The following is a 115,343-nucleotide window of genomic DNA, read 5'->3' on the forward strand; positions in this document are numbered from 1 at the left end:
GGGCACCAGCCGTCGACGGCTGGTGCCCGGCCCAGTCGGCAGCACGCAGCCCCTTTCCCCCTCTCCGCGTCTGCGGTGCGTGGCCGCCGCGGCGAGACGTCCGCTTGCCGCCGGGAGTAACGGCTCCCTTCACGTCTGGCAGGTCATCATGCTGATCCGCGCCTTCGTCAATTCTCTGCTTCGGTCCTTCCTCATGGCGTCCCGGTGCCTTCTTCCCTCGCCTTTTCACCGTCCGTTCGCCACCGGGACAACGGACTCACCATACGCCGATGAGGGAAAAAGCGCGCCGGAGTCGAAAGCGCCTGGTTCCGTCCGGGTATTGCTTTCCGGGGGGCCGGGCTGGGTAGCAGTTCCCACCGTATGGGAAGTTGCATCCCCGAGGGACGAACCCCAAGTGAAAATCCTGTGCGGCAACGCCTATGAACATTTCGAGTTCTCAGGCTTGTACTCCCTCCACTCTGGGGAGCGATTGCCCGTCTACCGCTGGTGTCGCCGCACCTGTGTGGCCGAATAACCCATCATCCGATCCAGAGGGGAATTCAATGATCTACTCACTATCATGGGCAGGTTCCTCGTGAGGCGGCGCACCGGCGTACGCGCGCGGGACGCCGTCGTGACCGGAATCGGACTGTGCCTACCCGGCCCGGAGAGCCCGGTGTTCACCGCCGACGATCTATGGCAGGTCGCCTCCACCGGAACGTCCTGCCTCGTCAAAAAGGGCGTCTACTACGGCAGCGTCAACCTCTCCACAGCGGCCTTCGAAGAACAGGTCCCGGGTATCCCGGAGTTCTTCTCACGCCATTACACGGACGCTCATCGCTTCGGACTGGTGTCGCTCGCGCAGGCGTGCCGGGACGCGGGCCTCGATGTGCAGGAGGACCTCCAGGAAGCCGCCGTCCTGGTGGGCCGCGGTGGCGTGGACGCCAACATCGACAGCTACCTCGCCGTGCTGCGCGCCGACCCCGCGACCTATCCCGTCGCCGAGGCCCTGGAGATGTTCGTCGCGGCCGAGCAGGCCGTCACCCCGTCGGACGTCGCCCTGGTGCAAGGGGCTCTCACCCGGTCCAGGGGCGCCAACTTCACGGTGTCGTGCGGCTGCGCCTCCTCGGCCCTCCAGGTCGGCAACGCCCTGAGTCTGATCGCGTCGGGGGAGGCCGACATCGCGGTGGTGACGGGGGTTGACGTCTTCAGCGTCACGATGATCCGCAACATCCAGCGCCTGCTGAGCGGAGCCCAGCAGGCGTACGACGCCATGCGCTCCGAGGACATGCCCAGTCTGCTGCCGTCGTTCGACGCCCTCATGCGTCCCTACGACAAGCGCGCCGACTGCATCAACCACGGCGAAGGATCCGCGACCGTCGTCATCGAGAGCCGGGAACACGCCTTCGCACGAGATGCGCGCATCTACGGCCAGATCCTGGCGCAGGCCACCACGCGCGACGGGCTCGCCAACCCGCTGGCCTCCGACGAGACGGGGAAAGCGCTGGTGTCCGCGGTGCGAAGGTGCCTCGGCGACACCTGGGACATCGCTCAGGTGCCGTACATCCACGGGGGCAGCGACGGCAACGTCGTCGTCACGGCGTTCGAGGCGAATGCGATCAGGGAGCTGTACGGCTCCGCGTCACACGACCTCCTGATGTCCTCGCAGGAGGGCTGCTTCGGTCACAACGGTGCGCCGGCCGGCTGTCTGGGGGTGGCACTGACCCTGCTGATGATGCGGAACAGCCAGGTGTGCCCCACCGCCAACTGCGAGCAGCCGGCCGAACACCTGACCTTCGACCCGGTCCCCGGGACGCTGTCACGCCCCCTCGACTTCGACTACGCGTTCACCTTCAACTACCAGGTCGGGGGCGTGAAGAGCGCGATCCTGCTGGGCGGACCGGACGTCTGACCCCGTGCCGCCACCGTCCAATCGCCGTCGCCCGGTCCGAGACCGTGGACGCCCCGCGGAGCCAGGTGTTCCACGAGTGCCACGGTCATCCCTCGGACACGTGGCGACGGCCGCCTCGTCCACTCGCGCCTGCGGGCTCCGGTGCGCCGAGCCCGCCGTCGCACGGCCCGGCCCGCGGTCCGCCCGCCTCTCCCGGCGCGGCCCGCGCTCCTCCCCACTCCCCCACACCAAGGAGACTTTCGTGGCCAACGACACGCACGGCCCTCGGCCGGCGAACGCACCCATCGCCGTCATCGGCATGGGCTGCCGTCTCCCCGGAGACGTCGACTCTCCAGCATCCTTATGGCGTCTGCTGTCGGAAGGACGCGACGCGGTCGGCGCTCCCCCGCCCGGCCGGGATGTGGCCGGCCCCGGGCACAGGCCGCACGCCGACACGCACCCGGCCCCGCAACAGGGCGGCTATCTGACGGACGTCTCGCGGTTCGACGCGGACTTCTTCGGCGTCGCGGGACGCGAGGCCGACGTCCTCGACCCCCAGCACCGGCTCCTTCTGGAGGTCGCCTGGGAGGCCCTGGAACACGCCGGACTGCCCCCCGACCAGCTCGCGGGCTCTCCGACCGGCGTCTTCACAGGGCTGAGTTACAACGACTACATGGACCAACTGGCCGGCCGACCCGAGGAACTGGAGGGCTCCATCCTGACGAACGGCCACTGCGTCGCCGCCGGACGGATCTCCTACCTCCTCGGCCTGCACGGCCCCAGCGTCGCTCTCGACACCGCGTGCTCATCGTCCCTGGTCGCCTTCCACCTGGCGTGCGAGGCCCTGCATCGCAAGGAGTGCGACCTGGCCCTCGCGGGCGGCGTCACGCTCATGCTCGCCCCGCGCATCACCCGGTCCTTCGCCCGGATGGGCATGCTCTCACCGACCGGGCACTGCCACACCTTCGACGCGGCGGCGGACGGGTTCGTCCGCGGTGAGGGCTGTGGGGTCGTCGTTCTCAAGCGCCTGCCCGAGGCACGCCGGGACGGCGATCGCATCCTCGCCGTCGTCCGCGGGTCCGCGGTCAACCAGGACGGTCGCTCCGACGGCCTCGCCGCCCCGTCCGCCGACGCCCAGCAGTCCCTCTACCGCGCCGCGCTCCACCGGGCCGGTGTCGATCCGGCCCGGATCTCACTGATCGAAGCACACGGCACGGGCACCCCGGTGGGCGACCCCGTGGAGTTCGCGAGTCTGGCCGCTGTGTACGGCAGTGGCCTCTCTCCCTGCGCCCTCGGCTCGGTCAAGACCAATCTCGGCCACCTCGAGCCGGCCGCCGGAATCACCGGGCTGATCAAGACCGTCTTGTGCCTGCAGCGCGGAATCATCCCTCCGAACCTCCATTTCACACGGTGGAATCCGGCCATCTCCGCAGACGCCACTCGTCTGTTCGTCCCGTTGGAGAACATCACATGGCCCGCCAAGGAGCCGGTCAGGCTGGCTGTGGTGTCCTCGTTCGGTTTCTCCGGAACCAACGCCCACGTCATCCTCCAGGAACCCCCACGTCCCTCCCGCCGGGCCACCCTGCCGTCTCCCCGCAACCCCCGGACGGCGCCGCCCGAGGTGATCCTCGTGGCCGCCGGGTCCCAACGGGCCCTCCCGGAGGCCGCCCGCAGGCTGGCGGACTGGCTGGAGACGGACGGCAGGAACGTCCCGCTCCGGGATGTCGCGCACAGCCTGGCGCTGCGCCGCAGCCTCGGGCGGGGACGCCTGGCGGTCATCGCCCGGTCCCGCGGCGAGACCGCCGACGCGCTGCGGCTGTTCGTCGGCGGACTCCCGGCTCCCTCCTTGGTCTCCGGTACGGCCGACGTCATCGCTCCCCGGCGTGCCGTCTGGGTGTTCTCCGGCCAGGGCTCTCAGTGGCCCGGCATGGGCCGCGAACTCCTCGACCGGGACGAGGCCTTCCGCAAGGCCCTGACCGGGGTCGACGGGCTCATCCGCAAGGAGGCGGGCTTCTCCGTCCTGGAACTGGTCCGGGCCGGCGAACCCCTCACCGGCTGCCCGAAGATCCAACCGGTCCTCTTCGCCCTGCAGGTCGCTCTCGCCGCGGCCTGGCAGGAACACGGCGTCCAACCGGCCGCTGTCATCGGCCATTCCATGGGAGAGGCCGCCGCCGCGGTCGTGGCCGGAGCCCTCACCCTCGCTGACGGGGTCCGCGTCATCTGCCGGCGCTCGTCGCTGCTGGAGCGGATCGCCGGCACGGGAGCGATGGCCAGTGTCGCCCTGGACCGGGCCACGGTGGAAACGGCCCTCGCCGATGCCGGAGCCGACGCCGTGTCCGTCGCGGTCCTGGCCGCGCCCGACACCACTGTCATCTCCGGCGACGCCGACGAGGTCGCCCGTCTGATCACCCGGTGGGAGGAGCGGGGCGTCCCGGCCGTGCCCATCGCGGTGGACGTCGCCTCGCACAGCCCGCACGTCGACCCGTTGCTGGCCGACCTGCACCAGGCACTGTCCGGTCTCACCCCCCGCCCGCCCCGCGTCCCGTTCTACTCCACCGTCAGCGAGGACCCGACGCGGAGTCCGCTGCTCGACGCCGCCTACTGGTGCGACAACCTCCGCCGGCCCGTTCGTTTCCACCCCGCCGTGACCGCCGCGGCCCTGGACCGGCACCAGATCTACATCGAGATCTCACCGCACCCCGTGGTCACCCAGTCCCTCACCGACTGTCTGGCCCCGCAGTTCCCCGACGCCGTCGTCCTCCCCACCCTGCGCCGCGGCCAGGACGAGACGGCCACCTTCCGGACGCAGCTCGCCGCCCTCCACTGCCACGGCGGCACCGTCGACTGGACGCCGCTGTACCGCGACGGCTCGCTGGCCGACGTACCGACCATCACTTTCGATCGCACGCGCCACTGGGCCGTCGGGCAGACGCCCCTCGCCGACGACGGAGCGCTGCCCGGCCGGCACACCGAGGTCCCCGGCGATCCGGTCCGTCACAGCTGGCACGCCACCGCTCCGGCCCAGCATCTGCCCTGGCTCGACGACCACCGCGTCCACGGCGCCCCCGTCCTGCCGGGAGCCGGTTTCTGCGCGGTGTTCCACACCACGGCCCTCACCGCGCTGTCCGCCGGCGCGACGGACGTCGACCTCGTCGACATCACCTTCCACGACCTGCTGCGCGTGAACCGCGACACCGAAGTGAGCACGACCGTCACTGTCACCGACGGCGAACAGGCCGCCTGTGAGATGCACTCGCGTGCTCCGGACGGTTCGTGGCAACCGCACGCCTCGGCCATCGCCCGCCGCGCGCTCGCGCCCCACGCCACTCGCACCGCCTCCATCCCGGGCCTGCACCGCAAGCACCCCGTCCCCCTTGACCCCGAGAGCCTCTACGCCGGACTGCGGGCCCGCGGACTGGAGCACGGCCCGGCCTTCACGGGCATCACCTCACTGCGGACCACGAAGCAGAGGGACAGTTTCTGGGCCCGCATCCGACTGCCGGAAGCCGCTCGCACCCCGGCCCCGGCCCTGAGCGCACACCCCGTCCTCCTGGACCTGTGTCTGCAATTGCTGGTCGCGGGAGCCGCCCAGGACGGCGCACACGCACCGATCCTGCCGGTCGGGATCGGCGCCCTGCGTCTCCTCGGCGACCCCGCGCAGGCCGTTCACGCACACGCGCTGGTCACGGAGAACAGCGACACGACACTCGCCGGGAACGTCCGGGCGCTGGACGCGCACGGCCGCCCGGTCGTCGCGCTCGACGACGTGCGCTTCCGACTCGGCGCACCTGCCGAAGAGAGCTCCGTCGACCAGTGGTTCATGGAACTCGGCTGGCACCGCGCCCCCTATCCCCGTACCACCCCCACTCCGCCGGGGAACTGGCTCGTTCTCGGTGAGAGCGACGGCCGAGCCGACAGCCTGGCCGCCATCCTGCGCACCGCCGGGGCCCGGGTCCAGGTGCGGGACATCCCGCCGGCCTCAGGTGATCTGGCCTCCTTGGCAGAGGTCTTCGGTCAGTACCTGGCTGCCGGAAGCGACCCCTGGCGCGCCGTCGTCCTGCTGTACAGCTCCTCCTCCGCCGGTGACGCGGACACCACTCAGGGCGCGCAACAGCGCGCACGCCGGCTACTCGCACTGGCGCAGGCCGCCGACGAGGGCAGCGGAACGTGGCGTCTGTACGCGGCCACCGAGAAGGCGTACGCCGTCGCCGCGGACGAGACCTGTCACCTCGGCCAGAGCAGCGTGCGCGGTGTCGCGCGGGTCCTTGCCGTGGAGCGGCCCGGGATGCGGCCCACGCTCATCGACACCGGTCCCGAGGAGGACGGTCTGCGGGCGCTGGCCGCCGAACTCCTGGCCGACGCTCCCGAGGACGAGGTCGCACTGCGCGGTGGCACCCGGTTCGTCGCGCGCATCGAGCCCGCGCCCGTCACCCCTGCCGAGGCGGCGGCCCGCACCGTCCGGACCGTTCGGTTCGGACACGACGGGTTCCGTCTGCGCGTCGGGCGGTTCGGCGACCTCGACAGCGTGGAAACGGCCGCGACCGGGCGTCGCCGGCCCGGGCCCGGTGAGGTCGAACTGCGGGTCCAGGCGGCCGGTGTCAACTTCCGTGACGTCCTCACCTCTCTGGGCATGCTCGGCTCCGAGCCGGCCACTGCCTACCGCATCGGGTTCGAGTGCGCGGGTGTGATCAGCGCGGTGGGACCTGGCGTGGACCACCTCCGCCAGGGGGACGCCGTACTGGCCGTTCAGCTGGAGGGCGGCGCCTTCGGCTCCTTCGTCACCGTCCCCGCCACCGCGGTCGCTCCCGTGCCGCGAGACTTCACACCCGTCATGGCGGCCGGGCTGCCCACGGCCTACCTCACCGCCTGGTACGCCCTGCACCACGTCGCACGGCTCGCTCCCGGTGAACGCGTGCTGATCCACTCCGCCACCGGAGGCACTGGCCGGGCCGCGATCGCCGTCGCCCGCCTGCTGGGCGCTGACGTCCTGGCGACGGCCGGAACGGAGGTGAAGCGGCACCAGCTGCGTGGCCTGGGGATCCGCTGCGTCATGGACTCGCGCACCCTGGACTTCGCCGAAGAGGCTCGTCGGGCCACCGAGGGCCAAGGGGTGGACGTCGTCCTCAACTCCCTGACGGGACCGGCCGTCCGCGCCGGACTCGAAAGCCTGCGGCCCTTCGGGCGCTTCGTCGAACTGGGCGTACGCGACATCCTGGCCGACGCCGCCCTCAAGCTGGGCCCGCTGCGTCACAACATCACCTTCAGCACGGTCGATCTCATCGAGCTTCAGCAACGCCGGCCGGAGTTGCTGGCCACGGTGCTGCGTGAAGTCATGGACCACGTCACGGCGAGGCGGCTCAAACCACTGCTCTGCACCGAGTACCCGTTGGAGTGCGCGACCGACGCCTTCCGTCTGATGGCCCGGGCCGCACACACCGGCAAGATCGTGCTGACAGTGCCCGACCGGGGAGAGATTCCCGCCGTGGTGCCCGAGGGCCCGCCCGTCGTACGGGCCGACGGCGCCTACGTCATCACCGGGGGTCTGGGCGGGCTGGGCCTCGCCACCGCTCGCTGGCTGGCCGAGCAGGGAGCCGGCCGGATCGTCCTCAACGGCCGCCGGCCCCCGTCGCTGGACGCCGCTCGCGCAATCAACGACCTGGCTGTCGACACCACGGTCGTGCTGGGCGACATCTCCCGGCCCGGCACCGCTGAACGGCTGTTCGAGGCCGCCACGAAGGACGGTGTTCCGCTGCGCGGCGTGGTGCACTGCGCCATGGTCCTCGACGACGCCGCGTTGACGACCATCCGCGATCACCAACTCAGGCGGGTCTGGGCCCCGAAGGTCACCGGTGCCTGGAACCTCCACAACGCCACGGCCGGCCACGCGCTGGACTGGTTCGTCCTCTACTCCTCGATGAGCTCCCTGCTGGGCAACGCGGGACAGGGCGTGTACGCGGCGGCCAATGCCTGGCTCGACGCCTTCGCCACCTGGCGCACCCGGAAAGGTCTGCCCACGCTGGCCGTCGACTGGGGCCCGTGGGGGGAAACGGGCCAGGCGACCGATTTCGCCGAGCGCGGTTACGAGACGATTCCCACCCGCCAGGGCCTGGAGGCGCTGCACTGCCTCCTCACCCACCAAAGGGTGCAGACGGCCGTGATCCCCGGGCCGCCCCATACCTGGGTCCCCCGCACGGCCGCCGACTCCAGCCTGTTCGCCCTCCTCACGCCAGACGGTGTCCCCGCTGAGCGGCAGCACTCCGGAACCGGTGACTCGGACATCCGGGCCCTTATCGAGGCCCTGCCCGCGGGCATCGCCCGCCAGACGGCCCTGGAGAGTTATCTGGCCGACCACATCCGGGCCATCCTGCGTACCGGGAGCGCCTCACTCGACCCGCAGACGCCCTTGAAGTCCCTCGGATTCGACTCTCTTCTGGCCACCGAACTACGCATCCGCCTCGACTCCGACCTCTCTGTCCGCCTCGCGAGCAACTTCGTCTGGCAGCACCCGACCATCGCCTCCCTCGCCACGGCCCTGGCCGTGCACATGGGCCTGGTGCCGCAGGAGGATACGTCGCGTTCCGACACCTAGCCGCCGCACGAGCCCTGTTCCGGGCCCGGCCTGTGTCCCGCTCCCGTAGGGCAGCGGGACACAGGCGTGCGCGAGCCCCGGCCGCCACGCCACGCCCCGTGTCGGACGGCGACATTCGTTCGGCCCTGTCCGCGGTGTTCCACACTCCCGCGCCGGCTTCGGGATCGTGCGCGCTCACCGATAGCGGGCGAGGCTCGCGCGGCGAAACGACCACGAAGCCTCAGCCGACTCGCGCCCCCGATGGTGCCGCTCCCCGGCCTGTCCACCCCACCGCCGGACAGGCCGGCGACGCTCAGCTCTCGGCGAGACGACGGCACCCCGCGGGGCTGAGCCCGGGTTCGGGCGACCGGAGTGACCCCCGGCTGTCCGTGCCGCGGCGAACAGCAGCACGGCTGTCTCGGCACGCACCACGTACCCGATTCCGTCATGCCACCCCGCCAGGCGAGCTGTCGTGCCTTGCGGTCGCCACGTCGGCGCAGTCGGCCAGCAGAGAATCCCGCCCGGGCCAGTGCCCGGGCGGGATTCAGTGCTCGTTCGTACGGGGCGCCGTGCTCGGATACCGGGAGACGCACCGTAGGTGGAGGCGCCGGCGTCGATTGCCGACCCCGCGGGGTCGGTGACGACCCCGCGGGGTCGGTGACGACCACGTCGACCGCTCCTGCCGTGCCGGGTGGGGTGGCCGACAGGGTGGTCGCGTTGATCACCGCGAACGGTGCCGGCGTGCCCTCGAAGGTGACCGAGTCCGTGGAGTCGAGGTTGCTGCCGGTGACGGTCACGGCCGCCGGCCCTGTGCCTGCCCACCTGCGGCAGTCTGGTCGGCTTCGTGACGGGAGACGTCACCAGCATCATCTCCATCGACCACTGAAGCCGCGGCGGCGGACGGCTGCCCATGGGGTACGTCGAGCCAGGCACCGGGGGTCGGTCCTCCCACGCACTCGTGGCAACCCCAGGAGGGGTGATGACGACGAGCACGGCCGTCACCCACCGGCGGGCTCTCGCGTACGGGAGCGGGCCGGACCGGACCGCCTCACCGTGCGAGCGGCCTTGCCCGGACCCGCCCCCGGTCGGTCGGCGAGCGGTTGCACGACCGGCCCCCTCGGCACGGCACCGGAGTGGTCCGGGGCCGTGCCGAGGGGGCCACTCCGTCAGCGTGGCCGACGGAGGCTTCGGGTGCGATGGGTCACACGGGAGGCAGGCAGGGGGTGAGAGTGCCCGTGGCCTGGACCGGTGTGCCGTTGATCGTGGCGGAGGCGGTGTAGGTGCCGCTCAGGATCTGAAGGAGCGACAGGCCCGCGTTGAGGGTGGCCGTACCGGAGGCGTCGGTGACGGCGGTACCGACCACCTGCCCGCCCACGGAGAAGGTCACCAGTACCCCGGCCATGGGGGGTGTCACCGTCGCGCGCAGGGTGGCGGTGAACAGGTTCGGCAGCGGGAACGGTACGTTCACCCGCCAGCAGGCCGGCAACGCCTGCAGAGGCCCGGTGCCGGACTGTTGGACCGTGATGGTGATCGGCAGGGAGACGACACCGCTGCACGAGCAGGAGGTGCCGGCCGCGGTGACGGTGGCGGTCACCGTGGCGGTGCCCGCGGTACCGAACGTGAGCAGACCGGTGGCGATGCCCAGGGCGTTGGTGGTGACGGTCACCGGTGAGGTGCCGCCGTTGAAGGTGACCGTGGCGCCGGCGACCGGACTGCCGCCACAGGTCACGACGGCGGTGACCTGGACGGGCTGACCGACGGTCACCGGAGCGACGACCGGCAGCACCACCACGGAACAGGTCGCCTGCGCGGGCACCGTGACGGTGATGGGTGCGAACGTGCAGGCGGCGCAGGTACCGGCGGCGGGTGTGAAGCTGACACCGACGGTCTGTCCCGGCAGCAGGCTCACGCCCAACGGTACGGTGGCCACCACGCCGTTGGTGACCGTGGCCGTCACCGTCGCCCCGCCGGGCAGGGTGTAGGTGATCGTGCCGTTCAGGCCGGTCAGCCCGGCCGGGCAGGTGAGGGTGGTGGCCGCCGTCGTGACGCCCCCGGTGGTGGTCAGCGTCGTGGTCAGCGTCCCTGCCGGAGCGGCGGTGACCGTGACGGTGCCGGTGGCGGCACCCACGACCGCGCTGCCGGCGTCGGTGTACACCACCGACACCAGCTGAGCGCCTGAACCGGCCGCGACGAAGGTGACAGGTCCGGCCGCGCCCGCCGTCACCGCCACGGTCTGCGGGGGTGCGCCGTCGTAGCTGAAGGTCGCGTTCACCGCTGTGGCCGGAGCACCGGTGGCGGAGACGGTGAAACTGGAACACGCGGAAACGGTGACAGGAGTGATGATAAGTGCCATGGAAATGAACCCCTTTGTGCGAGGAAGTGAAGGCTGGGGCCGCCTGGTCCATGAAGCCGCGAGGTCGGGAAACGACGCCCTCGCGGCACACCCGCCGGGGTGCCCCTCACGACGCAGCCACCGCTCGCGGTAAGGCTGGTCGACCCCGGCGGAGGATGGGCGCCCCGCTTGCCGGTACAGCCGATTACAAGCACCGCCGAACGGGAGCGGGCCATACCTTCGCCACCAGCTTCACCCGGATGGCCCAGCCGCCCGTCCGAGGAGATGACACACCCCACGCCGCACTCCACACCCCGCCCACCACGTCGCGAACGGCGTCCGGTTACACCGATCGGGTGACGTCCACCCCGCGCTGTTGAGCGCCTCGGCCGGCAGGTGGGTTACTGGATCGGCAGCGCGGTCCCGTTCCCGCCGACTCGGTCCACGCCGTGTCCGCCGGGTCCTGTTCCGCCCGCACCATGAGCACACGCCGCGCCGGCAGCCGATCCCTGGCGACGGGTGCCGCATGCGTTGCGCACCAACCGGCGCTGACCACTCGCGCCAGGCTCTGCCGCACGCTCCGCGCCCCCGGCGCCCCGAGCACCACGGGCGGCACTGGCAACGTGCGTTGCGGATCTTCCGATCCGACTTTCCCACCACTTCTCTGCAAAGGGACTACCGACTATGACTCCGAACGCTCTCGCCCCTCCGCACCAACTCGCCGGCGCGTGGCCCGTCCCTCCTGCCGGCCCGCCCGTCCTGCTCGCCTTGGTGCCGACCACCGGACCCGCGACCGGTGGCAACACGGTCCGGCTGACCGGGCAGAACCTGCGCGGCGCCGTGAGTGTCTCCTTCGGCGGCACGCCGGCCACCATCGTCCAATGGGGCCTCGCCGGCCTCCCGGACGACGGCTGGGATCAGTCGGCGAGCGCCGTCCCGGGGACGGAGCCCCCGGCCTGGCAGGGTGGACACGACGGTCATGGCGACGGACATACCGGCGACGGCCGTCCGGGCGGGGACCACCCACGGCCCGACACCCTGGTGGTGATCGCGCCTCCGCACGCCCCCGGCACCGTACTGGTCACCGTCACCACCCCGGCCGGCACCAGCAACCCCCTTCCCTACACCTACCTGGCACCCCCGCCGGCCCCCAGCGCGATCAGCCCCACCAGCGGCCCCACCACCGGTGGCACCCCCTTCACCATCACCGGCACCAACCTGGCAGGTGTCACCGGGGTGCTCTTCAACGGCGTTCCCGCCACCGGCGTGACCGCCACGGCTACCAGCGTCACCGGCATCACCCCGGGCGGTGCGGCCGGAAACGCCGTCGTCACCCTGATCAGCCCCTCGGGCACCACCACCGTTCCCGGCGGCTTCACCTACGTCACACCACCCCTCCCACCCACCGCGGTGGCCATCGTTCCCGCAGTGGGACCGGTCACCGGTGGAACCCCGTACATCATCATCGGCACCCATCTGACCGGGGCGAGCGTCACCTTCGGCAGCACCCCGTCCACCGTTCTGTTCATCAATCCGGCCGGCACCCTTCTGCTCGGCCTGACCCCGGCAGGTCCGGCGGCCGGTGGGAACGTGCCCGTCACGGTGACCGGCCCGGGCGGCAGCACGACCGTCCCGGGCGGGTTCACCTACTTCGCGCTCCCGCCGATCCCGGCGCCCACGGGGATCGTGCCGGCGACCGGCCCCGCGGCCGGCGGCACCTCCTTCACCATCACAGGCAGCAACCTGGGTGGCACCGTCGCCGTGCTGTTCAACGGCGTCCCCGCAACAGGTGTGACGGCGAGCGCCACCACCGTCACCGGGACCACCCCGGCCGGTGCGGCCGGATCCGCGACGGTGACCCTGGTGACCACCTCCGGTGTCGTGGCCGTCCCCGGCACCTTCCTGTACGTCTGATCCACAACCGTGGCAAGGAGACGCTGATCCCCGGCTGGGCGGAGACCGTGGTTCGCCCAGCCGCAGGGAGAGCTGCCCGGGGTGGCGAGGGGACCTGAACCTCCGCTTCCGGCCCCGAAACGGCATGTAAGCAGGCCAAGGCGTCCTGGAGGTGGCGCAGCCGCTCGCAGTGAGGTCGCGGGCTTCCCCGTCCGTGCGGGACTCCTTCAAGGCCCGCACGGACGTCAGATCGATCACCTCACGGCACCTGGCTTCCGGCTCCTGGTTGTCCTGCTCCGGGTCGGCGGCCGAGGACGCGTCCATCCGCTCGGGCATCGCCGCCTGCCGGTGTGCGCCGACGTCGTACAGCCGGTCCGCACGGCGGTGGTGGTGCGCACCTTCTCCCGCACGACTGCGCCGGCGAGGGCGGCCCGCCGGTACTCCGACGGGAGGCGCTCGAACGGGCTGCTACCTGTCCCGCCAGGTATCCACGGTCCAGAAGACCGCGAAGCCCGTCCACACCATGGCGAACACCCAGGCCACGGGGTGGCCGCCGAACATCGCCATGGAGCCGAGCCAGCCGACCCCAAGGGCCACGAACAGCGAGCCGAAGTTGAAGAAGGCGAAGAGGCCGGAGAGCCGCCCGCTCACCAATGCCCATGCGCCGCCCGCCAGGATCAGGCAGCCCAGCGCGATCCACGGGACGATCGCCTGCTGCGAGGAGGGCTCGTAGGAGTCGATGTGGCCGCGGACCCTCAGCTCCACGACGTCCCCCTGAAACAGCCGGACTTCGGCGTGGTCACCCTTCCTGGCGTCGTCGTACGTCTCCGACCCCACGCTCAACCACTTGGTACTCCCCGGCCGTTGAACCTTCAGGTCGTAGTACGTCGTACAGCTCGTACCGCCGCCTCCGCCGCCCGCGGTGGTCACACCGCCGACCGCCACACCACCGATGCCGCCACCGGCGGTGTTCATACCGCCTCCGGCCGTGACTCCCCCGGTCGTGATGCCTCCCGTCGTGCCGCCACTCGTGTCGTTGGACGTGCAGCGCTCACCCGTCCGCCGGTCGAGCACCGTGCCCGCCTCGCGCCGCACGCACAGTTCCCCCTCGTCCCCGTCCCCGCTCCGGCCCCCGCCCTGGCAGACCGGCGCGTCGCGGTACTCCATGGTCGCTCCGTAGCCTTCGGCGACCTGCTGACCGCAGAGCAGGACTCCCCCTCCGGCCGCGAGGACGAGCAGCCCCCGTAACCAGTGGGGCAGCCGCCTGCGGTACCAAACGTTGCCGTACCCCCTGCTTTTCACCCAGCTGTAATCCCCGTTCGGCTGAGTCCTCATGCACCGGCCCCGCCACAGAACGTCATACCCGGGCCAGAACCGGGGGGTTGGAATTCCAACCCCCCACTGTCGGAGCGCCGGGCGTCAGGTCCAGCCGCCGCTGAGCGGCGGTGGAGGCCCCGGCGGCCACACGGACACCTGGGTGTCCAGGACCACCGGTGCGACGTGCAGTTGCCGCGCTCGTCGTCCGCCTGCCGCGCCGGTGGGGACCGGCCCGCATCGCGCACTTCCTGCACCCGGCGCCTTCGACGGGTCCCCGACGTCCCGGGGCAGCACATCTAGAACGGCGTCAGGGTCAGCCGGATCCCGGTGGGTGCGGTGTCCTGGATGTAGGACGCGAAGTCGGCGACGTCGTCGAAGGCGAAGCCGTAGGCCTTGCCGTCCTGTGTCGCCGCGTGAACGGCCTTCGCGTAGTGGTTCGTCAGGTCGGTCCGGTAGAACGCCGATGCGTCGGTGACCGGCTGGGCGGGGTTGCCGAGCAGGGTGGAGCGGTTGAAGCCGGCGCCCAGGACGGCGGCGACAGGACCGGTGGTGCCGTCGTTCGGGGCGGCGAGGTTGCCGTCGCAGAACAGGACGTCGCGGGTGGACGGTTTGCCGAAGGCGACCGGGGCCGGACCGTCGAAGGTGAACTTGTCGGCGCGTACCCGGCCGGTGAAGGTGCCTGCGTTGGTGGTGACCGTCAGGTCCTTACCGGTGTAGGTGCTCCACACCTGGTCGATGTACGGGGCGAAGTAGTCCTTGGCGAACAGGCCCGCGTCGAGGCCGTGGCCGGGAGCGATCACGCGAAGGTCGTCGACGACCAGGGGGGCGAACTCCGCGACCTGCTTGACGGCGCTGAACACCGCGGCCCGGCCCCCGTCGCGCAGGGTGCCCGTGGTCTGGTCCTTGGCTCCCGTGAGCCGGATGCTCATCGGCACGCTGAACATGTCGACCATGGTCGTGTTGCAGAACATGCCCGAGGCGTTGTGGGTGAACTCGGCGCAGTCGTGCAGGATGCGGTAGTTGGGGTCGGAGGTCACCCAGCCGGCGGGGTACTGCAGTGCCGCATTGCCGTTCCCGTCCGCGACGGCCTTGAACTTCAGTTTGTCGCCGAGCGACACGTAGATGCGGCCGGACATGCGGGGCAGCGTGAGGCCGGCCTCCCCGCTCGCGGGCAGGGAAAGGGCGTAGTCGGTGAAGCCGTCCGCCCCGTTGTCGGACAGCGATATCGGGGCCAGGGTGCCGTCAGGGGTGACCCGGACCTGCTTGCCGTCCTGGTTGCCGACGATGTAGACGTGCACCGAGGCGTTGTCGAACGAGCCGCTGTTGTTGACGATCGTGAGCGGGAGCGCCCCTGCCGCTGCGGCCTTCGTGCCGTTGTCCGTCGTACCGGCAAGGGCGTGGGGAGCCAGGGCCGCCGCGGCGGGCGCCGCTACGGCCGCTCCGCCCAGGGCGACGAGCAGCTTGCGGCGGCTGAGACTGCGCTGGTGACGTGGTGCCATGTTCTTGTGCCTTTCCCTGGTGCGTGTGCCTCGTGGAGGCGAGTGGGGGTGGGGTGGGCCGTCCGCCTGCGGGGTCAGCCCACGGTCCACTTCTGGTTGCCGGTGCCGCCGCAGGTCCAGATCTGCAGCCGGGTGCCGTCGGCCGCCGCATTGTCCTTGGCGTCGAGGCACTTGCCCGCGCCGGTGTTGGTGAGGTCGTGGGCGGAGGTGTAGGTCCACTGCTGGGCCTTGCTGCCGTTGCAGCCGTACAGCTGGACGGGGGTGCCGTCCTCGGTGGAACCGCCGCGTACGTCGAGACACTTGCCCAGCGCGCGGAGGGTGCCGTCACTGCCCAGCGTCCATTTCTGGGCGTCGGCGCCGTTGCAGTCGTGCAGTTGGATCGGCGTCCCGTCCGCGGCGGAGGCGCCGGCCACGTCGACGCACATTCCGCCGATGCCCTTGATGGCGCCGCCTGCGCCGGTCGAACCGGTCGAGCCGCCCGCGTCGGAGGTCGAGACGTGGACGTAGTCGACGGTCATCGTCTGCGGGAGGGAAGTGGCCGAGTCGGGGCTGCCGGGCCAGTCGCCGCCGACGGCGAGGTTCAGGATGAGGAAGAACGGATGGTCGTAGACCCACTTCTTGCCACCGAGGTCGGACGGCGTGCGGGTCTCGTAGGCGTGGCCGTCCACCGACCAGGTGATCGCCGCCGGGCTCCAGTCGACGGCGAAGACGTGGAAGTCGTCGGCGAACGCCTTGCCGTCAGGAAGGGTGTACGCGGCACCGAGCCCGCCGGAGCCGGAGTAACCGGGTCCGTGGATGGTGCCGTGGACCATGCCGGGCTCCTTGCCGACGTTCTCCATGACGTCGATCTCCCCGCTGTCGGGCCAGCCCGCGCTGGGAAGGTTGTCGCCGAGCATCCAGAAGGCCGGCCACATCCCCTGGCCGCGGGGGATCTTGATACGGGACTCGAAGTGGCCGTACGCCTGGGTGAAGCCGCGGGCCGTGTTGAGGCGGGCCGATGTGTACTGGCACGTCCCGTTCCAGCACTGCAGTCCGGAGTCGGTGTTCTTGCGTGCTGTGATCACCAGGTGTCCCTGGCCGTCGAGGGCGGCGTTCTGGTTGCCCGGTGTGTAGTACTGCAGCTCGTGGTTGCCGTTGCCCGAACCGCCGGTCTCGACCGTCCACTTGGTGGGGTCGGGAGCGCTTCCCGCACTGCCGTCGAAGTCGTCGGACCAGGTCACCGCGGTGGGTGCGGCGCTGGCCCGGTTCGCCCCGGAGCCGGTGGTCGTGATGAGGAGGACGGTGACGAGTGCGGCGGCGACCAGTGAGACCAGTCCGCCGAGCGTCCACCGCCGAGCGCGATGAGCTGCCATGGCTGGGATGACACCTTGTCTGTGGGGGGTGCAGGTGGTTCCGCCCGTACGGCGGACCGCGAACGAGGAGGCGGATCGTTCGGTTTGAGAGCGCTCTCTCATTACGGTGAGCCGTTGGGGGGATCCCGATGGTACGCACGGCCGTTGCCTCGGCCAACTTGTGCGGGGCGCGACCAAAAGCCCCTGAACTGCGGTTACTTGAGCAGCGAGTCGAGACTCAAGAACGCTTAAGAGGCGTTTATGCCTCACTTAAGGTTGAGCGTCTCCCCGGGGCCAACCGCCGGAATGGTCAGTTCCGTGATGAGTGCGCTCGGGGTCCCGACGAGGTCGGTGACGATGGCGAAGAAATCAGCGGCGCACCGAGCACCGTCTGGTACGTCCACTCCCGCGCCAAAGCGCCCCGCTCCCGGGCGTAACGGGCCGGCGCCCGCTCGTCCGAGAACGCCAGGATGAACCGCACCCCGTTCCGGTCGGCGGTCAGCATCCCCCGCTCCTCCACCGGACCCGGGCCGTCACCGAGCGGCACCAGGACGGGGGTTCGACGGAACTCGCCGAGCAGCGCCGCGAAATCCCTCTTACACTCTGCTACTTGGGGGGCCTTGTGTGCAGCAGTGCGCGCTCTCCCCCGAGCGGTCGAATGTCCTGACGGCGAGCAGAAGCCCGGTCCCGGTGCGAAACCGGGGCGCGGAAGTGCCGTCGCGCTGCGAGACTGTCCCGATGATCACCATCCCTGCTGCTGTGCTGGATTCGTTGTGCGGGCTCGCGTTCGGCGATGCCTTCGGTGACCGCTGGTTCGCCATCCTGCGCCGGGACGGTCCGGCCGGCCTGGAGGCGCGCACGCTGCCCCCGGAACCGCTGTGGCGGTGGAGTGACGACACCGCCCAAGCACTTGTCCTCGTCCGGGAACTCGTCGAGGGCGGCGGCACCGTCGACCAGGACCGCCTCGCGCTGCGCTTCGCGGCGGCCTACGCCGAGGACACGCACCGCGGGTACGGAGCCTCGATGCATGACGTGCTCCGCCGGATCGGCGCGGGCGAGCCCTGGCCAGAGGTGGTCGCCGGACAGTTCGGCGGCCAGGGGTCCTGGGGCAACGGCGCGGCCATGCGCGCCGCTCCGCTCGGCGCCTGGCACTGCGCCGACCTCGATGCGGTCGCTGAGCAGGCCGCCCGTCAGAGCGCGGTGTCGCACCATCATCCGGAAGCAGCCGCCGCGGCGGTGGCGGTCGCCCTTGCCGCGGCGCTGGCCACCCGCAGCCGGGGCGGGAACGCCCCGGCCAGGTCGGACTTCCTTCAGGCAGTCGCCGAGCGGCTCCCCGACAGCGACGTCCGGTCGGGAATACGGATCGCTGCCCGGATGCCGGCGCACACGTCGGTTCGGCACGCCGCGGAGGTCCTGGGCTCCGGCTACCGGATGTCGGGGCCCGATACCGTCCCGTACGCCCTGTGGTGCGCGGCGGGGCACCTGGACGACCTGCAGGAGGGTCTGTGGGTCACGGTTGCCGGGCGCGGTGATATCGACACCACCTGCGCTGTCGCCGGCGGGGTGATCGCCGCACGCACGGGCGTTGCTGCGCTCCCTCGTGCCTGGCACGCCGCCTGCGAACCGCTGCCCCCGATCGTGACAGAGTGAGGACTCCTGTCGGACCCCGCGAGGCCGGCTCGGCGGAAGAAACCCGTCGAGCCAGGGACTGGTGGACGGTGCCGGTGTCCTTCGGTACTTGGTACGAGCGCGACCTGCCGTCAGTCCGACACTTCCGGTCCGACGCCTCCCGCGTGCAGGGTGCGCTCCCCGCACGCGGACGCCCCGTCAGGCCCGGGCGGTGATGCCGCTCAGGAGCAACTCCAGGGCCTGCAAAAGCTCTTGCCGGAGCTTGCCGTCGGGCTCGGCGTCCGCTTCACGGAACCAGCGGTACAGGGCGCCCAGGTAGATGTCGCGCAGCACGTTCCCCACCTGCCGGGGGCATACGTCCTCGCGGAATTCCCCGCTGTCCCGGCCGTCCTCGATGATCTCCGCGAACAGTTCGGCGACGTACGGTTCTTCCATGAGCGGCCGGCCGGCCTTCACCCAGGCGATCAGCATGGCGGCGGCACGCTCGTGCTCTTCCTCGTTGATCCGGCCCAGGATCGTGATGCAGCGGCGCAGGCGGTCCGCGGCACCGATCCGCTCGGGGAAGGCGTCCGCCATGACGGCGACCAGCCCCTCCCTGCGCCGTTCGCCCCAGGTGCTGATGAGGTCTTCCTTGCGCTGGAAGTGGTTGAAGAAGGTTCCCCGGGCCACGTCGGCACGTTCGGCGATCTCGTCGACGGACGTCTGCTCGTATCCCCGCTCGGCGAAGAGTTCCAGCGCCGCGGTGTAGAGGCGCTCCTTTATTTTGATCTTGTTCCGCTCGCGGCGTCCCAGCGGCTGGGGCGTGTTCTCGAGTGGGGACGTGTCCATCTCTTCCTCCTGCACGTGCCGTATCAGTAGGACAGAGACGTGCGTCGCGGTCGAGTGCGGCAGGTGGGCGCCTGCTTGTGCAGTGACATGTCGGGTGGACTCTCCTGCGTTCTCGCACTCACCGGTTGCCGACTGCTCGGGCCCCGGCCCTACGCATTCTTATACCACAGTTCATTCATGGTTTACAGTCGACCTTTCCGGGATGCGGCAGGGCGGCCGACAGGCCCCTGGGGTTCCGGGGGTGTCGGCCGCCCTGTCTCTCTCCGCCTTACGCCGCGGTGAGTTCGCCCAGGAGGTCCGCGATCGGCTGCTGCGACAGGAGGCGCCCCACGGGGACGTCGATGCCGTGATCGGCCAGCAGTCGCTGCCGCAGGTGCACGGCCATCAGGGAGTCCAGCCCGAGGGCGCTCAGCGGGCGGCGGACGTCCATCTGGGAGGCAGGCAGCCCGAGGAGGCCGGCGGCATGGTCGAGCAGTGCCTGGTGGGGATCGGGCGCCGTGCGGCTCCGGGACCGATCCGGGTCCGCCGGCTGCGAGGGCTCGGCGACGGTGAGGGGGCTGGCGGCCGGCGTGGTGCACGCTGCGGTGTCCGCCGGGGCGTCACTTTTCGCCGTCATGGCGCCCAGGAGCGCGGAACCGATCCCTTGCAGGGTCCGGGAGACCACGGGCGGCAGGAGCCGTTCGGTGAGCCAGCCCGCCACCGCACCGACGGACGGCATCACGGACCCCGGTCTCGGGGCCGGCTCCGCGGGGAGCCGCCGGAGCCGTATGCCGGTGAAGGAGGCCAGCAGGCCGCCGTCCGGCGCGTACAGCCGGACGTCGGCGAGGGCGGAGTCCGGGCCGGCCGGCGCGCACGTGCCGACGCTCCAGAAGCGTTCGGGCAGGTCGCCGAGCACGCGGACCTCGCCGAACTCCTCGGGGACGTAGAGAGGTTCACCCCCGGTGTCCGGCGCGGCGGCCCGGCGGGCGGACGCGGAGCCGAGCGCCTCGGGCCACGCGGAGACCAGCGGCAGCAGCCCCGCTTCCCAGGCCGCCGGACCCTGCAGCAAGGGGCGCCCGACGCGCGCAACGAACTCGCCTTCAGCGCACCACAGTTGTTCCACCGAGCTCAGGCCGCCTCCGATCGTGACGCCGTGCCGACGGGCCTGCGCCTCGAAGCGGTCGCGCGGCAGATACGTGGTGCAGCGGGCCAACGCCGCGTCCAGTACCGCGTGTACGGCGGTCGCGTCGGTGCCCTCGGCGGCGTCCGCCGCTACGGCCTCACCCTCGGCGTGCGGGACGGTCTCACCGGCGCGGGTGGAGGTGACCGACACCGGGCGGCCCCCGTCGCGGGCGGGCGCGCCGATCTCGACCGTGAGCGCGGTGGCGGCGGTCCCGCGTGCGTCCACGACGTGCGGGGACAGCCGTACGGCGCGCAGGACCGGAGTCGTGTGGCCGCAGACGTCGCGCACCGCGTCGATCGCGGCGAGGAGGTGGACGACGGCGGGAACGGGGGTGCTCCCCCGCACCGTGAGGACGTGGCTCCGGCAGTCGCCGGCCGCCCAGTCGGCGAGGGGGAGGGTGCGCGTGCGGACGCCCGGGGCCTGGGCCCGGGGGGCCGAGGTGGCGGGGAGGTAGTCGAGGGTGTCCCAGGCGTAGGTGGGCAGGCGCACGCCCGGGGTCATCTCCCGGTCGAACCAGCGGGTCCAGTCCACGCTCGCGCCCGCTGCGTAGACCTGCCCGACGGTCCTGGCCAGCGCGTCCGGCTCGTCCTGGTTCCGGCGCAGGGTCGCCACGACGGCACCGCCCGCCGCGTGCGCGCAGAGGGTGTCCTTGATGCCGCCGGACAGCAGGGGATGGGGACTGACTTCGACGAACACGGTGTCCTCCGCCTTCGCCGCCGCCCTGACGGCGCGCGTGAAGTGCACGGGACCGCACAGGTTCTCCGCCCAGTAGGCGGCGTCGGGTACGGAGTCACCGCCGGCACCGACCAGGTCGTGACCGCGCACGGTGGAGATCATGGGCAGCTCGGGCCGTCGTGGGGTGAGGCCGGCGAGGGAGTCGAGCAGGTCCTGGCGGATCTCCTCCATGGCCGGGGAGTGGGAGGGCACGTCGACGCGGACCGGGTGGCAGGCCACGCCCTGCCGTTCCAACGCGCTGGTCAGGTGGGCCAGTTGGTCGCCGGGACCGGCGAGCACGGTCGCCCGCGGCGCGTTCTCTGCCGCCACGCGGATGCCGGGGTGGGCGTTCGCGATGATTCGCTGGGCCTCGTCCGCGGACAGCTCGACGAGCAGCATGCCCCCGCGTCCGGCGGCCCGGCTCATGAGCCGGCTGCGGCGGCAGATCACCGCTGCCGCGTCCCGCAGGGTGAGAGCGCCGCTGACCTGGGCTGCGGCCGCCTCTCCCATGCTGTGGCCGATGCACAGGTCGGGCCGTAGTCCCGCCTCTCGCAGTGCGGCGGCGAGCGCCACCTCCACGGCCCACAGCAGGGGCTGCACCGTTTGCACGTCGTCGGAAAGGTGGGCGCGGTCGTCGGTCAGCAACTCCAGGGGAGACCAGCCCAGTTCGGCGCGCACGGCGTCCGCGCACCGAGAAAGCGTCGTACGGAAGGCGGGTGACGAGGCCAGGAGGCCACGACCCATTCCCTGCCACTGCGAGCCCTGTCCGGGGAACACCAGAGCGGTGCGCCGGTCCGTGTCGAAGCCCGCTTCCCCGGTGCCGCCGTCGGTGATCGCCTCCCCTCGCGCCAGGGCCAGCAGCCGGTCCGCCATCCCCTCGTGCGTCGCGGCCGTCACCCACAGGCGGAAGGGGTGGTGGTCCCGGCGCAGGGCGGCGGCCGCGCACAGGCCGGCCAGGGGGGTGGCGCTCCCCGGGCCGCGCAGGTGGGAGGCGTAGGCGCGGGCGAGGCCGCGCAGGGAGGCGGGTGTGCGGGCGGACAGGACGAGCAGCGGCCGCCGCTGCGGGCGGTGCTCCTGCCCGGTGGGCTCCACCGCGCCTGCGCCGGTGTGCGCCCCGTCGGTGGACTCGGTGCGCTCGGTGGACTCGGTGCGCTGGGTGGACTCGGCGGGCCGGGTGTACTCGGCCACGATGGCATGGGCGTTGGTGCCGGACAGGCCGAGGGAGGTGACGCCGATGCGGGCACCGTCGCCGTTGCCGGCCAGGGGCTCGTTCTCGGTGACCAGCCGGAGGGGGAGCGTTCCCGAGGCGAGCAGCGGGTGGGGCTCGGCGCAGTGCAGGGACGCCGGGATGACGCCGTGTTCGGCCATCAGCACCGCCTTGATCAGGCCCGCGATCCCGGCCGCGGCCTCGGGGTGGCCGATGTTCGTCTTCACCGACCCGATCCGCAGCGGACGGCCGGCGTCCCGGTCGCGGTGGACCGAGGCGAGCGCGGCGAGTTCCACACCGTCGCCGACCGGCGTTCCCGTGCCGTGCGCCTCCACGTAGTCGACCTGGCCGGGTGAGATGCCGGCCGCCGCGCAGGCCTCCTCGATCGCGGCGACGTGTCCGGACTCGGCGGGCTTGAGCAGAAGTCCGCTGCCCCTGCCGTCGTTGCAGACAGCGGTGCCCAGGAGGAGCGCGCGCACCTGGTCGCCGTCGCGCAAGGCGTCGGGCAGCCGCTTGAGCACCACCACGCCGACGCCCTCGCTGCGGACGAAGCCGTCTCCCGAGGCGTCGGCGAACTTGCACCGCCCGTCCGCCGAGAGCATGCCGCTCTGCGAGTACACGATGGCGTCCTGCGGCGACAGGATGAGGTTGACGCCGCCGGCGAGGGCGAGGTCGCTCTCGCCGGCGAGCAGGCTCTGCCGGGCGGCGTGGACGGCGACGAGGGACGAGGAGCAGGCGGTGTCCAGGACGACGCTCGGGCCGCGGAGGTCCAAGGCGTAGGAGACACGGCCGGCGGTGACGGCCCGTAACCTCCGGCCCGCGGCGCCCCGGACCGTGGTGCGTGCGTCGAGGGGGTGGTGGACCTCGTCGTAGTCGGCCGTGGCCTGACCCACGAAGACACCGGTGCGTGAGCCGGCGAGGGCCGAGGGTGTGAGGCCCGCGTCCTCGAGCGACTCCCAGGCGACCTGCAGCAGGAGGCGCTGCTGTGGGTCCATCCCGGCCGCCTCCGCAGGTGAGATGCCGAAGAAGCCGGCGTCGAACGCGAAGGCGTCGGTGAGGAAGCCGCCGTGCCGGGAGACGGTCCGGCCCGGCTCCTGCGGGTCGCGGGAGTAGTGCTCGGCGATGTCGAACCGGTCGGCGGGCACGAGGGTCACGCTGTCGGGCCCTTCGCTCCCGGGAACGCGCATCCGATTCCCACGACGGCCACCGCGGCCCGTTCGGTCGTACGCGCAGCGCGCACAACTGTCCCCCTTCTCTCGGGCATGGGGAGACCACCCTCCCCCGTACGTGAGCAGCGGAGGGCATGGCCACTCCGTGCAGTCCGATACAAAGATACACTCGGGGTCAATTTTGTTTCCGGGGTTAAGCAAATCTTTGCCCACGCTTCCCCCGGCGGATATCTATGTACTTGAGTACATGGATGAGGTCTGATCTAATCTTGGCTCAAGATCCTCGTACAGAGGCGGACGGGGTGGCGAAAGCCCCCGGGGGACCGACCGGAAGGAGACCGCACCGTGGACGTCCAGCGACTGGAAACGTTCGTGGCCGTGGCCCAGAGCAACACCCTCGCCGAGGCCGCGGACCGGCTCGGCTATGCGCGCTCGACCGTCACCAGCCACTTACAGGGGCTCGAACGCGCCCTCGGCGCCTCCCTGTTGGAGCGGGGGGCGACCGTGAACCGGCTCACCAAGGCGGGCGCCCGCTTCCTGGAGTACGCCACCGACATCCTCGACAAGCTGGCCCAGGCGCAGGCGGCGGTGGCGGCCGCCGCGGAGGACCGCCCCGGCAGCCTCGGCATCGGCGCGACGGCGTCCGTGTGCACCTACCGCCTGCCGAGCTTCCTGCGGACCCTGCGCCGGCTCATGCCCCACCTGGAGACCCAGGTGTTCGTCGGCTCGGTGGCCGAGCTGCGGGACCAGGTCGGCCGGGGCGAGCTGTCCGCCGCCCTCGTCAACTCGGCGACCGTCCCCGCAGCGGACCCGTCGGCCGTGCCCGCGGCCACGCGGCCGGCCGCGGAGGACGACCGCCGGCACCTGTGGACCGACCAGGTCGTCCTGGTCGGCACGCCCGAACAGGTGGCCCGCCCCCAGCGGCTGCTGGTCACCGCGCCGGGCTGCGTCTACCGCGAGATCGCCGAGCGGCAGGCACTCCCCCACCTCGGACGCGTCCAGGTCCAGCAGGTGGGCAGCGTGGACGGCGTCAAGTCCTCCGTGCTGGGCGGCATGGGCGTGGGCGTGGTGCCGGCCGTGGCGGTGGGGCCGCAACTGCAGTCGGGGCAGCTGGTGAAGCTGCCGCTGCCGGCGCTGCCCCCGGTGATGACCGAGCTGATCTGGAACACCGGGGTCACACCCCCGCACGTGGTCCCGCACCTGCGACGGCTGCGCCCGCCGCAGCCCCTCGCGCCCACCGTGCCGCGGGACCTCCCGTCCGCCCGGCCGCGTCCCGCGTACGTCACGACCGGTACCGCGAGTTGAGCCCGCGCCCCCGGCCGGACCGAGGAGGCGGCGGCACGGCGCCGGGCGCCCGGCCCACGCCACCCGGGCCCGCGAAACCGCTCACCCGCGGCCCCCTCGGCGCCCTGGACCGCAAAGGCCTCCGCCGGGCCGGGACGTCCGGCTGCCTCATGGTCGTCACCGCGTGCGTGCTCTTCGGCCTGAGCGGCACGGCCTCGCGCGAAGTCATCGACCGGGGCGTCGGCGCGGTCACCGTGACCGAGTTCCGCATGCTCTTCGGCTTCGTGAGCCTGTTCGCCGGGCTGGGCCTCGTCCGCCGCGATCTGCTGCGCCTGCCGTGGCGGAGCCTGCCGCGGGTGGCGGTCTTCGGCATGGCGCTGGCGGCGCTCATCTACTGCTACTCGATGGCGATAGCCCGGCTCCCCCTGGCCGTCGCCCTGGTGCTGCAGTACAGCGCCGCCGCCTGGCTGACCGCCGCCGACGCCGTGCGCCGGCGCGGCCGCCCGGCCACGAGCATCCTGGTGGCCCTGCCCCTCACCCTCGGCGGTGTGGTGCTGATGGTCGGCGTCGGCGGTGCGCAGCTGAGCCGTCTCGACCCCCTCGGTCTCGTCTTCGGACTGGCCACGGCCGCCTCCTACATCCTGTATCTCGTGTGCGGGCGCTCCCTCGGCGGTGCCGTGCCCGCGGGCACCTCCACCCTGTACGGCTCGCTCGTGGCCGCCCTCGCGTGGTGCTGCGTGCAGCCTCCGTGGCGCATCGAGAGCAGCGCGTGGGAGCCGCGCACCCTCGTGCCGCTCACCCTGATCGGCGTCCTCGGGATGGCCGCTCCGTTCGCTCTCGTGCTCCGTGCCGTACGCGTCCTCGGGCCGACGCGCGTGAGCATGCTCGGCACCTTCGAGATCGTCGCCACCAGCGTCGTCGCCTACCTGTGGCTCGGCCAGGAACTGACGCTCCTGCAGTGCTGCGGTGCCCTGCTGGTGATCACCGGTGTCATCGTCTGCGGACGCCACGTTCCCGACGGGGAACCGGCGGAGCAGCCGGCCCCGCCCCCACCGGGCACGCTCCGAGCGTAGTGCGCCGGCCGGCCCGCGGCGCGGGCCGGTACGGCATCCCCGAACCGCGGTTCACGACTGCCGAATCGGTCTGGGCCCGAACCCCGGAACCAGAGATCTTCGATGTGCCGCGGCAGACCGCGGCCCCTCGACAGGAGGTCCTACCCGTGCGTCCCATCCAGTCCAGAGCGAAACGCATCCTGCTCTCGACGGTCTCCTCCGACTCCCACACCTGGAACCTGGTGTTCCTCCAACTGCTGCTCGAAGAGCGCGGCTACGACGTGGTCAACCTCGGGCCGTGCGTGCCCGACGCCGAACTCGTCGAGCAGGTGCGCCTCCAGCGGCCCGACGCCGTCGTCATCTCCTCGGTGAACGGGCACGGTCACATCGACGGCCGCCGGCTCATCAGGACGCTGCGGACGGACAGCGACCCGGCCCTGGCCGCGGTCCCCGTCATGATCGGCGGCAAACTGGGCATCCAGGGAGCCGCCCAGCCCCGCCTCGCCGACGAGCTGGTCGCGGAGGGCTTCGACGCCGTCTTCACGGACGGCGCGGATCCGGCCGAGTTCGGCACCGCGCTGCAGCGGATGACGGGACAGCGCCCCGGGATCGCCGGAGTCGCCGCATGAGCGGCATACGCCCCCAGGGCGCCGCCGCAGCACCTCTCCAGGGCACCCCGGAAGCGTCCGGGAGCACCCCCGACATGCAGACCTACGTGGAACAGGCCGCGCACGCGGGCCAGTTGGTCGTACAGCCCCGGATGGGCATGTCGGACCCGCGGAGCATGGCCGACGGCCTGGCGGCCGTCGCGACCGCCCGCGCCAGGACGCTCGCCACGCTCACCATCGACTCCTACACCCGGGTCGAGGACATCGCCGGCGCCGAGGCGGCCCTGGCGGCCGGCCGCGCGCTGAACGGGTTCCCGCTCGTCAACCACGGGCCGCGCCTCACCGCGCAGGTCGCCCGCGCCGCCGACGGCGTCCCCGTCCAGGTCCGGCACGGCTCCGCCCGGCCCGCCCACATCTTCGACGCGATGGTCGCGGCGGGAATGGCCGCCTCCGAAGGCGGCCCCGTCTCCTACTGCCTGCCCTATTCCCGGCGCCCGCTCGCCGAGGCGGTGCCCGCCTGGACCGACGCGACCCAGCAGCTCGCCGAACAGGCCGCCGAGCACGGCATGCGGGCCCACCTGGAGACCTTCGGTGGCTGCATGCTCGGCCAGATGTGCCCGCCCTCGCTGCTCGTGGCGATCAGCGTCCTGGAAGCGATGTTCTTCGCCCGTAACGGGATCACCTCCGTCTCGCTGTCCTACGCCCAGCAGACCAACGCGGTGCAGGACGTCGAGGCGCTGGCCGCCCTGCACCACCTCGCGGACCTCTTCCTGCCGGCCCATGTCGCACGGCACGTGGTGCTCTACACCTACATGGGCGTCTACCCCGCCACCGAGGCCGGGGCGGAACTGCTCCTGGACTCCTCGGCCCAGCTCGCCGTGCGCGGCGGCGCACAGCGGCTGATCGTCAAGACGGTCGCCGAAGCGCACCGCATCCCCACCGTCGCCGAGAACGTCGCGGCCCTGGAGCGGGCGGCCCGGGTGTCCCGCGAGGCCCTCCGGGACGACTGCCCCCTGCCGTGGGCCCGCCAGGTCGACTACGAGACGGTCTACAGCGAGGCGCTGCGGCTGATCACCGCCGTCCTCGACCACGGCTCCGACATCGGCGCGGGCCTGCGCGCCGCCTTCGCGTCCGGCACGCTCGACGTGCCCTTCTGCCTGCACCGCGACAACGCGGGCGCGGCACGCGGAGCGATCGGTGACGACGGCCGGCTGGTGTGGGCCGACACGGGCGCCATGCCCCTGCCCGCGCCCGCGGGCACCCACCACGTCGTCACCTCCAGCCGGCTGCTGAGCATGCTGCGCTTCACCGCGGACACCCACGACCGGTCGGCGGCGCTCCTGACCCGCCCCCGCGCGCAGGTCACCGCCCCGCACCGGGTCGCGGTCGTCGGTTCCGGCCCGCGCGGTCTCGCCGTCGTCGAACGTCTCGTGGCCCGTCTGCGGGACGAGACTCCGGACCGGGCCGTGGAGATCGTCCTGATCGACAAGGACGAGGTCGGCGCGGGACGTGTGTGGCGCACCGACCAGAACCCCGTCTTCCTGATGAACACCGCCTGCGGCGAAGTGACCATGTTCTCCGGCCCCGCCGACGACGGCCCGGCCCGGGCCGGAGCGGGCCCGACGCTGGCCCAGTGGTGGGCCGCCACCGAGGACCCCTGCTACCCGGGCCCCAACGCCTACGCCCCTCGTGCCCTCTACGGCGCGTACCTGCGGTTCTTCCTCCAGACGGTGCAGGACTCCCTGCCGGCCGGTGCGACGCTGCGCCGGCACACCGGGCACGTCACCGGGATGCAACGCAGCGGCGCGGCTTGGCAGTTGCGGTGCGCCGACGGCGAACTGATCGACGCCGACCGGGTCGTCCTGGCCACCGGCCACCCGCTGACCGAACTGTCGCCGGACCAGGCCCGCTTCGCGGACTTCGCCGCGAGCAGCCCGCGGCTGGAGTACGTCCGCGGCGACAGCGCCGCCGACATGCCGCTTGAGCGCATCGCACCGGGTGCCCGCGTGGCGGTGCTCGGCATGGGGCTGACGTTCTACGACATCGTCGCCGCCCTGACCACCGGCCGCGACGGCCGGTTCCGCGAGGGCCCGGACCGCAGCCTGCGGTACCTGCCCTCCGGTCTCGAACCCGTCCTGGTGGCCGGCTCACGGTCCGGGGCGCCGCTGCCGGCCCGCGGTCTCAACCAGAAGGGCCCGACGTGGCGTTACACGGCGCGGCTGTTCACCGCGGAGCGGATCGCGGCCCTGCGCGCCCCCGGCCGTCCGCTCGACTTCCGTGCGCAGGTCTGGCCGTGGCTGCACGCGGAGATGCAGCTGGTCTACTACGGGACCGAGGTGCGCGCCCGGCTCGGGGACCGCGCGGAGCGGGAGTTCCTGGCGCGCGCCGCCGCCCTGGTCGAGGGCGCGGCAGCCGACGCGGCGGACGAGATCGTGCGCGCGGCGGCCGAGCGGCTCGGCGTCGACGGTCTGCCGCCGCTGGACGTCGATGACCTGGCGCGTCCCTTCGCCGGCCGCGGTTTCAGCAGCCCGGCCGCGTTCCACGCCGCCCTGCGGCAGCTGATCGACGACGACCTCGAACACGCCGGACGGGGCAACTTCCAGGGGCCCCGCAAGGCGGCGCTGGACGTCCTGCGCGACGTCCGCGGCACCATCCGGCGCGCGGTCGACTTCGACGGCCTGACCGCCGCGTCGCACCGCGAGGACTTCCTCGGCTGGTTCGCGCCGCTCAGCTCCTTCCTGGCCGCCGGGCCCCCCGCACAGCGGCTGCGGCAGACGCGCGCCCTGCTCGACGCGGGCGTCCTGCGGGTCGCCGGTCCGTCGGCCGAGTTCGCCGCCGACGGGGCGGGCGGACGCTTCACCGTCCGCTCCCGGCAGGTCGAGGGCTCCCTGCACCACTGCGAGGCCCTCGTCGACGCCCGTATCCCCGCGCCGGACCTCGACCGCGACACCGCGCCGCTCACCCGGCACCTGCGCGGCAGCGGCCTGTGGACGCCCTGGACCAACCGCCAGGGCGAGGGCAGTCCCGTCACCGCGGGCGTGGCCACGACGGCGGTGCCCTACCGGCCCGTGACCGTGGCGGGAACTCCCGCCGACGGCGTGTACGTCCTGGGCATCCCCTCCGAGGGACAGCGCTGGTTCATGCAGGTCGGGTCCGCGCGGCCCGGTCCCTGGACCGACTTCACCGGCGATGCCGACGCCATCGCGCACGACGCGCTCGCGGCGCTTCCCCGGCCCGCCGCCGCCCGGACGCTGGAAGGAGCCCGAGCATGACGACGGCCCGAGACCAGCGCGGCACGGCACCCTTCGCCGACGGCCGCGCCTCCTCCTACTGGACCCACCGCCGTACCCCCGCCCACGCCGCCTTCCGGCGCGGCCGGGACCTCCTGCTGGACCTGCGCGCCGACCACGAGGCCGCCCGCCGGGCCTTCACCTGGCCCCGGATGACCCACTTCAACTGGGCACTGGAGTGGTTCGACGTCATCGCCCGGGACAACCGGCGCACCGCCCTGGAACTGATCGGGCCCGACGGCCGGGACCAGCGCATCTCCTACCAGGACCTCGCCACCCGCTCCGACCAGCTCGCCAACTGGCTCACCCGCACCGGCGTCCGGCGCGGCGACCGCGTCCTCATCGTCCTGGGCCCCCAGGTCGAGCTGTGGGAGACGCTCCTCGCCTGCCTGAAGACCGGGGCCGTGGCCATCCCGACGTACACCTCCCTGACCCGCACGGAAGCCGCCGACCGGATCGGGCGCGGCCGGGTCCGCCACGTGATCTGCCGCAGCGAGCTCGCTCCCCTCTTCGCCTCGTGCGACTCCGTCCCGCACACCCCGCTGACGCGCATCGCGGTCGGCGCCCACGTCACCGGCTGGCACCCCTACGACGACTCCTACCAGGTCTCCGCCTCCTACCTGCCGACCGGTCCGACCCCGGCCTCCCACACGGCGTTCGCCTACTTCACCTCCGGCACCACCTCGGCGCCGAAACTCGTCGTCCACACCCACGCGTCGTACCCGGTGGGACACCTGTCCTCGATGTACTTCAACGGGCTGATCCCCGGCGACCGGCACGTCAACATCTCGGAGCCCGGCTGGGCCAAGCACTCCTGGTCGAGCTTCTTCGTCCCGTTCACCGCCGAGGCGACCCTCGTCGTCCCACCCGCAGCGCACGTCGACCCAGGGCACCTGCCGCGGCTCCTCCGGGACCGGGGCATCACCAGCCTGTGCGCTCCCCCGGCCCAGTGGACGCGGCTCGCCGCGCACGCCTCGACCGCCCAGCCCCGGCTGCGTGAGGCGACCACCGCCGGCGAACCGCTCGCCCAGCACGTCGGTGAGGTCATCGAAGCCGAGTGGGGCGTGACCGTCCGCGAGGGTTACGGCCAGACGGAGACGACCGCCCTCGTCGGCACCACCCCGGGACTGCCTCACAAGCCGGGCTGGCTCGGCAAGCCGCTGCCCGGCTGGAACCTCAGCGTCCGGGACGAGCAGCTGTACGTCGAACTCGCCGACGGGCCCGTGGGCATGATGACCGGTTACGACGGCGACCCCGAGCGCACCCGGCAGGTCCTCACCGCCGACCGGTACGCGACGGGCGACTCGGCCGTCCTGGCCTGCGACGGCTACGTACGGCTCCTGGGACGTAGCGACGACGTCTTCAAGTCGGGCGGGCACCGCGTCTCCCCGTACGAACTCGAAGCGATCCTGCGCACACACCCCGCCGTCCGCGCCGCCGCCGTGGTCCCCGTGCCGCACCCCGCGCTGACGCTCGCCGCGCACGCCGTGGTCGAACTCGAGCCCGGCGCCGACGCCACGCAGGCGGAACTCCTCGACCACGTCGACCTCCACGTCACCCGGGCCCTGCGCGTCCACAGCGTCTCCTTCGCCGACGCGCTGCCCCGCACCACATCGGGCAAGATCCGCCGCTCCGAAGTGAGCGCGCACCTGCGCGTCACCGGGGGTGGCAGCGCACCCGGCCTCTCCCACTCCCAGCACTCCGAGCACTCCGAGCTCGCCGCGTACTCCGCGTACTCCGAGCCGAAAGGCAGCCCCATGACCGTGACCGCCCCCCCGCCCCGGCGCCGTGACGTCCTGGTCGTCCGCGACCTCCTGAACGCCCCCGACCTCGACCGGCTCACCTGGCAAGCCTATGTCCAGCCCGGACGCCAGGCGGTCGACGTGCACTGGCTCTACACCGCCGAGGACACCGGCCCGGACGGCGCCGAGGCCTACCTCGCGCGATTCGGCGCCGGCGCGCACGGTGACCTCCACCGCCACCTCGGCTACGAGCTGATCGTCGTCGTGGACGGCGAACTGCGCAACGACAACGGTGACGTCTACGGCCCCGGCTGCCTCGTCCTCGAGAAGCCCGGCAGCGTGCACCGGGTCAGCAGCCTGCACGGCTGCACCCTGCTGGTGATCCGGGAGAAGCGCACCGAACCCCTGCCGCCCGGCGAACTCCCGGACACCGGACTCGCCCTGGACGGCGCGCCGCTCCTCACTTCCTGACCCCGACCTGCCTCCCCGACAGGCCCCCTCGTCCCCCTCGTCCCCCTCGATCACCCTTGAGTAGAAAGCACCCCAAGACCATGTCCCAGCAGATCACGACGGCACCGGTCGCCCACACGGCGGTCCCGCTGCCCGTCGGCAGGTCGGGCAAGACCCACTCCCCCCAATACAAGTGGGGCATCCTCGGCATCGGCATCATCGCGCAGGCGGCCTTCAGCGCGGCCTTCCAGGGGATCCCCATGGCCAGCGCGGTCCTCCAGTCCGACTACCACTACTCCACCGGCCAACTCGGCCTCGTGCTGGCCGCCTTGACCTGCGGTGCGGCGGTCACGGAGATCGTCTGGGGCGTGCTCACCGACCGGTTCGGCGAGCGGGCCGTGCTCGTCACCGGCCTGGCGGGCACCACCGTGAGCCTCGGCGCGGCCACCGCGTTCCTCGTCCCCACGACGGGGTACACCCCGCCGTCCTGGCTGCTGTCCGCCGTCCTGCTCCTCGCCGGGGCGCTCGGCGGCTGCGTGAACAGCGCCTCCGGCCGGGCGGTCCTGGGCTGGTTCCCGCCCGGCAACCACGGCTTCGCCATCAGCCTGCGCGTCGCGGCCGTCCCCCTCGGCGGCGCCATCGGTGCGCTCGCGCTGCCCGCCCTCGCCATGAGTGTCGGCTTCCGGGGCGTGTTCGGCTTCCTGACCGTCTTCGCCCTCGCCGCCACCGTCGCCATCGTCTGCTGGCTGGACGAGCCCCCGCTGCCGCCCGCGGGGCACCGCGACGCCGGCGTCAGCCCGCTGCGCCGCTGGAAGATCTGGCGGATCTCGCTGAGCGCCTTCCTGCTGGACTTCCCGCAGTTCACCGTCCTGTCGTTCGCCGCCATCTACCTGCACACCGAGCATCACATCGGCATCACCGCCATCGCCGGCCTGCTCTTCGCCGTCCAGGCGCTGGGCGCGGTCTCCCGGGTGTGGAGCGGCCGCTGGACGGACAACCGGGGCGGCCGGCACCGTCGGAGCATCGTCATCGTCTACAGCTGGGTCATCGCCGCCTGCTTCGTCGGGCTCGCGCTGTGCCGGTCCGGACCCTCGTGGATCGCGGCCGCGCTGATGGTGGTGGCCGGCCTTCTCTCCTGCGGCTGGCACGGCGTGCACTACGCCGAGATCGCGATCATGGCGGGCAAGGAGCGCTCCGGGACCGCCCTCGGGCTGGAGAACACGATGGTGTTCGCCGGCGCCTTCCTCACGCCGCTCATCATCCCCGGGATCCTCTCGGCCACGTCCTGGCCCGTGGTCATGCTCCTCGTCGGAGCCGTGCCCGCCGTGCTGTCCGCGGTGGTCATGCCCCGCGAGGGGAGGTAGGCGGGACGCCCGCGCCCGGCCCAGGCCGGCCCCGGTGCCACGACGCAGTTCCGGTCGCGGCACCGGGGCCGACCGACAGGCACACGACATCCGACGGCCGGTCCGCTTGCACTCGTCATCCGGTCGGAGGCGGCCGTCACGCGACCGCGCTGCGGCAGAGGCCGGACAGGACAGTCGGTGGAGCGGCGGGCGGAGGATGAGGGTGCTGCGTCACGCAGTGTGCAGCGGCCCCGCAGACAGGAGGAGCAGGGTTCCACTGCTGGGTCTGCGCGGCCGCTGTACGTTTCACGTACCCTACGGTGCGTCCGATAAGCCCGATCCTTCCGATCGCCGGGCAGGATGTCTTCTCAACGCGTTGGGGGCCCGGCCGTATCCGGCCGGGCCCCCAACGCGTTGCGCGCGCGGCGCGCTGATCGCGCGGGTGTCGTGCGTCTACCAGCGGTACCAGCGGCCCCTGCGCCCGCCGCTGTCCGCGGAACGGACGACGAAGCCCAGCAGCCACACGATGAGCACGATCACCGCGATCCACCACAGTGCCTTCAGGGCGAAGCCCGCGCCGAAGAGGATCAGAGCCAGCAGAAGAACCAGAAGCAGGGGAACCATAGTTATCAACCTCCTGGCCACCGGATGCCCTTACATCCCACCTACAAGCACATAAACTGTTTGTTTATTTCGAAAGGTCAGGGGCATATGCGGGCCGCCGTGCACGGTGTCCCGGCGCCGCCACGCCGTACGGGGCCTCCGGCCTCGTCAGGCGGCACGGCATGCCCGGGACCCGGGTCACCGGACGGGCGGCGGGGGCAATAGGCGGAAGGACCCCGTCGAGTCGCGGCTGCACACGGCGATCTGCTCGGGCAAGGTCAGAAGTCGACGCCGATGATTCCCGGCCCGTGCGGGAGTCTGTCCTTCGACAGCGATCTTCCGGAAGGCGGCCTCATGACCACCCTGCACGACTTGCTCGAAGCCCACGTCGGTGCCGGCACACTGCCGGGAGCGGTCGGCCTCGTGGCCCGGGGTGATCGGGTCGAGGTTGTGGCCACCGGGTCGCAGGACGCCGCGGGCGGCGCCCCCATGGCGAGGGACTCCATCTTCCGGGTCGCTTCGATCACCAAGTCCGTCACCGCCGCGGCACTGCTGATCCTCGTGGAGGAGAACAGGATCGCGCTGGACGACCCGATCGGGATCTGGCTGCCAGAGCTGGGGAAGCCGATGGTCGTCCGCACGCCGACGAGCCCGGTGGACGACGTGGTGCCGGCCATCCGGCCCATCACCGTCTTCGACGTGCTGGCCTCCCAGACCGGGTACGGTTTCCCCTCCGACTTCACGCTGCCGGCGGTACAGGAGTTGTTCACGGTCCAAAAGGACGGCCGGGTGCCGAGCAACTTCCCACCGGCCGACGAGTGGATGGCGGCGCTCGGCGGTGTCCCGCTGCTGTACCAGCCGGGCGACGCCTGGCTGTACGACACCTGCTCCGTGCTGCAGGGGGTGCTGATCTCACGGGTCACCGGACAGTCGCTGCCGGAGTTCCTGGCGGACCGGATCTTCAGGCCGCTGGGCATGGTGGACACGGGTTTCGAGGTGCCGGCCGCCAAGCGGGACCGGTTCACCAGCTTCTACAGGCCAGGTGACGACGGCAGCCTGGAGCTCGCCGACGGCCCGGACGGTGAGTGGAGCAGTTTGCCCGTGCTGCCTCTCGGCAACGGCGGACTGGCCTCGACCGCCGACGACTGGCTGGCCTTCTGCCGGATGCTGCTGGCCGGCGGGGTGGCGGCCGACGGCCGCCGGGTGCTGGCCGCCGACTCCGTACGCATGATGACCACGGACCATACGAATCCCGCGCAGCGCGACATCGGCCGGCTGTTCCTGGAGGGCCAAGGATGGGGCTTCGGCGGCTCGGTCGACATCGACCGGACCAACCCGTGGAATACCCCCGGCCGCTACGGCTGGGTCGGAGGCACGGGCACGGCAGCGCACGTCATCCCGGCCACGGGGGCGGTCACCATCCTGCTGACTCAGGTGGCAGCGATGAGTCCGGCGCCCGCACCGGTGATCACGGAGTTCTGGCGGTACGCGGCGGACGCCTGACACCGCATCTCACGCCCGTAGCCTGACAGGGCGCGCCCAGCGACAGGGCCGCGAACTCGACTCCGAAGAAGATCGCACCTTGCAGCGTGGCGGCGAGCAGCACCTCGCCCAGGGCTTACAAGGGAGCCGACGCCGTCGGCATCCCCGGCCAGGCCTCCTTCAGCACGCCCGGCAGACACGCCGGTTGGCCCCACGGCAAGGTCGCGGAACCCGCCTGGTTGAACCGCGCGGGCACGGGGGAGGTCCCACGTCCGGGGGCGTCCGATGGCGCCCCGGTGGATCACCACGGACGATGGTGACGAAACCCCCGGCACGGCAGCGGATCCCCCGCGGCCGCGCCGCACACGTGTGTCCCGGCACGGTCTCGGTCTCAGGAGGTATCGGGTGCGGACTCCTCCCAAGCCGCACAACGGCTTGCGCCCGAAAGTGTTACGGCCCTCGCTGAACACCCCGCGGGCCCGGCTCGACATGACAGTGATCCTGCTGGTCCTCGTCGCGACCACGGTGCTGCTGGCCTGGTTCGGTCTCGGCAACTTCGCCCATGCCCTGACCTTCCCCGGTCGCCTCACCGGTGCCGTCTTCATCTCGATCGCCTTCACCACGCTCCTGGCCGTCGGCGCGACGGTGGACCACTGGACCGGGCACAGTTTCCAGTACTCCGGCCTGCTCACCCTGGTCGGTGTGTTCCTGGCGCTCCTGACCGACGCCATGCTCCTGCTCAGGACGCTGAAGAGCGGCGATCTGGTGGTCTTCCCCGTGGTGTTCGGCGTATTCACGGCGGCGGCGGCGTGGGCTCTGTACGCCGTGTGGCGGACGTCGGTCACGGTCCCCGCCCCGAAGCGGGTGGCCGCTGCGGTGGTCGTCTCCTCGATCCTCGCCGTCGCCAATTTCGGCTATCAGAACCTTTACCTGCCCTACCGGCGCGAGACCAGGCCTCTCATCACGTTGTCCGTGGACAAGGCTGTGTTGAGCCAGGACCGCAAGGCGTTCGCCGTACCGGTCGACATCACGATCCAGAACCACGCCGATGTGGGGTTCTACGTGCTCGGTACGGAAGTCCACGCCATGGGGGAACGAGTGGGGCTGAGCCCCAAGGACCGCCTCCGCCAGCAGTGGCGAAGCGATGCCGAGCAGTTCGCCCACTCCTCGGGGGAGATGAACCCGCTCTCCCGCAGGGAGATCCACCAGCCCGGCGAACTGGTGGAGGCAAAGCCCTGGATGCAGCCCGGAAACTGGATCGAGCCGAGCGACGCCTTCACCACGCGCATGGTGGTGCAACTACCCCTGGACACGCGGTACGACCAGGTGGCCTACTACGCCAGCGCGAGCCTTGCGCGCAAGGATCAGCTCGTCCTTGAGCCACCGCTCAACTTCGTGGCGACCTCCTGGGGTCGTGGCGACGTCCCGAAATGGGTGAAGGCCCAGCAGCAGAAGAAGGGACTCGACTCCCTCGTCTACCGTGCTCGGGTCCACGAGAACAACGCGATCGACGAAACCATCAGGGAGCCGCGCTTCGTCAGCCTCTACTGGACGTTCGGCACGCACGGCGCCAGTCTGCAGTCGAGCATCACACGCAAGGGCGAAGACGACAGTGGCCAGTTGTCCGGGGAGGACCAGCGGGCGTTGGTGAGCCGGTACGGACTCGTCGATCTCTTCGCCGGCCCCGTCGAGCGGACCCTGTGGGACATCAAGAGCCAGCACTGAGCCCCTCCAGCCAGGCGACCAGCGCGAGTGAGCTGTTCATCCGGTCCCAGGAGTGCGCGTCGCCGATGCCGAGTTGCGCCTCCCGCACGGCCCGGCACAGCGTCTCGATGTCGAACATCTCCGTGACCAGCGGATGCCGGGCACAGCGGCACAGGGCGATGAGCTCGTCGCCGTGTCTGCGCAGCCCGCGGGCGTAAAGGTCGTCGAAGGGGACCTTGACCGCCCTGCCGCGGATCGGCGCCGGAAGCAGGTCCGCCAGGGCCTCACGGAGAACGGCCTTCGGACGGCCCGGCCGGAACGTGGCCGCGGCGGGGAGGCGGCTCATCGTGGCGACCACCTCGGGGTCGAGGAAGGGGTGTGAGAGGAAGAACCCGTCCTGCCCGGCCCGGTGCCAGGACAGCGGGTCGGGGGCGGCGAGGTAGTTGGCGGCGTCGTACAGCGACTCTTCCGGTCTGCGCCCGAACACGAAGCGGCTCTCCGCGACGCGGGCCTCCCGCAACCCGTGAGCCCGCGCGAATCCGGGCCGCACCCATCGGGGGCGGCCGAAGGCGCCGAGTCCGCCCAGCACCGTTCCGCCCCGGGACAGTGCGGTGATCCGTTCGGCCGTGAGCGGGAGAGTCGGCCGGACCACGTAGGAGTGGACGACGTCCCGCAGGCCCCGTTCGCTCCCCTCGGCCCAGGCGCGTGCCTGCCGGGTCATCTGCCGGAGCCGGCCCGTGCGCGCGAGCCTGTGCAGGTGGAACGGGTTGGCGTCGGCGACCGGGTCGGCCCCGCAACCGGTCAGGAGGGTGTCGCAGCCCAGCTGCGCGGCCTCGCCGTGGAGTGTGCTCCAGAACGGGGCACGGAACGCGTGCGCGTGAGGCTCGTCCGCGTCTCCCGCGTGGTGCCGGAAGTCGTCGAAGTCGGCCACGTCGTCCGCGTCGACGATCACCGGGCGGGCGGCGGGGGCGTGACGGCGGATCGCCTCCAGCGCGAGGCCGAGGTACGGCTGCTCCATGGCCAGCTCCCCCTGGGAGAAGCGCCCGGCGAGCAGGACCAGCTCCCCGGGGCCGTGGGTCCCCGAGCCCAGCAGGCGCGCGGCGAGCAGCGCGACCCCCGTGGAGTCGGTGCCGCCCGAGACATGACATGCCGTCGTCGCGCCCATACGGCGTCCGACGGCGTTCTCCAGCGCCAGGCGCAGGCCCTGCGCGGCCTCGTCGAGACGGGGTCCATCGGCTGTCCACACGGGCGCGTCGGTGCCGGGACGGGCGTGGCGCGGCGTACGACCGCGCAGCTGTCCGCTGAGGGACAGCTCCACCACCTCACCGCCGAGGACGCGGTGGACGCCGGTGAACGGAGTCAGGTCCGTGTGCGGTTGCGCCATGTTCCCGGTGAGGTACCGGCAGAAGTAGCGGGGGTCCAGCCCGTCGGCGCCGCCCAGGGCTCGGGCGGACGTGCTCACGGCGTTCACGCGGCCCCCGGACACCCTGAAGAACAGGGGAATGCGTCCCTGCTCGTCGCGGATCAGGAGGATGCGGTCGCGGCACACCAGCACGGCCGCGTAGTCACCGGCCTGCGTCGGCGGGACCGCTCCGTGCCGGTCGCAGGCGTCGAGGAGGGCGTGTGCGCCCGTCACCCGGTCGCGGGCCGAGCCCACCCAGCCGACGACGGCCGCGGTGCCGGCCGGCGAGGAGACCGTCGTCACGAGTCCCCGACTGGCCATGGCGTCCGCGGCCCGCAGTCTCGGGGCGCCGCCCGCCCACTCGAGGCGGAGGGCGTCCATGTCACCGTCCCCCGCCGTCGATGGAGAGGACCGGGTCGAAGGCGTGCCCCTGCGGGTCGGCGTCCGGGATGCACAGACCGGCCGAGGCCGTCCAGGCGTGCAGGGCGAACGGGTGCTCGCGCACGCCGACATGGAGTACGGCCTCCAGACCGGACCGGCGCAGCAGGACGAACGCCGTCACCGCCTCGGACTTGCAGTCGCCGTCGACCAGCCAGCTGCGGCGGCTGTGTGCCTGCACGGCCCGCTTCAGCCGCAGGACCTCCTCCGCGGACGGCACGTCCGCGCGGACGTACTCCGGGGCGGCCAGGGACAGCAGCCGCAGGACCCGCCCGAATCCCACGGTCCGGATCAGCAGGTGCACTCCGCGCAACCAGGGCCCGACACCGGCGTCGGCATGCTGCTTGCGGCGGTCCCGGACACAGCCGGCTCGCAGGAGAACGGTGACGAGCTCGGCACGCTCCTCGGGGGTTCCGTCGGCGAACTTGCGGAGGTCCGCCGTCGGCATCCCGAGAAAGCGGGTCCGTTTCCAGTCCGCGATCAGCGCTCCGCCGGACATCCCGGTGACACGGCAGTGCGGTGACAGGATCCTCGCCATGGCTGCCATGGCTGCCATGGCACGGGTGTCCTCAGTCACCGCACTTCCTCCAACGTTCAACCGTGAACGGCGTCAGGACAGGTAACCGTGACCGTCGTAGAGTCCGCCGCTGAAGCCCCGGATCAGACGGCCGTCGCCGAGAAGGACCAGCCGGTGCGCCTGACGACGCCGCAGAAATCGGAGAAACATCGCCCACCTCCGGATCGGGCAGGGCCGGATCAACTCCAGGCTACTCTGGCCGGAATGCCCCGCAACCGGACCGCCGACGCCGATCGGGCCGGGCTTCCACGAGCGCGGCCGCCGCACAGGACCACACTCCGTCAACATGCCGTGCATGCGGGGGCTTTGCCCACCGTCACGGTTGTCCGCCCGGGTTGCGGTCGGCCGGCGGCGGATGCAGGGGGGTTCCGCCCCGCGAGCCGGTGGCGGGCCCGTGCAGCCGAGCCGAGGAACTCAGGCGTGGGTCACTCCCCCACCCGCTGATGCCGGACGGCCGGCCCACACCGATTCACGAACTGCTGCAGGGCCCGCGTTCCGTTCCGATCTGGAACGTGGAGGCGGTCGCGTCGATCACCTCGCGGCGATCCTGCCACCGGCTACCTCGCCTCGGCGTACGGTCCGGGAGCAATGGCTCGATCCGCAGCCGGGCTCATCGCTCGTGGGCCCGAACGAAGCCGAGTCACGTCAACGGCTAGGACTGCGGCGGCGGTGCTGCGTCAATGGACGACTGAGCGGTGTTGGTGATACCCCTGATGCCGAAGTAAGCCGTGGTCATCGTGCTGACCGCGGTGAAGGCGCTGGAGAGAATGGCCACGGTCTGCGCACTGCCCGTGCTGCTCACACCCCAGATCGCAGCGAGAGTGATCGCCAGATCGCCGAGCAGGATGACCGACAGGCCCGTCCAGGCGCGGGTTGCCTGAAGGCTTCGTTCGGCTGCGATGTCCCTGCTCTGACCCGCGTCACCTGTCGGCTGCGTCACGCTCTTCTCCTCCGCGCCATCGACGTCGGCCGGTCACGGTAGCCGCTGCCGGCTCCCGGGAACCGCCTCTCAGGTAGAGAACAATCCGCTGATCTCATTGATCATAAATGACATCAACTTCCGGAGAACTGACCATTCGAGTGAATTCTATCGCCGGCCGGTGGCCATCGCGAGCGAGGAACGGTACGTGTGCTTCCGCGCAGACAGCAGCCGACCGGCCCCCACGCGTCACCGAGTGAGCGGCGAGAAGTCGACGGGCACTCTCCGTGCGTCCTCCCCTGATCGAGCGGCGACACCGGTGGCGGCAACGCACCAACTCCCGTGCCGCTGACGGGTTTCGAAGTCTCGACCTGCCGGCTCAGGAGTCCTGGCGAACCGCAGGAGGTTCGCTGTCGTCGGCGCCGCGACGAACGAGGGGCCGCGCCACGCCGAGTCGACCCGTACGACTCGACCCGTGGGCGCGCTCGCCCGACGGGTTCGAAACGCCCGCCGCTGACACCGCGGCAGAGAACCTCAGCGGGGACCGTTCGCGGAACCGGGCCGCATTCGGCATTCTGGAGACATGCCCGAGATATGGATGCCGGGAGCCGTCACGGTGGACCTTGGCGATCACGCGCCATGTGATCCGGCGTTTCCGGCGAAAGCCATCGCGCACATAACGGCGGATAAGAATGCCTCCGCGGAAGCACCGCAGGATCTCGTGCCGTTCGCCAACCTCATGAGGTTCTTCACCCTCGGCGGAAAAGGCATGGCGCCGCATCTCCTGTGGGATCCCTTCACCGGCGCGTTCGCCCAGTTCTTCCCCGCCACCTCCCGCAGCAAGTCGCTCGACGACCGGCCCGGAGGCACCCGCACCAACCGCGCGGGTGAAGTCGTCATCCAGATCGAAGCTCTGTTCTTCCCGCACTGTCGTGTCAACGGCCGTACATTCGCCAGGCTTACCGACACCCCCTGCAAGGGCTGGAGGGAACTCAACACATGGGTCCGCTCCTGGGGTGTGCCGGACACCTGGCCCATGGGTCCTCCGACCGGTTTCACCTCGGTCCGCTCACCGGGCGTCTGGAGGTCCCAGGGCGGCTGGTACGCGCACGCCCATGTCCCGGAGAACAACCACGTCGATCCCGGATCCTGGCCCGTGTTCGTGCAGGCACAGCCGAACCGGCCGGGCGGGGGGCCCGCTGTCCGTCCGGCGTTCGAGCCGTTTCCTGGGGCATCCTTTTTCCTGGACGGACGGAAATCGCCGATCATCGCCGCGATGCACCGCCGACTGGTAGCCGAGGGCTGCGACCGGTACCAGTCCAGCGGCGACATCGAGGTGTGGGGGGCGGGCGACGCGAGGTCCTACGCCGCCTGGCAACGAAAGCTGGGCTTCGCCGGCAGTGACGCCAACGGCATCCCCGGCCCGTCGAGCTGGGACAGACTTCAGGTCCCCAACGTCTGACGGCAGGGCTCACGACACACGTTGCTCCGTTTGCAGGACAGGCCAGGCAGGCGCACGCTGGAACTGAAGCGCAACGGCGGCCAGAAGAAGACTCTCGCGCGGAGTGCCCCGTCTGTGGGCGACGTGCGGTGGCCGGCCGGAACCGACCTCCCGGCGGAGGAGGGGCGCTATGGTCTCCCTTTCGAACGTGCGGTTCGGCAAGACGAACCATGACGTGAAGACCCTGCAGAGCGCACTGATCGCAGCTGGTTTCCGTATCCCTGACGGAGCCACGGGCTTGTTCGGCCCGCAGACGAAGTCGGCCTACGCGGCCTGGCAACGGTCCATCGGCTTCGCCGGATCGGCCGCGGACGGATTCCCCGGCTGCTCGTCTCTGACGAAACTCGGCGCCAGAGCCGGGTTCCATGTGGATTGTCGGCATCCCGGGTCCGTCGCCAAGAGCGCCGTCCAGTACACAAGGAATACCGGGATCGGCAAGGACAAGGACACCGCCCGCGCCTTCGCGTTGCAGGCGTGCGAGTTGACAGCCGCCCCGAAGGAATGGGTGACCGGGGTGGGCAACGATGCGAACCTGCTCACCCTCATCGAGCGGGAATCGCGGTTCGACGCGAACGCGGTGAACCAGAGCGATGTGAACGCCACGGGGCCGCGGCAGGTGGACGGAGCGAGACTCAACTGCTCCCGTGGGTACACCCAAGTGATTCCCGACACCTTCGCCGCCGATCACGAGGCAGGTACGACGAACCGGATCTATGACCCGGTTGCGAACATCGCAGCTGCCATCAACTACATCTGGCGGAGATACGGAGACATCTCGGGGGTCCAGCAGGCGAATCCGCACCTACCGCCCCATCCCTATTGAATTGAGGAGAGCGCCATGCCTGCGCAAGAGCCGTTCCCCGGAGCGGCGTTCTTCCACAAAGGTCAGCACAGCCCGGTCATCACCGCCATGGGGAAGCGCCTCGTCGAGGAAGGGTGCGGGAAGTACCAGACGGGCCCGGGGTCCGAGTGGACCGACGCCGACCGCCAGTCCTACGCCGCCTGGCAGCGCAAGCTCGGCTTCTCGGCGGGTGACGCCGACGGCACACCCGGCCAGCAGTCCTGGGACCGGCTCCGCGTCCCGGCGACGAGTGGCGGGGATCATCACGTCCCCGCTCCGGTACCGGGGCACGCGGTCACGACTTCCTACCACAAGAAGGGACCCCACTGGAGTCTCGGCTACCACACGGGTGCGGACTACGCCGCCCCGAAGGGTACGCCCTGTGTCGCCGTCCTCAACGGCACCGTTCGCACCGGGCAGGACGGCAGCTTCGGCAACTACCTCGTGCTGAGATCAGGCGGATTCGACTACTGGTACTGCCATCTCTCCGAGCGTGACGTCAGCAGTGGTTCGGTCCGGGCCGGGCAACAGATCGCCAAAGTGGGCTCCACCGGGAATGCGACCGGGCCCCACCTGCACTTCGAAAAGCGCCCGGCCGGTGGCCGTTTCGGGTCCGACATGCCTCCCAACTGGTGACCGTGCTCCCGCAGTGACGCGCATCAGTGGTGGAGCTACGCCATTCGTCACAGAGGTCGACGAGCCGTACGGGTGGGGTTACGGCTACAGCCATCTGCAATACGCATCGTTGAATCCGCGGAGGAATCGCCATGCCCATGCTGCTCATCAAGGGCTTCTACGACATCAAAGGCTCGCAGCCGGACGGAGACACGGTCCATTTCACGGCCGAGGACCCCGCGGAGTGGAGCCTGGTCGGCGGCGGGCTGGGCCGCGCCGTCGAGCACAGCGTGACGGGCCGCGCGAAACTGCGGCTGGACGCGATCGACGCACTCGAGACGCACTACGGCGCGAACCGTGTCCACCAGCCGCTGCAGTTCGCTCACGCCGCACGCGACGAGTTGTTGGGCTGGCTGGGTTTCACCGATGTCCAGCGCGGTCCGGACGAGGGCGTGACCGCCACCACCCCGGACACGGTTCCCGGGTTCGTCCTCACCCGCGGTACCGATGTCCACGGCCGCTGCATCGCCCTGGCGGGGCGCGGAACACCCCCGGGGACCAGTGGCCTGGAGATCGACGTCGACGCGGCCGTGCTGAGGACGACGGTCAACCACCATCTCCTCACCACGGGATTGGTGTACCCGACGTTCTACCGCAGCCTGTTCACCAGCTTGCGGGCGGAGATGACCACCGTGGCCAAGGAGGCCCGAGACGCGGGACGGGGCCTGTGGCCGAGCGACGTCACCACGACCGGAGCGAAGATCACCGGTCTGGCCTCGTTGACGGACGACGTCGTACTTCTCCCCAAGCTGTTCCGCCGGCTGGTGGACTACCTTCAGCTCACCATGCCGCTGACCTGCTTCCCGGCCTTCCTGGCGGGCGTCGGGGACCACTTCTCCATCCTGGCCACGGGCGAGCGGTGCCTCGGCCTCCAGCGCGTCGTGGAGACCACGAACGGCCAGACCGTAGGGATGACGCATCCCCCCGAGGACCTGCTCTTCGAGGACGCCTGACACCGGCCGTCTCCGGCGGAGTCGGCCGTACGAGACGAGAAGCCGGGAACATTGTCGGCGTCCCGCTCAGGGGCCGGCACACCCGTAGGCGGCCGTCGGCTCAGCAGCGGGCGGCCGTCAGCGGCCCGCTTCTCGTCGACGGCGCACGTTCGACGGACGGTTCGCCAGGCCAGCGGGTTCGGCCCCGTCGCCGGTCACCGCGGCGGTCAGGGGGGTCCTCCCCGCTGGACGAGGCACCCGGCACCGAACCGTCGCCCTGGTCGGCCCGGCGCCTCCCGAGCGTTCCGCAGGCACAGGCAGGAAGGCAGCATCATGCACCAGAGCGTTCGCGACTACTGGATCACCTTCAACGATCCCCTCGAAGGGCGCGTCCACTTCATGTACCTGGACGTCAAGGGCTACGTGAGCACCGGAATAGGGAACAAGATCGACGAGACCGCCCAGGACAACTCCGCACCGACCGCGCAGGAGCGCGACGCCTCTCTGGTCGCCGCCAACAGGCTTCGCTGGCTGGTCAACGACGTGGACACCGAGGCGACGCCGGAGGATGTCGCCACCGACTGGGACACGGTGAAATCGCATATGGAGCTTGCCCCCCTCGGGCTGCACGGCAAATTCCAGCCGTTCACGCGCCTGCACGTGGACGACGAGGAGGTCGACCGCCATGTCTTCGCGAAGCTCGACGAGATGGAGTCGGTGCTCACCTCGCGCGACGAGTTCGGCGGTTTCGCCTCGTGGCCGGCCAACGCGCAGCTGGCCACGCTGAGCATGTGCTGGGCGATGGGCCCGAAGTTCCGTTTCCCCAAGTTTCAGGACCACGTGCGGGACCGGGACTGGGCGGGGGCCGCGGACGAGTGCCACTTCACCCCGGACGTCGGCACGATCAGGATCCGCAACATGCTCGACCGGGCTCACCTCCTGCTGGCCCGCGACGTCGAGGACCGAGGTCTGCCCATCCAGCAGATCGTGCTGGACGTGTCGGACGTGTTCGGCGTGCAAGGGGCGCTTCTCGCCCTGGACTTCAAACCGCTCTCGCAGGACGGCGTGGACGGCCTGCTCACGCAGGGCAAGGTCCGCGAGTTCCAGTCGGCCACGGGCCTGGTGGAGAACGGGGCGTTCGACGACCCGGACACGGTGTCCGCGCTCGCCGCCCAGCTCTCCGGACGCGGCTTCACCGTGTTCGGCGCCTGAGCGCCCGGCCGAACCGAGGTGCGGCTCAGCACACGGTGTTGGGGTTGAGGAGCCTGCGCAGGAAACCCTCGGGGTCGGGAATGAGATCCGCGACGGTGCCGAGGTCCAGGCCGGGCGCCATCTCGACGGGCAGGGCGAGGGGACCGAGCACCAGCGGTGCCAGCAGCTGCCAGTTCTCCATCTCCTGGATCGAGCGCAGCAGTTCCCGCAGCACTTCTCGCCAGTCCACGGCGGGAACCTGCGCGGGAACGGGGAAGCCGACCAGATGGCCGGTCTTGCCGCCCCCCGTGGGCATGCGGCCGAGACCCACCAGCGGGTCCTCGTGCAGCGACGGGTCCTCGTTGAGGTGTTCGCCCCAGATCTGCGTACGCAGCTCGCGGATGGACACCCCGGACCGGGTCGGGGCTCCGCCCACGCTGCCGTCGGTCAGGTCCGTGTCGAAGACGCCGAGATGCAGTTCCGAATCCGTGGTGTGCGAGCGGAAGTTCAGGTTGGCGCTCCCCGCGGCGGCGTACTGGTCGTCGACGATCATCAGCTTCGCGTGGACGTAGATCTGGCGCGTCGTCGCCGCCTGCTCCAGATGGAAGCAGTGGACGTTCACGGGCGCGGTGGAGGCGATGCGCTGGATGGCCTCGGTGCGCAGCGCCTTGTGGACGTCCTTCAGCCCCGGGGCGTCGAAGTCGCGCGCGGTCACGAGGATGACCTGGACGCCCCGGCCGGCGGCGTCCCGCAGGTCGTCGACGAGGGGCGACGGCCACAGATACTGGTCCTCGATGTAGATGTAGTGCCGCGCCCGGCGTATGGCCTTCCGGTAGGCGGCCGTGACGGTGAACTCGCCGCCGGGCAGGAAGGAGTAGACCCCTTTGCAGGTGAGGGTGCGCAGCACCTGAACTGCCTGGGTCCCCTGGGTCGTCGGCGGCCCGGGTTGCTCCGAAGGAGGGATCGGCACGGGCGTGTCATCGATGCGGCTGGGCCGGGTGGGATCGTTCCAGCGTTCGACCAGACTCTGCCAGATCTGGCCGACGGCGGGCCCGAACACCGCGCACTGCACGTCGTGCCAGCCGGGCAGGGAGATCTGCTGCCCCAGGAAGTCCGGCTCCCGTTGCCGTATGGGCGGATCGACGTGAGCGGCGTTGTCCCAGCGGTCGAGGCAGACGTCGATCCCGCCGACGAACGCGCACGCGCCCTCGGCGGCGCCTTGTACGACCGCGCACTTCTGATGGTGGGAGCCGAACTCGCCCACCCGGGCGTCGAGGATCGCCTGGGACCCCGCGTCGACCAGCCCGGTGCGGAAGTCGAAATTGTCCTTGGACGGCAGGGTCGGAACCCTGGGCCTGCGCACCGGAAGCGTGGAGAACTGCGAGCCGTACAGGAGCGCGCGTACCACGACGCCGTCGGCACGAAGCTTGAGGAGCCGGTCGAGGCATCCCGGTGAGGCCGGAACCCCCGGGGTCAGCATCTGCTCGGGCGAGAACCGCCAGCCGGCGAACAGCACCTGGTCCCCGGTCGCCAGGCCGTCCAGCCGCGAGGACAGGGTGGTGTAGTACGCCTCGGCGTCGACGAAGAACAGGACCAGGTTGTCCAGGGTGAAGGCGGGAGAGCGGAACGGGCCCATCTCGGCGTCGGTCAGCAGCCAGTCCTCGGGTGTGACGCTCTCCGCGGGCGGGCGTTCGGCCTCCGCGCGCATCTCGTCCAGCTTCAGGACCGTCAGGGGGCCGACGTCGTCGATCAGCTCGGCCGGGGCAACGCCGAGCACCTCGACCTTGAACCGGGCCACCGCGCCGGCGGTCTCGTCGCCGTAGTCGCCGTCGGCCCCGAACTGGGGCAGGGAGTCCGGATCCCAGCCGAGCAGCGCGATCTGCACCTTCTGCACGGCCGGATCGGTGCGGTGCCGGGTACGCGAGATACGGTCCTGGTCCTGTGCGATCGCCTCGAGCAGCGGATCGCCGGCGAACAGTGCTGAGGTGAGCATCCCGGATCTCCTTCACCCAGGTCGAGGCGGGCGCCCCTACACGCTCCGGCGGCCGGGGCGCCGTGGTGTCGTGGGGCGCGATCGACTCCCCGCGGCGAGGCGTCCGTCGTCTTCGGGGCCGACTCCAGCGGGAGGCAGGGGGCAGACCCCCCGAGGCACCCGGGGGTGGGGGACGGCTGGGGCGGGCGGCCGCGGCGACGTCGGTCCTGCCGGGCCGGCGGCGAGGTTCCACGTGCCGCCGCGGCAGACGCCAGGACGCTTGGCCGGGGCCGTTCCTCCTCGCGGAGTGTGCGGAGCGGCGCACCGCACCACCATGCTCGCACCACTCGGCGGTCCGCGCGATGCGGCGGTCGCGCGGTGCCGCCGCCCCTTCGAGCGTCCCGAGGTACGTCGGCTGCGACCCACCCACGACATCGACCCCTGGGGGCACTTGTCCGCATCACGACGTGAAGGAGGAGAAGGCACGCCCTGGTTGCCCCAGCCGGTCAGACGGCCGGGAGGTGGCCGGCAACGGTCCGGGCGGGACTCCCCGGCCCGGTCGACGTCGTGATCGAGTGGCCACGGGCCGATGTGGCGAGCGCCGAAATTCCGACTAGGCTGGTGAGTTGCGGCAAGCACACGTAGCCGGACATGGCTGCGGGCGGCGTATCGCGAGACGCGCAGGGTGTTCGCCGGCGCCGGTGATTCCCCTTCTCGCGTTCGGTGATCACCGGCAGTACATCCGAGGTGAGCGCGACGTGAACGGGCAGCCGTTCGCCTCCCCACCAAGGAGAACGGGGTGCCGACACCCCCCTCGACGCGACTGCGGCCGCGCAGGATCCGCCGACGGCCCCTTGGGCGAGGACGGACAGCCACGTCGAACCCCACCGACCCGTTCCGCGTAGACCTGGACGAGTCCCATGAACGAGGAAACCCCCCAATTCGCCGGTGATTCCCGGGCGTACCCGTCCGTCGGCAAGGTGAGCGACACGTCGGTGCGCGGCAACGCGGCCTTCACGGTGGAGCAGGCCTTCGGCGCCCGGGCGGCCTTGTCCCCGCGACGATGGCCCGTGACCGTGCGCCGCGGAGCCGCGGCGTTCGACGTCGCACCGCGATCGGCCCGGGCAGGGGGTCGGTCGGACACGAGGAGGAGCCGCTCATGAGTGAGCCCGGCACCGTGGCACTCGAGGTCAAGCACGAGGGCTCCTGCCAGGCGATCGCCTTCAGCCCCGATGGCAAGCGCTTCGCCAGTGGTGGCACCGACACCCTCCTGCGGGTGCGCTCGACCCGCATCGGGACGCCGCTGGACATGACGGTCGGCGGCGCCGTCACGGGCATCGCCTTCAGCCCGGACGGCGGCAAGCTGGCCGTGGCCGACTCCGAGCAGGTCTCCCTTCGGGACAGCACGACCGGCACGGTGGCCTGGCAAGGACCGCTGGCCCCGGGCACATCCCTGAACACCGTGCGGTTCGGCTCGGACGGGCGGGTGATCGCGGCCACCGACACCCTGATCGCCGTACTCGACCAGGCCTCCGGGGAGATCGAGCAGCGGATCACCGTAGACCCGCCGCTGATCGCCGGTCTGGACGTGAGCCGGGACGGCACCCGGGTCGCCGTGGCCGTCGACGAACGCCACGGCGGAAACCACCGGGACGCCGGGTCCGCGCGGGTGCACGAGCTGGCCACCGGTACCGAGATCGGGCGGCTCACCCCGGGCAACGCCGTCTTCGCCGTCGCGTTCGCCCCGGACGGGACCAGGGTGCTGTGCTGCGCGGCCGACGACACCACCCGGATGTTCGAGGCGCAGGACGGGCGGCAGGTGTGGTCCGACCCGGACCAGGCCAACGTCCAGCCCACCTTCCCGCGCTGCCTGGCATTCGACCCCAAGGGCAAGTGGACAGTGGTCGGCGGCGCCGACGGGTTCGCCCGGGTCCTGGACGCGGACACCGGGGTCGAGAAGTGCCGGGTGCCCAAGCTGGAGCCCGGTGCCCCGGACCCGGGCCTCGGAGCCGTCACGGACGTGGCGTTCAGCCCCAACGGCAAGTTCGCGGCCAGCGCCTCCATCGACAACGTCGTACGCCTGTTCAACCTCGACGGCAAGGAGTTGTACGCCGTGCCCACCGAGGAGGTGCTGACGATGGGGTTCAGCGCCGACGGCCGCTGGCTGGGCGTCGGCACCATGTCCGGCGCGCTGGTGATCGACAACGGCGAAGCCAACCAGGGGTGAGCCGCCATGGACCCGCACGAACTCCTCCAGCAGGTCGCCGGCCAACTGCGAGCGCTGGCCGGGGACGCCGTGGACGGCCTGGTCCACGCCCTGCCGGAGGTCGGCGAGGACCCCTCGGCCGCGGGAACGGTGCTCGCCGGACGGCTGCTCGACGTGCACGACCGGCTGCCCGCCGGGAACTCGCTGGTGGAGCTCGTACGGGAGATGCTGGGCGACCTGGACGCCGCGTCGCCGGTACGGCTCCACGGGTGGCGGCGGGCGCCCGACGCTCCGGTCGGCGTGGCGCTGGTGCTGACCGACCCGTCCGGCGCGGCGGGCGGGCGCGCCGTGCTCGGAGTGACCCCGCAGGGACCGGTGTTCGACGTGGTGGTCACCCCGGAGACGGCTCTGACGCTGCCCCAGACGGCCCGCGGGCCGTGGAGCGTGGAGGCGACCGTCACGGCCGGACAGGGCTGGGACGCCGCCTTCGGCCCCGGTCTGCCGCCCGCGCCACCCGGCGGAACCGCGGTGATCCGGCTGCGGCGCAGCGGCCGGCTGACCGCCGGAATGTCCGACGGCCCGGGGCTGAGCGTCGACGGCCTCGTGCTGGCCGTGACCTCCGACCCCGCCACGCCCGCGGCGTTCGAGCTGGAATTGCAGGGGTTCACCGCCGCCGTCCTGCCCGCCGCGCTGGCCGCCCTCCTCGGCACCGGCGGGGCCGGCCCCATGTCGGGACCGCCCGCGCCGGTCGTCCTGCGGGCCGACCGGGTCGAGGGCCTGCGCTTCGCCGGGACCGGTGCCCTGCGCGTCCCCCTGCCGCTACGGCTGAACGGCCTCGGCGTGTCGAGCCGGGGGGCCGCCCTGGAGCTGACCTCCGACGGGGGCGAGCCGCGGCTGGCGCTGTCCGTGTCGGTCAGCGCCGGGCTGCCGGGCCTACCGCTGCGCGTCCACCTGGACGGGGCCGGGATCGACCTGCCCGTCACGTTCTCCTCGGCGACCCGCCCGGGCCTCGACCCGAACCGGCTGCGTGAGCTGTTCCCGGACGGTATCGGAACCGAGCTCAAGGTGCCGCCCGTCTCCGGCGGCGGCGTGGTCAGGCACACCCCCGACCGCGGCTACGAGGGTCTGATCTCGCTCGACCTGGGCGTGCTGCGCATCCAGGCACTCGCCCAGTTCCGGCCGCCCGACGGCAAGGCGGCGCCCACCAGCTTCCTGGTGCTGCTGGCCGCCCAGTTCCCGCTCCCCGGTATCCAGATCGGACTGGGCTTCGCGCTGGACGCGGTCGGCGGCCTGGTCGGGCTGAACCGGCGCGCGGACGTCGCCGCGCTGCAACAGCTCGTCGGCGACGGCAACGCCGACCACGTGCTGTTCCCCGACCGAGCGGTGGAACGCGCCCAGGAGATCATCGGTTCTCTCCGTTCGGCGTTCCCGGTGGCTCCCGGGCGCATCCTGGTCGGGCCGATGATCCGCCTCAACTGGGGCGGCCGGATGGCGTCGCTGTCCGGGGCGCTGATCCTCGAACTGCCCGCACCGGCACGCGCGATCCTGCTGGGGCGGCTGCTCGTCGGACTGCCCGACCCCGTCGTGCCGCTCATCCGCCTCCAGGCCAGTGTGCTCGGCCGTGTCGAGCCGGCCGTCCCTCTGGTCGAGCTGCTGGTCTCGCTGTCCGGCTCGTGGATCGTCGGTCTGGCCGTGCGCGGCGAGATCTACCTGCTCGTACGCGGGGGTCGGCAGCCGGAGTTCGTCCTGTCGGCCGGCGGCTTCCACCCGCGCTACACGCCCCCGGCGAGAGTGCCCGCGCTGAGCCGGCTCCAGGTCGACCTGGCGCCGGGCAACGGATTCGGACTGCGCATGGAGGCCTACTTCGCCGTCACCACCAACGCGGTGATGTTCGGTGGCCAGGTCCAGCTGGACGCCACGATCGCGGGCTGCGGCGTGCAGGGCTGGCTGGGGCTGGACGCGCTGTTCGTCTTCGACCCGGTGTTCGCGTTCTCCGTTCGGGTACGGGCCGGAGTGGCGGTGCGCGCCTTCGGCCGCCGACTGGCCGGGATCGGCCTTGACTTCACACTGGAGGGCCCGGCCCCCTGGCACGCGTTCGGCACCGGGAGCATCTCGGTGCTGTTCTGGGACGTCGAGCTGGACTTCGACGTGCGCTGGGGCTCACCGCCCGCCGTCCAGCAGAAGGCCGGGCGCGATCCGATCGAGGTCCTGACGGCCGAGCTGACGCAGACGAAGGCCTGGGCGGCGGAACGGCCGGCCGCCGAACGCACCGCGCTGGTGTTCACCACCGCCGCGAACGAGAAACTGATCCAGGGAAGCCTGGTGCACCCCGACGCCACCCTGCGCGTCCAGGAACGTGTGGTCCCGCTGGGCGTGCCGATCTCCCGGTTCGAACGGCGGCCGGTACCCGTGCAGACCTGGACGATCAAGGACGTGACCATCGGCGCGGCCCAGCCCGCCGCCGGTCTCCCCTCACTGCCCGAGCTGTTCGTGCCCGGCGAGTTCTTCGACCTGACCGAGGACGCGCAGCTCACCGCGGCCCCCTTCGTCAGTTACGCCGGCGGGCTGCGGGCGCGCGCCGACGGCATCCGGCTCGGCACCGGCCACCGGGTCGACGACGGCTACGAGACCGGCTACGAACCCCCCCTGCCGGAGCGCCAGTTCTCCGGCTGGCAGGGGTTCTTCCACCGGGAGGCGGTCTACGCGGTCAGCGCCGCCGAACGGCTGGAACGGTGGCGCACCTCGGAAGCGGCCGTCAGCCTGCGCCCGGCCAAGCTGAGCGTGGTCGCCGCGACTTCCCTCAAGCCCCTGCTGGAGGACGTCACGATGGTCGACGCCACCTCCGACGTCTGGCGGGCGGTGAGCGGACAACTCGCGGTGCCCCGGGACACGCTGCGGCTCGTCGAGAGCTGGGAGCTGAGCCGATGACCGCGCCGGGCGGGCGCGGCACGCCGCGAGGACCCGGAGGGAGCGACGCATGAGCACGCGGTGGTTCTTCTCCTCGGCACGCGTCGGCGCCGGCGCCTCGGCCGACGGCCAGGCGCTGCCCACGTCGGTGCGGTTCACCCGCGACATCGAAGGCCGCCACGAGGAGCCGCAGGTGACGGGACCGACCCTGACCCTGGTGGGACCGGGCGACGTACTGGGCTTCGACCGGTCGATGGTGCTGCGGGAGGAGCCGCCCCCCGGCACGCCGGACGCCGCGGAGAACGTCATGGCGAGCGTCGAGCTGGCGCACGCCGACCTGCCCTGGCTGCTGTCCCCGGGATCCGTACCGGCACTGCCCGAACCCAGCCCGCAACCCTGGATCGCACTGATCGTGCTGGCCGAGGACGAGGCGGCCCCGCCGCGCGCCGCGAACCCACTGCCCGTGCTCACCGCGCCCGTGGCCGCACTGCCCCCACTTTCCGAACGGTGGGCCTGGACCCATGTGGAGGCCCGGCTGCCCGACGACGTCACCGACGGCGAGCGCGCCCGGCAGCTCACCGAACAGGGAGCGCGCGACCACTCGGCCGGTGTCGTCGGCCGTCTGCTGTGCCCGCGCCGGCTGGCCCCCGACCGCGGATGGATCGCCGCGGTGGTACCCGTCACCGCCGCCGGGCGGGACGCGGGCCTGAACGCGGCACCCGGGGCGGCGGCGACCGCGGACGCCTGGCCCGTCGCGGGCCGGGACACCGTCGACCTGCCCGTCTACCACTGGTGGACCTTCCGTACGGGGCGAGCGGGCACGTTCGAGGAACTCGCCCGCCGGCTGCGCTTCCGGCCCGCCGCCGAGTCCGGACTCGGCAGCCGGATCGTCGACGTCAGCCAGGCCTGGCCCGCCGAGGCCCCCGCCGGCCCGGCCACCGTCGCCCTGGACGGCGCGCTGCGGGCGCCCGGCACGGCGGCGCCCGAGACCTGGTCCGACCCCGCCGCCCAGGACCACTTCCGCGCCCCGCTCCGCGAACGGGTGGACGCACCGGCCCTGCACCGCGCCGAGACCCCCGCGGCGGGCGACGAGGACGCCGTGGACCCGGACGTCGCCGCCGTCGCCCCGCCGCTCTACGGCAGCCACCACACCGGCGAACTGACCGTGCCCGACGAGCCCGGCGCCTGGATGAGCACCCTCAACCTGGAGGTGCGCCGCCGGGTCGCCGCCGCGCTCGGCTGCCGCTATGTGCAGCTGGAGCAGGAGTTCCTCATGGCCCGCGCCTGGGAGCAGGTCGGCGAGATCCGGCGGGCCAACCGGCTGCTGGCGGCGAGCGAACTCGCGGCCGTCGCCGCGGAGCGGGCCCAGCACAAGCATCTCGACCCGCTGGGACCCGCCGACCTGGTCACCGTCATGGCCCCGGTGAGCGGGCGGGTGCCGGTGTCCGCCGCACAGCCGGACGCGGAGCCGACCACGCTGGCCACCATGCTGGCCTCGGCCGACAGTGTGCCGGCCGGTACGGCGAGTACCTCCTTCGTCCGGCTGACCCGCGCCAACGGCGCGCTGGCCCGCCGCGCCCGGCGCGGCACGAACGGCGAGGTTGTCGCCGGCCAGGCGGCCGAGCCGTTCCTCACACAGAAGCTGAAGGATCTGCACCTGATCGGCGACGACGCGTCCCCGGAGGCCGGCCTGCCGGGCGAACTGCGCGCCGGGCTCAGCCCCATGCGGCTGCAGGTGCTGCGGATGGCCGACCGTGTCCCCGCCGACTTCTGGGCGGAGCGCGCTGCGGACGACCGCCCGCTGCGGCCGGTCATGGCCCATCCGAAGTTCACCGTGCCGATCGCCGGGGAACTGCTGGCCCGCTGGCCGGAATGGGCGCTGCCCGGCATCGGCGCGCTGCCACCGGACACCGTGACCCTCCTGGAGACCAACCCCGAGTTCATCGCCGCGCTGCTGGTCGGGCTGAACCACGAGTTCAACCGCGAGCTGCTGTGGCGGGAGTTCCCCACCGACCAGCGCGGCACCCCGTTCGCCCGGTTCTGGCCGGGCGACGGCGCCGACGTCGAGGAGATCGCCCTGTGGCCGCCGGACGCCCCGCTGGGCAGCCAGTTGCGCACCGGCGGCAAGGGCGACCTGGCGCTGCTCGTGCGCGGCCAGTTGCTGCGCCGCTTCCCCGGCACCGCCCTGCTCGCCGTCCGGGGAGTGGACGGCAAGTTGCCGTCCGTCTTCGACGGTGTGCCGGCCACTGCGCTGGCGTTGGACGAGTCCACCGTGCTCTACCTGTTCCCCGGCCTCGACGAGGAGCGGGCCCGCGCCGAGGAATGGTTCTTCGTGTTCCGCGAACCGATGCGCGGCACCCAGTTCGGGTTCGACTCCGGTGACCAGCCCGCCGAGATGACGACCTGGGCCGACCTCACCTGGGAGGGCGTCCGCGTGGCACCCGGTTCGTGCGTCCAGCTCGGCCAGGCGCCCGCCACGCCGACCCGGCTGTCCCCACCCGACCCACCGGTCTGGGCCCGGGACGCGGCCGACATGGCCCGCATCGCCTTCCAGCAGCCCTTCCAACTCGCCTTCCGGGCCACCACGTTGCTGAGCGGCTGACCACCGTGACGAGGACAGGAGCAGTGGGGACATGACCGACGCGTTCGCCGCCCGCGCCCAGCTGGACCAGGCACGCACCGCAGCGGACACCGCGCGGGCCCTCGTGGAGGAGAAGGAGACTGTGGTGCGGCGCCTGCAGGCGCACATCCAGGCCGGTCTCCCCGATCCCGTCCTCGACCCGGTTCCCAGCACACAGCTGCTCGCCGAGGCCGAGGCGGCCCTGGCGGACCTCCGGCGCACGGCCGACGAGACGAACGGCGCGGTGGCCGAGGCCCAGGAGGAGCTGACCCGCGCCCTGGACGAGGGCCAGGCGCTGTTCCCCGACGACAACACCGCGCCCATCGCGCTGCTCCCGGTGCGGGTGGAGACCATCTGGTGGGAGCCGAACACCCTGCGGGTGAGGATCTACCCGGACGACATCCTGCTCCCCCGGTTCGACCCCGAGCTCACCCCCGCCGAGGCCGCCGCCGGCGCCGCGTACTGGCGGAATCCGGGCCCGGAAGCGTGGCAGAAGGTGCTCACCGAACTGCGCCCGGCCCGCGCCTCCTGGGCGGTCCGCGCCTGCCGCCCCGGCGCTCCGGCGCCCGTGGTACGTCCGGACGACCCGCGGGAGCCACGGCCGCGCGCGGCGTCGATGCCCCAGCGCTGGCGCTTCCTCGGGCTGTTCGACGGCCAGGTGGTGGTGGACCAACTGGGCCGTCCGGTGCCGGACCCGCTGCCGATCGGCCTGCTGCGCGCCGAGGATGAGGGATGGGAGACCGACTGGTTCGAAGCGGTCAAGGCCGGCATGGGCATCGAGCTGGTTCTCCCGCCCGAGAACACCGAGAACCTGGACCAGTTGCTGGTCGTCGGCGTGCGCGACGACGCGCCCGCGGACGGCGCGGCCCGGCTGCGCGACCTGCTGCACGGCCACCGGTTCGGCAGCGGGCTCGGCCTGTTGCCCTCGGGCACCTCCACCAACAACACTCCGCGCGCCCGCTCCGGCTGGTCCTCGGCTCCCGCCCCTCCGGGTCCCGATCCCGATCCCGAGGCGGGGCAACGGCCGGTGGCCGACGCGCTGGCGGCCGCGCTCGGCCTGTCGGACGCCGGGTTCCTGCGCGGCTGCTCCGGCGCCGCCGACACCGACCCGCCGGCGGTCGCCGCGCTGACCCTGCTCACCTGGCCCACGCTCGGCAAGGGCTTCGCCGAGGCCGCGCTGACGACGATCGACCTGGGCACCGAAGAGGTGAGCGGGGTCGCCTCCGAGGGGCCCTGGCGCGCGGTCCGCGAGCACCTCGCCGCACACGTCCGCGGCCGCGGGCCGCTGCCGATGCTGCGCGTCGGCCGCCAGCCGTACGGGGTCCTGCCCGTCACCGCCCTGGACGACTGGCGCGCCGGACGCGTCGAAGACGTGGACGGCGTGATCGCGCCCTGGCTGATGCGGCTGCGGGAACGGTGGCGGGCCGCGCTGGCCGGGAAGGAGCCGGATGGGGAGGAACTCGTCGTCCCGCGCGTCGAACCGGGCAAGCCGGTGGACCAGGTCGCGGTCAAAGCCCTGCAGCGGCTGCCCGTGGCCACCGGACTCGCCATGCGCCGGATGGACGGGCCGGCGTTCGCCGTGCCGAAGACGCCCCGCGATGAGCCCCCTGCGCCGCTGGGCCTGCCCGGTCTGCCGCCGGAGGGGATGCTGCGCTGGACCACGAGCGGTGACGGCTGGACCTCGCTCGGCTGGGGCCTGGACGAGGAGACCGGCGTCCCGGAGTTCGTCACCCGGATCGCCCCGGACCCGGTGGCGTTTCCGGCCCGGGCGACGGCCACGGCGGACTATCTGGGTGCGGTACGGGCCTTCCTGGCGGGCGAGCTGGACGCCGAGGCGTACGACCTTCACTGGCCGGTGGAACTGTCCACGGGCCGGGAGGTCCCGCCCCGGCGCAGCACGTTCTTCGACCTTCCCTCGGCCGACGAGACGGTGGGGCCGGAACAGCCGGGCGAGGGGAACCAGCCGAGCGGGGAGAACCAGCCAGGCGAGGGAGACCAGCCAGGCGAGGGAGACCAGCCGGGCGAGGAGAACCAGCCGGGTGAGGGAGACCAGCCGGAGAGCGGGGGGACGCCTGGGGCGGTCCCGCCGGACGGCGAGCCGGACCTGAGCGGTGTCCTCGACGCGCTGCTGTTCCTGCCGAACTGGTCCACCTTCCTGGACGACCTCGACCCCGGGGACGACCCCCTGCGCCAGGCACTGGCCGTCACCGGCGACGTGGATCAACTGGTGGCCGACGTGCTGGAGGGCCTCGACGAGCGCGAGCGCGCAGAACGCGTCGCGGCGGCCGCCGGTGCCGCGGGCGCGCTGCCGCAGCTCGAGCAGGCACTGCGGGCCCTCGCCGCCGTACCGGTGACCCGGCTGCCCGAGCTGCTGCTGGAGGTCATCGACGTCCACTCGCACCGCCTGGACGCATGGATCACCTCACTGGCGTCCAAGCGTCTGGCCGAGTTGCGGGCGTCCGGCGCCGAGGGCGTCCGGTTCGGCTGCTACGGCTGGGTGGAGGATCTGCGGCCGCCGGAGCCGAGGGAGCAGCTCGACGTCGAGCTGGACGACGGGGTGACCACCGTCGAGCTGTCCGGGAAGGACGGCTACATCCACGCGCCCTCACTGCACCACGCGGCCACGGCCGCCGTCCTGCGCTCCGGCTTCCTCGGCAACCCCGACGAGCAGAGCTACGCGGTCAACCTCACCTCCCGCCGCACCCGTGTCGCACGCTGGCTGATCGGCGGCGTACGACAGGGTCAGAACCTGGGCTCGCTGCTGGGCTACCGGTTCGAACGGGCCCTGCACGACGCCGAACTGGACCATCTCGTCGAACGGTTCCGCCGGCAGTTCCCCCTGCCGGTCGTGCCCGAGACGCGGGCCCAGGAACCCGACGCGGACCTGTGGGCTCGCAGCGCGGAGGCGATCTCTGCGCGCAACGTCGTCGACGGCATGGCCCTCGCACGGGCCGGGACCGACGCGCCCGGCCGGGCCAGCGTCATCGACGGGGCGCCGGTGGTCGCGTCGGAGAGCGACCGGGCGGCGGTGAACCCGCTGCTGGCCGACCTCACCGACGCGCTGGACGCGGTCGGAGACCTCGTGCTGGCGGAGAGCGTCCACGAACTGGTGGGCGGCAGCCCGATCCGCGCGGGCCTGACCGCCGACACCCTCGGCCGCGGCGAGGACGTGCCGGACACGTTCCGTGTCCTGCGCTCCCCGCACCGGGCCCGCGCCCTGACGCACCGAACGGCCGTGCTGCTCCCGGCCGAACCGACCGGGCCGACCGGCTGGGCCGCCGATCCGCTCGCCGCGCTGCAACCCGCGCTGGAGACGTGGATCGCCCATCTGCTCGGCCCGGCGGCCGGCTGGACGCTCGCCGGGCGACTCGGCGACGGACAGCAGGACGCCCGCCCCTTCGAACTCACCGCAGACCGGCTCGGGTCCGGCGCGCTGAGCACCGTACTGGACGCGGCCGCCACCGAACCGTCCATGCTGCGCGAGGCGGTTCGGAGCGCGTTGGGCGCCGCGCCGAACACCTCCGTCGAGTTCACCGGCCCCGGCTGGAGCGGGCTGCGCGGCCGGGCGGCCCGGATCCGCTCCCTGTTGTCCACCGCCCAGCCGCTGCTGCCGTCGCACCTGCCCGAGGACCCGGGCGGCCGCTCGGTCGACACGGCGGGACTGCGCACCCGCCTCACCGCCTTCGCCGCGAGCCCACCGGTGGCCGGACACCCCGCCGAGGCCGAGGTACGCCGGCTGGCGGCGGAGCAGGTCGTGCCGGAGTCGGCCGACTCCTGGCTCTCTCGGGCCCGGACGGAGCTGTCCGAGGTGCTCGGCACGGACATCCCGCTGCTGCCCGCACTCACCGCCCCGGCCCCGCCACCGGCGGGGCGCGGCGACCTTCCGGGCGCCGACATCGAGGACTGGCTGCGGCGCAACGCGGCGGTACGGCCCGCGGTGCGCACCCTGCACGAGACGCTGCTGCTGGCCGGAACCCGGGCCGGGCGGGTGGAACGGCTGCGTGCAGCCCAGCATCCGACGACCGGGGGCGACGCCTGGATCGGCGGCACCTTCCCGGCCGGGCAGCGCCCACCCGCCACCACTCACCTGGTCTGGCACGCACCGGTCGACCTCACACCGAACGGTGCCGTCACCGGCGTCGTACTCGACGAGTGGATCGAACTCCTCCCCGGTTCCGAGCAGCCGCCGAGCCCCGAGCCGACCCCGCGCACCGAACTGACGGGCGTCGCCTTCCACTACGACCGCCCGGACTCGAAGGCCCCGCACAGCGTGCTCATCGCGGTCCCCCCGGACCTGAACCGCGGCTGGACCGCCGACGGCTTGGTGCAGGTGCTGCGCGAGACGCTCGAACTGGGCAAACTGCGCGCCGTCGACTGCGACGACCTGCCCCTGCTGCGCTCCCTCCTGCCCGGCATCCGGATCTCCCAGCGGGGAGCGACCGGGAAGGCCCTGTCCAGGATCGAGACCCGCAGGCCGAACACCGACCCGGACGGCCCCTTCCGGCTGGAATCCCGGCACCGCGCCTCCGACGTCGAGACCGGCCTGGCCGCCAAGGTGCACGACCCCCTGTGGCTGCTCACCCGGCAGTGGCAGTTCGGGGAGTTCACCGCGCAGGACGCCGGCTCTCCGGCGGTGGTCCGGATGACCGGCAGCAGCGCGCCCATCGACGCCTGGCGCCCCGCCGGGGCCGGCGACTGGGTGCCCTATGAACTCGGCCAAGGCCCGCTGGACACCCGGATCGAGGACGAGCCGGTCCAGGTCGACGAGCGGCTGCGCGCCGAGGGCGGCGCGGCACTGTTGCGCATGTCCGACGACGCCGGGGTGCTCAGCGCCGCCCTCACGGCGCTGGACCCCCATCGGCTCCAGGCCGGCGAGGCGGACGCGAGCCTGATCGGCCTGCTCGACGGCCGGATGCCCGACGCGGCGTCGGTGGCGGCGGCTCTGGACGCGGGCACCTTCGGCGGCGGACCGGACCCTCGACTCGGCGAAGTCGCCGCGCGCTGGCGGCACTGGTGGGACGCACAACTGGCGGAGCGCGGCCCGGACTGCTTCGACCCGCACCGACTCGAGTACGCCGCCGAGCTGTCCGCCGGCGGTACCGTACTGCGCGCCGAGGAGTACCAGGGCGACGGCCTGGACTGGTACAGCCTGGACGTGCACCCCGACCCCGACATCGAGGCCGCACCGCAGGCGCAGCCGCACGCGTTCAGCGAGGAGGGTCTCCCCTCGACCGTGCGCTACGGCGGGCTGCCCGCCGACCGGTTCTGGGAGATGGAGGACGCCCGGGTCGACCTGGGGGCGGCGGACGTGTCCACCCTCGACACCGGCCGCCTGCTCCTGATCTCGTTCGCCACGGTCTACGGCAACGACTGGTTCCTGGTACCGCTGGAGGTGCCGACCGCGTCCCTGACCATCATGGACAAGGTGCTGGTGCGCGACGTGTTCGGCCGCGACCACCTGGTCCGGCGCGCCGGACGGGACGACCCGTCCTGGTCGATGTTCACCCTGAACTGCCCTGACCCGGACCACCCGGCGGCGTCCGGACTGCTGATCCTGCCCACCGAGCGCGGGCAGACCGGACAGCCCCTCGAACACGTGGTCCTGGCCCGCGATGAACTGGCCAACCTGGCGTGGGCCGTTCAGCACCACTACACCGATGGCCGCGGTGAACCGGTCGACCGCCGTGACCGCTGGGCGCGCAGCGCACCTCCTGAGCCGTCCGTGGCCGGGGCACTGCCCGCGTACGCCGTGCAGACCGTCGTACCGGACTACTGGTTCCCGCTGGTCCCGGAGCCGATCCGGGCCGACCAGATCCGGTTCCGGCTGGCAACGCTCACCGGCCCCGGCCTCGACTCGCGGCCCGAGGGCCGGCTGATCGCCCCCGGACTGTGGCTGCACGAGGAGGAGGTGCCGCGCGACGGCGCGTACGTGACCCGCCGCCCGGTGCTGGCCCGCTGGTTCGACGGCTCCTGGCACAGCTGGGTGCGCAGGGAGAAGGCCCCCGGCACGGGCGAGAGCTCCAGCGGACTCGCCTTTGACACGGTGCGGCCCACGGAGCCGTGGCCGTGAGACAGGACGTGGCGGCGCGGCGCGTCGGCACTGCGGCGGCGGACGCTGGAGGCACTGCGACAGCTGATGTCCGTCTGCGTCCGCCGGTGCCTGGACACGGCCCTCGGCATCCTCGACTAGTAGCTGTCGTAGCGGGGCTTGCCGTTCGGCCGGTAGACGCCGACGACGGTGCCGCCCTTCGTCGTCGAGACACTGACCGGCTCCAGCGCGGTGGGGATCGCTCCGTCCGCGAACAGCCGCTTGCCGGTGCCGACGATCACCGGATGGATGGTCAGCCGGTACTCGTCGACGAGGCCGTGCCGCATGAGGGTCTGGGCGAGGTCACCACTGCCGACGACGTTGACGTTGCCGCCGTCGGACCCCTTCAGCTTGCGTACGGCGGCAACGACGTCGCCCTCCAGCAGCGTGGAGTTCTGCCACTCGACGGACGTCAGGGACCGGGACGCCACGTACTTGTGCATGCTGTTCATCCGATCGGTGAACGGGTTGCCGGGATCAGCGGTCGGCCAGTACGACGCGAAGATCTCGTACGTCTTGCGGCCGAGCAGCATCGCGTCGGCGTGCTCGTACCAACCGGCGATGGCCGTGCCGACCTCGTCGTCGTCCACCGGTTTCTGCCAGCCACCGTGCTCGAAGCCGCTCTCGGCGTCCTCGTCCGGGCCACCCGGCGCCTGCATGACACCGTCGAGCGTCAGGAACGTGCAGACAATGATCTCGCGCATGATGCGCTCCCTTCGTCGACCGGTAGACCACACCACCGCCCAGAACTCATCGGTGAAACGTCCGCGGCGCCGGACCGCGCTGACGGGCCGCCGGGCCTGCTCCCCCTTCGGCGAGGTTCGACCGGGCCACTGCTCGGCGGGCCGGACCGCGCCGGCGCCTCGCCGCCGGAGGCGACCTTGAAGCCGCTCAAAGGTTGTCGATGCCGCTCGACGACCCCGGGCCCTGGTAGTCCGCGGCGGTGACCGGTACGGGCGGCCGGCCCCCGCCACCGGCCGGGCCGCACGTGCCGATGGGTGCGTTCGGGCCGGCCCTGACCTGCGCGGCTGCCTCAACGCGGTGAGGCGGCGGGCTTCACATGCATCCGCTGTCACGAAGGCCACCGCTTCACCGTCACCTCGACAGGGAAGGTCCTGCGCCTCGTCGACGCCGCACGGCTGACCGGTGCTCAGCCTCTCGGGCTGGCGTCGGGAGAGCGCGAGCCGGGCCGCGGGACAGGGCGCCGTGGGGCTGCGGCGGCCCCTCGCCGCCTCGGCCGGCGGCCCCGCCGCGACGACCCGTGGGTCCGCAGCCCGGCGAAGCGCGGGACGACCGGCAAAGATCCGGTCCGACCGAGCGCAGCGCCGCTGTCCGGAATGGCGCAGAGCGCCGTGGCACGGCTCGGGTCCCGTGCCCTGATGGGGCCGCTCGCATTCCCTCGGTCGTCGGCGGCCGGCCCGTGTGTCTGGGCGCGGACCGCTCGCCGTCACGTGCCGACGACGTGCCGGAAGCAGCGGAGATGGGTTGTGCCGTGTGTTCACCGTGCCGAGCATTTCGTCCCGGCGCTTCCGCCTGCCGGATCAAATGGCGACTTCGCGTCCTGTACTGGCCGAACGAAGGGAGATATCGAGGCGGAATGTCCACCGAGCTGCACGAAATGCCATAAAATGGAAGCCGCCGTCACCCCGTGCACCGTTGGACCAGAGCTCGAGGTGAGGCCATGCCTGCCGTCACACCGGACAGCGTCTCAGGGTGCCGTGGGTCTGTCCTCGGGTGCCGAACCTGCTCTCCTGGCTCGTGCCAGCCGCACGGCGCGCAACAGGCGCAAGGGGAAGAGCCCCACCAACGGCGCCCGTCGCCCGAGGTCCTCGGCGTCCTCGTGGTCGAACGCCCGGGCATAACGCTCCGCGTCCTCGGCTCTCTCATACCGCTTGCTGCCGTGCGCCCCGCAACCGCGCTCGCAGCGCCAGCGCATGGTGGCGCCCTCGCTCCGGAAACGGAACCGGTGTCCGACGAGACGGCAGCGCAGCATGAGGAGGGACGTTACGCCGGACACGGGGCGCGAGCCCGGTCCCTCGCCCGTACGGCGGAGCGGCCGTGTCCCGAGGTGGAAGGGGCGGCGGCATGACCACCACCTCCGAACCCCGTGTCATCACCACGAAGGTCCCCACCCGTCTCGACCGGCTGCCGTGGTCCCGGTTCCACTGGCGGATCGTCATCGGCCTCGGCACCGTCTGGGTTCTCGACGGGCTCGAAGTGACCATCGTGGGCGCGGTCGCCTCACGCATGACCGAACGGAACAGCGGCATCCACCTCACCAGCGCGGACATCGGCACGGCCGCCGCGATCTACGTGGCGGGCGCGTGCGTCGGTGCCCTGCTCTTCGGCCGGCTCACCGACCGCTACGGGCGCAAGAAGCTGTTCATGCTGACGCTCGGCATCTACATCCTCGCCACGGTCGCGACCGCCTTCGCCCACGACGCCTGGTACCTCTATCTCGCCCGGTTCTTCACCGGCATGGGCATCGGCGGGGAGTACGCGGCGATCAACTCGGCCATCGACGAGTTGATCCCCGCCCGCAACCGGGGGCAGGTGGACCTGGCCATCAACGGCAGCTACTGGGTGGGGGCCGCCCTGGGCAGCCTGGCCGCCCTGGTGCTCCTCGACGAGAACCTGCTGCCGGCCGGTCTCGGCTGGCGGCTGGCCTTCGGGCTCGGCGGCATCCTCGGCCTCGGCATCATGATGGTCCGCCGCCATGTACCGGAGAGCCCGCGCTGGCTGTTCATCCACGGTCACGAGGACGAGGCCGAACGCATCGTCGACCAGATCGAGGCCGAGGTGCGCCGGGAGACCGGTCAGGACCTGCCCGAGCCGACCGAGGCCGTCACCGTGCGGCAACGTGACGTGATCCCGTTCACCGAGATCGCCCGAGTGGCCCTGCAGCGGTACCCGCGACGCGCCCTCCTCGGCCTCGCCCTGTTCGTCGGCCAGGCCTTCCTGTACAACGCCATCGTCTTCGACCTGGGCACGCTCCTGAGCGGCTTCTTCGGCGTGGGCTCCAGCTCCGTGCCGTACTTCCTGACCATCTTCGCGATCGCCAACTTCCTCGGCCCGCTGTTGCTCGGTCGGCTCTTCGACACCGTGGGCCGCAAACCGATGATCGCGGGCACCTACTTCGGCTCGGCCGCCATGGCGGTGCTCCTCGCCGTCCTGCTGGTCAACGGCTCGCTGACGGCCTGGTCGTTCTTCCTTCTGGTCTCGCTGACCTTCTTCGTCGCGTCCGCCGGAGCGAGCTCCGCCTACCTGACCGTCAGCGAGGTCTTCCCCATGGAGACGCGAGCCCTGTCCATCTCCCTGTTCTTCGCCGTCGGCACCGCCCTGGGCGGCATCACCGGGCCGCTGCTGTTCGGACACTTCATTCACAGTGGCAACACCACCCTCGTGGCCACCGGCTTCTTCATCGGAGCGGCGGCCATGGCCCTCGGCGGGCTGGCCGAGGTCGCCTTCGGGGTGAAGGCCGAGCAGCAGTCTCTGGAGAACATCGCCAGGCCGCTGACCGCCGAGGAAGCCGACGCGGCCTGGCGGGGTGAGCGGGCACCCCAGGACGAACGCGACCGCCTCCGCCCCGCGGGCGTACGGCTGGCCGCGCGCGAGCGGGACCGGCGGATCGCCGAGCGCACGGCCGGCCGCCGGGCGCGAGAAGGCACCGGGGCCCGGCGGTACCGACCGGGCGCCGGCTCGGGCAGTTCCTTCTACTCGCCGGGGATGGCCGGAACCGCGGGCGCCGCGAGCCGCACCTCCGCCATGGCCGAGCAGCGCCTCGACGAGGAGATCGAAGAACTGGTCCGGGCCCTCGAAGAGAGCGGGCCCGCCACCCGCGAAGGGCTCGAGCGGGCCGTCCACGGCCGGTCGTGGGGTCCCGGGCGCTTCGCAGGGGCCTTGCGGGAGGCCGTCGGGGAGTCCCGCGCCCGCCGCCTGCCGGACGACCGCTACGCACCGCCGGACCGGCCCGGCAGGCCGGGCGGACCATCCGGCTCCCACCGGAACCGCAGCGCATGAGCTCCGGCCGGCACCGTGCTCACTTCCCCGGCCCCGGTGGTGGACCTGGTCAGGCGACGCAGGAAACCCGTCGCCGTCCCGACGGTGCGGTCGACCGCCGCCGCGGCCCCCGCCTACCTTGCCGGTCTGTGGCTGCCGGCGAGGTGCGGCCCCTGCCGGCTCCGGTGACGGCCGTGCTCGTCGTGCGGGTCACGCTGCACGCGACCTTGGCCCTCGGCATCCGGCGCTCCACCGGCGTGCCGATCGCCGTCGGCTTCGCGGACGCCGTGGGACTGACCTGGTGGGAGGTCTGCCGCGTTCGCCGCGGTCCGGCGGACTGCGGGGGTGGTGCGGCGGTCGTAGGGATCCGAGCAGGAGCTGGTCGTCCGGACGCCCCGGACGATGAAGAACACATCGCGAGCTGGGAGGAACAATGCGGAACCGGACACTGAGCAAGATCAGCACCAAGTTGTTGCGTCTGCGCCACGACTCGTCGCAGAGCTCACAGGACCGGACGGCGCCGGCCGACTACGGACTGGACCGCGGGCAGGTCGCCGAATTCGTCGCCGGCAGGCTGGACGCGGAGGCCGAGGCGGCGCTCGCCCATCAGGTGGCGCGGCTGCTGCCCTTCCACTGGACCTGGCCCAACCGGATCGCGGAGGCGATGTCCCAGCTCATGGACCACTTCGGTGATCAGCGGGAGCTGATGGCCTGGCTGGATCGGCATCCCGGCCTGCCACGGGTGGTGGCACGCCTGTACGTCTTCATGGGCCTGCTCGACTTCTACAGTGCGATGCCCGCGGTCGTGACCGCGATGCGTGAGTACCGGGAGCGGACACCGTACCCGCCGGGCCTCAAGCCCTACCTGGTGCCTGCCACCGACGACGACACACTCGCGAGCCTCGCTTTCAAGGTCGAGAAACTGCTCAGCGAGGAACAGACCCGGGAGGCCGTCGAACTGGCCCTGGCCACTGCGGCATGGCTGCAGCAGATCGCACCGCGCGCGCGGGAGCTGAACCCTGAGGTCGGCGACCTGGACGAGCTGATGGGGCAGGCGCAGCAGGACATCCGGGCGGCAGCAGCCGACATGTGAACACGAACAGTGCCCCTACGCGATTCCGAGCACGTCCACCGCGGCGGTGTGCTCCTTGCCGAGGCAGGCGCCGGACAGCGGAAACACGCGGAATCGGGAACGCCGCCGCGCACCTGCAGGGAGTGCTGGACGGCAGGCGGGCCGGGAACCGGTGACAGCGAGGCCGAAAACACGGCGCACCCTCCCCGGCCCCCGGCGGCGGATCGTCCAGGGGCGCTAGGTGTCGTCGCCCCGCTCGCCCTCCGCCTGGGACGGCTCGCTCCGTGGGACGTCGGGGTGCTGTTCCCTTGCGGTGCGCTCGCCCGTCTCGTCCCGCTCGCCCTCGGCCTGCGAGGGTGTGCGCGAGTACCAGGCGTCGTAATCAGGAGCTCCGGATTTCATGACGGGCCTCCTTCGTCGCTCACTTCCATCCTCCCCCAGCAGGCCGCGGTGCAACATCTGCGGCCTCACCCGTGCGAGCGGCGATGCAGCGGCTTCCGAAGAGGCGATCCCGGTCGGACAGCGCCCGCAGCCGGCCCAGATCGCCGGCGCGGACGCCGTCCCGACGCCGATCCCCCACACCCGGAGATCGCACATGGCCTGAGGGGCTGGTGGCCGGCACGTGTCCGGTGAAGTGATGGGGGGAAGCACCTGGTACGGCGCGTGCCACAGGACGAGTCTCACAAAGAAGGGGGCAAGAATGCTGTCGGAGGCAATGACGGCGTTGGCCGCGGTGGGGGGCACCACGGTGGTGCAGGCCGCAAGCACTGACGCATGGGCGGGGCTCCGCCAGCAGCTGGGCCGTTGGCTCGGCCGAGGAGACCCGCAGCGCGAGAACGCCGAACTGGCGCGCCTCGACCAGACCGCAGGCGAGCTGAACACCGCCGTGCCGGCGGAGCTGGAGCGGATGCGCATCCGTCAGGAGGCGGCGTGGCAGGTCCGTATCGAGACGCTGCTGGAAAGCCTCGACGACACCGAGCGGGCCCAAGCCGCTGAGCAACTGAGCGCCCTGCTTGGCCAGTGCACTGCCCACAGGGGGGTATCAGCCGGCCAGGGCGGGACAGCCGTCGGCGGGAACGTGGACATCCGTGCCGACCACAGCTCCGCCGCCGCCTTGAACATGGGCAGCGTGACTTTGGGAAACCCTCCGCAGCCGGGCCCGGCCGGGAGCTGAGCGGGCCCGGTGCCACCACCCCGGCTTCGAGCCCAGCCCCGTCCGCCTTTGTCCAGGCAACGCGTGGCGGGATCGCGGCCTACAGCGTAGGGCAGCTCCATCAGCATATTTCCGGGAAGCAGGGCGTCGCCCGGGTCGATCCTCCTCGACCTGTCGCATCGTGGACGGCGCAACAGCTCGGCGTCCACCCGGCCATCCACGGCACGCGCCGAGCGGCCGACGACCGCGCCTTCGTCCTTCCGGATTACATCGAACGCGACCACGACCGGCAACTGCGCGACCAACTGGTGAAGGCAGCTCGCGCTGCGCAGACGACGTTGGTACTGGTACGCGCCGAGTCATGCACGGGCAAGACCCGTGCATGCTTCGAGGCCGTCCGCGCCTGCCTGAACGACTGGCAGCTGGCCTTCCCGAAGAATGCCAGAAGGCTCCTCGCTCTGCTCGATGCCGACGCCCTCGGCCCGCGCACCGTCCTGTGGCTCGACGACGCCCAGAGCCACCTCATCGGGACCGACGCAGAGGAGGCCGCCGCCGCAGTGCGCAGTCGACTGGAGCACCCCGGCCCGTTCGTGATCCTGGGCACGCTGTGGCCCGACCACCACCGCACCCTGACCACCACCCCAAAGCACGGCAACGACACCTACCACAACGCCCGAGCCCTGCTCAGCCAGGCCACACCAGTCGACGTTCCGGCATCTTTTCCCACCACTGCCTTGCGAAGCTCGCTCGTCCGCCACGACCGATCCCTGGCCACGGCCGTGAGCACCAGCGCCGACGGGAGGATCACCCAGACCCTCGCGGCAGGTCCGCAACTGGTAGATCACTACAACCAGGCCGCCAGCCACAACCCCTACGGCCACGCCGTCATCACCATCGCTATGGACGCCCGCCGCCTCGGCCACAGCTCACCCCTGCCGGCTGCACTCCTCAAGGCTGCTGTCCCCGGCTACCTGACCGAGCAGCAGCGTGCCGCCGCCGAACCCGACACCTGGTTCGCCCACGCTCTCGACTATGCGTGTGACAGGGTCATGGGCGTGGTGGCAGCTCTGGAGCCGGTCGCCAGCCCCGATGGCATGGGTGCCGTCCCCGACATCTACCGCCTGAGCGACTACCTCGACCACCACGCACGCACCGTCCGCCGCTTCGCCTTCCCGCCGGCCTCCTTCTGGACTGCGGCACGGGACCACGCGGCTGACACAGCAGACTTGGAAGCCTTGGCGGAAGCGGCCGATCACCGAGGCTTCTTCAGCATCGCGGACGACTTGTACCAGCGCGCCGCCGACGGCGGCGGCGCGAGCGCCCTGGCAGAGCTTGCTTGGCGGCGGACCCAGGTCGGCGACCTCGACGGTGCAGAACAGCTGCTCCAGCGGCTGATGAACGCCGGAGACACGGGTGCCCCGTCCCAGCTGGCGCATTTGCGGCAGCGCGCTGGAGACCTCGACGGCGCGGAAGCCCCCGCCCGGCTGGCCGCCGACGCTGGAGACACGGGCCCCCTGGTGGAGCTGGCCTGGCGGCGCGGAGAGGCTGGGGACCTCGACGGTGCAGAACGGCTCGCCCAACGGGCCGCTGATGCGGGAAACATCAACGCTCTGGTGCGGCTGGCACGGCGGCGCGAGCAGGCTGGGGACCTCGACGCTGCAGAACGACTCGCCCAACGGGCCGTTGAGATCGGAGGTCGAGACGCCCTGGTACGGCTGGCGCAGGCATATGAGCGTGCCGGAGACGCCGAATCCGCGAAAAGATGGAGGCGATTCGGGCTGTAGATCACCGGTCCGAAACTGTGTCACCCGGTAGCCCTCGCTGTGAACGAACGTGCATCTCCTGCAAGGCGAGTCAGCGATGCCCACCACCCTGCCTCATGAGACACGGCGAAGTCCGGTCATCGACCCGAATTCACCAGCCCGAGCTGACTGGCCCCATTTCGTCGACCCGAACTCAACGGCCCACCGGACATGTCGAAACGGGGAGGCGCCGCGCGGGCGCCTCCCAGTCGCTGTCGACGGCGAGGAAAGCGAAGGAACTCGTTCAGGAAAGGAATGGAGAAGGAAGCCCCTTCATGGCCTCGCCGCGGGCAACGCTAGCACTCAGCCCGGGATCAAGTCGCGCAGGTTTTCGAGGGTGATGACACGGGACTCCGGGTGCAGACCCTCGGGGCGTTCCAGACCGATGTACGTCACGGGCTCATCCCTGGCCGGCTCGCCGTCCCACAGCTCCACGGCCGTGGCATCTCCGGACATCAGGTCGATCAGGTACCCCACCGTCAGATACTCGCGCTCCACGACGGCGCGCACCACCTTGGACACCGAAACCTGGTTCTCCTCGACCCGGTTGCCCGCCGAGATGCCCTTCAGGTACAGGTGCAGCCACTTCGCGCGCCACCGGCCGTCGTCCTCGCGCCGGAACACCAGCGGCAGCGCCACTCGGCCCGTCCCGCGAAGGTCCGACTTCGTCCGCACCGTGCGCGGCTCGAACGGTCGGCCCTTCTGCTCACGGTCGCGCAGCATGAAACCGAAGAACGACTCCTGGACCTCCTCGAAGCTCTCGCCGGCATAGATGTCGACCTGCGGAACGATGAAGGTGCCGCGTACCCGGTCCAGGGACAGGTTGATGAATTCCGAGGCCCCCTCGGGGGCCTCGGTGACATCGCCCGAGTGCTCGCCGCCGACAGCCCTGAGGGAGGTGTAGGAGAGCCAGGAGTCGGTGCTGTAATCGGTGCGGAGAAGCAGCGCCGAGAGGTCGTAGTCGGTGCGGTCCTCGGTCTCCTTCCAGTACACGAAGAAACGCAGCTGTTCGCCGTCGACCGCCGAGACCGAACCTCGCGGCAGTACGCCGAGCCCGGCCGCGGTCGCCTTGCCGCTGAGCGGGAGTGCCACGTCGAGGACGTCGGGGTCGAGCAGCAGCCGGCCCGGTGCCGGAAGTCTGCCGCGGATCTCGGCGTCGAGGGCGGCGATCAGACGGTCGCGGTCGGCGGCGGGCACGGGCGGCCGTACGTCGGTGGCGACCCAGCCGCGGCCTCGGCGGTTGATGAAGATCCGGGGTTCGCCGGTCTCCCGCTCCCGGTTCTGGAGGTGCTCGCGGACCGAGAGCACGACCCGGCCGGAGACCTGGGGCGCCACCCGCACCGCGGCGGCCACCACCGCGTCCCGCTCCTTCTGGTCGGCGGCGATACGCAGCAGGAGGTCCAGGGCGCGGAACAGCTTGCCGGGAGCGGACTTCAGCAGCCGGACGGCACCGAGGACGTCGAACGCGTCGAGCAGCTCCTCGACACGGCTGTCGAAAGACCGCGCCTCCTTCTCTCCCCGCGCTACGGCGAACACGTCGGCGGCGTGCGGCCAGCGCGGGTACTCGTGCGGGTGGAGGCGCTCGCCGAGCCGCTTGAAGGGCTCCCGGTAGGCGTGCACGTCCGCCAGCTTGGCGGGGTTCGCCGCGACGACGGCGTCGAGACCCGCGAGCAACGCGCGGCGTGCCGGCCGCGAGAGAGCCCGAAACCGGGTCGGCTGCTGCAGCGTCACGTCGCCGCCCGACAGCGCGCAGGCCAGCCGCAGCACGTCGACGACGGTGTCCAGCAGGAGGTCCGCCCCGACGGCGAGACGGGCCTCGTTGACGACCGACCGGTTCTCCCGGACCGGGATCGACTCCGGCTGGGGGCCGGGCGCGCAGCGCTGGGCCAGGGTCCTGAGGTCGCGCAGGTCGTCTTCGCCCAGTGGCGTCGTGCTACCCGCCAAGGCCAGGTAGAGGTCCGTGAGCTCGTCGTCCAGGTCCCGCCCGAGGTGCAGGACGGTCACCCGGTCGCCCGCCGCGGCGATCAGCTCGTCCTGCGCCGCGAGCATCTCCTCGTAGGTGTGCTGGTAGCGGCCGTACGCAGGGAGGCTGAGCAGGTCCAGCACTCCGTGTGCCAGCTGCGTCAGCACGCTCTCGCGTGATGTGCCGTCGCTCAGCGCCTGCGACACACAGCGCATCCAGAACTCTTCGGTGTCGGGCACGTTCGCCGGGAAGTCGATGAAGTAGGAATGGTGACGGGCGTGGTCGCCCACCATCTCGCTCACGGTCCGCAGCGTGCTCTTGGCGGTGTGCACGACCGCGGCCTCGCACAGCCCCGACAGCCGCGCCAGCAGCTCCGCCGAGAGCTTGAAGCCCACGGATGCCAGCGCCGCGTCGAACTGCCGTGCGGCGGCGGCCCCTTGGCCGGCGGAGCCCTGGGGGGACGGGAGGCGGTGGGTGTGACGGATGACCAGCGACTCGAAACTGTGCGCCATGCGGGGATGGTCGCAGAGGTGTGCGAGCCGGCGCACAGGAGTTTTCTCGGTACGCGCTCCGATGCCGTGGTGCCACGGGTGTGCCGCGCTCCGGCCGGCCGGAGCCTCTGCGGCTGTCCGCCCAGGACGCGCGCCGCGGCTCGCGAAAGCCTCCACGGCCCACTCCAGGGGCGTCTCGCCCGGCATGGGGCCACTGGCGAACGGCGCGATACCCCTGCCTCGAGCCCCGACCGTCGAGAAGAGGGTCTCCCGGCTGAGGCGGCTCGGAGTCCTCGAGGTCTTCGGCCCGCGCGCCAGCGCGTGATCGCGGCGCGCGGTTCGGAGGACCGCGCGAGGTGCAGGACCGGCGTCAAGCGCTGCGGGGGCGACGACCGGCGGTCTTCTTCGCGGTCGTCTGCTTTGCGGTCGTCTTCTTCGCGGTCGTCTTCTTCGCGGTCGTCTTCTTCACCGCGGTCTTCTTCGCCGGGGGCTGCTTTTCGCCGGCCGGCTTCCTCTTCGCTGTGGGCAGCTCATGCACCTCGGCCGGGGACTCGTTCCCACCGCGGGAGGCCTTGGCCTTCTGCACGGACTCGTTCAGTGCGGCCATCAGGTCCAGCACCTGGGCCGGCTCCTCCGGCTCGGGCGCCTCCGGGAGCGGCCTCTCCTCCCGCTTCGCCTCGATGATCTGCGCGATCGCCTCCGTGTAGCGGTCGTGGAACTCCTCGCCCTCCAGATCCTCCCGCGTCATCGAGTCCATCAGTGCAAGCGCCCCTTCGATCTCCGCCTCGCTCACCTCCACCGCGGGCGGCAGCAACTCCGCGGGATCGCGGATCTCGTCCGGCCAGCGCATCGCGTGCAGCACCAGGACGTCGTCACGCACGCGCAGCAGGCCGAGCCGCTCCCGCCCGGACCAGGCGTACTTGGCGACGGCCACCTTCGCCGAACGGCCCAGCGCCTTGACCAGGAGCTTGTAGGGCTTGGCCGCGACCTGCCCGGCGGGCTGCAGGTAGTAGCCCTCGGCGATCCGGATCGGGTCGACCGACGCCAGCGGCACGAACGCGTCGATCTCGATCGCCTTCGCCGTGGGCAGCGGCAGACTGCTCAGATCCTCGTCCGTGATCGGGATGACCTGCGTCCTGGTCAGCTCGTAGCCCTTGCCGATCTCCTCCTGAGGCACCTCACGGTCCTCCAGCTCGCACACCTTGCGGTAGCGCACCCGACCCTGGTCGGCCAGGTGGTACTGGTGGAAACGGATGCTGTGGTCCTCGGACGCGCTGACCACGTTGATCGGCACCGTGACCAGGCCGAAGCTGATGGCGCCGGACCAGACGGTTCGGGGCATGGCAGACCTCCGCAGTAGCCCCGAGCACCATCAGCCTACGAGCGCCACACAACGGATGCCGGGTGGGGCGGCCGAACGATGTCGGGAGTCACCCTGATGCGGCCCGAGCCGGTGACGACAGCCGCCGGTGGGTGGCTCGGGATCTGCGGGGCCATCTCGATCGATCCCTGGCAGACGACGGCGGAGACGACTGGTGGCAGGAGCCGGACGCCGCGAGCGCAGCAGCCACCACAGGCCCGGATCGTGCCCCAGCCGATCCGCGTACGAGACGGCCGGCGATCGACGGCGTCGGGCCGGGGTGCGACAGCAGCCGGACCGACGCCGTCAGCTGAGTGAATCCGCTCGGAGAGACGCCCCTGGGGCCGACCACGGAGGTCGAAGGACAAGCTGAGGCCCGCGAGCTTCGCAGGCCTCCGCTCGGCGGATCGGATCAGGCGGGAGGCCTGGATCAGTGGCCGTCGACGACGCCGGAGGCCGCGATCTCGACCTTGCCCTTGGGAGTGCCGGACTGCGAGCCCAGGGCCTCGACCTGGTCCACGAGCTCCTGGCCCTCGACGACCTCGCCGAAGACGACGTGCTTGCCGTCGAGCCAGGGGGTGAGGGCCGTGGTGATGAAGAACTGCGAGCCGTTGGTGTTGCGGCCGGCGTTCGCCATCGACAGCAGGTACTTGCGGTCGTGCTTCAGCTGGAAGTTCTCGTCCTCGAACTTCTCACCGTAGATGCTCTTGCCACCGGTGCCGTTGTGGTTGGTGAAGTCACCGCCCTGCAGCATGAACTGGGGGATGATGCGGTGGAAGCCCGACCCGGCGTAGCCGTAGCCGTTCTGGCCGGTGGCCAGCTCACGGAAGTTGCGCGCGGTCTTCGGGACGACCTCGTCGAAGAGGCTGAAGACGATACGGCCGGCGGGGGCGCCGTTGATGCTGATGTCGAAGTACACGTTACTCATGGGGTCCATCCTGTCACGGCTGACGCCGGCCACCCGAAACGGCCACGGGTCACCGGATGCACAGAACGCGTTCAGCGCATCAGGTAGGTGCCCCGGACGCACGGCAGTGCGGCCCGCGTCGCGGCGGGGAGGCCGGCCACTGGGTGCACCCGGTGCCGCGGTGCACCGGGGATGTACGCCGCGACCGCCACGGTCCGCAGCACGGTGACGAAGTGCCGGACGCGTACCTGCTGGACGTCGTCGGCGCGTTCGTGCGGTCCGGGGCCTGCGGTGTCGCCGGGAAGTGGTTGCTCAGTCCCGGAAGACCTCCTTCTTGTACGCGGCGATCTTCTTGACCTCCGCCAGCTTCTCCGCCCCGGTGAAGTTGTTCAGGTGGGCCGCCATCGCGACGGGGTCCTGGACGCTGAGCAGGAACTCGGCCATCTCCTCGTTCTTGACCACGTCACGGAGTTCGGCGTCGGTCAGCGGGACGAGCCCCCATCGCCGCCGTGGCTCGCTGGGCCACCGCGTCACGGTGGACACGGGCGGCGGAGAGCGCGTCGTTGCGGTAGAACGCACCGCTCATCTTCGTCGTCCTCCGGCGCTCACAAGTGAAGGGGCCGGCTCCAACACTTCCACGGGAGACGGTCGCGTCCTCATGTCCCGCGGGGCGAACCCGGGGCAGACCCGGCGCCCCGACGGACCCGAACCGGCACCCGCCGCGTCCCCGGGCGCCCGCGGAACGTGCCTGGTCCGCACGGTCCGGTGGATGTGTCCCGGTAACCCCGGCCAGGGCCTACGCGACCGGTACCGACGCGCCCCCGTCGCCGTGTCTCACCCGGGTCCGGGACGCCAGCCCTCGGGCCGTAGCATCCCCAGCAGGAGCCGCACCAGTTCGTCCACCACCTCGTCCAGGGTGGCGTCCACCCAGCCCCGGCTCCAGTCGTGCAGCAGGCCGTTGACGCTGCCGATGAAGGCCGCCGCCGCGAGCCGGTAGTCGCGCGGAGCCGCCTCTCCGCGCGCCACCGCCGCGTCCGCCTCGCCGCGGATGAGGTCGATCCAGTGCGCCCGCCGGGCGAGCCGCTGCTCCTCCAGGCGGGCGCTGACACCGATGATCTCCACGAAGGCGATCCGGATGCGGCGCGGGTCGAAGGTGACGTCGCGGGCGTAGGCGTGGAAGAGCACGGCGACCCGCTCGGCCAGCGGCAGGCCCTGCGCCGAGGCGAGCGCGTCCAGCACCGCCTGCTCGGCCCAGTCGTTGACCTGGAGATGGAGCGCGGCCAGCACGTCCTCCAGGGTGCGGAACTCCTCGTAGAACTGGCGGGTGGACAGGCCCGCGGCCTGGCTCAGCGCGGCGACGGTCGTGCCGCGGTAGCCCGGGCCCTCGCCGAACAGCCGCAGCGCGGCGTCCAGGAACCGGCGGCGCCGCTCGGCCTGGCGCTCCGCCGCGGTCCTGCCGCCGTAGCGGCCCGTCGGCGCTCTCAGCCTCCCCGTCACGCGTCCCCCTCCGCCGTGCCACCGCTCCAATCTTGTCGTGCACACATCTTGTCGAGAAGCCCGCCTCCTCCTTACTTTTCAGTAAGCACACAGTGAAAGCGCGCGTGTTCAGATTCCCTCCGCAGAATCCCTTGAAGAGAGAGAGCAGTCATGCCTGCCTCCAGAACCAGGCACCTGTGCTCCGTGGCCGCCGCCCTCGTCCTGACCGCTGCCGCACCGGCGGCCGCCGCCTCCGCCGCCCCGGCCACGTCCGACGGCCTGCGCGAGGTGCTGTTCGTCGGCAACAACTGGGACGGCACCGCCGATGTGGTCACGTCCTCCGGCGACTTCGCGAAGGTCGGCCGGATCGACGTCGTCCCCGACAAGCAGCAGCGGTTGGCGGAGATCAACGCCGACCCGATCAAGTGGATCTACTACACGTCCATCCGCAACGAGGTCGGCGAGGGACACGACCAGTACGTGGACGACATGTACTCCACCCCGGACGGGAAGTCCGTGGTCGTCTCACGCCCGAGTTTCGCCGACGTGGTCTCCATCGACCTGGCGACCGACAAGGTCAACTGGCGTTTCCCGGTGGCCGGTTACCGCGCCGACCACATGGCCGTCTCCCCCGACGGCACCCGCGTCGCGGTCTCGGCCTCCACCGCCAACAAGGTGCAGGTACTGGACGTCGTCACGGGGAGGGAAGTCGGCGAGTTCGGCACCGGCGACAAGCCGCACGAGAACTTCTTCACCGACGGCGGGAAGTACATCTGGAACATGTCGATCGGCGAGGTGACCACCTCCCTCGACGCTCCGGGCTGGGACTGGACCAAGGGTGACCGCCACATCACGATCGTCGACGCGACCACGTTCAAGCAGGTCAGGACCATCGACATGCGACAGCGGCTGGACGCGATCGGCCTGAAGGACTTCTCCGACGCGGTGCGGCCCGCCGCCTTCACGCCCGACTGGTCCAAGCTGTACTTCCAGGTGTCGTTCTTCAACGGCTTCCTCGAGTACGACGTCGCCACCGACAAGATCACCCGGGTGCGGACGCTCCCGGAGAACCCGGCGACGAATCAGGACCGGACCACCTGGCTGCTGGACTCCCGCCACCACGGCATCTCCATGAACCCGCAGGGCACCAAGCTGTGCGTGGCCGGGACAATGGACAACTACGCGACCGTCGTCGACCGGGCCACCTTCGACGTGGGCCCGCTCGTCACGGCTTCGACGCCGTACTGGGCGACCGTCAGCGGCGACGGCAAGGACTGTGTCATCTCCGAGGCCGGCGCCGACCGGATCACGGCCATCGACTTCGCCACCGGGCAGAAGGTCCTGTCCGTGCCGGTCGGCGACCATCCGCAACGCGTCCGCCTCGGGCATGTGCCGGCCGACTGGACGGGCCCGAACGGGGGTTGAGCCGTGCGGTGACCGGAGGGCTGAGCCGGGGGGTCGAGCCCGTACGGCTTCCGGGACGCCCCACTCGCCCGGAGGCCGTACGGCTACGCATCGGAAATACGCCGTCACCCCGGCGGCCGGCTCGGACCAGCCACGGGAGGCGGACCCACACCGTCCGTGGGCCCGTGAGCGAAGAGCCGTCAGGACGGACCGGGCCAAGCCGCTGGAGCCGGCGCGGCGACCCCGCAGAATTTAGGAGGCAGGGTTCCACTGCTGATTCTGCGGGGCCGCCGCTTTGCTCGCGTACCCCGCGTTGCGTCCGATACGCCCGATCTCTTCCGGCCACCCGTGGGGGTGTCCACATGCGCGTGTGGGGCCCGGCCGTCTCCGGCCGGGCCCCACATCACTTCGCGGGCGGCGTGCTCCGCACGCTCAGCCGCTTTCGGCTACCAGCGGTACCACCGGCCCTTTCGGCCGCCGCTGTCCGCGGACCGGACGACGAAGCCCAGCAGCCACACGATGAGCACGATCACCGCGATCCACCACAGCGCCTTCAGCGCGAAACCAGCACCGAACAGGATCAGAGCCAGCAGAAGAACCAGAAGCAGGGGAACCATAGTTATCAACCTCCTGACCACCGCATGCCCTTACTCCGTCCCTACAAGCGCCCAAAACAAGAGTTACTTCCGCCGAGGAGAGGGCATACGCGCCCCGCCCGCATTCCCGCCATCGCGCACCTCACGCACCACGACAACGCGTCCCCGGGCACCCAAGGTGCCGCGCACCGGCCCGTGCGCGCCCAGGCGACGGGCGAGGCGGTCGCACCTCGGCCCCCTGACCGAACCCGCCACAGTGGGTTGTGAGGCCGCGGTCCGGGCGATGCCGACGCCGGCCGCGACGAGCACGCCGGCGGCAGCGATGGCGATACCGACCTGCTGGACGAGCGACCGGGCGGCGGTGGACGGCACAGCCGGGCCGCGGGGCGCCATCCGGATTCGCTTCACGCTTCGTCGCGGTGGGTGAGGTGGCCGTCGGTGAGTCGCCAGTAGTGGCGGTGAGGGGTCTGTAGCCAGGTCTCGTCGGCGGCGACGGCCTGTGCGACCCATTCGCGGAGTTGCGGGAGGGCGCGTGTCTGCAGGAGGGCTCGGGTGGCAGCACGCTCAGTGGCGTCCACGGGGTGGACGTCGATGCGGAAGCCGATCGTGTCCGGGTGGATGCCGCGGCCGTGGTTGCGGGGTTCTGGAGCAATCCATTCGGCTCCCAGGACGATCGTCCCGCTGTCGTGCCCGGTGAGGAACCGGAGGTCCGTGACGCGGTCCATACGGGGGCCGAGGCACTCGCTGATGTCGGTGGTGGTCAGTGGCCAGGCACGGTGCCGGGGCAGTCTTCGATTTCGCGCGGACATGGGAGCAAGAGTGGCACGGGTCGGTGACACCCGTCATGGGCGTCCCGTTCGGCGGCGGTTTCCGCACGTTCGACTCATGGGCAGGCACCCCAACTCGGCTTTGACGCCGACGCATTCCCCGTGTGCGCCGACATCGACGCAACCACTGTCCTGAAAGGCACCTCCTCATACACGACGAGAACGTCGATGAAAGGACGCCGATGCACACCACCCGCCACCTCAACCTTGTGGTCCTGCACGATCTCGACGACGCCCTCGCCGCCGTCAAGGAAGCCCTGGCGCACGCCGACGCCGCGGAGGCACCCGGACTGCGCAAGGCACTGACGGTGATCGAGGCAGCCGCCCGCAGTGACGAGGACCTGAAGATCCGATGGGCCCGCGAGACCCTCGGCCGGGCCGGGCTGACCGCGGGGGACAAGTCCGTTCGGGCGATCAGGGAGCTGCGCCGGACGGCTCCGCAGCTCGGTCTTGCCGAGGCCGTCGAACTGGTCACCCTCGCGGCGAAGCACTGACATGGCCCGACGCGACACCCCCCGCCACCGGCGCGGCACTGGGCGAACGGAGCCGAATCCGGTGCCTGGGAGGCGGCCGGCGTCGGTGCGCAGGCCGCCCCCCGCGCCGAACCCCGGCGAAGGATCGGATCGACGGTTGACCGCATCGTTCGCCCCGCCGGATCCACTCGGTGTGCGGCGGGTCGCCTGCCGGCCCTGTTGACGCCGGGCGGCGTCTCCCCTGCCGGTACGGTCAGCCCCCCGGGGCGGCGTGCCAGCCGTGCCATCGGCTGACGCTGATCACGAGCGCCGGACCGGCCGGCGGTCGTTGCCGGTACGGCGCGTACTTCTCGCGCAACAGGGTGACGGCCGCCGGGTACTCGCCCTGGGTGCCGGGCGGCAGCACGCGGGCCTCGCCGTCCGCGCGGACCCACCACAGCCGCTCCCAGTCCTCGTCGTACGCGTCGACGAGCAGGCAGACAGCCGGGTGGGCCGCGATGTTGTCCAACCGTTTCAGCCGCTGCGACCTCTTCGGTTTCCAGTCGACGGCCGTGACGATCTCCTCGCCGCGGGCCGCGAAGACGACCGGTACCAGATGCGGGCGCAGGCCCGCGTCCACCGTCGCCAGGCGCGCCACCCGCGCGGTCGTGAACCGGCGGCGCGCCTCGTCCTCGGCCATGTCCGGCACGGTCGGCTCCTGTTCAGCGGCAGTCGCTAGCCGTCACGGTGGCCGGACGTGGCCTCGGCGAGTTCGTCCAGGGTGCGCAGCGTCTGGTCCTCCGGCAGGGTCGGCAGATACAACAGAACGCGTTCGACGCCGAGTTCGGCGTAGGTGTCGAGCGCCTCCCGGTCGTGACGGCCCGCGTACACCACGACGGACGGGCGGCCACCGGCCTTCTGCCGCATGCGTGCGATGAGTTCACCGAGCTTCTCGAGCGGCGGTTCGCTCGGCATCCACGCCGCACCGTACTCGGCCACGCGCTCGAAGGCGCGCTCGCTCTCGCCGCCGACCCAGATGGGCGGATGCGGCTTCTGGACCGGCTTGGGCCAGGCGTAGACGGGGTCGAAGTCGACGAAGTCGCCGTGGAACTCGGCCTTCTCCTTGGTCCACAGCTCGATCATGGCGCGGATGCGTTCGTCCATGAGCTTTCCACGGACGGCCGGATCCGTCCCGTGGTTGCGCATCTCCTCGCGGTTCCAGCCCGCGCCGACCCCGAACACGGCCCGGCCGCCGGAGATCAGATCGAGGGAGGCGACCTCCTTCGCGGTGTGGATCGGGTCGCGCTGGACCACCAGAGCGATGCCGGTGCCCAGGAGCAGGTCACGGGTCACCGAGGCGGCAGCGGCGAGCGCGACGAACGGGTCGAGCGTCCGGTAGTAGATCCTCGGCAGCTCGCCGCCCCCCGGGTACGGGGACTCCCGCTCGACCGGAATGTGCGAGTGCTCGGCCAGCAGCAGGGAGTCGAATCCGCGCTCCTCCAGGGCGGGTCCCAACGCCTTGGGGCTAATGCCCTCGTCGGTGACAAATGTCGATACTCCGAACTTCATCCGCGACCACCTCGTCTCGTCGGCACACCAGCTGTAAGTGTGACCCGGCCGGTCGCTCCTCGTCGGGTACGGCGTCCCGCGGCGTGGCGTCCGGACCCTGTGCCCACTGTCACCGCCCGGCCGACGCGTCCGCCGGCCGCCGCAGGGTCACCGCGCGCAGCGTCGCAGTGGTGAGCGCGAGAACGCCGGCGACCGCACGCGGGGCGTCACGGAGCCCGAAGACGATGTCCCGCGCCCGGCCCTCGCGGCCGTCCGGGACCTGGGCGCGCCTCTGCCCCGGCCCATGGACCTGGGCCGGGACTTCCCGGCCCGCGAGCCGGGGCCGGGGCCTCCCCGGTGTCTCCGCGGAGGCCCCGTGCCGCATGTCGCCGCTAGCGGCGCAGTGCGGCCAGGTTGCGGTAGCCGATCGCCGCGTGTGCCAGCGACTGGGACGGGTCGGTGGCGCTCGGGGCGTTGTCCTGCTCGACCATCGGGTTGTGGTAGTTCCGGTGGCCGACGCGGGAGAAGAATCCGCGGTAGTCGATGACGCCGGTGCCGAACGGGACCATGTCGTAGCCCATCCCGTTGGTCGTGTTCACGACGCCGTCCTTGGCGTGGAAGAGCGGGTACCGCTTGTCGTGGCGCGTGACCAGGCCGGCCGGGTCGAAGACGTCGGTCTGTGTGGAGCCGTCGTGGGCGGTGTACGTGCGGAACTTGTACTGGGCCACGTGCGCCCAGAAGATGTCCATCTCCAGCCAGACCAGCTTCGGGTCCGTGATGCCGAGGAAGTACTCCAGCTTGCGGACGCCGGAGCTGCGGGTCGGCCGTCCCTGGGCGTCCAGCGGGCCGCCGTCGAGAAGGAAGCCGTAGGCAGCGTCGTGGTTGTGGGTGTACAGCTTGAGGCCGGCGCGGCGGGCGATCTCACCGAGGGCGTGCCATTTGTCGGCGGCCACGTCCCAGTCGGACTTGTAGGAGCTGCTGGTGGGGTCTCCGCCGGTGCCCACGTGGGCCATGCCGAGGATGTTGGCGATCTCCAGGTGCTTCTTGAAGGTGTCCAGGTCGGTGGCGGTCAGCGGCCACGAACCGGGGATGAAGCCGTGGTTGCCCTGGGCGCGCAGCCCGTACTCGTCCAGCCATCGGCGCAGCAGCCTGGCGCCCTGGACGGTCTCCAGGTTCGCGCCGCCGGGGGCGTTCGGGTGCTGGCCGTAGCCGGCGAACTCGACCTGCCGGTAGCCGAACCGGGCGAGTTGCTCGAAGACGGCGCGGAAACCCGACGGAAGGGAGGTGGACAGCGGGTCACGGCCGGTGGCGTCACGGACGGTGTAGAGGATGATGCCCCGCTTGTCCGCGGGGACGAGGGCCTGTCCCCGGCCGGTGCCGCCGGGCCGGGGTGCGGCCTGGACGGGGCCGGCGCCGAGGACGGGGGCGGCGATGGCACCGGCCGCCACGGCGGTGCAGGTGCTCAGGAAGCGGCGGCGGCCGATCCCGAGACTGCGACGCAGGTCTTCGTCGGTGTGCTGGGTGGTGTTCACGGGTGCCTCTCTGTCGACGGGTCACCGGTGCCGAGACCGGCGAGGTGCAGCAGGAGCGGTTTCACGTCGGTGGCCGCGATGCGGTCTCCGACGGCGCGGGGGGTGGAGCACAGGAGGAGCGGGCCCTCGTCGTCGCTCGTGGGGAGGCGGCCGTGGCTGCCCCGCAGGGGTGAGGGGTCGAGGGGGACGACCGCCATGCGGTAGCGCAGGCCGAGCTTCTTGCGGGCGAGTGCGGAGGCCGCCTTGACCTTGACGTAGGGGTCGAGGGGGTCCATGAACAGCTCGACGGGGTCGTAACCGGGCTTGCGGTGGATCTCCACCAGCCGCGCGAAGTCGGGGGCGCGGGCGTCGTCGAGCCAGTAGTAGTACGTGAACCAGGCGTCCGGCTCGGCGACGGCGACGAGTTCGCCGGAACGCGGGTGGTCCAGGTGGTGGGCCTTCTTGCCCTGGTCGTCGAGGAGTTGCTCGATGCCGGGCAGACCGTCGAGGGCGGCGCGGGTGGCGGCCAGGTCCTCGGGGCGGCGGACGTACACGTGGGCGATCTGGTGGTCGGCCACGGCGAAGGCGCGGGACGCCATCGGGTCGAGGTACTCCATGCCGTCCTGGGTGTGGACCTCCAGCAGGCCTGCCCTGCGCAGCGCGCGGTTGATGTCGACGGGCCGGTGCACGCGGGTGATGCCGTACTCGGACAGCGCGACGACGGTGCGGCCCTCGGCGCGGGCGTCGTCCAGCAGCGGTGCCAGGGCCGCGTCCAGGTCGGTGGCGGCCTTCAGTGAGCGCGGGTCGTCGGGGCCGAAGCGCTGCAGGTCGTAGTCGAGGTGCGGGAGGTAGCACAGGGTCAGGTCGGGCTGCCGGGTGCGCAGGATGTGGCGGGTGGCGTCGATGATCCACTGGCTGGAGACCAGGTCGGCACCCGGGCCCCAGAAGTGGAAGAGGGGGAACGTGCCGAGTTCACGGGTGAGTTCGTCGTGCAGGGCGGGCGGCCGGGTGTAGCAGTCGGGTTCCTTGCGGCCGTCGGCGTAGTAGACCGGGCGCGGGGTGACGGTGATGTCGGTGTCGGCGCCCATGGCGTACCACCAGCAGATGTTGGCGACCGTGTACCCCGGGTGGGCGCGGCGGGCCGCGTCCCAGATCTTGTCGCCGGCGACGAGGCCGTTGTGCTGGCGCCACAGCAGGACGTCGCCCAGTTCGCGGAAGTACCAGCCGTTGCCGACGATGCCGTGTTCGGCGGGCAGGGTTCCGGTGAGGAAGGTGGACTGGGCGGCGCAGGTGACGGCGGGCAGGACGGTGCCGAGGTGGGCCCGGGAGCCGGCGTCGGCGAGGGCCCTCAGGTGCGGCATGTGGGTGAGGAGACGGGGGGTGAGGCCGACCACGTCGAGGACGAGAAGCGGGGTGGGCCCGGTCATGGCAGCTCCTTCGCGCCGGGGTCGGTCGCCGTCACGGCAGCTCCTTCACGCATGGGGTCCGTCGCCGTCACGGCAGCTCCCCCGCGCACGGGGTCCGTCGCCGTCACGGCAGCTCCTTCACGCACGGGATCGGTCGCCATCACGGCAGCTCCCCCGCGCACGGGATCGGTCGCCGTCACGGCTGTGCCTTCGCGCCGGGGTCGGTCGTCGTCATGGCAGCTCCTTCGCGCCGGGGACGCGGTCACGGCAGCTCCTTCAGCCCGAGGTCGGTCAGGAGGTCGCGGGCGAGGGAGAGTTCGGCGGCGATGCCGTCGGCCAGCCGGTCCCGGCCGCGTGGGCGCAGGCCGGGCGGGAGCGCCTGCCAGGTGTACGTCTCGACCTCCAGGTGCCGGGTGAGCGGGCGGGGGCCGCCGACCAGCCGGGCGAGGGCGCCGCGCAGCACCGGGAGCGTGGCGGTCAGCGGTGCGGCGGGGGCCGCATGGAGCGGGACGTGGAAGTGGGCGCGCCACGGTGCCGTCGTCGGCAGGGCGTCGCCGGTCAGGGCCTCGGCCAGGTCGTCGGTGCCTCGCAGGCCGGCGGGTGCGGGGGTGCGGGTCTGGTGCAGGAAGCGGGGTTCGGCGAACTCGGCGAGGGCCGCGCGCACCTCCGGCCGGGCGGGGTGTTCGGCGTGCAGGGCCGCCGACAGCTGGGACTTCACCACGGGGATCCGTGCGGCGGTGAGCCCGTCCAGCGCGGCCTGCGGGTCCTCGAAGGACGTGGCGAGGTGGCAGGTGTCGACGCAGACGCCGATGCGGGGGTGGCCGACGGCGGTGAGCGGGGCCAGGGCGTCGTGGGTGGTCTCCACGGTGCAGCCGGGCTCGGGTTCCAGCCCGACGCGGATCGAGCGCCCGGTCAGCTCCGCCAGCGCGTCCAGGCGGGCGCCGAGGGTGCGCAGGGCGTCGTGACCCCTGCGGGCGCGGTCGGTGGTCCAGGTGGTGCGCCAGCCTAGCGGCAGGGTGGAGACGCTGCCCTCGGTGACGTCGTCCGGCAGCAGGGCACCGAGGATCCGGGCCAGGGAGGTGGTGTACTCCAGGCGCTCGCGGTCGGCCCAATCGGGCTTGTAGACACGGTACTTGACCTCCTCGGCGCCGAAGCCCTCGTAGGGGAAACCGTTGAGGGTGACGACTTCCAGGCCGCGCCGGTCGAGTTCGCCGCGCAGGGCGCGCAGGGCGGACGGGTCGGTGTCCACGGCGCGGGCGGCGTCGTGGGCGAGCCACAGGCCGATGCCGAGACGGTCGCGGCCGAGCCGGCGCCGGACCGGTTCGCAGTGGTCGCGCAGTTGGGCCAGGACGCCGTCGAGGGTCTCGGCGGGGTGGACGTTGGTGCAGTAGGCGAGATGGACGGTCGTACCGTCCGGGTGCCGGAAGCGCATGGCTCACTCGCCTCCGCGGGCGAGGGAGTTGCCCTCGTGGCTGGCGTCCGGCTGGGCCACCTCGAGGTCCAGGCGTCCGCTGAGCCCGTAGAAGGCGACCGGGTTGCGCCACAGCACGCGGTCCACGTCGTCCTCGCCGAATCCCTCCGACAGCATCAGGTCGGCCACCTTGCGCGTCTTGAGCGGGTCGCTGTGGCCCCAGTCGGCGGCGGAGTTGACGAGTACCCTCTCGGATCCGTACGTGCGCAGGATGTCCACCATCCGCCGCTCGTCCATCTTGGTGTCGGGGTAGACGGAGAAGCCCAGCCAGCAGCCGCTGTCCTTGGCCTCCTTGACGGTCGTCTCGTTGAGGTGGTCGACGAGGACCCGGTCCATGGGCAGGGCCGACTCACGGACGACGTCGAGGGTGCGGCGCAGGCCCGCGAGCTTGTCGCGGTGCGGGGTGTGCACGAGGGCGGGCAGGCCGTGCTCGTCCGCGAGTTGCAGTTGGGCCGCGAGGGCCTTGTCCTCGGCGGGCGTCATCGAGTCGTAGCCGATCTCGCCGACCGCGACGACCTGGTCCTTGACGAGATAGCGGGGCAGTTCGTCCAGGACGGGGACGCAGCGGGGGTCGTTGGCCTCCTTGGGGTTGAGGGCGAGCGTGCAGTGGTGCAGTGGTGGGCGATGCCGTACTGGGCGGCGCGGAACGGCTCCCAGCCGAGCAGGGAGTCGAAGTAGTCGAGGAAGGAGGCGGGCGAGGTGCGGGGCTGGCCCAGCCAGAAGGAGGGTTCCACCAGCGCCCGGATGCCGGCGGCCCGCATGGCCTCGTAGTCGTCGGTGGTCCCGGACGTCATGTGGATGTGCGGGTCGAACAGGCGCATCAGGACTCCTTGCCGGTCTCGGCGGTGGCCAGGGCCAGCACGCGGTACAGGCCGCTGGGGACGGGGCGGTCGGCGGCGGTGCGCTCGGCCGCGAAGTCGGCGAGCATCCGGGCGAGTTCGGCATCCGCGTGGGCGCGCTCGGCGAGAGCGGCCACCGCATCGACGGGGACGCCGGTGAACAGGCACTTGAGGACGGCGTGCCGCCAGGCGTGGGCGTCCAGGTGGCGGGCCGCGTACGGGCCGACGGCGGCGGCGAGCAGTCGGGTGTCGTTGGTGCGCAGGGCGTCCTCGACGAGGGGGAGCGCGCCGGGACCGGGCACGAGGTGGGGCAGGGCCAGCAGGACGGCCCGGCGTTCGGCGGCGGTGCCCTGCCGGTAGACACGGGTGAGGGCGGCGGTGTCCGCGTGGGCCGCGTGCAGGATCAGGACGCGGGCGGCGTCGGCGTGCCGGCTGCCGCAGCGCCGCCCGGCCTCCGCGAGCCGCAGTTCCCACGCGGAGATCGGTCCGTGTCCGCCGGGGTGGTCGGTGGCCTCCTCCAGGGCCCGCCGGAACCATGCGCGGGCGGCGGGATCGAGGTGTGCCTCGAGATCCTCGCGCAGGGCGTCCGGCGAAGGCTCCACTACGACGGTCGAGTGGGTCACGAAGTGCTCCCTTCGGGCACGGCGCCCGCCGCGCGGACGGCCGTACGGCGCACGAACGACAGAGAAGAACCGGCAACACGCAAACTCACGACGCGCCCCCTTCCGGCACGGCCCCCGCCACACGGACGGCCGTACGGCGCACGAACGACAGAGAAGAACCGGCAACACGCAAACTCACGACGCGCCCCCTTCCGGCACGGCCCCCGCAGAAACGCCGGTCGCGTGGCGGAGGAACGGCAGGGAGGTGGCGGCGTGGTGCGGGCCGGCGTGGGAGTGGCGGGGCAGTTCCACGACCGTCAGGCCCTGGTAGCCGGTGGCGGCGAGGGCCGCGAGGACGGGCGGGAAGTCGATCTCGCCCTCGCCGAACGGGAGATGGTCGTGCACCCCGCGTCGCATGTCTCCAGTTCGGCGTTGGTGACGGCGACGTCGACCGAGGTCGCGCCGATGTCGACGCCGAGGAACCGCAGTTCCGGGTTGAGCCGGACGTTGTGGGACCGGCGACCGCCGCGCGAGGCGGCGAGTCCGTCGGCCACCACAAGTCCCGTCTCCAGGAGGCGGTCCACCTCCACGGCCAGCTTGGACCGGGACAGGGCGACCTGGTCGCCGAGTTGAGCACGGGAGTTGGGGCCGCCGTCCCGCAGGAGCTTCAGCAGCCGGGCCTGGTGCGCGTTCGCCGGTCGAGCCGTCATGCGCCTCACGTGCCCCTCCCCGCCAGTTTTCGGCCACCTGTGTCGGCTTTCGAAGGGAACGTAGCAGCGGTCGCCGAACCTGGGAAGAAGATGAGCACAGATTGCCGCTACTTCTTCCACTCACAGGACAAAGAAGGCTGAGCCGGGCCAACCGCCGACGCCACGGGCCCGGTTCCTTCGAGGAGGCGTAGGACCGCCCGCCTGCGGTCGGCAGGCCCACTCGGTCAGGCCGTCAGCTGGTCCAGTTCACTGCCGATCGCATCCCGCAGCGCATCGTGCCGCGGGCCGAGCCTGAACCGCTCGTCGCTCCACCGGTCGCCCGGATACAGCCACACCGGCTTGCCCACCAGCTCGGCCGGCTCCCACTCGAACCGGGGCCAGACATGGGCGTGCAAGAACGGATCCGTGTTGCCGAGGATCTCCAGGTTGACCCGGCGGAACTCGGGGTCCAACCGCCGGCAGGCCCGCTCAACCGCTTCTCCGAGTCGGTCCATGTCGGACAGAAACGAAAGCCGCTTGGCCTTGGGCAGGTCGGTCAGCCGTTGCACACCCGGCTCGTCCGTGAGGAGAACCGAGTACCCGGGCAGGAACTGAACGTCGCCTATCACCGCGAAGCCGGACTCGAGTCGCCGCAACACGGTCGGATTCCCGCCCCGCAGAGCAGCCCCGATCCGGTCCTTCCGCCAGTCACTGGTCATGCCTGAGCTTATCCACTGGTGATCAAGACCTGCTCTTTCGCTCCTCACCCTCCCCACTCTCCGAAGACCGGCCAAGCGAGGCGAAGAGCGGCCCCGGCCGCTCCCAAGAATCGCCGTCACCATCACTTGGCCAGGCGCATGTCCCAGTGACGGTGCTCGGCTGACGCCGGGTGTGCAGCGTCGGCCGAGCCGGGGCAGGGGCGGCTGGATAGGCTTGTGGTCATGAATACGGGCGTGACCGGCAGCGGGACCACTGAGCCGGTCGCCCTGGACGCGGTGGAACTGATGTCCGATCCGGACCTTGGCGCCCGGTTCGCGGAGTCGGCCCACCGGATCCTGGCTGACCTGGTCCGCGGAGGTGCCGCTCTCGGCTGGGTCGAACCACCCTCGCGCGACGAGGTGGCGGAACTCTGCGGTCACATCGTGCGGGCGGTGCGGGCCGGGGACGGGGCCCTGCGTGCCGCTTACCTCGACCGTCGCCTGGTCGGGCTGGGGTACTGGCTGCGCTATGCCCGGCCGACGCACCAGCCGCACGCCGACCTGGAGAAGATCGCGGTGGATGCCGCCGCCCATGGACGTGGCGTCGGCCGTGCGCTGACCGCTGCCCTGATCGCTGACGCCCGGCGGGCCGGTATCGAGGTCCTCACACTGGACGCCCGTGGTGACAACGGCAACGCCCTGCGCCTCTACCGGTCGCTGGGCTTCACCGAATACGGCCGTCTGCCCGACTTCGTGGCTGTGGGCGACCGCCGCTACGACAAGGTCTTCTGCATGCTGGACCTCCGCCGCCAAGACTGAAACCGCGTGTGGAGGCTCCCCGCCCGGCCACTCTGATCGGCCGCGGACACCGGTCGGGAACGGCAGGCAGACGGTTGTCCCATGGGCGGGGCCGATCCAAGCGAGAGGCTTGGCGAGCCTGTCCATCGCAGGCTCGTGTGTGTCAGCGGACTACGGGCGCGCTGCCGGGGGGCGCCACGCTCGCGTGCTGCCCGCGGCCGCAGTGCACCAGCCGTTCCCGCAGCCCCAGCCGACGGGCTTCGGCCAGGAAGTCGTCGAGCGGCGAACGGAAGACGTCGTAGTCGTCGTAATGAACGGGCAGGGCGCGGGGCATTCCGAGTCGGCGAACGAGTTCGGCGCCTTGAGCGCCGTCCATGGTGACGACGAATCCTCCGGGTAGTCGCGTGCCCCCCAGGTGGAGCACGGCGAGGTCGGCTCGGGGAAAGCGACGTACTATCTCGTCCAGTCCGTCGTACAGAAGCGTGTCGCCCGAAATGTACAGGCGCAGGCTCACCGGCCCGTCACGCCGGCCGAACTCCAGCATGGTGCCCATCACCGGCGGCAGCAGCCTGCGCAGCACCGGCTGAAGTGAGTGTTCTCCGGGCAGGGAGGTGATACGGACCTGCGAGCGGCCCGCACGCATCACGCAGTTCTCCCACGTCCGCAGGCCGCCGGCCTGGTCGAAACCCTGCCAGCTCCGCAGACGGCGGGCTGCGTGCGGGGTGGTGACGATCGGCACCGACCGGTCCAGGGACCGTCTGGCCCTGCGGTCCCAGTGATCACCGTGCAGGTGGGAGAGGACCACGGCATCCAGTTCCGGGAGTTCCGCCGGCTGAAGAGCCGGCTCGGTCAGACGCCTGCTCGTCAGTCCGTACCCCAGGTGCGCGCGCTCCCCGCGGTGCAGGAAGTTGGGATCGGTGAGCAGCGCCAGATCGCCGTATCGCAGCAGGACGGTCGCGGTACCGATGAAGTGCAGGTCCAGAGCGTGGTCGTCAAAAACAGCCATAGTGGTCCTCGCCGAGATCGCCGTCGACCCGACGGGGGTCGGCCCGTCCCGGTCGGCCGGGACGGATCCGCCGGATTCATCGGACTCCTCCGGAGTACCCCGCGCGGCCCCGGCCACCCGGCGACCGCCGGACACCATGATGTCGCGTCCCGGCTTGTACACCCGCGCGGCTCGGCCGGCCACGGCAACCACCACACCGAGACCGTGCCCCTCCCCTGATCGCTGGGAACCCCTGGCGGCTCACGGGATCGATCACCCAGGGAACCGGCAGGCGCTCTACCGGCGGACCGCCGAGATCAGGCCGCCGGGCCGCTCCTCGCGTTGCGGCGGGGTGCTGATCGGGCGGCCGTAGGCGGCCGCGCGCTCGCGCAGGGTGTGGCTGTCGGCCTCCCAGCCGTACCCGGCGAGCCAGCCCACCGGGTCGTCGGGCATCTCCGAGACCCACATGGACGCCGCCGATCCAGGGGCGGCGTCCGCGCCGAAGCGCTCGATCACGCCGCGCGAGCCCAAGGTCAGCCCCATTCGGCTGCCTGCCGCCGACTGCTTGCTGATCCGGGCAAGCAGCAGTTCCACCGCGTCCTCGGGCAGGTAGATCAGCAGTCCTTCGGCGATCCACGCGGTCGGCTCGGCCGGGTCGTGCCCTGCTGCGGCCAGCGCGCCTGGCCAGTCCTCACGCAGATCCACCGGGACGGTGATCCGGTCACAGCGTGCGACGGCCCGCTCCTGCCGCAGCACCGAGGCCTTGAAGTCCAGTGGCGCGGCGGTGTCGACCTCGAACAGCCGGGTGCCCTCGGGCCAGTCGATCCGGAAGGCCCGGCTGTCCATCCCGGCGCCGAGCAGCACGACCTGCCGGACCCCGGACGCGGAGGCCTGCTGCAACAAGTCGTCGAGGAACCTCGTCCTGACGACGATGGAGAACGACACGGCCCGCCGGCGGCGTCGTGCTGCCTCGTCGTCGGGCAGCGGCGGTGAGGCGGGCCACAGACCGCCGGCGGCGGCGAAGGCCCGTGCCAGTGGGTCGCGGAACAGCGCGTCCTCCCGCTCGGTCTCCAGTGCCCGTACCCTGGCGACCCCCACCGCCGTGGCCCACACTCCTGACGGCTGCACCCGCCCGTGCTCATCAGTCACGGCGTCAGCCTAACCATCGGGGAACCGGCCGGCCGGGCCCGGGGTGGAACCCTGTCGGCTTGTCCCCACTGACCGGCGCAGTGGGGACCGAGCCCCTGGGAAGCCCGGGACTCGTCCCGACGGGGTGGGCGCCCGTTTGTGTCGTTGTGCGGCGAGCGTGACGGTGGCTGACTTCCGTTCGCAGGCGATCGGGGCCCGGTACGCCGTCTTCGTCGCCGCCGTGGTCGCGTTCGCGGCGCGGAGTGCTCCTCACTTCGGGGTCGCAGCCGGGCGGCCCCGCCGCGGGAGCAAGCCCCGTCAGGACCCTCCGGGGCTTGCGGGCCAGGAGGCAGGCGTGCGGTCTGTTCACCCGTCCGCCGGGCTCCTGCTCCAGCCTCGCGGTGACGACGAGTCCGGCCTGCTCCAGCAGGCCGGCCACGCGGTTCAACGGCAGGAGATACGACTCGTAGGACACCGGACGGCCGTAGCCCTGGGTCGGCTGCAGCCGTTCGTCGCCGACATAGTCTCCCCAGAGCAGGTGGCCGCCGGGCGCGAGCGTGCGGTGGATCTCGGCGAACACCGCAGGCAGCCACTGCGGGGGTGTGTGATGGGTGGAATACCACGCCAGGATGCCGCCGAGCTCGTCGTCCCTCAGCTCCAGCGCGGTCATCGAGCCCTCGACGAACCGCAGGTTCGGATAGGCGTGCCGAGCCAGCCCGACCATCTTCGGCGACAGGTCGACGCCGAAAGCAGGCACCCCCAGCCCGGCCAGGTACGACGTCACGCGGCCGGGTCCGCAACCGAGGTCAGCGACCGGCCCGGAACCGGCCGTCCGCACGAGTTCCGCGAACCCCGCCAGCATCGCGCGTGACAGCGGGTCCATCGCGGCCGGAGGCGGGACGCGTTCGACGTAATCGGCGGCGACCGTGTCGTACGACTCGCGGACGGCGGTCAGGAAGGAGGGCTCAGCCACGCGGGCGAGCCTAGACCAGGGAACTGGCGTGTCACGACCGTGAGTCGGCCTGTGCGACATCTACTCGTAGCGGTACTTCAGCGAGTCCGCCTCCGCCTGCTCGATGTCGGCGATCGTCAGTTCCGGCATCCGCAGTTGGGCCAGCGTCACCTCGGCCGAGGTCGGCTGGGCGTCCGCCGGCAGCCACTGCTCCGGCTTCCAGGCAGCGCTGCGCAGAAGCGACTTGGGGCAGTGCGGGTAGACCTCCTCGATCCCCAGCACCAGCGCACTGGCCGGTGGCTTTCCCACCGCGGTCAGTTGCGACAGCAGCTCGGGGCGGGTGGAGACACAGGCTCGGCCGTTCACTCTGAGCGTCGTGGTGCGCCCGGGGATGACGAACAGCAGCCCGGCCCGTCCGGTGGCGATGACGTTCTGCAGGGTGTCCAGACGCTTGTTGCCGGTCGCGTCCGGTATCGCCACCGTCCGTGCGTCCAGGACGGCGACGAACCCGGCGGGGCCGCCGCGGGGGGAGACGTCGCAGTTGCCCTCGGCGTCCGCACTGGCGACCAGGACCAGCGATGAGCAGCCGATCAACCGCCGCGTGTGTTCGGTGAGTTCGGTCATCTGCTTGCGCACGGCTGCCTCGCCGGGGAGTTCGTAGGTCCGGCGCAACGCCTCCTCGTCGGTCACGGCGTCGATGCGGAGCGAGTCGAAGGCACTGCCGGCAAGGGGTGTCGTCATGCCTCCGACTCTAATGGGCCGACCTGCGATTGATCTTGGTCGGAAAGGTCGAGCGCGACGCCGCCGTGGGCGAGGTCCCCGGCGTTCTCCGGTCGCCGGCCTCCTGCTCCGATCGCGCGCCCCACGTGTTCGACGTGATCAAAGTGACACAGGGCCGCCTCTACGATCTGCTGCACCGCGGCCGCGGGCTGCTGCTGGACCGCACGGCACGCATGGCCGTCGGCGGCTGGTCGGACCGGGTCGACCACCTCGCGGATCCCGCTGCGGTGCTGGATGTTCCGTGCGTCCTGCTACGTCCCGACGGCCACGTCGCCTGGATCGGCGACGACCAGATCCGGCCCTCGCGCAGGCCTGTGGGCCGGCCGGGCCCTCTCTCATCGGCCCTGGACCGTGGTGGGCGGACGGGCCCTCGCCCCTCGGCCCTCGGCCCCCGATCACGGTGAGCAGACGGGCCCGCTCGCCATCCCGCCAGGGCAGGGTGAGCGCGCCCGTCCGCAGTGGAAGAGGCTCGGTCAGGGCTTGAGGACGACCTTCTCGCAGCCGTCCTGCTTGTTCTTGAACAGCTCGTAGCCGCGGGGCGCCTCGGTCAGGGGCAGGCGGTGGGTGATGACCCGGGTGGGGTCGATCTTGCCCTGTTCGATCAGGCGGAGCAGCGGCTTCATGTACTTCTGCACATGGCACTGTCCGGTGCGCAGGGTCAGTGACCTGTTCATCCAGGCTCCGGCCGGGAACTTGTCGATGAAGCCGCCGTAGACCCCGATGACGGACACGACGCCGCCGCTGCGGCAGGACATGATGGCCTGCCGCAGCGCGTGGGGCCGGTCGGTCTCGGCGCGGACGGCCTGCTTGGCCCGGTCGTACAGATGCACGTGGGTGGCGCCGTGCGTGGCCTCCATGCCGACCGCGTCGATGCACTTGTCCGGGCCCCGTCCCCCGGTGAGTTCCAGCAGGGCCGAGCGCACGTCCATGCCCGCGAAGTTGATCGTGGTGTAGCCCTGTGCGGCGGCCATGTCGAGCCGATAGGTCTCCTTGTCGATCGCGATGACCTTGTCGGCGCCCAGCACCCGGGCGCTGTCCATCGCGAACTGGCCGACGGGACCGGCGCCCCAGACGGCGACGACGTCGCCCTCCTGGATGTCGCACATGTCGGCGCCCATGTATCCGGTGGGCAGGATGTCGGAGAGGAACAGGACCTGTTCGTCGGTGAGGTCCGACTCGATCTTCAGAGCGTTGACGTCGGCGAACACCGCGCGGGCGTACTCGGCCTGGCCGCCTGCGAAACCTCCGGTCAGGTGCGAGTAGCCGTAGATGCCGGCCGTCGGGTGACCGAAGAACTTCTCGGAGATCCCCGCGTTGGGATTGGTGTTCTCGCAGCACGAGTACAGCTCGGCCCGGCAGGACGCGCAGGCCCCGCACGCGATGGGGAACGGCACGACCACCCGGTCGCCGACCCGGATCCGGTCGCCGTCCACGCCCGGGCCCACTTCCACGACCTCGCCCATGAACTCGTGGCCCATGACGTCGCCCTTCTGCATGGTGGGGACGTAGCCGTCGAGCAGGTGCAGGTCGGATCCGCAGATGGCCGTCGAGGTGATCTTCACGATGGCGTCGCGGCTGTTGAGGATCGAGGGATCGGGAACGTCCTGCACCTCGACCGAATTCCGGCCCGTCCAGCAGTTGGCCTTCATGACAGGGCCTCCTTCAGCTCGTCCTCGGTCAGCGGTCGTGCCGGGTGCTGCGGAAACTCCCCGCGGGCTCGCTTGCCGCCGGGAGCGCCCTCGGAGCGGATCACCTCGCCGGTCTCCTCGATCTGCTTGGCACGCCGCAGGTCGTCGTCCAGTTGCTGGTGGGGCTCCTCACCGAAGTAGCGCGCCGCCGCCTTGCCGAGCGGACCGGCGGGTATGTCGTAGCGCAGGGTCACGTGGATCTCGGTGCCGCGCCCGCCGGGGGCGGGCGTGAAGCGGACCTCGCCGGAGTTCTCGATGTCGGCGCCGTCCAGCGAGCGCCAGGCGATCAGCTGCCCCGGTATCTCCTGGGTGATCTCGGCGTCCCACTCGACGTGTTTGTCGAACGGCGCGCTCGCCTTCCAGTGGCTGGTGCGGGGGCCCGTGATGCGTACCTCGTCGAGGTGCGCCATGAACCGCGGCAGCTGGTCCAACTGCCGCCAGAAGTCGTAGACCTCGTCCGGAGGCCGGCTGACGGTGGTGGTCGCGGTCAGTTCCACTGGTGTGCTCCTGCGGGTCCGGGTCACGGCCGCGTAGACGTCCGTGGCGGTGATGACGGTGGTGGCGGCGGTCGCGGCGGCCGTCCGGCCGACGCCGCGGCCGTCGTGGTTCTTCAGGGCCCTGGCCAGCATCGTCAGGTCCATCACGTCGCCGCCTACGCGGCCCCAGAGCCAGACCGGGCTCGGCCGACCCAGCAGTCCGGCGGCCGCCACCAGCTCACGGACGCCGACGGCGGCGGTGGCCAGACGGTGCCGGGGCGCGTCCCCCACGCCCAGTGCCCGGGCGAAGCTCCCCGGACCGGCGACCTGGGGTACGCCCAGAAGCGCACTGGCCAAGCCCAGGCCGCGCACCAGGGGATCGTGCTGGAGGTCGGAGTGGGTTGCTGTGCTCATCACATGCTCCCGCTGGAAGGTCGGACGGTCGAATCCCCCCGAAAAAGATCCCAATGGGGTCATTGCAGGCAACAACAAGGGCGGGGTTTCCGACCCGACCGGGTTCAAACGACTGGCACGGGTATCGATGTGGCCGAGAGCCGGTGAAGGCCGGCGCTCGGGCTGGCGGCCTGGCCGTACGTCGTGGGGAGCGGGCCGCCTGGTCCTCGTGCGCGTGGACCCCGGAGAGCGGGTCGAGCCGGTCCGCCGTCGGCGTGCGGTGCTGCGGTGCTGCGGTGCCGGAGTCTGCTCGGTGGTGGCGAGACGTGGTGGGCCGCCGTCCCGACAGCTCGTCTGGGACCTCCGCGAGGGCCGAGGCGCCTGCCCGCGTGTCTCCTCCAGGCGGCCCGGCCAGAGGCTGCCGCAGGCCCGGCCAGAGGCTGCCGCAGGCCCGGCCACGGGTTGCCGGAGGCCGGGCCCGAGGTTGCCGAAGGGCCGGCCCGACGGCATCCGTGCGGAACCGCCGAACGGCGACAGCGTTGGCGGACAGCTCCGGGTCCTCCGGCCGCTCGCTGAACCGGAGATCGTCGAATGCGCCGGGTACGGCGGCGGGGACAGCCCCGTCGACGATGCTGTGGGGTGAGCGGCGTGCGGCGCTGCGGGTGAGCAGCGTGCGGCGCTGCGGGTGAGCAGCGTGCGGCGCTGCGGGTGAGCAGCGTGCGGCGCTGCGGGTGAGCAGCGTGCGGCGCTGCGGGTGAGCGGCGTGCGGCGCTGCGGGTGGGCGCGGGTGGGCGGCGTGCGGTGCTGCGGGTGGGCGGCGGCGTCAAGACGGAGGGTGCCCTGGGCTGCTGTACGGCGCCGGCGAGAATCCGCCGAGGTGTGCCGCCGACCCGTTCCGTGCCGCCGGGTTCGCGAATCGAGCGACTGACCCAGCTGCGCGACTTCCTCTTGCCGGATGTGAGCCCGCCGGCCCCGACACCTTCGTTCCGACGCGGCTGAAGTCCCTCTCGGTGCCGTCCCCACCCGCCAGGGCGGTGACGGGCCGGGTGCAGTCCCTACTCGTTCGGCTCGGAGGCACTGATCTCGGACAGGGCCGAGTCGGTGTCTCGTTCCACCGCCAGGTCGCCCAGCGACACGATGCCGACCGGGTGGTCTTCCTCGACGACCGGAAGACGCCGCACGGCGTGCTGCCGCATGAGCTCCACGACCCGGTTCACGTCGTCGTCGGGCGAGACAGTGATCAATTCCCGGCTGCACGCCTCGGCGACCGTACGGTCGCCGACGTTGCCGCCCTCGGCCAGCACGCGCACCACCAGGTCGCGGTCGGTGACCAGGCCGCGCAGCTCCTCGTTCTCTGCCACCAGCACCACGCCGATGCCCTGGTCGCGCATGATCCGGGCGACCTCCACCACCGAGGTCTGCGGCCCCACCGTCACCGGAGCGGCCGTCATCACCTCACGGATCTTCTGCGCCATCGTGCCTCCCAAGTCGGCTTTCCCGGTCAACCGCCGGCGAGCGCGTGCGTGGCGGCCCCAGTGGCTCTCCCCGCAAGCCGTCGGAGTCTCACTCCGGGTCCGCTCTTTGCCCACCAACAGCCCACCGACGGAGTCGGACCGCGAGTTCGGCGTCGAGTTTGTTGCTCAGTAAAGGAACGTATGGCTCCGGTGAGGGCACGAGAGGCTCGCCCGGGCCCCGGTACCCGAACGGCTGCCGATGCCCGGCGGTGTGTGATCTCCCGCAGCGCCGAGGGCGTGCAGCGCAGGCGGGCAGGCCCGGCGCCAGACCCCGGCGGCGCCCCGGATGCGCACCGATGGCCAGCCCCCACGGAATGGCATATGCATGGGATAACGAATCGGCGAGCGAGGGAGAACTGCGCGATGTCCCCAGGCAACGAAGCGATCACGTGCCCCTTCGACTTCAGTGAGGGCTTGGAGTTCGATCCTTCTCTGGCGAAGCTCATGGACCACGATTCCCCCACACGGATCCGGCTGCCGTACGGCGACGCCGACGCCTGGCTGGTCACCGGGTTCGAGGGGGTCCAGCGGGTGACCACCGATCCCCGGTTCAGCCGGGCCGCGATCCTGGAGTTCGACTATCCGCGGCTCACCCCGGAACCCATCGTGTCCCCTGAATCGATCAACGTGATGGACCCGCCGCAGAGCAGCCGTCTTCGGCGCCTGGCGTCGCAGGTGTTCTCCCAGCGGCAGGTCGACGAGTGCATGCGCGGGCGGATCATCCGGCTCGCGGACAGGCTCCTGGACGAGATGGAGGAGCAGGGAGCGCCGGCGGATCTCGTGGACCGGCTGTCGAACCCGCTCCCCCAGCACACCATCTTCGACCTCCTCGGGATCCCCCGGGCCGACTGGGCGCCCACGCAGCAGAACCTGCAGCGTCTGCTCGCCACCGGCCCGGACCGCCGCGAGGTCGCCGCGACCGCCAAGGCCGAGCTGCGCGCCTACTTCGGCGCACTGGTCGATCAGCGCCGCGACGCCCCCGGTGACGACCTGATCAGCGCGCTGGCCGCGGCGCGGGACGGCGAGGACGTGCTCGACGACCAGGAACTGGCCGTCATGGCACTGACGTTGACGCTCAGCGGGCAGGACACGGCCACCTGCCAGATCAGCGACATCTGCTACCTCCTGCTGACCCGCCCCGAGCTGATGAAGCACCTCAGCGCCCGGCCGGAGTCCCTCACGGACGTCCTGAACGAGCTGCTGCGCTACATCCCCTTCCGCAAAGGGGTCGGCATTCCCCGAGTGGCCCTGGAAGACGTCGAGATGGACGGCGTACGGATCCGCAAGGGCGACTTCGTGCATGTGTCGTACCTGACGGCGAACCGCGACCCCGAGCGTTACCCGGACCCCGAGTTCATCGACCCGGACCGGCCCCCCATGCCGCACATGACCTTCGGCTGGGGCGGACACCGGTGCATCGCCGTGCCGTTGGCCATGGCGGAGCTGGAAGTGGCCATCGGGCGGCTGCTGGAGCGGTTCCCGGGACTGCGGCTGGCCGTGCCGCCGGAAGACGTGCGCTGGGACACGGAGACGATCCGCCGCTTCCCGCTGGAGCTGCCCGTCGCCTGGTAGCCGCCCGGCGACACTTGAGGGGGACCGAGGTGGGGGACGCGGGCGGAGAGACGGGCGGGCTCGGGTGTGAGACCCGTACGGGAAGAGGCCGAGAGGCCGCACCCGACACCGCCGACACCCTCGTATGCGGGCGTTGCTTCGGCGTGTCCGACCATGCGAGGGTGGGGTCATGGCCAAGCCCACGACGCCGCGCGGTGGTGCTCCGCGTGCCGCCGGTGTGCTGCCGGACGAGATCGAGCGCGGCGCCCTCGAACCCGCCGAGCGGATCCCGACGATCACCCCCCTTGCCGCATACTTCGGGGTGAACGAGAACACCGCCCGTACGGCGATCGTCACCCTGGACGAACAGGGAGTACTGTCCGGTCCGGCCGGCGGCGACGCTGCCGAGCTCTGCCCCGGCCGTTGGCGCACCGTGCCCCCGGGCCGAGGGCTTCTGGTCGAGTCTCCCCGCGGACGGCGTCGAACTGAGCCATGCAACGCGACTGGAGCGCTGGAGTGCCACTGATCAGCATCACCATCCCCGTCCACGACGAGGGCCGGGCACCCCTGCTCGACCTCGGCACGCGGGAACTCGCGGTGCTGCCCCGGCTCGACGCCCTGCGGGACCTGAACCGGCGCTGGACGCCGTCCGAGTCGTCCGCGGAGGGCGCCGCGTGACCAAGGTCGTCTCGGTTGTCACGCCCGTTCACGGTGACGGGACGGGCTTCCTCGGGGAGGCCTATGCCTCCCTGCGGGAGCAGGTGCTCCCGGCCGGCTGGGCGTGGGAATGGTGTGTGCAGGAGGACGGAGAGGGGGTCGGCGCGGCCGCGCATGTGCCGGCCGACGATCCGCGGATTCACATCGCCGCCTCGCGCAGGGGCGGTCCACATGTGGCACGCACCATGGCATTCGCCCGGTCATCGGGCCGATACGTCAAGGTGCTCGACGCCGACGACACGCTGGCAGCGGGCGTCCTCGCACGTGACGTCGACGTGCTGAACTCTCGTCCGGACGTCGGCTGGACCACGTCACGTGTGCTGGACCTCCTGGAGGACGGCACGAAACTGGGGTTCGAGGGTGACCCCGAGCCCGGTCTGCTACCTCGCGGCAGCGGTTACGCCTTCTGGGCCGAGCACCGGCGGCCGCAGGTTCACCCGGCCACCCTGTGCGTACGTCGGTCCCTCCTCGCGCTGCTCGGCGGGTGGATGGCGCTGCCCGCCTCCGGCGACACGGGGCTGCTGCTCGGTCTGGACGCTCTGGCCAGCGGCTGGTTCCACGAGGAGACCGGCCTCACCTACCGGAAGCACTCCGGGCAGATCACCGCCCATCCGGCACACCGCGCCGGGCCTGAGTGGGAGGCACGCATGTCCCTGATTCAGGAGCATGCTGTGGCCCTGCGGGCGTGGTCAGGCCAGGTCAACGCCCCCTGAGAGCGCCGATTGGTGACGTGCCCTCACATCATCCACGAAGCTTTCTCGCCGTTCCAGCGTCACGAGGGGGCCGAGCCGCCCAGCGTCCCCTGTTCCGCCCTTCACGCGTCTTCTGCGCCCCCAAGAGGTGAGCAGACACGGCTTCCGTACTCATCGCGCGGACCCCGTCCCCCTGGGAGAACGGAAGACAAAGCCCGTGGACCTGGGCCTGGCTGACTGCACACTCGCGTGGATGTGCGCGGGCGCAAACAGTCGCGCGGCACGCGCATGCCTCAGCATGAACGCCCCGTCGAACAAGAACCAGTGGTGGGCAGTGCTGCGCGTAGGAGACACGAATCGCTGGGTACTGGTGCCCTATCTGAACGAGGGCGTCGCGGTGACGGGCACCTACGGTGACGACAACGTCGCCCCACTGCGCGAACTGCCCTCGCCGGAGGACGCCACCGCCGCCCAGCAGTGGTTCCTCAACCGCCAGTAGAACTCTGCCGCCGCCACCGCCAGGGCGGCGGCACACCGTCCGTGCCGGTGCTGCCGCGGCCGGGGCGGGGCCGGTCGAGCGCGTTGGCGTGGTCCGGGTGATCATTCCCCTGGCCCCGGGGTCGGCCCGGCGGGGGCGGGGGATGCCGGTCATCGGTGCTCAGCCCTCCCCCGGTTCCCAGGCTCGGCACCGCGGGTGACCGAGTCCTGTCCAGGACGGCCGATGCCGCATGGGTTTCGTCGCCGTATGGAGCTGCGAACGCTGAGCTACTTCGTGGCTGTCGCGGAGGAACCGCGCTTCGGGCGCACCCCCGTCGACCCGCAGAACGCAAGAGTCGGATCCTCGGCTTCGCGAGCGCGCGGTGGCCGCGGCATTCCTCGGTGGCGTGGGCAAGGCCCGCACGGCTGTCCGGGTCTGCTACAGCTCGATCTCGATCTGCTCGATGTCCGTGAACGCCACGCCCAGTCCGCGCGCCCGGGTGTCGTTGGCGCGGAAGTACATCTGCGCGAGGCCCTCGGCCGCGATCTGCTGGAGTTGCTTCTCGGTGGCGCCCTGCTCTTGGGCGGTGAACAGGCGGTCCGCGAAGGCGGGCGGCAGAGCCTGGGTGATGTCGCGGATCCGGGCGTCGTCGGTGGTGCCCGGCGCGGCGGTGAACCCGAAGCGCGCGCGGGTGGAGACGACCAGGCCGTCGGTGGAGGCCGCCCTCTGTTTCGCCCTGGCCCGCACCTGCGGCTGCCAGCGCTTCCTGACCTCCCGCTCCATGCGGCCTCGCAGCTCCTGGCGGGGCCGCTTCAGCCTGCCCGCGACGTACCGCTCCACGGTGCGCTGGGACACCCCCAGCAGCACGGCGACCGGCTTGGTGCCCTTGAGCTGCTTGACCAGGTACTTCATCTGCGCCTGGGCGCTCTGCGGGATGCGGCGGGTGAACGCCCCCTCCAGCGCGCGGTCCAGGCTGTCCCCGACCGAGTCGACCATGACCTGCTACTCCCCCGCTCCGGCTGTCGGATCGTCCTTGATCAGGTTGGAGACGTTGAAGACGCCGCCGTGCTCCTCGAACCGCTCCTCCGCCCACAGCACGGTCTGGGTGCCCTGGTGCTTCACCATCCCCGGCGAGACACCGAGCCGGAACGTGCCCGGCACCGGCTTGCCCTCCGGGGTGTACGGCAGGACGTCCAGCGGGGAGGGGCCGGGCGAGGGGTAGACGATCGCGTCGGTGCCGATCGCCACCGGGTACAGATCCGCCGCCGCGGCGGTCTTCATCAGCTTGCGGTGCAGGCCGATCCGCTGGTTGGCGAGCACGGCGGCCCGGATGTCCGGGCGCCACGTCTCCCGGGCGAGCGCGGGCCACGCCTCGTAGTACGGTACCTGGCCCCGGTTGCGCTGGCGCAGCTTGCCGATGCCGCCCTTCGCCGTCGCCTTGATCGCGGTCTCCAGCAGCGCCATGGTCGGGTCCACCCGCCTGCGCCGCGCCATCGCCTCCAGAAACTCCCGGCCGCCGAGGTCTGCGGTGACGCCGAGGTCGGCCATCGTCTCCACGTACGCGTCGCGCAGCCGCTTGTACCAGCCGTCCAGGTAACGGCCGGTCCGCGTGCGCACGTAGGCCTCGATCGGCGCGACGTCGAAGCCGAGCTCCACCGCGTACTGCACCGTGGGCGTGGCGTACCAGGCCGGGCCGGTGGGGCGGTCGCCCTTCGGCGTGAACGGCGAGGGCAGCCGTTCGCCGTCGACCGTCCGGCCGCCGACGTCCACCCGGGACAGGTCCACGTGGCTCAGGTCGACCAGCCACGACCCGGGGAGCGAGGCGTCGAATTCCGGGTTGCCGGTCAGGTGGGTCGGCCCGTTCAGTCCGACCGTGAGCCCGTTCGCCGCCGCGGCGAACGACATGTTGATGTCGACCGCGACCAGGAACCGGTTCACGCACTCCTCATCGGTCAGCGGCCGGCACCAGTCGTACGGCTCCTCCATCAGCATCTCGGCCGGTGTGCGCAGGTGGTGCCGGGCGAACTTGCCCTTCAGGACCGGGTGTTCGTCCGGGACCTCGCACTCCACCACGTCGTACAGCCGGGTGAGTGCGTCGTCGTTGAGGGCTCGCCTGAACTCGCCGGTCGCCTCGTCCTTCTCGGCCCGGGTCGGCGGGCGCAGCGCGACCATCAGCTCCAGGCCGGTGACGGCCGTGGTGCCGCGCGGCGTCATCACCCGCTGCGCGTACGCGCCGAGGTAGCGGGCGAGGTCGGCCGGGTGCATCGTCGGCAGCACCGGGTCGTCCTTGCGGTCCCACTCGCGGACGTCCAGGGCGTTCCAGGCCGGGATGCACAGTTGGACGCAGTTGCGCTTGGAGCCGTCGGCCGGGCGGTAGATCCGTGCCCAGGGGCCCAGGCCGCGCCGGGTGAGCTGCCAGTCGGCCTTGGTGAGCTGCTTGACCACCCTGTGGCTGTCCGGGAGCCGCCCGGCGCGCCGTTGCTCCTCCGAGAGGGCGGCGGGCAGGCCGAAGCGCTCCAGCGCGGCCGGGGTCAGGACCAGGACCGGATCGGCGTCGCGGCCGTTGCGGTGCAGGCGGGCCTGCCCGAGCCGGGCCTCGGTCAGCGTCCACTCGACCAGCGACGGCAGGGACTTGGCGGGCACGTCCAGGACCAGGCCGCCGACGCAGTACGCCAGGACCCGGCCGTCCTCGACGTCGACCACGGCGAGCGGGCCGTTCTCGAACCGGGGATCGACGGCAGCCTGCTTCTTCACCGCCTTCGTCGGACCCGGGCGCCGGGACGACGTGACCGACGTGACCGACGTGACCGACGTGACCGGCTTGGCGGCAGGCACCGGACGCACGGCAGCGGCCTGGGCCGGGACAGTCGGCTCCCCGGCCGGCAGGACGGGATCGGGGGCGGGAGCGGGGGCGGTGCACGCCGCCGCCGCGGGCGCCGGGTCGGGCGCCTCGGCGGGCGCGGGGAAGCGTTCGGCCAGCTTGTCGAGCAGCCGGGCGTAGGCGGCTCGCTTCGGCGGCCGTGGCTCGCTCCGGCCGGCTTCCCAGTTCCCCACCGACTCGCGCCGGGCCTGGAGCGCCTTGGCGACCTGGTCCTGGCTCAGCCCGGCGGCCTCACGGAGTCGTTTGCGTTCCGCGGGCGGCGGCAGTGGGTCCTGGGCGACCTGCTCAAGCAGTGCGTCCACCGCACTGAACAGCGCGTCTTCGTCATTGGGCACCCGGATCAGCTCCACCCTGCAGCCTGCGCGAAACGCTTACAGATTACTCGCGGTTTTCGCTTGGCTTACCCGGGGCGCGCCGGGTCGTCCTGCTTGCGACGCTGCGCGAGGTTCCGCTCCGCCAACTCCGCTCCGCCAACTCCGCTCCGCCAGCTGCGGCCCGGACACGACCGCGCGACGATCCGCTGACGCCACCGCCTCACCCGCTGTGCCAAGGGCGGCGACCTCAGTCCCGGCCGTCGGCAGCGCTACGCACCGCGTCCCGTCTCGGGCGTGGGGCGTGCATGTGTGCCCGGCCGGTTGCGGCTCAGTCGGTGGCCGTGTCCGCAGCGGTGGCCGGGTTCGTCAGGGCATCGAGCTCGGCGGCGAGGTCGGGGTGAGTGGTGGTCAGGTGCGGGCGGGTGGCGTTCAGGGGGTGGATGAGGTCGGCGGGATCGTCGTGGGCGAGGGCCGCGTGGAGTTGGCTGAGGGGACGGTGGGCGGCCGTGGGGAGGTCGGTCAGGGCGGTGATCCGGCCGGCGATGCGGCGCAGGTCGGCCGCGTTGCGGCGGGCCCAGGTGGCGGTGTTGCGTTCGGCGGCGCGGCGGTCGCGGGTGGCCTGGACCCGCTGCTCGCCGGTCGTTCCGGCGGGGCCGGGCCGGTTCCGCAGATAGCGGCGCTCGGCGGCCTGGCGGCTGGCGACACCGAGGGGGTGGGCGAGGTCGGCCCAGCTGGCTCCCGCGTCGCGGGCCGTTTCGATCAGACCCGTTTCCCATCCGGCGAGCCGCTCGCGCACCTGCCGCAGCAGCAGCAAGGAGGCCAGGGCCTGCTCCGGGCCGGGGTCCGGCGCATCGGGGACGTCGGGGCCCGGGGCCTCGTGGTGGGCCGAGCGCAGGGCGTCGTCTATGGCCTGAAGGGCCGCCGCAGCGGCGAGGAACGAAGCCGGGCTCTGGGCGTCGGCGCCGGAAGAGACCGGCTGGTGGGCTGCTGTCATGGGCACCTCCCGGGATTGTCATCCATCGGACGACACTGGGTTTGTCATCCATTGGATGACATGCTACAACGGATCCAGTGAGGCGCATTGGCAGCAACTGCCCGAACCTTCTGGAGGTGTTTCACGATGTTGATGCGCACCGACCCCTTCCGTGAGCTCGACCGGCTGACCCAGCAGCTGATGGGCCCGGGAACCTGGTCGCGGCCGTCCGCGATGGCGATGGACGCCTACCGCGAGGGTGACGAGTACGTGGTGGCCTTCGACCTCCCCGGCGTCAGCCCGGAGGCGATCGACATCGACGTCGAGCGGAACATGCTGACCGTCAAGGCCGAGCGCCGGCCCGTGGCCAAGTCCGACAACGTGCAGATGGAACTGTCGGAGCGGCCGCTGGGCGTCTTCTCCCGCCAGCTCGTGCTGGCCGACACCCTGGACACCGAGCGCATCAAGGCCGACTACGAGGCCGGGGTGCTCACCCTGCGCATCCCGATCGCCGAGCGGGCCAAGCCCCGCAAGATCGCCATCGGCGGCGGCTCCGACCGCAAGGAGATCTCCGGCTGAGCCGGGCGATACGGGCCGAACAGCGGTGGAGGACGGGCAGCTGATCTCCCCCCTCACCCCGTCCTCCGCCGCCCCGGGACTGAAGAAGGTGGCGGCCGACATGCCCCTGCGACGCGAAGTGTTCCTCGATCGGGTGAAGGAACGCGGCGAGTACGGAAGCCGGCAGGAAGCCGAGCGTGCGGCCCGTGTGGTGCTCGCCCTGCTGGGCGCACACCTGGTCGGCGAGGTGCGCGCCCAGCTGGCGGCGCGACTGCCGGAGGACTTCGCCCTGATCCTGCTGAACCCGCTGCAGAGTGCCGAACCCCTGTCACCGGAGCGGTTCGTGCGCGCGACCGCGGCCTGGATAGAAGGCGCCACCGACACGACCGCGGCCTGGGACGTCAGCGCCGTGCTCAGCACCGTCGCCGACGCCGCCGGCGACGACCTGCTGGGCCAGATCCTGCTCCAGCTCCCCGTCGGCTACGACCTCCTCTTCGGCCGCCCCGAGCCCACCTGACCACACACGCCCGGTGTCCGCACACCGGCACCACGACCCCGGCGACAGAAAGGCAACACCCCAGTGATGTCCGACCGGCGTGCACGTCTCCAGCACCCGCCCACGATGACGGACGAGGAGATGCTGGAGAAGGTCCGCTACGAAGGCGCCTACCCCACCCGGGAACGGGCCGAGGAAGCCGTCCGCCTGGTCCTCGCAGGACTCGGACGCCAGCTTACGGGCGACGAACGCGTCGAACTGGCCGCCCGCCTGCCCATCGAAGCCGCACGCATCCTCACCGCGCAGATCCCCGACGCCCGCCCTCTCACCGGCTGGGCCTTCGTCAAAGACCTCGCCTCCCGTACCGGCGCCGGCCTCGCCACCACCCGCTGGGACACCGGATCGGTCCTCTGCACCATCGCGGACCTGGCCGGCCCCGACCTCCTCACCCGCATCCTGAGCCGGCTCCCCGGCGGCTACGCGCTGTTGTTCGGCCGCGCCGAACTCACCCAGGCCGCGTAGGCGGCCCGATCCCCTTCCGGCGCCGGGACACGGTGGTGACGGGGTGGCGTGCACGGATGACGAAGACCCCACGGGAGTCGTGCCGTCGGACGTCCTCGCCACCGCGCCCGGCGCCGGGGCCCGCAGCTGCCGGACCGGCCTCCTCCTGACCGGAGACCGAAGCTCTGGCCTCCGTCCGAGAACGTATCCGCTGGTGCTCCGACCGCACGTCTTCGCCGGGTTGCGGGGGCCGGCGATCACATACGGGCGGGGCTCCTTCTGGTCGCGGTACGGTCATGCCGTGTCCTCATCTTTCGACAGTGGTCTCTCGCAGCCCCCCGTCACGGCGGACGACCTCGACCTCGCCGTGCGACTCGCCGTCACCGTCCTTCGCGACGCGCCCCCGACCGCGTGGGAAGGGAAGGCCGGTTCGCTGGAGTGGGACTGCTGGGAGACGGTCGAGCACCTCAGTGACGACCTCTTCGCTTACGCTGCCCAACTAGGCCTCAAAACAAGGCCCTTGGACGGCGAGGTGCCCTTCTTGTGGGAGAGCCGGCGTCCCGGTGGTCCGGCGAACGCCATTCACGCCGACCGCAAGGCGGGGCCCGTCGGCCTGCTCCAGGTCCTGGAAGTGAGTGGTGCGCTGCTGGTCGCCATGGTGCGCACGACGCCTCCGCAGACCCGGGCCCACCACGTCTTCGGAGCCTCGGATCCCGAGGGCTTCGCCGCCATGGGCATCGTGGAGACCCTGGTGCACACGTACGACCTGGCGCAAGGACTCGGGCTCGCATGGAGCCCGCCTGCCGACCTGTGCGCGCGGGTGCTCGCCCGGCTGTTCCCGGACGCGCCCACGTCCACGGATCCGTGGCCCACCCTCTTGTGGGCGACCGGGCGCGCCGAACTGCCCGGGCGTCCTCGTCCGACCGCGTGGCGGTGGGACGGCAAGCCCCGCACATAGGCCTCGGGTGTCTGAGCCGGAAAGGAGCCACCCGGTCGGAACCGAGTGGTCCGGCCTCGGCGCCGAGAGGTCATCTGCCCGGCGGATGCCTACCTCACTAAGGAGCCACCTGGCCGAAACCGACTGGTCCAGCCTCGGCGCCGAGAGGTCATCTGCCCGGCGGATGCCCTTCTCACCGCGCGTCCGGGCAGGCTCCCAGCGTGTCCTTCCGACAACAGGGACGTGTCAGCACACCCGTCAGGCACGGGCTCCGCCGCGGCTCCACCCGATCGGACGGCGAGCCCGTTCGTCGCATCCACACACGGCGCCTAGGATCCGTGCCCGTGGCAAAGGTCCCCGATGAGTTGGTCAGGCTGGAACGATCCGCCGAGGAAGAACGCGCGAAGCTCGCGGGCCTCACCGGCGAGGAGTACGACGCGCAGTGCCGCCGGTGGCAGGAGGCGTTCGCCGCCGTGCAGGCGGCCGTCGCCGCGCACGCCGAAGCCACCGGGACGAGCCGGGACGAGGTGGAGCAGGCCTTGAAAAAGGCCGTGTGGCATGCCCAGGAGGACCCGGCCGTCGAGTGAATTCGGCAGCCACGAGGCCGACCACGTCGAGAGCGTCCGCATCGCGACGAACCCCTCGCGCCTCAACCACGTGGAGGCCCAGTTCCCGCCCGCACTGTCCTGCCCTGGAGGGCGCCGACAGGAGAAGCCGCAGAGCGCGGGCGGCACTGGCCTTGATGTCAGTCCTCAGTGCGCAGTCCTGGCCTTGATGAGCGGGGCGTCTCGCGAGAGCTCCCGGAATCCGACGCCGTGGTACAGCCCGCGCGCCGCGGGATGTCCCGGCGCGCCCAGGCAGGCGACCGTCGTATGGCGGGCCCCTGCCGCCCGCGCCACGCGCATCCCGTGCAGCAGCATCGCCCTGCCCAGTCCCCTACGCCGGTAGGCCGGATGCGTCCCGACCGGTTCGAACTCGGCGGTCCTGTTCACTTCGTCGAGCCACATGATCGTCGAGGATGCCATCGTTCCGTCCGGTGCCTCGACCAGGATGTGCAGGTCGCCGCGGTACGTCGCCGTCTTCCGGACGCCCGCGTAGCTCTCGGCCGAGTACGCCGACGGTGCCCACGCGTCCAGGTGGGCCCGGACCGTGGCCTCCGGTCCGGCCTCGTCGGCGGTGCGGAACCTGAATCCGTCGGGCAGCACCGGCTGTTCCACGTCGATCAGATCTCGCTCGTTGAGCTGGGTCCAGTACGCGGTGTCGCCGAGGGAGGCCGGGTCGGTCTCGTAGCCGTGCGCCGCCCAGCGCCGCAGGGCGAACTCATCGGCGGCCGACGGCGACACCGTGCGTTCGACATCCGCCGCCGTACCGTCGTACCAGTCGATCACCTCGTCGACCAGCCCGGCGTGGTCGGGATGGACCTGGTACACCAGATTGGCGCCGGTGACGTCCTTCACCGACCCGTCGCTCCGCCTCACCCGGTGCGGAAGCCAGGCCCAGCCCCATGCCACCAGATCGCCGCCGGAGAACCACAGCCGACGCGGCCAGGCCGCGCCGTGGGCGGCGTGCCCCTTGCCCCAGTTCCAGGCCAGCTCCCCGAACGTCGCTTCGCCGTTCACCAGGTCCAGGCGGGTGGCGGCGACACGCTGCGCCAGACCCTGCATGAGCCTCACGTCCGCGGCGGTCACAAGCTCGAAGTCCGTCATGGGCGGCCACGGTGCCAGGCTGCGCAGAGCCGGTCGAGCCATTTTCACAGCCACCGACTGGCGTTTGCGTCATCCGGTCGACGGAGCAACGCCCTGAGGTTCGGTGGCGGGTTCGGCTCAGCGCAGCCGACCTGCGTTGTCAGGTCGGCGGAGCAACGCCCTGAGGTTCGGTGGCGGGTTCGGCTCAGCGCAGCCGACCTGCGTTGTCAGGTCGGCGGAGCAACGCCCTGAGGTTCGGTGGCGGGCTCGGCTCAGCACAGCCGACCTGCGTTGTCAGGTCGGCGGAGCAACGCCCTGCGGCTCCGGTGGCGGGTTCGGCTCAGCGCAGCCGACGTACGCGCAGCACCAGGTCGTCCGCGTGGTGCGCGCCGGCACCGCCGTCGGGTGCCACCCGTGGCCGCTGTTCGTCCACCTCCACCTCCCAGTCGTCGTCGAGCAGAGCCGCGACCATCGAGGGCCAGACGTAGTCGGCCGGGTCGAAGCCGCTGTCATGTGTCTGCCGGGTGTCCATTCCCGCGTGGTGGACGAGGAGCAACACGCCGCCGGGCGCGACGGCCTCGAGCAGCGCGCGCTCGGCCGCGGCGTCGGGGGTGCGCAGCAGGGCCGGGTACTGCGCGGAGACCAGGTCGAAGGAGGCCGGTGCGAGCGCCGCCCGGGTCAGCTCCGCGTGTACCCAGCGAACGGCGAGGCCAGCGTCCCGGGCGTGCTCGGCCGCCCGCTCCAGTGCCACGCCCGAAACCTCGAGCGCGGTCACGTCCCAACCGCCGCTCGCGAGCCAGACGGCGTCCGCACCCTCGCCGCAGCCGACGTCGAGCGCCCGCCCGGGCGTGAGCCCCTCGACCTCGGCCACGAGTGCACCATTGGGCCGGCCGCTCCAGAGTTGTTGCCGGTCGGCGTACCTGCCGTCCCATTCCGCCCGCACTGCGGGATCCCCCAGGTAGCCGGCAGACGGGCCGGTGAGCGAGGGGGTGTCGGACGTCGGCGATCCTGCTGCGATGTTGTCGGTCACGGGGCCACCGTCACCCATCGCGTTCCGGTTGCGCCACTGCTGTTGCCGGTCCGGCAACACGGTGTCCCCGGGCAAGGCACAAGCGAACACAGTCGCATTCGAGGGCAACGCCGCCGGCCTGCCGACGGCACTCCCACGGCGACGAGAAGGGGGCGTTCAAGAGCGACCCGGCGGGACAGCACCGATCGTAACTCCTCACGACGAACGGCGACTTGACCGTCGAGTCAGCTGGCCGGCCTTCCCTGTCGCCTGGGCCTCAGGAACTCCGAACCTGCGGCTCACCGACTCTCGTCATCACGTTCACGACGTTGGATGATTCGAGGAATCCAGCCGCTTCACGGGCCACCTTGGCAGCCCTGTCCTCCCGAAGCTACGGCGAGTCCGGCGGCCCGTGATTGATCTTGCTCGCGCATGCCGAGAACAAGGCGGACTCCAGGCGAGCCGCAAGATCGTCGGGGAGAGGTTCGGCTCGCTCGAACGCGGCATGGGCGGCGCGCAGTCTCGCCACCGTAGGCAGGTCGGCCAGCACGGCCGGGCGCACCGTGCCGCCCAGCCGTGTGGTGTCCGTCAGCATGCGCAGGTGATGGAGCCGATCGGAGCGGTCAACGGATCCGCCTCGCGCTGTTCGGTACCGGCCAGAGATGCGACCGGGAAGCCCTCGCGGATCCAGTACTCGATACCACCGATCATCTCCTTGACCCGGTAGCCGAGTTGACTGAGGGCGAGCGCCGCGCGGGTGGCGCCGTCGCAGCCGGGCCCCCAGCAGTAGGTGATGACCGGGACCTTCGGGTCGAGCAGGCTTGCGGCTCGGGTCGGGATGTCGGCGGTGGGCAGGTGGACCGCGCCCGGCACATGACCTTGCTGCCAGCCGGCACTCCCACGCGAATCGACCAGAACGAAGCCCGGGTCGCCCGAGTCGAGTGAGGCGCGGACGTCGGAGACGTCCGCCTGGAAGGTGAGGCGTGCGGTGAAGAAGGCGGCGGCTTCGACTGGAGGCGCGGGCGGCACGTGCAGTGCAGGACTTGCAGCGGAGTTGTTCATGGGTGAAACACTACGAAGTGTGACCACCCGCCGGAACAGGCAATCCCCGGCCGTTCCGCACTGCGGCCGGGGATGTCATGGTATTTGTTCTCCATGGCCGCCGATTTCATTGACCAGATCGACATGCGCATCCTGGAAGCCCTGCAACAGGACGGGCGGGCCAGTTACGCCGAGCTGGCACGGACCGTGTCCATGTCGGCCAGTGCTGTCACCGAGCGGGTGAGGCGCCTGGAAGAGAGCGGCGTGATCCGCGGTTACTCGGCAGTGGTGGACCCGCAGCAGCTTGGACTCGGCATCCTGGCCTTCGTCCGCCTCCGCTACCCCACGGGCAACTACAAACCGTTCCATGATCTGGTTGCGACCACACCTGAGATCATCGAAGCCCACCACGTCACAGGCGAAGACTGCTTCGTACTCAAGGTCCTCGCCGGTTCCATGCGCCACCTCGAAACAACGACGGGCCGAATCGCCGGCCTCGGCTCCGTGACGACCAGCGTCGTCTACTCCAGCCCGCTCTCGGACCGCGCAATCACGACGATGGCCTCGTCGCCAGAGCGGCAGGAGCGGGCGCATCGGCCTGCATGACGACCCTGTGGCCCGTCCTCCGACTCCCACTCCTGCCGCACCCCAGGCTCCTTCCGATCGTCATGACCGGACCAACCTCGCCGAGCACGGCCCCCGATGAGCCCAGAAGATCAAAAACGCTGAGTACACCTCAGATCCGCTACAGAGGACTACTTGTCCCTTCGCCGTAGCTTCGGGTGAACAGGGACTTGGCGCACCGGTTTCGGCCGACGCATTTTAATCTCAAATGATACGGTATCGATCGATTCGACTGTCTGGTAACGTCCGTCTCATGAGCGCCGACAGCCCTTCCGAGATGACGCCCGCAAGGGCGACCGACCGCCCCGGGGACACCTCGCCCTTCGCGCTCGGGCTGCTGCTGCGCCGGGCGCACCAGCGGGCGGCCGCGGTGATGTCGGAGGCGCTACAACCGTTCGGCATCGAGCTGCGGCACTTCGCCGTACTGATCCTGCTGATGGACCGCGGCCCGACCGTGCAGCGGGACCTCGTGGAGGCGACGGGGTCGGACAAGGCGGGGATCATGCGGATCGTGGACGACCTGGAACGCAAGGGGCTGGCCGTACGCAAGGCCGTCCCCGGCGATCGACGGGTGCGGGCGGTGGAGATCACGCAGCAGGGCGTGGAACTCTTCGACGACGCCCACGTGGCCGCCGAGCCGTTGGCCGACAGCCTGGTCACGCACCTGGCCGCGGGTGAGGCCGAGCAACTGGTGGACCTGCTCACTCGATTCACTCACCCGGGCCCGGCACGCCACGCCACCGGCGCGTAGCTAGTGCTCTGACCGGGAAGGTCCACCGGAGGGCATCCGCCGGGGAGGACGACCCCTGGCCACAGCGGCCTGACCGTCCCGGCACCGCGGTCACAGCGGCAGACTGTCGGGCCGTCGATCAGCTGACGTGGGCGGCGATGATCCGCGCACCGCATGCGGCGGCCGGACGGCGGCCCGTGCCGACAGGATCAGCCCGCCGGCGACACGGGTGACAGCGGGCTCCCCACGAAGTCGGCGGCCGACTCCATCCTCAGCAGGACGTCCCTCCACTCCGCCCCGGAGAGCTGCATCGCCGCCCGGCGCAGGTCGAGGAGGTGACCCACGGCAAGCGATGCGGCCATCTCCAGTACGGTCAGATGGGGGCCCATGGTGCCCGGCTCCCGGCGGTTGTCGTTCAGCAGTTCGGGTGTCCGCAGCAGTTCGAGTACGGCCGCCCAGTTCACCGCGGTCGGGTGGTCGGGCGGTTCCAGGGCGCCCAGCGCCGGCTCCTCTATGAAACGGCGCAGCCAGTAGCCGTCACGGAAGAAAGCGAGGACGACCGTCGCCTTCCGCATCTGGTGGTTGCCCACTCCCTGCACCAGCTGCCGTACCATGACCGCCGCTTGCGGGTCCAGCAGGACGGATCGCTCGTCGGTGCCCTGATCGATGCTCATGCCCCCACTATGCGGCGGCCGGACAGGCGGGCTCCGCACGGCGCCAGCCCCTGTCACGCGAACAGACCATCAGCTTTGAGTACGGCGGCGTCGTCCTCCGCGCCGGCACTCCCCCGCGGGTACGAATCAGGCCGGACGGCATCCGCACGGACCCGCCTCGGAGACGCCTGTCGCCCGTTCATCCGCCTGGCCCAGCGTCCGGGCGGCCCGACTGACGGGTGGACGGTGGCGGCGTCGGCCTTCACCGAACCGCCCGTACGAACAGAGCACGGGCGTGGGCACCGGGAGCGGGCCCGCGGCCCGTGGGTATGAGTGTGGCGGCCGGGGAGGAAGGACGGCCGCCACACTCACACAGACAGTCGGATCCCGGCTGGGCTCCGTTCCACCCTGTCCGTCAGATCAGTCGTTGACGCAGGCGTTGCCGAAGGCCGGGTTCAGCAGGCCGATGACGTCGATGGTGTTGCCGCACAGGTTGATCGGCACGTGGACCGGGATCTGAACGGTGTTGCCGGAGATCACACCGGGCGAGCCGACCGCAGCACCCTGGGCACCGGAATCCGCGGCGGCGAAACCCGCTCCGCCCATAACGACGGCACCGGCAGCGGCGGCAACCGCAAGCGTCTTCTTCATGACGATCATTACTCGCTTTCTTTGGAACACATAAAGAGGGGGGGTGTGGGTTCTGCTCGAAGCAGGACCGGGGAGCCGTCCCGACGGGAGGAGCACCAACCCGTCCGGACGACTGTGCTGCCCAACGCCCCTGCCGCCTCGAGGACACGGTCCCTCCCCCAACTGCCCCACACCGGTGTGTGTCCGACCTGCTGCTCCGGGGTCCGGGGTGCCCGCTCTCCAGGTCATAGCATTTCTGAACGCGTTCAAATCAGGGGTACGCTGTGGCCCGAAGCCGAGGGGGCTTGACGAGAGCAGTGCCGGCCGGGGAACGGCACAGGTGGGCACCATGCCGCATCGCGCGCTGACGGCGGCCGGTCGTGAGGTCACGGTGCCGGCGTGCGCAGGTCGAAGGCGGCGGGTGGGGGCCGTCCCGTCCGAGAACATGCGGAGCCGGGCGGGCGCACCGGGTCTCCCCGAGCGTGCCGCTCACGACTCCTTCACACGGAGGGCGTATGTGAACATCATGCGAGGCCGGACTTGCTCGGAGAGGTGCGCCACCTGATAAGAAGATCACCACACGCGATCAGCGTGCGGCGGCACGGGGGCCACCAGCACCAGTCACTCCCCGGCCCGTTGCGTACGGGCCGGGAGCTGGACGTTCCAGGACGAGTACGCGTTCCTCCGTGCAAGGCTCGTCCCGGAACATGAGCAGGAGCAACACAATGATGAAGACACCTTTGGCCCGCGCGGGTATCACGGTGGTGATGGCAACGGGCCTCGCCCTCACCGCCGGCGTCAGCACGGCCAGCGCCGCGGCCAAGCCCAACACCGTCGACTACTTCTCCTCGGGCGGTAAGCAGAGGGCCATGGTCGTCTTCGAGCCGCGCGACTCGGCGAAGGACGACGAGCGCGTGGACGTGAAGGACCTGAGCAAGGACAACCACTACATCTGGACCGAGGTCTACGACGTCACGGCCCGGAAGCTGAAGGGCCACTGCCAGACGGCCAGTTTCACGTCCTGCGCGTTCGCCATCCCGGAGGGCCACAAGGTCCGGATCAACGTGTACCGGATGAACAAGAACGACGTCGACTTCATGGACGAGGTCCACACGAAGAGCGGCAAGCTGCCCACCGCGTAGGCCCAACCGAGCGGAGAGCGCCGGGCGGGTCCGCTACGGGCCCGCCCGGAACACCGCCCGCCGCTCAGGGGGATGGTGTGGACATCCGCCGACTCCGGCCGGAAGAGCCTGGCTTCAGGGCGTCATCCCACCGAGACTGGTCGCCGACGGTGGTTGCCGGGCCGACCGGTCCTCCGGCCGCCACACCCGCCCGCGGGCCGAGGAGTAGAGGAGCTTTCCATGCGTATGCGCAAGCGAGCGGTCGCCGCCGTGTTCGTGGCCACCGCCGCCTTCACCGCTCTCGCCCCTCAGGCCGTCGCCATGCCCATGCCCTGGGAGACGATCGGCCACCCCACCGTCACTGCCCATGACGCGCCCCCCGCAACGGCCGCCGACAGCGGCAGGGCGACCACATTGTGCGGGCCCCCCTGCTACCAGTAGGCGGTCGCCCGCGAAGGCTCGTCGGTGCAGCCGGCCGTGCGGGTCGGGCTCGGACATGGGCAGCGTCAGGCGGGCGAAGGCGGTCCGGATTGCTTTGAGACGCCGTCGCACGCCGTAGGACGTCATCACCTCCGCCCGGACCGCCCCTCAACTCGTCCGATCGCACACGCTCCTGACTCCTCGTCCGGCCGCGGAGCCAAGATCGATTGTCAGTGGTGCGTGAGACGGTAGGAGCATCGAGTCGGAGAACGAGGGGGGAGCTGCCATGTCCGGAAGCCAGAACTACATCAATCACGTCGCCCTTGTGCTGGACGCCAGTTCGTCGATGTCGCACCTGAGCCGCAAGGTCGTGGAGGTCGCGGATCAGCAGATCGCGTACCTTGCGCGCCGGTCGGAGGAACTGGACCAGGAAACCCGCGTCACGGTGTACGCCTTCGCGGACCGTGTGGAATGCGTCATCTACGACAAGGACGTGCTGCGGATGCCGTCGCTGAAGCAGCTGTACCGGGCCGGTGGAATGACAGCGCTGCTGGCGGCCGCGCTGAAGTCACAGCGGGAGCTGGCGCAGACGGCTCAACTGTACGGCGACCACAGCTTCCTGACGTTCGTGCTCACCGATGGCCAGGAGAACGCGAGTCATCGCTGCCCGGACGCCCCTGCCAGTGATCCGCGTGAACTGGTCGAGTCCGTGTCCAAGATGATCGAGACACAGGAGGACAACTGGACGCTGGCTGTCCTCGTCCCGGACCAGATGGGCAAGCGCGAGGCCATGCGCTGCGGTTTCCCGAAGGACAACATAGCCATCTGGGACGCCACCAGCACGCAGGGCCTGGAGGAGGCCGGACAGGTCATCCAGCAGGCCACCGAGAAGTTCATGGTGGGCCGCACCCAGGGCATCCGGGGATCGCGGACGGTGTTCTCGACGGGTGCGGAGGCCGTCAACAAGGACACCATCAAGGCGGCCGGCCTCACCCCGGTGAATCCG

General features: G+C 71.5%; 87 protein-coding genes and 6 pseudogenes (1 of these 93 running past the window's edge). 46 read left to right on the top strand and 47 right to left on the bottom strand.

Going from position 1 to position 115,343, the window contains the following annotated elements:
• Window positions 1–193: 193 nt before the first annotated feature.
• The 3 genes from ABVB68_RS11755 (at window position 194) to ABVB68_RS11765 (ending at window position 8,459) form a co-directional block, all read left to right on the top strand.
• Entirely contained in the window at window positions 194–514 is a 321-nt protein-coding gene (locus ABVB68_RS11755; RefSeq protein ID WP_353601055.1) for a DUF5988 family protein, read from the top strand.
• A gap of 45 nt (window positions 515–559) precedes the next feature.
• A complete protein-coding gene (locus ABVB68_RS11760; protein WP_353600878.1) occupies window positions 560–1,891 on the top strand; it encodes a beta-ketoacyl synthase N-terminal-like domain-containing protein in 1,332 nt (443 codons plus the stop codon).
• 298 nt (window positions 1,892–2,189) lie between these two features.
• Window positions 2,190–8,459, top strand: a complete 6,270-nt coding sequence (locus ABVB68_RS11765; RefSeq protein WP_353601056.1) for an SDR family NAD(P)-dependent oxidoreductase — start codon at window positions 2,190–2,192, stop codon at window positions 8,457–8,459.
• Here ABVB68_RS11765 and ABVB68_RS11770 read toward each other — a convergent pair.
• Complete coding sequence (locus ABVB68_RS11770) at window positions 8,456–9,235, bottom strand: IPT/TIG domain-containing protein (protein WP_353600879.1); 780 nt, start codon at window positions 9,233–9,235, stop codon at window positions 8,456–8,458. The genes ABVB68_RS11765 and ABVB68_RS11770 overlap by 4 nt on opposite strands.
• Window positions 9,236–9,639: 404 nt before the next feature.
• Window positions 9,640–10,791 carry a hypothetical protein gene (locus ABVB68_RS11775; protein WP_353600880.1) on the bottom strand — a complete coding sequence of 384 codons (1,152 nt, stop codon included), beginning with the start codon at window positions 10,789–10,791 and terminating at the stop codon, window positions 9,640–9,642.
• A gap of 663 nt (window positions 10,792–11,454) precedes the next feature.
• Here ABVB68_RS11775 and ABVB68_RS11780 point away from each other — a divergent pair.
• Window positions 11,455–12,684, top strand: a complete 1,230-nt coding sequence (locus ABVB68_RS11780; RefSeq protein ID WP_353600881.1) for an IPT/TIG domain-containing protein — start codon at window positions 11,455–11,457, stop codon at window positions 12,682–12,684.
• A 447-nt stretch (window positions 12,685–13,131) separates the two neighbouring features.
• Here ABVB68_RS11780 and ABVB68_RS11785 read toward each other — a convergent pair whose 3' ends face one another.
• The 3 genes from ABVB68_RS11785 to ABVB68_RS11795 all read right to left on the bottom strand — a co-directional run bounded on the left by ABVB68_RS11785 (window position 13,132) and on the right by ABVB68_RS11795 (window position 16,831).
• The gene (locus ABVB68_RS11785) at window positions 13,132–13,965 is read right to left on the bottom strand and encodes a hypothetical protein (protein ID WP_353600882.1); all 834 of its coding nucleotides are present in this window, start codon (window positions 13,963–13,965) and stop codon (window positions 13,132–13,134) included.
• A 311-nt stretch (window positions 13,966–14,276) separates the two neighbouring features.
• The gene (locus tag ABVB68_RS11790) at window positions 14,277–15,479 is read right to left on the bottom strand and encodes a glycoside hydrolase family 64 protein (protein ID WP_353600883.1); all 1,203 of its coding nucleotides are present in this window, start codon (window positions 15,477–15,479) and stop codon (window positions 14,277–14,279) included.
• Between the two features lie 74 nt (window positions 15,480–15,553).
• On the bottom strand, window positions 15,554–16,831 hold the full coding sequence (locus ABVB68_RS11795) for a ricin-type beta-trefoil lectin domain protein (protein WP_353600885.1): 1,278 nt from the start codon (window positions 16,829–16,831) through the stop codon (window positions 15,554–15,556).
• 717 nt (window positions 16,832–17,548) lie between these two features.
• Here ABVB68_RS11795 and ABVB68_RS11800 point away from each other — a divergent pair.
• Entirely contained in the window at window positions 17,549–18,460 is a 912-nt protein-coding gene (locus ABVB68_RS11800; protein WP_353600886.1) for an ADP-ribosylglycohydrolase family protein, read from the top strand.
• A gap of 177 nt (window positions 18,461–18,637) precedes the next feature.
• Here ABVB68_RS11800 and ABVB68_RS11805 read toward each other — a convergent pair whose 3' ends face one another.
• Window positions 18,638–19,267, bottom strand: coding sequence for a TetR/AcrR family transcriptional regulator (locus ABVB68_RS11805; RefSeq protein WP_353600888.1), 630 nt, complete (start codon window positions 19,265–19,267; stop codon window positions 18,638–18,640).
• Between the two features lie 268 nt (window positions 19,268–19,535).
• Entirely contained in the window at window positions 19,536–23,537 is a 4,002-nt protein-coding gene (locus ABVB68_RS11810; RefSeq protein ID WP_353600889.1) for a type I polyketide synthase, read from the bottom strand.
• Between the two features lie 327 nt (window positions 23,538–23,864).
• Between ABVB68_RS11810 and ABVB68_RS11815 the strand changes: the two genes are divergently transcribed.
• The 6 genes from ABVB68_RS11815 (at window position 23,865) to ABVB68_RS11840 (ending at window position 33,309) form a co-directional block, all read left to right on the top strand.
• The gene (locus ABVB68_RS11815; RefSeq protein WP_353600891.1) at window positions 23,865–24,824 is read left to right on the top strand and encodes a LysR family transcriptional regulator; all 960 of its coding nucleotides are present in this window, start codon (window positions 23,865–23,867) and stop codon (window positions 24,822–24,824) included.
• Window positions 24,825–24,973: 149 nt separating this feature from the next.
• The gene (locus ABVB68_RS11820; RefSeq protein ID WP_353600892.1) at window positions 24,974–25,876 is read left to right on the top strand and encodes an EamA family transporter; all 903 of its coding nucleotides are present in this window, start codon (window positions 24,974–24,976) and stop codon (window positions 25,874–25,876) included.
• A gap of 146 nt (window positions 25,877–26,022) precedes the next feature.
• Window positions 26,023–26,484, top strand: coding sequence for a cobalamin B12-binding domain-containing protein (locus ABVB68_RS11825; protein ID WP_353600893.1), 462 nt, complete (start codon window positions 26,023–26,025; stop codon window positions 26,482–26,484).
• Window positions 26,481–29,735 carry an FAD/NAD(P)-binding protein gene (locus ABVB68_RS11830; protein ID WP_353600894.1) on the top strand — a complete coding sequence of 1,085 codons (3,255 nt, stop codon included), beginning with the start codon at window positions 26,481–26,483 and terminating at the stop codon, window positions 29,733–29,735. Before ABVB68_RS11825 ends, ABVB68_RS11830 begins: the two co-directional genes overlap by 4 nt.
• Window positions 29,732–31,966, top strand: coding sequence for an AMP-binding protein (locus tag ABVB68_RS11835; RefSeq protein ID WP_353600895.1), 2,235 nt, complete (start codon window positions 29,732–29,734; stop codon window positions 31,964–31,966). The genes ABVB68_RS11830 and ABVB68_RS11835 overlap by 4 nt, the downstream gene beginning before the upstream one ends.
• An 80-nt stretch (window positions 31,967–32,046) precedes the next feature.
• Window positions 32,047–33,309 carry an MFS transporter gene (locus tag ABVB68_RS11840; RefSeq protein ID WP_353600896.1) on the top strand — a complete coding sequence of 421 codons (1,263 nt, stop codon included), beginning with the start codon at window positions 32,047–32,049 and terminating at the stop codon, window positions 33,307–33,309.
• Window positions 33,310–33,741: 432 nt separating this feature from the next.
• Here ABVB68_RS11840 and ABVB68_RS11845 read toward each other — a convergent pair whose 3' ends face one another.
• On the bottom strand, window positions 33,742–33,912 hold the full coding sequence (locus ABVB68_RS11845; RefSeq protein ID WP_055705189.1) for a DUF5670 family protein: 171 nt from the start codon (window positions 33,910–33,912) through the stop codon (window positions 33,742–33,744).
• A gap of 333 nt (window positions 33,913–34,245) precedes the next feature.
• Here ABVB68_RS11845 and ABVB68_RS11850 point away from each other — a divergent pair, with 333 nt between their 5' ends.
• Window positions 34,246–35,394 carry a serine hydrolase domain-containing protein gene (locus tag ABVB68_RS11850; RefSeq protein WP_353600897.1) on the top strand — a complete coding sequence of 383 codons (1,149 nt, stop codon included), beginning with the start codon at window positions 34,246–34,248 and terminating at the stop codon, window positions 35,392–35,394.
• 384 nt (window positions 35,395–35,778) lie between these two features.
• Window positions 35,779–37,098: a hypothetical protein gene (locus ABVB68_RS11855; protein ID WP_353600898.1), complete on the top strand. Its 1,320-nt coding sequence runs from the start codon at window positions 35,779–35,781 to the stop codon at window positions 37,096–37,098.
• Here ABVB68_RS11855 and ABVB68_RS11860 read toward each other — a convergent pair.
• The 3 genes from ABVB68_RS11860 to ABVB68_RS11870 form a co-directional block, all read right to left on the bottom strand.
• Entirely contained in the window at window positions 37,082–38,860 is a 1,779-nt protein-coding gene (locus tag ABVB68_RS11860) for an asparagine synthase-related protein (RefSeq protein ID WP_353600900.1), read from the bottom strand. The genes ABVB68_RS11855 and ABVB68_RS11860 overlap by 17 nt on opposite strands.
• A 1-nt stretch (window position 38,861) precedes the next feature.
• Window positions 38,862–39,494, bottom strand: coding sequence for a lasso peptide biosynthesis B2 protein (locus tag ABVB68_RS11865; protein ID WP_353600901.1), 633 nt, complete (start codon window positions 39,492–39,494; stop codon window positions 38,862–38,864).
• Between the two features lie 652 nt (window positions 39,495–40,146).
• Window positions 40,147–40,434 carry a hypothetical protein gene (locus ABVB68_RS11870; RefSeq protein WP_353600902.1) on the bottom strand — a complete coding sequence of 96 codons (288 nt, stop codon included), beginning with the start codon at window positions 40,432–40,434 and terminating at the stop codon, window positions 40,147–40,149.
• Window positions 40,435–41,011: 577 nt separating this feature from the next.
• Between ABVB68_RS11870 and ABVB68_RS11875 the strand changes: the two genes are divergently transcribed.
• From ABVB68_RS11875 to ABVB68_RS11900, 6 genes and pseudogenes are all read left to right on the top strand, one after another.
• Window positions 41,012–41,875 (top strand): peptidoglycan-binding protein, encoded by an 864-nt coding sequence (locus tag ABVB68_RS11875; protein ID WP_353600903.1) that lies wholly within the window; start codon window positions 41,012–41,014, stop codon window positions 41,873–41,875.
• Between the two features lie 169 nt (window positions 41,876–42,044).
• On the top strand, window positions 42,045–42,737 hold the full coding sequence (locus ABVB68_RS11880) for a transglycosylase SLT domain-containing protein (protein WP_353600904.1): 693 nt from the start codon (window positions 42,045–42,047) through the stop codon (window positions 42,735–42,737).
• 18 nt (window positions 42,738–42,755) lie between these two features.
• Window positions 42,756–42,998, top strand: a pseudogene (locus ABVB68_RS11885) (peptidoglycan-binding protein); the annotation flags it as partial.
• Between the two features lie 108 nt (window positions 42,999–43,106).
• Window positions 43,107–43,391: pseudogene (locus ABVB68_RS11890) on the top strand (M23 family metallopeptidase); the annotation flags it as partial.
• 131 nt (window positions 43,392–43,522) lie between these two features.
• Window positions 43,523–44,383 carry a nuclease gene (locus ABVB68_RS11895; RefSeq protein WP_353600905.1) on the top strand — a complete coding sequence of 287 codons (861 nt, stop codon included), beginning with the start codon at window positions 43,523–43,525 and terminating at the stop codon, window positions 44,381–44,383.
• Between the two features lie 312 nt (window positions 44,384–44,695).
• Window positions 44,696–45,574: a peptidoglycan-binding domain-containing protein gene (locus ABVB68_RS11900; protein WP_353600906.1), complete on the top strand. Its 879-nt coding sequence runs from the start codon at window positions 44,696–44,698 to the stop codon at window positions 45,572–45,574.
• A gap of 25 nt (window positions 45,575–45,599) precedes the next feature.
• Here ABVB68_RS11900 and ABVB68_RS11905 read toward each other — a convergent pair whose 3' ends face one another.
• Window positions 45,600–47,546 (bottom strand): phospholipase D family protein, encoded by a 1,947-nt coding sequence (locus tag ABVB68_RS11905; RefSeq protein ID WP_353600907.1) that lies wholly within the window; start codon window positions 47,544–47,546, stop codon window positions 45,600–45,602.
• Between the two features lie 1,138 nt (window positions 47,547–48,684).
• Here ABVB68_RS11905 and ABVB68_RS11910 point away from each other — a divergent pair.
• Genes ABVB68_RS11910 through ABVB68_RS11925 form a run of 4 tightly spaced genes read left to right on the top strand, consistent with a single transcriptional unit; the run spans window position 48,685 to window position 61,328 of the window.
• Entirely contained in the window at window positions 48,685–49,752 is a 1,068-nt protein-coding gene (locus ABVB68_RS11910) for a WD40 repeat domain-containing protein (protein ID WP_353600908.1), read from the top strand.
• 6 nt (window positions 49,753–49,758) lie between these two features.
• Entirely contained in the window at window positions 49,759–52,659 is a 2,901-nt protein-coding gene (locus tag ABVB68_RS11915; RefSeq protein WP_353600909.1) for a DUF6603 domain-containing protein, read from the top strand.
• Window positions 52,660–52,708: 49 nt separating this feature from the next.
• Complete coding sequence (locus ABVB68_RS11920) at window positions 52,709–55,240, top strand: hypothetical protein (protein ID WP_353600910.1); 2,532 nt, start codon at window positions 52,709–52,711, stop codon at window positions 55,238–55,240.
• Window positions 55,241–55,271: 31 nt separating this feature from the next.
• Window positions 55,272–61,328, top strand: coding sequence for a hypothetical protein (locus tag ABVB68_RS11925; protein ID WP_353600911.1), 6,057 nt, complete (start codon window positions 55,272–55,274; stop codon window positions 61,326–61,328).
• Window positions 61,329–61,444: 116 nt separating this feature from the next.
• Here the strand turns inward: ABVB68_RS11925 and ABVB68_RS11930 are convergent, their stop codons facing one another.
• Complete coding sequence (locus ABVB68_RS11930; RefSeq protein ID WP_353600912.1) at window positions 61,445–62,050, bottom strand: dihydrofolate reductase family protein; 606 nt, start codon at window positions 62,048–62,050, stop codon at window positions 61,445–61,447.
• A 1,381-nt stretch (window positions 62,051–63,431) separates the two neighbouring features.
• Between ABVB68_RS11930 and ABVB68_RS11935 the strand changes: the two genes are divergently transcribed.
• Together ABVB68_RS11935 and ABVB68_RS11940 are read left to right on the top strand one after the other, a co-directional pair.
• Complete coding sequence (locus tag ABVB68_RS11935; protein ID WP_353600913.1) at window positions 63,432–65,366, top strand: MFS transporter; 1,935 nt, start codon at window positions 63,432–63,434, stop codon at window positions 65,364–65,366.
• A 412-nt stretch (window positions 65,367–65,778) separates the two neighbouring features.
• A complete protein-coding gene (locus ABVB68_RS11940) occupies window positions 65,779–66,438 on the top strand; it encodes a hypothetical protein (RefSeq protein WP_353600914.1) in 660 nt (219 codons plus the stop codon).
• Window positions 66,439–66,654: 216 nt separating this feature from the next.
• Here ABVB68_RS11940 and ABVB68_RS11945 read toward each other — a convergent pair whose 3' ends face one another.
• Window positions 66,655–66,819 carry a hypothetical protein gene (locus tag ABVB68_RS11945; protein WP_353600915.1) on the bottom strand — a complete coding sequence of 55 codons (165 nt, stop codon included), beginning with the start codon at window positions 66,817–66,819 and terminating at the stop codon, window positions 66,655–66,657.
• Between the two features lie 298 nt (window positions 66,820–67,117).
• Between ABVB68_RS11945 and ABVB68_RS11950 the strand changes: the two genes are divergently transcribed.
• Window positions 67,118–67,591 (top strand): hypothetical protein, encoded by a 474-nt coding sequence (locus ABVB68_RS11950; RefSeq protein ID WP_353600916.1) that lies wholly within the window; start codon window positions 67,118–67,120, stop codon window positions 67,589–67,591.
• Window positions 67,592–67,878: 287 nt separating this feature from the next.
• Window positions 67,879–69,354 carry a tetratricopeptide repeat protein gene (locus tag ABVB68_RS11955; RefSeq protein WP_353600917.1) on the top strand — a complete coding sequence of 492 codons (1,476 nt, stop codon included), beginning with the start codon at window positions 67,879–67,881 and terminating at the stop codon, window positions 69,352–69,354.
• A gap of 321 nt (window positions 69,355–69,675) precedes the next feature.
• Here the strand turns inward: ABVB68_RS11955 and ABVB68_RS11960 are convergent, their stop codons facing one another.
• The 5 genes from ABVB68_RS11960 to ABVB68_RS11980 form a co-directional block, all read right to left on the bottom strand.
• Window positions 69,676–71,847 carry a TerD family protein gene (locus tag ABVB68_RS11960; protein WP_353600918.1) on the bottom strand — a complete coding sequence of 724 codons (2,172 nt, stop codon included), beginning with the start codon at window positions 71,845–71,847 and terminating at the stop codon, window positions 69,676–69,678.
• A 349-nt stretch (window positions 71,848–72,196) separates the two neighbouring features.
• Window positions 72,197–73,168: a non-homologous end joining protein Ku gene (gene ku / locus ABVB68_RS11965; protein ID WP_353600919.1), complete on the bottom strand. Its 972-nt coding sequence runs from the start codon at window positions 73,166–73,168 to the stop codon at window positions 72,197–72,199.
• 448 nt (window positions 73,169–73,616) lie between these two features.
• A complete protein-coding gene (locus tag ABVB68_RS11970; protein WP_353600920.1) occupies window positions 73,617–74,114 on the bottom strand; it encodes a peptidylprolyl isomerase in 498 nt (165 codons plus the stop codon).
• 291 nt (window positions 74,115–74,405) lie between these two features.
• Entirely contained in the window at window positions 74,406–74,636 is a 231-nt protein-coding gene (locus ABVB68_RS11975; protein WP_353600921.1) for a hypothetical protein, read from the bottom strand.
• Between the two features lie 291 nt (window positions 74,637–74,927).
• A complete protein-coding gene (locus ABVB68_RS11980) occupies window positions 74,928–75,590 on the bottom strand; it encodes a TetR/AcrR family transcriptional regulator (RefSeq protein ID WP_353600922.1) in 663 nt (220 codons plus the stop codon).
• 150 nt (window positions 75,591–75,740) lie between these two features.
• Between ABVB68_RS11980 and ABVB68_RS11985 the strand changes: the two genes are divergently transcribed.
• Complete coding sequence (locus tag ABVB68_RS11985; protein WP_353600923.1) at window positions 75,741–76,994, top strand: YncE family protein; 1,254 nt, start codon at window positions 75,741–75,743, stop codon at window positions 76,992–76,994.
• Between the two features lie 425 nt (window positions 76,995–77,419).
• On the opposite strand, the gene ABVB68_RS11990 is transcribed toward ABVB68_RS11985, so the two are convergent.
• Both ABVB68_RS11990 and ABVB68_RS11995 read right to left on the bottom strand, forming a co-directional pair.
• On the bottom strand, window positions 77,420–77,590 hold the full coding sequence (locus ABVB68_RS11990; RefSeq protein ID WP_037661814.1) for a DUF5670 family protein: 171 nt from the start codon (window positions 77,588–77,590) through the stop codon (window positions 77,420–77,422).
• A 383-nt stretch (window positions 77,591–77,973) separates the two neighbouring features.
• Window positions 77,974–78,378, bottom strand: a complete 405-nt coding sequence (locus ABVB68_RS11995; RefSeq protein WP_353600924.1) for a hypothetical protein — start codon at window positions 78,376–78,378, stop codon at window positions 77,974–77,976.
• A 200-nt stretch (window positions 78,379–78,578) separates the two neighbouring features.
• Here ABVB68_RS11995 and ABVB68_RS12000 point away from each other — a divergent pair, with 200 nt between their 5' ends.
• Window positions 78,579–78,890, top strand: a complete 312-nt coding sequence (locus tag ABVB68_RS12000; RefSeq protein ID WP_353600926.1) for a hypothetical protein — start codon at window positions 78,579–78,581, stop codon at window positions 78,888–78,890.
• Window positions 78,891–79,122: 232 nt separating this feature from the next.
• Here the strand turns inward: ABVB68_RS12000 and ABVB68_RS12005 are convergent, their stop codons facing one another.
• The 10 genes and pseudogenes from ABVB68_RS12005 to ABVB68_RS12050 all read right to left on the bottom strand — a co-directional run bounded on the left by ABVB68_RS12005 (window position 79,123) and on the right by ABVB68_RS12050 (window position 87,633).
• Window positions 79,123–79,557 (bottom strand): TIGR03668 family PPOX class F420-dependent oxidoreductase, encoded by a 435-nt coding sequence (locus ABVB68_RS12005; RefSeq protein WP_503006082.1) that lies wholly within the window; start codon window positions 79,555–79,557, stop codon window positions 79,123–79,125.
• A gap of 26 nt (window positions 79,558–79,583) precedes the next feature.
• Complete coding sequence (locus ABVB68_RS12010; protein WP_353600928.1) at window positions 79,584–80,417, bottom strand: LLM class F420-dependent oxidoreductase; 834 nt, start codon at window positions 80,415–80,417, stop codon at window positions 79,584–79,586.
• 371 nt (window positions 80,418–80,788) lie between these two features.
• Window positions 80,789–81,928 (bottom strand): sugar phosphate isomerase/epimerase family protein, encoded by a 1,140-nt coding sequence (locus ABVB68_RS12015; protein WP_353600929.1) that lies wholly within the window; start codon window positions 81,926–81,928, stop codon window positions 80,789–80,791.
• Window positions 81,925–83,334, bottom strand: a complete 1,410-nt coding sequence (locus ABVB68_RS12020) for an alkaline phosphatase family protein (RefSeq protein WP_353600930.1) — start codon at window positions 83,332–83,334, stop codon at window positions 81,925–81,927. The genes ABVB68_RS12015 and ABVB68_RS12020 overlap by 4 nt, the downstream gene beginning before the upstream one ends.
• 241 nt (window positions 83,335–83,575) lie before the next feature.
• Window positions 83,576–84,745 carry a metabolite traffic protein EboE gene (gene eboE / locus ABVB68_RS12025; RefSeq protein ID WP_353600931.1) on the bottom strand — a complete coding sequence of 390 codons (1,170 nt, stop codon included), beginning with the start codon at window positions 84,743–84,745 and terminating at the stop codon, window positions 83,576–83,578.
• Between the two features lie 3 nt (window positions 84,746–84,748).
• Window positions 84,749–85,605: pseudogene (locus ABVB68_RS12030) on the bottom strand (TatD family hydrolase).
• Window positions 85,605–86,225, bottom strand: coding sequence for an EboA domain-containing protein (locus ABVB68_RS12035; protein ID WP_353601057.1), 621 nt, complete (start codon window positions 86,223–86,225; stop codon window positions 85,605–85,607). Before ABVB68_RS12035 ends, ABVB68_RS12030 begins: the two are co-directional and overlap by 1 nt.
• Before the next feature lie 195 nt (window positions 86,226–86,420).
• Window positions 86,421–86,645: pseudogene (locus ABVB68_RS12040) on the bottom strand (TIM barrel protein); the annotation flags it as partial.
• Window positions 86,645–86,935 (bottom strand): annotated as a pseudogene (locus ABVB68_RS12045) (sugar kinase); the annotation flags it as partial. The pseudogenes ABVB68_RS12040 and ABVB68_RS12045, both read right to left, overlap by 1 nt.
• 224 nt (window positions 86,936–87,159) lie before the next feature.
• Window positions 87,160–87,633, bottom strand: coding sequence for an HIT family protein (locus ABVB68_RS12050; RefSeq protein WP_353600932.1), 474 nt, complete (start codon window positions 87,631–87,633; stop codon window positions 87,160–87,162).
• 222 nt (window positions 87,634–87,855) lie between these two features.
• Here ABVB68_RS12050 and ABVB68_RS12055 point away from each other — a divergent pair, with 222 nt between their 5' ends.
• Window positions 87,856–88,431: a GNAT family N-acetyltransferase gene (locus tag ABVB68_RS12055; protein ID WP_353600933.1), complete on the top strand. Its 576-nt coding sequence runs from the start codon at window positions 87,856–87,858 to the stop codon at window positions 88,429–88,431.
• Between the two features lie 142 nt (window positions 88,432–88,573).
• Here the strand turns inward: ABVB68_RS12055 and ABVB68_RS12060 are convergent, their stop codons facing one another.
• The 4 genes and pseudogenes from ABVB68_RS12060 to ABVB68_RS12075 form a co-directional block, all read right to left on the bottom strand.
• On the bottom strand, window positions 88,574–89,416 hold the full coding sequence (locus ABVB68_RS12060) for an MBL fold metallo-hydrolase (protein WP_353600934.1): 843 nt from the start codon (window positions 89,414–89,416) through the stop codon (window positions 88,574–88,576).
• Between the two features lie 276 nt (window positions 89,417–89,692).
• Window positions 89,693–90,508 carry a class I SAM-dependent methyltransferase gene (locus tag ABVB68_RS12065; protein WP_353601058.1) on the bottom strand — a complete coding sequence of 272 codons (816 nt, stop codon included), beginning with the start codon at window positions 90,506–90,508 and terminating at the stop codon, window positions 89,693–89,695.
• A 346-nt stretch (window positions 90,509–90,854) separates the two neighbouring features.
• Window positions 90,855–91,496, bottom strand: a pseudogene (locus ABVB68_RS12070) (class I SAM-dependent methyltransferase); the annotation flags it as partial.
• Between the two features lie 60 nt (window positions 91,497–91,556).
• Complete coding sequence (locus ABVB68_RS12075) at window positions 91,557–92,216, bottom strand: MSMEG_1061 family FMN-dependent PPOX-type flavoprotein (RefSeq protein ID WP_353600935.1); 660 nt, start codon at window positions 92,214–92,216, stop codon at window positions 91,557–91,559.
• Between the two features lie 65 nt (window positions 92,217–92,281).
• Between ABVB68_RS12075 and ABVB68_RS12080 the strand changes: the two genes are divergently transcribed.
• The gene (locus ABVB68_RS12080; protein WP_503006089.1) at window positions 92,282–92,659 is read left to right on the top strand and encodes an aromatic-ring hydroxylase C-terminal domain-containing protein; all 378 of its coding nucleotides are present in this window, start codon (window positions 92,282–92,284) and stop codon (window positions 92,657–92,659) included.
• Window positions 92,660–92,728: 69 nt separating this feature from the next.
• Here the strand turns inward: ABVB68_RS12080 and ABVB68_RS12085 are convergent, their stop codons facing one another.
• The 3 genes from ABVB68_RS12085 to ABVB68_RS12095 form a co-directional block, all read right to left on the bottom strand.
• Window positions 92,729–93,904, bottom strand: coding sequence for a zinc-dependent alcohol dehydrogenase (locus tag ABVB68_RS12085; protein WP_353600936.1), 1,176 nt, complete (start codon window positions 93,902–93,904; stop codon window positions 92,729–92,731).
• The gene (locus ABVB68_RS12090; protein WP_353600937.1) at window positions 93,901–94,833 is read right to left on the bottom strand and encodes an SRPBCC family protein; all 933 of its coding nucleotides are present in this window, start codon (window positions 94,831–94,833) and stop codon (window positions 93,901–93,903) included. The genes ABVB68_RS12085 and ABVB68_RS12090 overlap by 4 nt, the downstream gene beginning before the upstream one ends.
• A 1,034-nt stretch (window positions 94,834–95,867) precedes the next feature.
• A complete protein-coding gene (locus tag ABVB68_RS12095) occupies window positions 95,868–96,287 on the bottom strand; it encodes a CBS domain-containing protein (protein WP_353600938.1) in 420 nt (139 codons plus the stop codon).
• A 402-nt stretch (window positions 96,288–96,689) separates the two neighbouring features.
• Between ABVB68_RS12095 and ABVB68_RS12100 the strand changes: the two genes are divergently transcribed.
• The 5 genes from ABVB68_RS12100 (at window position 96,690) to ABVB68_RS12120 (ending at window position 99,785) form a co-directional block, all read left to right on the top strand.
• Window positions 96,690–97,898 carry a cytochrome P450 gene (locus ABVB68_RS12100; RefSeq protein ID WP_353600939.1) on the top strand — a complete coding sequence of 403 codons (1,209 nt, stop codon included), beginning with the start codon at window positions 96,690–96,692 and terminating at the stop codon, window positions 97,896–97,898.
• A 169-nt stretch (window positions 97,899–98,067) separates the two neighbouring features.
• A complete protein-coding gene (locus ABVB68_RS12105) occupies window positions 98,068–98,403 on the top strand; it encodes a GntR family transcriptional regulator (protein WP_353600940.1) in 336 nt (111 codons plus the stop codon).
• The gene (locus ABVB68_RS12110; RefSeq protein ID WP_353600941.1) at window positions 98,394–98,555 is read left to right on the top strand and encodes a hypothetical protein; all 162 of its coding nucleotides are present in this window, start codon (window positions 98,394–98,396) and stop codon (window positions 98,553–98,555) included. The genes ABVB68_RS12105 and ABVB68_RS12110 overlap by 10 nt, the downstream gene beginning before the upstream one ends.
• Window positions 98,552–99,307 carry a glycosyltransferase gene (locus ABVB68_RS12115; RefSeq protein WP_353600942.1) on the top strand — a complete coding sequence of 252 codons (756 nt, stop codon included), beginning with the start codon at window positions 98,552–98,554 and terminating at the stop codon, window positions 99,305–99,307. Before ABVB68_RS12110 ends, ABVB68_RS12115 begins: the two co-directional genes overlap by 4 nt.
• Before the next feature lie 277 nt (window positions 99,308–99,584).
• Entirely contained in the window at window positions 99,585–99,785 is a 201-nt protein-coding gene (locus tag ABVB68_RS12120; RefSeq protein ID WP_353600943.1) for a hypothetical protein, read from the top strand.
• 417 nt (window positions 99,786–100,202) lie between these two features.
• Here ABVB68_RS12120 and tpg read toward each other — a convergent pair whose 3' ends face one another.
• The 3 genes from tpg to ABVB68_RS12135 form a co-directional block, all read right to left on the bottom strand.
• Entirely contained in the window at window positions 100,203–100,760 is a 558-nt protein-coding gene (tpg, locus tag ABVB68_RS12125) for a telomere-protecting terminal protein Tpg (RefSeq protein ID WP_353600944.1), read from the bottom strand.
• A gap of 6 nt (window positions 100,761–100,766) precedes the next feature.
• Entirely contained in the window at window positions 100,767–102,980 is a 2,214-nt protein-coding gene (tap, locus tag ABVB68_RS12130; RefSeq protein ID WP_353600945.1) for a telomere-associated protein Tap, read from the bottom strand.
• Between the two features lie 307 nt (window positions 102,981–103,287).
• Window positions 103,288–103,953, bottom strand: coding sequence for a type III effector protein (locus ABVB68_RS12135; RefSeq protein ID WP_353600946.1), 666 nt, complete (start codon window positions 103,951–103,953; stop codon window positions 103,288–103,290).
• A gap of 126 nt (window positions 103,954–104,079) precedes the next feature.
• On the opposite strand from ABVB68_RS12135, the gene ABVB68_RS12140 reads away from it, so the two are divergent.
• From ABVB68_RS12140 to ABVB68_RS12160, 5 genes are all read left to right on the top strand, one after another.
• The gene (locus ABVB68_RS12140; protein WP_353600947.1) at window positions 104,080–104,511 is read left to right on the top strand and encodes an Hsp20/alpha crystallin family protein; all 432 of its coding nucleotides are present in this window, start codon (window positions 104,080–104,082) and stop codon (window positions 104,509–104,511) included.
• A gap of 100 nt (window positions 104,512–104,611) precedes the next feature.
• Complete coding sequence (locus ABVB68_RS12145) at window positions 104,612–105,007, top strand: DUF2267 domain-containing protein (RefSeq protein ID WP_353600948.1); 396 nt, start codon at window positions 104,612–104,614, stop codon at window positions 105,005–105,007.
• A gap of 66 nt (window positions 105,008–105,073) precedes the next feature.
• A complete protein-coding gene (locus ABVB68_RS12150) occupies window positions 105,074–105,508 on the top strand; it encodes a DUF2267 domain-containing protein (protein WP_353600949.1) in 435 nt (144 codons plus the stop codon).
• Between the two features lie 280 nt (window positions 105,509–105,788).
• Window positions 105,789–106,445 carry a hypothetical protein gene (locus tag ABVB68_RS12155; protein WP_353600950.1) on the top strand — a complete coding sequence of 219 codons (657 nt, stop codon included), beginning with the start codon at window positions 105,789–105,791 and terminating at the stop codon, window positions 106,443–106,445.
• A gap of 323 nt (window positions 106,446–106,768) precedes the next feature.
• Window positions 106,769–107,011 carry a hypothetical protein gene (locus ABVB68_RS12160; RefSeq protein WP_353600951.1) on the top strand — a complete coding sequence of 81 codons (243 nt, stop codon included), beginning with the start codon at window positions 106,769–106,771 and terminating at the stop codon, window positions 107,009–107,011.
• A 165-nt stretch (window positions 107,012–107,176) separates the two neighbouring features.
• Here the strand turns inward: ABVB68_RS12160 and ABVB68_RS12165 are convergent, their stop codons facing one another.
• The 4 genes from ABVB68_RS12165 to ABVB68_RS12180 all read right to left on the bottom strand — a co-directional run bounded on the left by ABVB68_RS12165 (window position 107,177) and on the right by ABVB68_RS12180 (window position 110,180).
• A complete protein-coding gene (locus tag ABVB68_RS12165; RefSeq protein WP_353600952.1) occupies window positions 107,177–108,130 on the bottom strand; it encodes a GNAT family N-acetyltransferase in 954 nt (317 codons plus the stop codon).
• A 319-nt stretch (window positions 108,131–108,449) separates the two neighbouring features.
• Entirely contained in the window at window positions 108,450–109,139 is a 690-nt protein-coding gene (locus tag ABVB68_RS12170) for a class I SAM-dependent methyltransferase (RefSeq protein WP_353600953.1), read from the bottom strand.
• A 370-nt stretch (window positions 109,140–109,509) separates the two neighbouring features.
• The gene (locus ABVB68_RS12175; protein ID WP_353600954.1) at window positions 109,510–109,713 is read right to left on the bottom strand and encodes a GNAT family N-acetyltransferase; all 204 of its coding nucleotides are present in this window, start codon (window positions 109,711–109,713) and stop codon (window positions 109,510–109,512) included.
• Entirely contained in the window at window positions 109,707–110,180 is a 474-nt protein-coding gene (locus tag ABVB68_RS12180; protein WP_353600955.1) for a rhodanese-like domain-containing protein, read from the bottom strand. The genes ABVB68_RS12175 and ABVB68_RS12180 overlap by 7 nt, the downstream gene beginning before the upstream one ends.
• A gap of 93 nt (window positions 110,181–110,273) precedes the next feature.
• Here ABVB68_RS12180 and ABVB68_RS12185 point away from each other — a divergent pair, with 93 nt between their 5' ends.
• Complete coding sequence (locus ABVB68_RS12185; RefSeq protein ID WP_353600956.1) at window positions 110,274–110,765, top strand: Lrp/AsnC family transcriptional regulator; 492 nt, start codon at window positions 110,274–110,276, stop codon at window positions 110,763–110,765.
• A gap of 271 nt (window positions 110,766–111,036) precedes the next feature.
• Entirely contained in the window at window positions 111,037–111,534 is a 498-nt protein-coding gene (locus ABVB68_RS12190; RefSeq protein ID WP_353600957.1) for a MarR family winged helix-turn-helix transcriptional regulator, read from the top strand.
• A 188-nt stretch (window positions 111,535–111,722) separates the two neighbouring features.
• On the opposite strand, the gene ABVB68_RS12195 is transcribed toward ABVB68_RS12190, so the two are convergent.
• Window positions 111,723–112,187, bottom strand: a complete 465-nt coding sequence (locus ABVB68_RS12195) for a hypothetical protein (protein ID WP_353600958.1) — start codon at window positions 112,185–112,187, stop codon at window positions 111,723–111,725.
• A gap of 399 nt (window positions 112,188–112,586) precedes the next feature.
• Entirely contained in the window at window positions 112,587–112,826 is a 240-nt protein-coding gene (locus ABVB68_RS12200) for a chaplin (protein WP_353600959.1), read from the bottom strand.
• Between the two features lie 695 nt (window positions 112,827–113,521).
• Between ABVB68_RS12200 and ABVB68_RS12205 the strand changes: the two genes are divergently transcribed.
• From ABVB68_RS12205 to ABVB68_RS12215, 3 genes are all read left to right on the top strand, one after another.
• Complete coding sequence (locus ABVB68_RS12205; RefSeq protein ID WP_353600960.1) at window positions 113,522–113,938, top strand: hypothetical protein; 417 nt, start codon at window positions 113,522–113,524, stop codon at window positions 113,936–113,938.
• A gap of 219 nt (window positions 113,939–114,157) precedes the next feature.
• The gene (locus tag ABVB68_RS12210) at window positions 114,158–114,358 is read left to right on the top strand and encodes a hypothetical protein (protein ID WP_353600961.1); all 201 of its coding nucleotides are present in this window, start codon (window positions 114,158–114,160) and stop codon (window positions 114,356–114,358) included.
• A gap of 265 nt (window positions 114,359–114,623) precedes the next feature.
• A protein-coding gene (locus tag ABVB68_RS12215) for a vWA domain-containing protein (RefSeq protein WP_353600962.1) crosses the window boundary here: on the top strand, window positions 114,624–115,343 show its 5' portion. Its footprint extends 321 nt past the window's final position; 720 of the gene's 1,041 nt are visible here — the first part of the coding sequence; it begins with the start codon at window positions 114,624–114,626; its stop codon lies off the right edge, out of view.

It is taken from the genome of Streptomyces sp. NPDC096012 (assembly GCF_040426375.1).
GTDB lineage: Bacteria > Actinomycetota > Actinomycetes > Streptomycetales > Streptomycetaceae > Streptomyces.

Bases quoted from the DNA above. Each gene is read 5' to 3' on its own strand.
- ABVB68_RS11845 (WP_055705189.1), bottom strand. From the start codon at position 33,912: ATGGTTCCCCTGCTTCTGGTTCTTCTGCTGGCTCTGATCCTCTTCGGC.
- ABVB68_RS11960 (WP_353600918.1), bottom strand. From the start codon at position 71,847: ATGGCGCACAGTTTCGAGTCGCTGGTCATCCGTCACACCCACCGCCTC.
- ABVB68_RS12135 (WP_353600946.1), bottom strand. From the start codon at position 103,953: ATGACAGCAGCCCACCAGCCGGTCTCTTCCGGCGCCGACGCCCAGAGC.
- ABVB68_RS11790 (WP_353600883.1), bottom strand. From the start codon at position 15,479: ATGGCACCACGTCACCAGCGCAGTCTCAGCCGCCGCAAGCTGCTCGTC.
- ABVB68_RS11760 (WP_353600878.1), top strand. From the start codon at position 560: ATGGGCAGGTTCCTCGTGAGGCGGCGCACCGGCGTACGCGCGCGGGAC.
- ABVB68_RS11925 (WP_353600911.1), top strand. From the start codon at position 55,272: ATGACCGACGCGTTCGCCGCCCGCGCCCAGCTGGACCAGGCACGCACC.
- eboE (WP_353600931.1), bottom strand. From the start codon at position 84,745: ATGCGCTTCCGGCACCCGGACGGTACGACCGTCCATCTCGCCTACTGC.
- ABVB68_RS11765 (WP_353601056.1), top strand. From the start codon at position 2,190: ATGGGCTGCCGTCTCCCCGGAGACGTCGACTCTCCAGCATCCTTATGG.
- ABVB68_RS11940 (WP_353600914.1), top strand. From the start codon at position 65,779: ATGCGGAACCGGACACTGAGCAAGATCAGCACCAAGTTGTTGCGTCTG.
- ABVB68_RS12050 (WP_353600932.1), bottom strand. From the start codon at position 87,633: ATGACCAGTGACTGGCGGAAGGACCGGATCGGGGCTGCTCTGCGGGGC.
- ABVB68_RS12190 (WP_353600957.1), top strand. From the start codon at position 111,037: ATGAGCGCCGACAGCCCTTCCGAGATGACGCCCGCAAGGGCGACCGAC.
- ABVB68_RS12165 (WP_353600952.1), bottom strand. From the start codon at position 108,130: ATGACGGACTTCGAGCTTGTGACCGCCGCGGACGTGAGGCTCATGCAG.
- ku (WP_353600919.1), bottom strand. From the start codon at position 73,168: ATGCCCCGAACCGTCTGGTCCGGCGCCATCAGCTTCGGCCTGGTCACG.
- ABVB68_RS11805 (WP_353600888.1), bottom strand. From the start codon at position 19,267: ATGGACACGTCCCCACTCGAGAACACGCCCCAGCCGCTGGGACGCCGC.
- ABVB68_RS11930 (WP_353600912.1), bottom strand. From the start codon at position 62,050: ATGCGCGAGATCATTGTCTGCACGTTCCTGACGCTCGACGGTGTCATG.
- ABVB68_RS12090 (WP_353600937.1), bottom strand. From the start codon at position 94,833: ATGAGCACAGCAACCCACTCCGACCTCCAGCACGATCCCCTGGTGCGC.
- ABVB68_RS11905 (WP_353600907.1), bottom strand. From the start codon at position 47,546: ATGCTCACCTCAGCACTGTTCGCCGGCGATCCGCTGCTCGAGGCGATC.
- ABVB68_RS12200 (WP_353600959.1), bottom strand. From the start codon at position 112,826: ATGATCGTCATGAAGAAGACGCTTGCGGTTGCCGCCGCTGCCGGTGCC.
- ABVB68_RS11920 (WP_353600910.1), top strand. From the start codon at position 52,709: ATGAGCACGCGGTGGTTCTTCTCCTCGGCACGCGTCGGCGCCGGCGCC.
- ABVB68_RS11970 (WP_353600920.1), bottom strand. From the start codon at position 74,114: ATGAGTAACGTGTACTTCGACATCAGCATCAACGGCGCCCCCGCCGGC.
- ABVB68_RS11995 (WP_353600924.1), bottom strand. From the start codon at position 78,378: ATGTCCGCGCGAAATCGAAGACTGCCCCGGCACCGTGCCTGGCCACTG.
- ABVB68_RS12150 (WP_353600949.1), top strand. From the start codon at position 105,074: ATGTCCGACCGGCGTGCACGTCTCCAGCACCCGCCCACGATGACGGAC.
- ABVB68_RS11985 (WP_353600923.1), top strand. From the start codon at position 75,741: ATGCCTGCCTCCAGAACCAGGCACCTGTGCTCCGTGGCCGCCGCCCTC.
- ABVB68_RS11835 (WP_353600895.1), top strand. From the start codon at position 29,732: ATGACGACGGCCCGAGACCAGCGCGGCACGGCACCCTTCGCCGACGGC.
- ABVB68_RS12180 (WP_353600955.1), bottom strand. From the start codon at position 110,180: ATGAACAACTCCGCTGCAAGTCCTGCACTGCACGTGCCGCCCGCGCCT.
- ABVB68_RS12100 (WP_353600939.1), top strand. From the start codon at position 96,690: ATGTCCCCAGGCAACGAAGCGATCACGTGCCCCTTCGACTTCAGTGAG.
- ABVB68_RS11795 (WP_353600885.1), bottom strand. From the start codon at position 16,831: ATGGCAGCTCATCGCGCTCGGCGGTGGACGCTCGGCGGACTGGTCTCA.
- ABVB68_RS11910 (WP_353600908.1), top strand. From the start codon at position 48,685: ATGAGTGAGCCCGGCACCGTGGCACTCGAGGTCAAGCACGAGGGCTCC.
- ABVB68_RS12205 (WP_353600960.1), top strand. From the start codon at position 113,522: ATGATGAAGACACCTTTGGCCCGCGCGGGTATCACGGTGGTGATGGCA.
- ABVB68_RS11830 (WP_353600894.1), top strand. From the start codon at position 26,481: ATGAGCGGCATACGCCCCCAGGGCGCCGCCGCAGCACCTCTCCAGGGC.
- ABVB68_RS12075 (WP_353600935.1), bottom strand. From the start codon at position 92,216: ATGACGACACCCCTTGCCGGCAGTGCCTTCGACTCGCTCCGCATCGAC.
- ABVB68_RS12085 (WP_353600936.1), bottom strand. From the start codon at position 93,904: ATGAAGGCCAACTGCTGGACGGGCCGGAATTCGGTCGAGGTGCAGGAC.
- ABVB68_RS11900 (WP_353600906.1), top strand. From the start codon at position 44,696: ATGCACCAGAGCGTTCGCGACTACTGGATCACCTTCAACGATCCCCTC.
- ABVB68_RS11990 (WP_037661814.1), bottom strand. From the start codon at position 77,590: ATGGTTCCCCTGCTTCTGGTTCTTCTGCTGGCTCTGATCCTGTTCGGT.
- ABVB68_RS11850 (WP_353600897.1), top strand. From the start codon at position 34,246: ATGACCACCCTGCACGACTTGCTCGAAGCCCACGTCGGTGCCGGCACA.
- ABVB68_RS11840 (WP_353600896.1), top strand. From the start codon at position 32,047: ATGTCCCAGCAGATCACGACGGCACCGGTCGCCCACACGGCGGTCCCG.
- ABVB68_RS12105 (WP_353600940.1), top strand. From the start codon at position 98,068: ATGGCCAAGCCCACGACGCCGCGCGGTGGTGCTCCGCGTGCCGCCGGT.
- ABVB68_RS12020 (WP_353600930.1), bottom strand. From the start codon at position 83,334: ATGACCGGGCCCACCCCGCTTCTCGTCCTCGACGTGGTCGGCCTCACC.
- ABVB68_RS11780 (WP_353600881.1), top strand. From the start codon at position 11,455: ATGACTCCGAACGCTCTCGCCCCTCCGCACCAACTCGCCGGCGCGTGG.
- ABVB68_RS11800 (WP_353600886.1), top strand. From the start codon at position 17,549: ATGATCACCATCCCTGCTGCTGTGCTGGATTCGTTGTGCGGGCTCGCG.
- ABVB68_RS12095 (WP_353600938.1), bottom strand. From the start codon at position 96,287: ATGGCGCAGAAGATCCGTGAGGTGATGACGGCCGCTCCGGTGACGGTG.
- ABVB68_RS11755 (WP_353601055.1), top strand. From the start codon at position 194: ATGGCGTCCCGGTGCCTTCTTCCCTCGCCTTTTCACCGTCCGTTCGCC.
- ABVB68_RS12120 (WP_353600943.1), top strand. From the start codon at position 99,585: ATGAACGCCCCGTCGAACAAGAACCAGTGGTGGGCAGTGCTGCGCGTA.
- ABVB68_RS11950 (WP_353600916.1), top strand. From the start codon at position 67,118: ATGCTGTCGGAGGCAATGACGGCGTTGGCCGCGGTGGGGGGCACCACG.
- ABVB68_RS11880 (WP_353600904.1), top strand. From the start codon at position 42,045: ATGGTCTCCCTTTCGAACGTGCGGTTCGGCAAGACGAACCATGACGTG.
- ABVB68_RS12010 (WP_353600928.1), bottom strand. From the start codon at position 80,417: ATGAAGTTCGGAGTATCGACATTTGTCACCGACGAGGGCATTAGCCCC.
- ABVB68_RS12145 (WP_353600948.1), top strand. From the start codon at position 104,612: ATGCCCCTGCGACGCGAAGTGTTCCTCGATCGGGTGAAGGAACGCGGC.
- ABVB68_RS11810 (WP_353600889.1), bottom strand. From the start codon at position 23,537: ATGCGCGTTCCCGGGAGCGAAGGGCCCGACAGCGTGACCCTCGTGCCC.
- ABVB68_RS11935 (WP_353600913.1), top strand. From the start codon at position 63,432: ATGACCACCACCTCCGAACCCCGTGTCATCACCACGAAGGTCCCCACC.
- ABVB68_RS12195 (WP_353600958.1), bottom strand. From the start codon at position 112,187: ATGAGCATCGATCAGGGCACCGACGAGCGATCCGTCCTGCTGGACCCG.
- ABVB68_RS11775 (WP_353600880.1), bottom strand. From the start codon at position 10,791: ATGGCACTTATCATCACTCCTGTCACCGTTTCCGCGTGTTCCAGTTTC.
- ABVB68_RS12140 (WP_353600947.1), top strand. From the start codon at position 104,080: ATGTTGATGCGCACCGACCCCTTCCGTGAGCTCGACCGGCTGACCCAG.
- ABVB68_RS12060 (WP_353600934.1), bottom strand. From the start codon at position 89,416: ATGGCTGTTTTTGACGACCACGCTCTGGACCTGCACTTCATCGGTACC.
- ABVB68_RS11860 (WP_353600900.1), bottom strand. From the start codon at position 38,860: ATGGACGCCCTCCGCCTCGAGTGGGCGGGCGGCGCCCCGAGACTGCGG.
- ABVB68_RS12000 (WP_353600926.1), top strand. From the start codon at position 78,579: ATGCACACCACCCGCCACCTCAACCTTGTGGTCCTGCACGATCTCGAC.
- ABVB68_RS11820 (WP_353600892.1), top strand. From the start codon at position 24,974: ATGGTCGTCACCGCGTGCGTGCTCTTCGGCCTGAGCGGCACGGCCTCG.
- ABVB68_RS12175 (WP_353600954.1), bottom strand. From the start codon at position 109,713: ATGCTGACGGACACCACACGGCTGGGCGGCACGGTGCGCCCGGCCGTG.
- tpg (WP_353600944.1), bottom strand. From the start codon at position 100,760: ATGGTCGACTCGGTCGGGGACAGCCTGGACCGCGCGCTGGAGGGGGCG.
- ABVB68_RS12185 (WP_353600956.1), top strand. From the start codon at position 110,274: ATGGCCGCCGATTTCATTGACCAGATCGACATGCGCATCCTGGAAGCC.
- ABVB68_RS12055 (WP_353600933.1), top strand. From the start codon at position 87,856: ATGAATACGGGCGTGACCGGCAGCGGGACCACTGAGCCGGTCGCCCTG.
- ABVB68_RS11875 (WP_353600903.1), top strand. From the start codon at position 41,012: ATGCCGGGAGCCGTCACGGTGGACCTTGGCGATCACGCGCCATGTGAT.
- ABVB68_RS11945 (WP_353600915.1), bottom strand. From the start codon at position 66,819: ATGAAATCCGGAGCTCCTGATTACGACGCCTGGTACTCGCGCACACCC.
- ABVB68_RS12210 (WP_353600961.1), top strand. From the start codon at position 114,158: ATGCGTATGCGCAAGCGAGCGGTCGCCGCCGTGTTCGTGGCCACCGCC.
- ABVB68_RS11915 (WP_353600909.1), top strand. From the start codon at position 49,759: ATGGACCCGCACGAACTCCTCCAGCAGGTCGCCGGCCAACTGCGAGCG.
- ABVB68_RS11895 (WP_353600905.1), top strand. From the start codon at position 43,523: ATGCCCATGCTGCTCATCAAGGGCTTCTACGACATCAAAGGCTCGCAG.